Annotated in this window: 93 protein-coding genes, 2 tRNA genes and 1 rRNA gene (1 of these 96 only partly in view); 43 read left to right on the top strand and 53 right to left on the bottom strand. The window is 64.8% G+C overall.

The features are described from left to right. Both GEV01_RS27805 and GEV01_RS27810 read left to right on the top strand, forming a co-directional pair. A protein-coding gene (locus GEV01_RS27805; protein ID WP_152809242.1) for a helix-turn-helix domain-containing protein crosses the window boundary here: on the top strand, window positions 1-793 show its 3' portion. 446 nt of this gene lie to the left of the window's left edge; the window shows 793 of its 1,239 coding nt (coding positions 447-1,239); its start codon lies off the left edge, out of view; its stop codon occupies window positions 791-793. Window positions 794-846: 53 nt separating this feature from the next. Then, window positions 847-1,500, top strand: coding sequence for a Vgb family protein (locus GEV01_RS27810; protein WP_152809244.1), 654 nt, complete (start codon window positions 847-849; stop codon window positions 1,498-1,500). Window positions 1,501-1,508: 8 nt separating this feature from the next. On the opposite strand, the gene GEV01_RS27815 is transcribed toward GEV01_RS27810, so the two are convergent. Then, a complete protein-coding gene (locus tag GEV01_RS27815; RefSeq protein WP_152809246.1) occupies window positions 1,509-1,883 on the bottom strand; it encodes a nucleotide pyrophosphohydrolase in 375 nt (124 codons plus the stop codon). 90 nt (window positions 1,884-1,973) lie between these two features. Here GEV01_RS27815 and GEV01_RS27820 point away from each other — a divergent pair, with 90 nt between their 5' ends. After that, a complete protein-coding gene (locus GEV01_RS27820; RefSeq protein WP_175023255.1) occupies window positions 1,974-3,839 on the top strand; it encodes a glycosyltransferase 87 family protein in 1,866 nt (621 codons plus the stop codon). A 133-nt stretch (window positions 3,840-3,972) separates the two neighbouring features. Then, entirely contained in the window at window positions 3,973-4,848 is an 876-nt protein-coding gene (locus GEV01_RS27825; protein WP_152809250.1) for a head GIN domain-containing protein, read from the top strand. On the opposite strand, the gene GEV01_RS27830 is transcribed toward GEV01_RS27825, so the two are convergent. The 4 genes from GEV01_RS27830 to GEV01_RS27845 all read right to left on the bottom strand — a co-directional run bounded on the left by GEV01_RS27830 (window position 4,832) and on the right by GEV01_RS27845 (window position 10,391). Further along, the gene (locus tag GEV01_RS27830; RefSeq protein ID WP_152809252.1) at window positions 4,832-5,833 is read right to left on the bottom strand and encodes an alpha/beta fold hydrolase; all 1,002 of its coding nucleotides are present in this window, start codon (window positions 5,831-5,833) and stop codon (window positions 4,832-4,834) included. The two genes, GEV01_RS27825 and GEV01_RS27830, sit on opposite strands and share 17 nt — an antisense overlap. 6 nt (window positions 5,834-5,839) lie before the next feature. Further along, entirely contained in the window at window positions 5,840-7,339 is a 1,500-nt protein-coding gene (locus GEV01_RS27835; protein WP_152809254.1) for a methyl-accepting chemotaxis protein, read from the bottom strand. A gap of 28 nt (window positions 7,340-7,367) precedes the next feature. Continuing rightward, window positions 7,368-9,662, bottom strand: a complete 2,295-nt coding sequence (locus tag GEV01_RS27840) for a putative bifunctional diguanylate cyclase/phosphodiesterase (RefSeq protein WP_328595648.1) — start codon at window positions 9,660-9,662, stop codon at window positions 7,368-7,370. Window positions 9,663-9,758: 96 nt separating this feature from the next. Beyond that, on the bottom strand, window positions 9,759-10,391 hold the full coding sequence (locus GEV01_RS27845; protein WP_152809255.1) for a GIN domain-containing protein: 633 nt from the start codon (window positions 10,389-10,391) through the stop codon (window positions 9,759-9,761). 248 nt (window positions 10,392-10,639) lie between these two features. Between GEV01_RS27845 and tcuC the strand changes: the two genes are divergently transcribed. Further along, complete coding sequence (gene tcuC, locus GEV01_RS27850; protein ID WP_152809257.1) at window positions 10,640-11,953, top strand: MFS transporter; 1,314 nt, start codon at window positions 10,640-10,642, stop codon at window positions 11,951-11,953. 84 nt (window positions 11,954-12,037) lie between these two features. Here tcuC and GEV01_RS27855 read toward each other — a convergent pair whose 3' ends face one another. The 3 genes from GEV01_RS27855 to pulA form a co-directional block, all read right to left on the bottom strand. Continuing rightward, window positions 12,038-12,331 carry a PsiF family protein gene (locus GEV01_RS27855; protein WP_152809258.1) on the bottom strand — a complete coding sequence of 98 codons (294 nt, stop codon included), beginning with the start codon at window positions 12,329-12,331 and terminating at the stop codon, window positions 12,038-12,040. A gap of 93 nt (window positions 12,332-12,424) precedes the next feature. After that, a complete protein-coding gene (locus GEV01_RS27860; RefSeq protein WP_152809260.1) occupies window positions 12,425-15,778 on the bottom strand; it encodes a DUF4214 domain-containing protein in 3,354 nt (1,117 codons plus the stop codon). Between the two features lie 90 nt (window positions 15,779-15,868). Then, window positions 15,869-18,967 (bottom strand): pullulanase-type alpha-1,6-glucosidase, encoded by a 3,099-nt coding sequence (gene pulA / locus GEV01_RS27865; protein WP_235914611.1) that lies wholly within the window; start codon window positions 18,965-18,967, stop codon window positions 15,869-15,871. Between the two features lie 254 nt (window positions 18,968-19,221). On the opposite strand from pulA, the gene GEV01_RS27870 reads away from it, so the two are divergent. Continuing rightward, window positions 19,222-19,998: a glycine betaine ABC transporter substrate-binding protein gene (locus GEV01_RS27870; protein ID WP_152809264.1), complete on the top strand. Its 777-nt coding sequence runs from the start codon at window positions 19,222-19,224 to the stop codon at window positions 19,996-19,998. A 45-nt stretch (window positions 19,999-20,043) separates the two neighbouring features. Here GEV01_RS27870 and GEV01_RS27875 read toward each other — a convergent pair whose 3' ends face one another. The 6 genes from GEV01_RS27875 to GEV01_RS27900 form a co-directional block, all read right to left on the bottom strand. Beyond that, entirely contained in the window at window positions 20,044-21,684 is a 1,641-nt protein-coding gene (locus GEV01_RS27875) for a DUF4214 domain-containing protein (protein WP_152809266.1), read from the bottom strand. A gap of 119 nt (window positions 21,685-21,803) precedes the next feature. Further along, window positions 21,804-23,330, bottom strand: coding sequence for a tryptophan halogenase family protein (locus GEV01_RS27880; RefSeq protein WP_152809268.1), 1,527 nt, complete (start codon window positions 23,328-23,330; stop codon window positions 21,804-21,806). Window positions 23,331-23,340: 10 nt separating this feature from the next. Continuing rightward, the gene (locus tag GEV01_RS27885; RefSeq protein ID WP_152809270.1) at window positions 23,341-24,345 is read right to left on the bottom strand and encodes a cupin-like domain-containing protein; all 1,005 of its coding nucleotides are present in this window, start codon (window positions 24,343-24,345) and stop codon (window positions 23,341-23,343) included. Beyond that, window positions 24,338-25,039 carry a SapC family protein gene (locus GEV01_RS27890; RefSeq protein ID WP_152809272.1) on the bottom strand — a complete coding sequence of 234 codons (702 nt, stop codon included), beginning with the start codon at window positions 25,037-25,039 and terminating at the stop codon, window positions 24,338-24,340. The genes GEV01_RS27885 and GEV01_RS27890 overlap by 8 nt, the downstream gene beginning before the upstream one ends. Further along, window positions 25,032-26,549 (bottom strand): tryptophan halogenase family protein, encoded by a 1,518-nt coding sequence (locus GEV01_RS27895; protein ID WP_152809274.1) that lies wholly within the window; start codon window positions 26,547-26,549, stop codon window positions 25,032-25,034. Before GEV01_RS27895 ends, GEV01_RS27890 begins: the two co-directional genes overlap by 8 nt. Window positions 26,550-26,638: 89 nt before the next feature. Further along, window positions 26,639-29,605 (bottom strand): TonB-dependent receptor, encoded by a 2,967-nt coding sequence (locus tag GEV01_RS27900; protein ID WP_152809276.1) that lies wholly within the window; start codon window positions 29,603-29,605, stop codon window positions 26,639-26,641. Between the two features lie 392 nt (window positions 29,606-29,997). Here GEV01_RS27900 and GEV01_RS27905 point away from each other — a divergent pair, with 392 nt between their 5' ends. From GEV01_RS27905 to GEV01_RS27920, 4 genes are all read left to right on the top strand, one after another. Beyond that, on the top strand, window positions 29,998-30,840 hold the full coding sequence (locus GEV01_RS27905) for a polysaccharide deacetylase family protein (RefSeq protein ID WP_152809278.1): 843 nt from the start codon (window positions 29,998-30,000) through the stop codon (window positions 30,838-30,840). Continuing rightward, window positions 30,819-31,865 carry a LacI family DNA-binding transcriptional regulator gene (locus GEV01_RS27910; protein WP_328595649.1) on the top strand — a complete coding sequence of 349 codons (1,047 nt, stop codon included), beginning with the start codon at window positions 30,819-30,821 and terminating at the stop codon, window positions 31,863-31,865. Before GEV01_RS27905 ends, GEV01_RS27910 begins: the two co-directional genes overlap by 22 nt. 281 nt (window positions 31,866-32,146) lie before the next feature. Further along, window positions 32,147-34,747 carry a TonB-dependent receptor plug domain-containing protein gene (locus GEV01_RS27915; RefSeq protein ID WP_152809280.1) on the top strand — a complete coding sequence of 867 codons (2,601 nt, stop codon included), beginning with the start codon at window positions 32,147-32,149 and terminating at the stop codon, window positions 34,745-34,747. A gap of 74 nt (window positions 34,748-34,821) precedes the next feature. Next, window positions 34,822-35,361 (top strand): DUF2058 domain-containing protein, encoded by a 540-nt coding sequence (locus tag GEV01_RS27920; protein WP_152809282.1) that lies wholly within the window; start codon window positions 34,822-34,824, stop codon window positions 35,359-35,361. Here the strand turns inward: GEV01_RS27920 and GEV01_RS27925 are convergent, their stop codons facing one another. The 4 genes from GEV01_RS27925 to GEV01_RS27940 all read right to left on the bottom strand — a co-directional run bounded on the left by GEV01_RS27925 (window position 35,362) and on the right by GEV01_RS27940 (window position 38,500). Beyond that, on the bottom strand, window positions 35,362-35,781 hold the full coding sequence (locus GEV01_RS27925; protein WP_235914612.1) for a YidB family protein: 420 nt from the start codon (window positions 35,779-35,781) through the stop codon (window positions 35,362-35,364). Between the two features lie 65 nt (window positions 35,782-35,846). Beyond that, the gene (locus GEV01_RS27930) at window positions 35,847-37,004 is read right to left on the bottom strand and encodes an iron-containing alcohol dehydrogenase (protein WP_152809284.1); all 1,158 of its coding nucleotides are present in this window, start codon (window positions 37,002-37,004) and stop codon (window positions 35,847-35,849) included. Between the two features lie 84 nt (window positions 37,005-37,088). After that, window positions 37,089-37,697: a TetR/AcrR family transcriptional regulator gene (locus GEV01_RS27935; protein WP_152809286.1), complete on the bottom strand. Its 609-nt coding sequence runs from the start codon at window positions 37,695-37,697 to the stop codon at window positions 37,089-37,091. Between the two features lie 248 nt (window positions 37,698-37,945). Then, a complete protein-coding gene (locus GEV01_RS27940) occupies window positions 37,946-38,500 on the bottom strand; it encodes a PEP-CTERM sorting domain-containing protein (protein ID WP_152809288.1) in 555 nt (184 codons plus the stop codon). Between the two features lie 225 nt (window positions 38,501-38,725). Between GEV01_RS27940 and GEV01_RS27945 the strand changes: the two genes are divergently transcribed. From GEV01_RS27945 to GEV01_RS27960, 4 genes are all read left to right on the top strand, one after another. Further along, entirely contained in the window at window positions 38,726-39,820 is a 1,095-nt protein-coding gene (locus GEV01_RS27945) for a histidine kinase (protein WP_152809290.1), read from the top strand. Further along, a complete protein-coding gene (locus GEV01_RS27950; protein ID WP_152809291.1) occupies window positions 39,810-40,961 on the top strand; it encodes a sensor histidine kinase in 1,152 nt (383 codons plus the stop codon). The genes GEV01_RS27945 and GEV01_RS27950 overlap by 11 nt, the downstream gene beginning before the upstream one ends. Continuing rightward, a complete protein-coding gene (locus GEV01_RS27955) occupies window positions 40,903-41,730 on the top strand; it encodes a LytR/AlgR family response regulator transcription factor (protein ID WP_152809293.1) in 828 nt (275 codons plus the stop codon). The genes GEV01_RS27950 and GEV01_RS27955 overlap by 59 nt, the downstream gene beginning before the upstream one ends. A gap of 122 nt (window positions 41,731-41,852) precedes the next feature. Next, on the top strand, window positions 41,853-42,800 hold the full coding sequence (locus GEV01_RS27960) for an alpha/beta fold hydrolase (RefSeq protein ID WP_152809296.1): 948 nt from the start codon (window positions 41,853-41,855) through the stop codon (window positions 42,798-42,800). Between the two features lie 50 nt (window positions 42,801-42,850). Here GEV01_RS27960 and GEV01_RS27965 read toward each other — a convergent pair whose 3' ends face one another. Then, on the bottom strand, window positions 42,851-43,036 hold the full coding sequence (locus tag GEV01_RS27965) for a hypothetical protein (protein WP_152809298.1): 186 nt from the start codon (window positions 43,034-43,036) through the stop codon (window positions 42,851-42,853). A gap of 139 nt (window positions 43,037-43,175) precedes the next feature. Between GEV01_RS27965 and GEV01_RS27970 the strand changes: the two genes are divergently transcribed. Continuing rightward, complete coding sequence (locus tag GEV01_RS27970; protein ID WP_152809300.1) at window positions 43,176-44,786, top strand: sensor domain-containing diguanylate cyclase; 1,611 nt, start codon at window positions 43,176-43,178, stop codon at window positions 44,784-44,786. A 67-nt stretch (window positions 44,787-44,853) separates the two neighbouring features. Beyond that, on the top strand, window positions 44,854-45,810 hold the full coding sequence (locus GEV01_RS27975) for an MYG1 family protein (RefSeq protein ID WP_152809302.1): 957 nt from the start codon (window positions 44,854-44,856) through the stop codon (window positions 45,808-45,810). 42 nt (window positions 45,811-45,852) lie between these two features. Here the strand turns inward: GEV01_RS27975 and GEV01_RS27980 are convergent, their stop codons facing one another. The 6 genes from GEV01_RS27980 to GEV01_RS28005 form a co-directional block, all read right to left on the bottom strand. Further along, on the bottom strand, window positions 45,853-46,845 hold the full coding sequence (locus tag GEV01_RS27980; RefSeq protein ID WP_152809304.1) for an alpha/beta hydrolase family protein: 993 nt from the start codon (window positions 46,843-46,845) through the stop codon (window positions 45,853-45,855). Between the two features lie 40 nt (window positions 46,846-46,885). Beyond that, window positions 46,886-47,182, bottom strand: a complete 297-nt coding sequence (locus GEV01_RS27985; RefSeq protein WP_152809306.1) for a winged helix-turn-helix domain-containing protein — start codon at window positions 47,180-47,182, stop codon at window positions 46,886-46,888. 1 nt (window position 47,183) lies between these two features. Beyond that, complete coding sequence (locus GEV01_RS27990; protein ID WP_217428516.1) at window positions 47,184-47,864, bottom strand: hypothetical protein; 681 nt, start codon at window positions 47,862-47,864, stop codon at window positions 47,184-47,186. Window positions 47,865-48,032: 168 nt separating this feature from the next. Continuing rightward, complete coding sequence (locus GEV01_RS27995; protein WP_152809310.1) at window positions 48,033-48,791, bottom strand: CPBP family intramembrane glutamic endopeptidase; 759 nt, start codon at window positions 48,789-48,791, stop codon at window positions 48,033-48,035. A 110-nt stretch (window positions 48,792-48,901) separates the two neighbouring features. Beyond that, window positions 48,902-49,621, bottom strand: a complete 720-nt coding sequence (locus GEV01_RS28000) for a TetR/AcrR family transcriptional regulator (protein WP_152809313.1) — start codon at window positions 49,619-49,621, stop codon at window positions 48,902-48,904. Between the two features lie 10 nt (window positions 49,622-49,631). After that, window positions 49,632-49,707, bottom strand: a tRNA-Phe gene (locus tag GEV01_RS28005). 122 nt (window positions 49,708-49,829) lie between these two features. Between GEV01_RS28005 and GEV01_RS28010 the strand changes: the two genes are divergently transcribed. Beyond that, window positions 49,830-51,230 (top strand): M20/M25/M40 family metallo-hydrolase, encoded by a 1,401-nt coding sequence (locus GEV01_RS28010; protein ID WP_152809315.1) that lies wholly within the window; start codon window positions 49,830-49,832, stop codon window positions 51,228-51,230. A gap of 19 nt (window positions 51,231-51,249) precedes the next feature. Here GEV01_RS28010 and GEV01_RS28015 read toward each other — a convergent pair whose 3' ends face one another. The 6 genes from GEV01_RS28015 to GEV01_RS28040 form a co-directional block, all read right to left on the bottom strand. Further along, window positions 51,250-52,569 carry an alpha-amylase family glycosyl hydrolase gene (locus GEV01_RS28015; protein WP_152809317.1) on the bottom strand — a complete coding sequence of 440 codons (1,320 nt, stop codon included), beginning with the start codon at window positions 52,567-52,569 and terminating at the stop codon, window positions 51,250-51,252. 9 nt (window positions 52,570-52,578) lie between these two features. Further along, window positions 52,579-54,921, bottom strand: a complete 2,343-nt coding sequence (locus GEV01_RS28020; RefSeq protein WP_152809414.1) for a S9 family peptidase — start codon at window positions 54,919-54,921, stop codon at window positions 52,579-52,581. 142 nt (window positions 54,922-55,063) lie between these two features. Next, window positions 55,064-56,470, bottom strand: coding sequence for an MFS transporter (locus GEV01_RS28025; protein ID WP_152809319.1), 1,407 nt, complete (start codon window positions 56,468-56,470; stop codon window positions 55,064-55,066). A gap of 123 nt (window positions 56,471-56,593) precedes the next feature. Beyond that, window positions 56,594-57,166, bottom strand: a complete 573-nt coding sequence (locus tag GEV01_RS28030) for a hemerythrin domain-containing protein (RefSeq protein ID WP_152809322.1) — start codon at window positions 57,164-57,166, stop codon at window positions 56,594-56,596. Window positions 57,167-57,529: 363 nt separating this feature from the next. After that, window positions 57,530-58,240: an SDR family oxidoreductase gene (locus GEV01_RS28035; protein ID WP_152809324.1), complete on the bottom strand. Its 711-nt coding sequence runs from the start codon at window positions 58,238-58,240 to the stop codon at window positions 57,530-57,532. An 87-nt stretch (window positions 58,241-58,327) separates the two neighbouring features. Then, a complete protein-coding gene (locus GEV01_RS28040; protein WP_152809326.1) occupies window positions 58,328-58,906 on the bottom strand; it encodes a TetR/AcrR family transcriptional regulator in 579 nt (192 codons plus the stop codon). A gap of 102 nt (window positions 58,907-59,008) precedes the next feature. Between GEV01_RS28040 and GEV01_RS28045 the strand changes: the two genes are divergently transcribed. The 3 genes from GEV01_RS28045 to pepN all read left to right on the top strand — a co-directional run bounded on the left by GEV01_RS28045 (window position 59,009) and on the right by pepN (window position 64,123). After that, a complete protein-coding gene (locus GEV01_RS28045) occupies window positions 59,009-59,272 on the top strand; it encodes a hypothetical protein (RefSeq protein WP_152809328.1) in 264 nt (87 codons plus the stop codon). A gap of 88 nt (window positions 59,273-59,360) precedes the next feature. Then, entirely contained in the window at window positions 59,361-61,418 is a 2,058-nt protein-coding gene (locus GEV01_RS28050) for a S9 family peptidase (protein ID WP_152809330.1), read from the top strand. A 68-nt stretch (window positions 61,419-61,486) separates the two neighbouring features. After that, window positions 61,487-64,123, top strand: a complete 2,637-nt coding sequence (pepN, locus tag GEV01_RS28055) for an aminopeptidase N (RefSeq protein WP_152809332.1) — start codon at window positions 61,487-61,489, stop codon at window positions 64,121-64,123. Between the two features lie 47 nt (window positions 64,124-64,170). Here pepN and GEV01_RS28060 read toward each other — a convergent pair whose 3' ends face one another. Beyond that, complete coding sequence (locus tag GEV01_RS28060; protein ID WP_152809334.1) at window positions 64,171-65,190, bottom strand: hypothetical protein; 1,020 nt, start codon at window positions 65,188-65,190, stop codon at window positions 64,171-64,173. Window positions 65,191-65,267: 77 nt separating this feature from the next. Continuing rightward, complete coding sequence (locus GEV01_RS28065; protein ID WP_152809336.1) at window positions 65,268-66,479, bottom strand: TIGR04552 family protein; 1,212 nt, start codon at window positions 66,477-66,479, stop codon at window positions 65,268-65,270. Window positions 66,480-66,637: 158 nt separating this feature from the next. On the opposite strand from GEV01_RS28065, the gene GEV01_RS28070 reads away from it, so the two are divergent. After that, window positions 66,638-68,038 (top strand): GntP family permease, encoded by a 1,401-nt coding sequence (locus GEV01_RS28070; protein WP_152809338.1) that lies wholly within the window; start codon window positions 66,638-66,640, stop codon window positions 68,036-68,038. A 13-nt stretch (window positions 68,039-68,051) separates the two neighbouring features. Here GEV01_RS28070 and GEV01_RS28075 read toward each other — a convergent pair whose 3' ends face one another. Further along, complete coding sequence (locus GEV01_RS28075; protein WP_152809340.1) at window positions 68,052-68,765, bottom strand: site-2 protease family protein; 714 nt, start codon at window positions 68,763-68,765, stop codon at window positions 68,052-68,054. 4 nt (window positions 68,766-68,769) lie between these two features. After that, window positions 68,770-69,732 (bottom strand): DUF2167 domain-containing protein, encoded by a 963-nt coding sequence (locus GEV01_RS28080; protein WP_152809342.1) that lies wholly within the window; start codon window positions 69,730-69,732, stop codon window positions 68,770-68,772. Between the two features lie 204 nt (window positions 69,733-69,936). Between GEV01_RS28080 and GEV01_RS28085 the strand changes: the two genes are divergently transcribed. From GEV01_RS28085 to GEV01_RS28110, 6 genes are all read left to right on the top strand, one after another. Then, complete coding sequence (locus GEV01_RS28085) at window positions 69,937-71,583, top strand: M28 family metallopeptidase (RefSeq protein WP_152809344.1); 1,647 nt, start codon at window positions 69,937-69,939, stop codon at window positions 71,581-71,583. Window positions 71,584-71,680: 97 nt separating this feature from the next. Further along, window positions 71,681-74,464: a M16 family metallopeptidase gene (locus tag GEV01_RS28090; RefSeq protein WP_152809346.1), complete on the top strand. Its 2,784-nt coding sequence runs from the start codon at window positions 71,681-71,683 to the stop codon at window positions 74,462-74,464. Window positions 74,465-74,657: 193 nt separating this feature from the next. After that, window positions 74,658-75,290, top strand: a complete 633-nt coding sequence (locus GEV01_RS28095; protein WP_175023257.1) for an FxDxF family PEP-CTERM protein — start codon at window positions 74,658-74,660, stop codon at window positions 75,288-75,290. Between the two features lie 135 nt (window positions 75,291-75,425). After that, entirely contained in the window at window positions 75,426-76,295 is an 870-nt protein-coding gene (locus GEV01_RS28100; RefSeq protein ID WP_152809350.1) for a Tll0287-like domain-containing protein, read from the top strand. A gap of 8 nt (window positions 76,296-76,303) precedes the next feature. After that, window positions 76,304-76,966: a toll/interleukin-1 receptor domain-containing protein gene (locus GEV01_RS28105; protein ID WP_152809352.1), complete on the top strand. Its 663-nt coding sequence runs from the start codon at window positions 76,304-76,306 to the stop codon at window positions 76,964-76,966. Beyond that, entirely contained in the window at window positions 76,953-79,049 is a 2,097-nt protein-coding gene (locus GEV01_RS28110) for a hypothetical protein (RefSeq protein WP_152809354.1), read from the top strand. The genes GEV01_RS28105 and GEV01_RS28110 overlap by 14 nt, the downstream gene beginning before the upstream one ends. Window positions 79,050-79,079: 30 nt before the next feature. Here the strand turns inward: GEV01_RS28110 and trhP are convergent, their stop codons facing one another. The 6 genes from trhP to GEV01_RS28140 all read right to left on the bottom strand — a co-directional run bounded on the left by trhP (window position 79,080) and on the right by GEV01_RS28140 (window position 86,061). After that, window positions 79,080-80,438, bottom strand: a complete 1,359-nt coding sequence (gene trhP, locus GEV01_RS28115; RefSeq protein ID WP_152809356.1) for a prephenate-dependent tRNA uridine(34) hydroxylase TrhP — start codon at window positions 80,436-80,438, stop codon at window positions 79,080-79,082. 85 nt (window positions 80,439-80,523) lie between these two features. After that, a complete protein-coding gene (locus GEV01_RS28120; RefSeq protein WP_152809358.1) occupies window positions 80,524-83,202 on the bottom strand; it encodes a bifunctional acetate--CoA ligase family protein/GNAT family N-acetyltransferase in 2,679 nt (892 codons plus the stop codon). Between the two features lie 81 nt (window positions 83,203-83,283). Continuing rightward, entirely contained in the window at window positions 83,284-84,159 is an 876-nt protein-coding gene (locus tag GEV01_RS28125) for an AraC family transcriptional regulator (RefSeq protein ID WP_152809360.1), read from the bottom strand. Between the two features lie 19 nt (window positions 84,160-84,178). After that, a complete protein-coding gene (locus tag GEV01_RS28130; RefSeq protein WP_152809362.1) occupies window positions 84,179-84,565 on the bottom strand; it encodes a nuclear transport factor 2 family protein in 387 nt (128 codons plus the stop codon). Window positions 84,566-84,620: 55 nt separating this feature from the next. Further along, a complete protein-coding gene (locus tag GEV01_RS28135) occupies window positions 84,621-85,331 on the bottom strand; it encodes a DUF4386 domain-containing protein (protein WP_152809364.1) in 711 nt (236 codons plus the stop codon). 94 nt (window positions 85,332-85,425) lie between these two features. Next, the gene (locus GEV01_RS28140; RefSeq protein WP_152809366.1) at window positions 85,426-86,061 is read right to left on the bottom strand and encodes a TetR/AcrR family transcriptional regulator; all 636 of its coding nucleotides are present in this window, start codon (window positions 86,059-86,061) and stop codon (window positions 85,426-85,428) included. 112 nt (window positions 86,062-86,173) lie between these two features. On the opposite strand from GEV01_RS28140, the gene GEV01_RS28145 reads away from it, so the two are divergent. Beyond that, on the top strand, window positions 86,174-87,373 hold the full coding sequence (locus tag GEV01_RS28145; RefSeq protein WP_152809368.1) for a TCR/Tet family MFS transporter: 1,200 nt from the start codon (window positions 86,174-86,176) through the stop codon (window positions 87,371-87,373). On the opposite strand, the gene GEV01_RS28150 is transcribed toward GEV01_RS28145, so the two are convergent. Continuing rightward, the gene (locus GEV01_RS28150) at window positions 87,306-87,542 is read right to left on the bottom strand and encodes a hypothetical protein (RefSeq protein ID WP_152809370.1); all 237 of its coding nucleotides are present in this window, start codon (window positions 87,540-87,542) and stop codon (window positions 87,306-87,308) included. The two genes, GEV01_RS28145 and GEV01_RS28150, sit on opposite strands and share 68 nt — an antisense overlap. A 365-nt stretch (window positions 87,543-87,907) precedes the next feature. Here GEV01_RS28150 and GEV01_RS28155 point away from each other — a divergent pair, with 365 nt between their 5' ends. The 3 genes from GEV01_RS28155 to GEV01_RS28165 are packed head-to-tail and all read left to right on the top strand — an operon-like array spanning window position 87,908 to window position 90,418. Then, window positions 87,908-89,245: a nucleotidyltransferase family protein gene (locus GEV01_RS28155; protein ID WP_152809372.1), complete on the top strand. Its 1,338-nt coding sequence runs from the start codon at window positions 87,908-87,910 to the stop codon at window positions 89,243-89,245. Then, window positions 89,245-89,919: a DUF262 domain-containing protein gene (locus GEV01_RS28160; RefSeq protein WP_152809374.1), complete on the top strand. Its 675-nt coding sequence runs from the start codon at window positions 89,245-89,247 to the stop codon at window positions 89,917-89,919. The genes GEV01_RS28155 and GEV01_RS28160 overlap by 1 nt, the downstream gene beginning before the upstream one ends. A 28-nt stretch (window positions 89,920-89,947) precedes the next feature. After that, the gene (locus GEV01_RS28165; RefSeq protein WP_152809376.1) at window positions 89,948-90,418 is read left to right on the top strand and encodes a hypothetical protein; all 471 of its coding nucleotides are present in this window, start codon (window positions 89,948-89,950) and stop codon (window positions 90,416-90,418) included. Window positions 90,419-91,172: 754 nt separating this feature from the next. Here the strand turns inward: GEV01_RS28165 and GEV01_RS28170 are convergent. From GEV01_RS28170 to GEV01_RS28180, 3 genes are all read right to left on the bottom strand, one after another. Continuing rightward, window positions 91,173-91,248: transfer RNA gene (locus GEV01_RS28170), tRNA-Phe, on the bottom strand. A 73-nt stretch (window positions 91,249-91,321) separates the two neighbouring features. Continuing rightward, on the bottom strand, window positions 91,322-92,686 hold the full coding sequence (locus GEV01_RS28175) for a sensor histidine kinase (protein ID WP_152809377.1): 1,365 nt from the start codon (window positions 92,684-92,686) through the stop codon (window positions 91,322-91,324). Then, the gene (locus GEV01_RS28180; RefSeq protein WP_152809379.1) at window positions 92,683-93,336 is read right to left on the bottom strand and encodes a response regulator transcription factor; all 654 of its coding nucleotides are present in this window, start codon (window positions 93,334-93,336) and stop codon (window positions 92,683-92,685) included. The genes GEV01_RS28175 and GEV01_RS28180 overlap by 4 nt, the downstream gene beginning before the upstream one ends. 103 nt (window positions 93,337-93,439) lie before the next feature. On the opposite strand from GEV01_RS28180, the gene GEV01_RS28185 reads away from it, so the two are divergent. The 8 genes from GEV01_RS28185 to GEV01_RS28220 all read left to right on the top strand — a co-directional run bounded on the left by GEV01_RS28185 (window position 93,440) and on the right by GEV01_RS28220 (window position 103,259). Further along, window positions 93,440-94,687: an outer membrane protein assembly factor BamB family protein gene (locus tag GEV01_RS28185; protein WP_152809381.1), complete on the top strand. Its 1,248-nt coding sequence runs from the start codon at window positions 93,440-93,442 to the stop codon at window positions 94,685-94,687. Window positions 94,688-94,730: 43 nt separating this feature from the next. Then, the gene (locus GEV01_RS28190; protein ID WP_152809383.1) at window positions 94,731-95,948 is read left to right on the top strand and encodes an FAD-dependent monooxygenase; all 1,218 of its coding nucleotides are present in this window, start codon (window positions 94,731-94,733) and stop codon (window positions 95,946-95,948) included. A 38-nt stretch (window positions 95,949-95,986) separates the two neighbouring features. Next, window positions 95,987-96,715: a DsbC family protein gene (locus GEV01_RS28195; RefSeq protein WP_152809385.1), complete on the top strand. Its 729-nt coding sequence runs from the start codon at window positions 95,987-95,989 to the stop codon at window positions 96,713-96,715. 33 nt (window positions 96,716-96,748) lie between these two features. After that, window positions 96,749-97,207, top strand: a complete 459-nt coding sequence (locus GEV01_RS28200) for a (2Fe-2S)-binding protein (protein WP_070360515.1) — start codon at window positions 96,749-96,751, stop codon at window positions 97,205-97,207. An 11-nt stretch (window positions 97,208-97,218) separates the two neighbouring features. Then, window positions 97,219-99,441 (top strand): xanthine dehydrogenase family protein molybdopterin-binding subunit, encoded by a 2,223-nt coding sequence (locus tag GEV01_RS28205; protein ID WP_152809387.1) that lies wholly within the window; start codon window positions 97,219-97,221, stop codon window positions 99,439-99,441. A gap of 10 nt (window positions 99,442-99,451) precedes the next feature. Then, on the top strand, window positions 99,452-100,018 hold the full coding sequence (locus GEV01_RS28210; RefSeq protein ID WP_152809389.1) for a nucleotidyltransferase family protein: 567 nt from the start codon (window positions 99,452-99,454) through the stop codon (window positions 100,016-100,018). Between the two features lie 13 nt (window positions 100,019-100,031). After that, on the top strand, window positions 100,032-101,852 hold the full coding sequence (locus tag GEV01_RS28215) for a M61 family metallopeptidase (RefSeq protein ID WP_152809390.1): 1,821 nt from the start codon (window positions 100,032-100,034) through the stop codon (window positions 101,850-101,852). A gap of 255 nt (window positions 101,853-102,107) precedes the next feature. Beyond that, window positions 102,108-103,259 (top strand): GGDEF domain-containing protein, encoded by a 1,152-nt coding sequence (locus GEV01_RS28220; RefSeq protein WP_152809392.1) that lies wholly within the window; start codon window positions 102,108-102,110, stop codon window positions 103,257-103,259. Here the strand turns inward: GEV01_RS28220 and trpC are convergent. The 7 genes from trpC to rpe all read right to left on the bottom strand — a co-directional run bounded on the left by trpC (window position 103,256) and on the right by rpe (window position 109,464). Continuing rightward, on the bottom strand, window positions 103,256-104,056 hold the full coding sequence (trpC, locus tag GEV01_RS28225) for an indole-3-glycerol phosphate synthase TrpC (RefSeq protein ID WP_152809394.1): 801 nt from the start codon (window positions 104,054-104,056) through the stop codon (window positions 103,256-103,258). The genes GEV01_RS28220 and trpC overlap by 4 nt on opposite strands. 7 nt (window positions 104,057-104,063) lie before the next feature. Continuing rightward, the gene (locus GEV01_RS28230) at window positions 104,064-104,729 is read right to left on the bottom strand and encodes a LysE family translocator (protein ID WP_152809396.1); all 666 of its coding nucleotides are present in this window, start codon (window positions 104,727-104,729) and stop codon (window positions 104,064-104,066) included. Between the two features lie 11 nt (window positions 104,730-104,740). Next, a complete protein-coding gene (trpD, locus tag GEV01_RS28235) occupies window positions 104,741-105,778 on the bottom strand; it encodes an anthranilate phosphoribosyltransferase (RefSeq protein WP_008444828.1) in 1,038 nt (345 codons plus the stop codon). A 64-nt stretch (window positions 105,779-105,842) separates the two neighbouring features. Next, window positions 105,843-106,406 (bottom strand): anthranilate synthase component II, encoded by a 564-nt coding sequence (locus tag GEV01_RS28240; RefSeq protein ID WP_008444830.1) that lies wholly within the window; start codon window positions 106,404-106,406, stop codon window positions 105,843-105,845. Window position 106,407: 1 nt separating this feature from the next. Then, window positions 106,408-107,904: an anthranilate synthase component I gene (trpE, locus tag GEV01_RS28245; RefSeq protein WP_152809398.1), complete on the bottom strand. Its 1,497-nt coding sequence runs from the start codon at window positions 107,902-107,904 to the stop codon at window positions 106,408-106,410. A 208-nt stretch (window positions 107,905-108,112) separates the two neighbouring features. Then, the gene (locus GEV01_RS28250) at window positions 108,113-108,796 is read right to left on the bottom strand and encodes a phosphoglycolate phosphatase (RefSeq protein WP_152809400.1); all 684 of its coding nucleotides are present in this window, start codon (window positions 108,794-108,796) and stop codon (window positions 108,113-108,115) included. A gap of 2 nt (window positions 108,797-108,798) precedes the next feature. After that, window positions 108,799-109,464: a ribulose-phosphate 3-epimerase gene (gene rpe, locus GEV01_RS28255; RefSeq protein ID WP_070360523.1), complete on the bottom strand. Its 666-nt coding sequence runs from the start codon at window positions 109,462-109,464 to the stop codon at window positions 108,799-108,801. A 191-nt stretch (window positions 109,465-109,655) separates the two neighbouring features. On the opposite strand from rpe, the gene apaG reads away from it, so the two are divergent. Together apaG and mltA are read left to right on the top strand one after the other, a co-directional pair. After that, complete coding sequence (gene apaG / locus GEV01_RS28260; protein WP_008444834.1) at window positions 109,656-110,030, top strand: Co2+/Mg2+ efflux protein ApaG; 375 nt, start codon at window positions 109,656-109,658, stop codon at window positions 110,028-110,030. A gap of 196 nt (window positions 110,031-110,226) precedes the next feature. Further along, window positions 110,227-111,396, top strand: coding sequence for a murein transglycosylase A (gene mltA / locus GEV01_RS28265; RefSeq protein ID WP_152809402.1), 1,170 nt, complete (start codon window positions 110,227-110,229; stop codon window positions 111,394-111,396). 17 nt (window positions 111,397-111,413) lie between these two features. Here mltA and GEV01_RS28270 read toward each other — a convergent pair whose 3' ends face one another. Further along, complete coding sequence (locus GEV01_RS28270) at window positions 111,414-112,700, bottom strand: MFS transporter (protein ID WP_328595650.1); 1,287 nt, start codon at window positions 112,698-112,700, stop codon at window positions 111,414-111,416. A 100-nt stretch (window positions 112,701-112,800) separates the two neighbouring features. On the opposite strand from GEV01_RS28270, the gene GEV01_RS28275 reads away from it, so the two are divergent. Both GEV01_RS28275 and GEV01_RS28280 read left to right on the top strand, forming a co-directional pair. Beyond that, the gene (locus GEV01_RS28275) at window positions 112,801-113,577 is read left to right on the top strand and encodes an enoyl-CoA hydratase (protein ID WP_070271913.1); all 777 of its coding nucleotides are present in this window, start codon (window positions 112,801-112,803) and stop codon (window positions 113,575-113,577) included. Window positions 113,578-113,932: 355 nt separating this feature from the next. After that, window positions 113,933-114,027, top strand: a 16S ribosomal RNA gene (locus GEV01_RS28280); the annotation flags it as partial.

Genomic DNA, 114,027 nt, shown 5'->3' on the forward strand with positions numbered 1-114,027 from the left:
ACTGGCGGCGGTGGCCGGGCTGGCTGCAGCGGAGCTGGCGCTGCGTTCACTGCGCATTGGCCCCGCGCAGGCGGCGCTGGAGCAGGCCCACGCGGCGGCCGAGCGGGCCGGCATTCCGGCGCTGCTGGCCGAAGTGGCGGAGGCCCGCTCAGCGCTCGACCGTCCCGCCGCATTGCGCCTGGCGGCCGGCGGCGAGCAATTGCTGCGCCTAGGCGAAGTGGCGGCGCTGCTGGCCTCCGACACACTGATGGTCGACGCCTGTCGTCGTGGACTGGGCAGCGGCGGCAAGTGGCAACCGCTGGCCCGCCGCCCGCTGCTGTTCGCCCTGGCGCGCTCGCTGGCCGAGGCCTGGCCCGGCGACGTCGCCCGCGAAGCGCTGATCGAATCCGCCTTCCGCACCCGCGACCCCGACGCCACCCACCGCGCCCGCCTGCGGGTCGAAATCGGCCGCCTGCGCGCGCTGGTCGCCGATCAGGCGCAGATCGCCGCCACCGCGCGCGGCTTCGTCCTGCAGCCGCTGGCGGGACGCGATGTCGCCGTGCTGGCCCCGCCCATCGCCGGCGAGCAGGCCGCGCTGGTGGCGCTGCTGTCCGACGGCGCGGCCTGGTCGACATCGGCCTTGGCGCTGGCCCTGGGCGCCAGCCAGCGCACCGTGCAGCGCGCATTGGCCGAGCTGGAGGAGGCCGGCCGCGTGCGTCCCATCGGCCGCGCGCGCACGCGCCGCTGGCTGGCGCCGCCGCTGGCCGGATACACGACAATCTTGTTACTCCCTGCGGCGCTGCCGTTGGAATAAAGTTCACTTGCGGCGCCGCGATGCGGCCCACCCAACCGACTCAGGAGGCAGCAATGAACACCAGCAAATCCAAAACCAAGACCCGGCCGGCCGAAATCGTGCGCGAATACGGCCCCTTCGACGGCGTCGAGCGCATCCACGGCGTCACCCACGACGGCCAGCGCGTCTGGGCCGCGACCGGCGCCAAATTGATCGCCTTCGATCCCGCCAGCGGCGACACTACCTGCGCGCTGGATATCGCCAGCGACGCCGGCACCGCCTTCGACGGCACGTATCTGTACCAGATCGCCGAACGGCGCATCGACAAGATCGACCCCGCCAGCGGCCAGGTGCTGGCGTCGATCCCGGCGCCGGGCGACGGCTACGACTCCGGCCTGGCCTGGGCCGAGGGCAGCCTGTGGGTGGGCCAGTACCGCGACCGCAAGATCCACCAGGTCGACCCGGCCACCGGCGCGGTCATCCGCAGCATAGCTTCGAACCGCTTCGTCACCGGCGTCAGCTGGGTGGACGGCGAGTTGTGGCACGGTACCTGGGAAGGGGACGAGAGCGATATCCGCCGCATCGATCCGCACAGCGGCGCCGTGCTGGAGCGGCTGGAGATGCCGGAAGGCGTAGGCGTCAGCGGCCTGGAATCGGACGGCGCAGGGCTGTTCTACGCCGGTGGCGGCGGCAGTGGCAAGGTGCGCGCGGTGCGCCGTCCGCAGTAGGGAAAGCTTCAGTATTCGTTGTACTTGCGGGCGTCGCCGCGCACTTGGGCAGCCGGATACTTGACCGCATTGAGCGCCATCTTTTCCACCGCGGCCGCGTACAGGTCGACGCCGCGCTTGTCGGCCAGCTGCACCAGGTAGAGCAGCACGTCGGCCAGCTCGTGGCGGATGGCGGTGCGTTTGGCGTCATCGAGTTCGTCGTCGGCGCCGGTCTTCAGCCACTGGAAATGCTCGGCCAGTTCCGCCACTTCCACCGACAGCGCCATGGCCAGGTTCTTCGGCGTGTGGAACTGCTGCCAATCGCGCTCGCCGGCGAACTGGCGGGTCAGGTCGCGCAGCGCGGTCAGGCTGTCGGCGGCGGAAGGGGAGGCGTGAGTCGTCATGATGGGCGGTGGCAGAGGAAAGTCGGTGCCGCCATGATACCATCGCCGCTTTGCCCGGCCTTCGCCGCGCGCCTCACTCCACTTCACCTTATGCAGAATTTTTTCGGCGCCATCGGGCGCTGGTACGACCGCCGCACCGCGCGCTTCAACCGCCCCGGCGCCCTGCGCCACGCCGCCTGGCTGGCGCCGCTGCTATTCGGCGCACTGTCGCTGCTGCTGGGCCAGGACAATAACTGGGACCTGCGCAACTACCACCTCTACAACGCCTACGCGCTGCTCAACGGCCGCATCGGCTTCGACCTGTCGCCGGGGCAGTGGCAAAGCTACTTCAATCCTACGCTGGACCTGCTGTACTACGGTTTGAACCGCGCGCTGCCTGCGCCGCTGGCCGGTTTCGCCATGGGCGCGCTGCACGGCCTGAACTTCGTGCTGGTGCTGGCCATCGCGCGCCTGCTGCTGCCGGCGCCGGACGCCGCCGACCGCCATCGCCTGCCGCTGCTGCTGGCGCTGGCCGGCACGCTGGGCGCGGGCTTCCTGTCCGAACTGGGCAACTCGATGGGCGACAACATGATCGCGCTGTTCGTGCTGGCGTCGCTGTACCTGGTGCTGCGCCACTGGCCGCGCTGGCGTGCCCTGGACCGGGGCGCCGTCGGCTGGCTGGCCTTGTCCGGCCTGGTCATGGGCCTGGGCACGGGCCTGAAGCTGACCAACGCCACCTTCGCGCTGGCGCTGTGCATGGCGCTGCTGACCATGGGCGGCAGCTGGTGGCAGCGCCTGCGCCTGTCGCTGGTGTACGGCGTGGCGGTGCTGGCCGGGCTGGCCGCCACCGCCGGCCACTGGTTCCTGCGCATGTGGCAGACCTTCGGCAATCCGCTGTTCCCGCAAATGAACGACTTGTTCCGCAGCCCGCTGGCGCTGCCGGTCGGCGTGGCGGACACCGCGCACCTGCCGCACGGCCTGGCGGAAGCGCTGCTGTGGCCTTTCATCTTCACGCTGGACGGCCATCGCGTGTCCGAGCTGGTGATGCGCCAGCTGATCTGGCCCGTGGTCTACCTGCTGTTCATCGCGCTGGCGCTGCGCCTGGTGGCCGGCCGCCTGCGCAGCGCCCCTGCACCGGCATCGGCGCCTGCGTCGGCAGCGGACGCCGACGGCCGCACGCGCTTCGTGCTGGTGTTCTTTGCGCTGGGCTATGTGGGCTGGCTCAAGCTGTTCGGCATCTACCGCTACCTGGTGCCGCTGGAGCTGCTCGCGCCGCTGGCGGTGTGGCTGCTGCTGCAGCGCCTGTGCAAGCCGGCGCTGGCCCGCCGCGCCGGCGCCTGGGTGCTGACCTTGTGCGCCATCGTGGTCTTCCCCTTCAGCACCTGGGGCCACAGCGGCTGGACCGCCAACGGCTTCAGCGCCGACGATCCCGGCCTGCCCGATCCGGCCCACAGCCTGGTCTACACCGCGCACGGCGATCCGCCTATGGGCTGGATGGCCACCCTGCTGCCGCCGCAGGTGCCGGTGGTGGCGCTGGCGGGCGGCTTCCCGGAGTCGCCGGCCTACCTGGAGCGCATCCGCGCGATAGCGGCCAGCCGCTCCGGCACCCACTATGTGATGCTGATCGGCGCCGCCAACCACGAGGAGATCACGCTGGAGAAGAAAAACCTGCTGGTGTCCTGGCTGGGCCAGACCGGCAGCGACGCCGGCTGCGCGCGGCTGGAGCGGATGATGAAGAAGGTGCGCTTCCACGTCGGCGTCGAGATGCTGGCGCAGCCGGACGGGCCGCGCTGCCGCCTGGAGCTGCTGCCGCCATACCGCATGGACCTGGCGGCCCGCAACCTGGAAGTGCAGCAGAAGGCGGCCCAGGACTTGCAGCGCTACGGCCTGCACGTGCGGCTCGACACCTGCCGCGTGCACCGCGCGGCGATCGGCAACGAGCCCTATCCCTACCAGTTGTGCGAAGTCGGCCCATAGCCGCAGCAAAGGGCGCCCATGGCGCCCTTTGAACGTTTTAGCCCCCGTTTTCTGCCGTTCGTCGCACGGCGCGGGCGGTGCGCGGGTGGCGGCGCTACAGTGTCGATACTATAACTTCAGGGACATCCCCATCATGCGTACCGCCATCTCCATCGCCGTCATCACCGCCTTCGCCACGCTCGCCGGCTGCGCCGTCATCGTCGTTCCGGACGACGGCAACGGCAACGTCCATTTCAATTCGGCTTTCGGCAGCTCGGCGGTGCAGGGCAACGGCCAGCAAGCTGTCGAACGCCGCGACGCTGGCAGCACCGACGGCATCGATATCAACGGCCCGGTCGTGGTCGAAGTGCGGGTCGGCGATGCGCCGTCGCTGCAGGTCGAAGGCGACAGCAACCTGCTGCCGATGCTGCGCACCGACGCCAGCGGCGGCTCGCTGCGGGTGTGGGTCGAAGGCCGCATCCAGAGTTCCGGCCCGCTGCGCGTGATCTACACCACGCCGCAGCTGCGCCAGATCCAGTCGAACGGCTCCGGGCGCCTGACGGTCAGCGGCTTGAACGGCGGCGCGCTGAGCCTGAGCCAGAACGGTTCGCGCCAGGTGCAGTTGTCGGGTAGCGTCAGCCGCCTCGATGCGCGCGTCAACGGTTCCGGCGGCGTCAATGCCAGCGGCCTGCAAAGCGGTTCCACCGTCGCCAGCATCAACGGCTCCGGGCGCCTGGACCTGGGCCGCCTGAACGGCGACACGCTCAGCCTGGACATCCACGGCTCCGGCGGCGCCAACGCCAGCGGCACCGTGCGCAATATGACGGTGCGCCTGTTCGGTTCGGGCAGCGCCGACCTGGCCGGCCTGACCAGCCAGAGCGCGGAACTGTCGTCGAACGGCTCCGGCAGCATCTCGGCCGGCGTCAGCCAGTCGGTGGTGGCCGACGCTTCCGGCTCCGGCCGCGTCACCGTGTACGGCAACCCGGCCCAGCGCACGCTGACAGGCAAGCGCGTCAGCGTGGTTCAGTAAGCAGCGCTTCGGCGGCCGGTTCTGCGCCGGCCGCCGGCGACGCATGGTCCGCCGCCTGCGCCAGCCGGCGGCGGAAGTCGAAGTAGTCATGGGCGCTGCGGCGCGGCGCCTCCAGCATCGGCAGGTGGCCGATGCCCGGCATCAGGATCACGCGGTGCTCGCCGAACAGCGCGGCCAGCGCGGCGGCCCCGGACGGATGCAGGATGCGGTCTTCTTCTCCCCAAACGATCAGCGCCGGCGTGCGCAAGCCATGGAACTGCCGCTCCAGCAGCGGCGACGCCGTCACCTGGCGCATGATCGCCGTGTGCAGCGCGAAGTCGGCCACGGCCCGCCGCGCCAGCGCGGTGCGCACCGAGTACGGCAGGAAGAAGGCGCGCTGCGAGGAACTGGCGATCAGCTGCGCGAAGTCGCGCTCCCGCGGCACCAGCAGCGGCATGGCGCCGGTGGCGCGGTAGCCGGTCAGCGCGGGCGAGCTTTGCGCGGCCTCGGTGCCCGCCGCATCCAGCAGCCACAGGCTGGCCACCCGCTCGGGATGGCCGGCGGCGAATTGCGCGGCGATGTAGCCGCCCATCGAATTCCCTCCCAGATGGACCCGCCCCGGCGCATGGCGGTCGAGGAAGATGCGCAGCCGTTCGACCTGCTCGGCGATGGCGTAGCCGGCCTGCGGATCGCGGCTGGCGTCGCCGAAGCCGGGCAGGTCGGGGATCAGCACGCGGTAGCGCGGCGTCAGGAAGCGGGCGATGCGGGTGAAGTTGTCCTTGTCGCCGGCGAAGCCGTGCACCAGCACCAGGACTTCGCCGCTGCCGCCCTCCAGGTAGGGCATGGAGCAGCCGGGCAGGGCGGCCTGGCGCAGCCGCAGGCCGGCGCGGCGCCGCTCCAGCGCCATGCCCAGCCGCGCCGCCCTCACCGGCGCCACGCGTTCGAACAGCAGGACGGCGGCCAACAGCGCCGCCGCCAGGGATAAAACGGTATAAATGATTATCATCGTTTGTCAGCGCACCTTAAAGAAGGACATCGAACTTTGGAGTTGCTCCGCCTGGCCGCTCATTTCCTCGGCGGTGGCGGCCAGCTGCTCGGAACTGGAGGCGTTCATCTGCGTGGTCTGGCTCAACTGGCTCATGGCGGAATTGATCTGGCCCGCGCCCGCGCTCTGCTCCTCCGACGCCGCCGTGATCTCCTGCACCAGGTCCGAGGTGCGCTTGATGTTGGGCAGCATGGTGTCGAGCAGCGCGCCGGCCTTCTCGGCCAGGCTGACGCTGCCGCTGGCGACCTGCTCGATCTCCTGCGCCGCCACCTGACTGCGTTCGGCCAGCTTGCGCACCTCGGCCGCCACCACCGCGAAGCCCTTGCCATGCTCGCCGGCGCGCGCCGCCTCGATGGCCGCGTTCAGCGCCAGCAGGTTGGTCTGGTAGGCGATATCGTCGATGATGCCGATCTTCTTGGCGATCTCGCGCATCGCCGTCACCGTCGAGCGCACCGCCTCGCCGCCTTCGCCGGCTTCCTGCGCGGCCTTGCCGGCCATGCCGTCGGTGACTTTGGCGTTCTCGGTGTTCTGCGCGATCGAGGCCGACATCTGTTCGATGGCGGCGCTCGATTCCTCGGCCGCCGCCGCCTGCTCGCTGGCGCCCTGCGACAGCGACTGCGCGGTGGCGCTGACTTCCTCCGAAGCGCTGGCCAGCGCCTCGGCGCCGTCATTGACTTCGCTGACCACCCGCGACAGGTTGGTGACCATGGTGTTCATCGCCGCCAGCAGGCTGGTGGTGTCGCCCGGCTTGATGCGTACCTGCTCGGTCAGGTCGCCGGAGGCCACGCGGTTGACGATGTGGGCGGCGTAATCCGGTTCGCCGCCCAGCTGGCGCAGCAGCACGCGCGTGATGAAGGCGGCGATCAGCGCCACCACCACCAGCGTGGCGGCGGCGATGATGATGGAGTTGCGCATCGCCACCCTCTTCATCGCCTCCGCGTCGTCGGAACCTTTCTTGCCCAGCTCGATGTTGTAGTCGAAGTGGTTGTCGATGGCGGCCTGCATCACCTGGATCTCGGGCCTGGCCTGCTCCAGCGCGATGCGCGCCTTCTCGTTGCGGTTGGCGCGCGACTCCACCAGCACTGCCTCGATCTGCGGCTGCACCTTGGCCCACGATTCCTTCTCGCGCGCCAGGATGGACTTGTCCTTGTCGTCCGACAGCAGGGCCTCGTATTTTTTCAGGTTGTCGTCGACCGCCTTGCGCATGTCGGCCACCTGGGTGTCGATCTCCGCCATCTTCTTGTCGTCGGTATTGAGCACGTGCTGGTTGACGCGGATGCGCATGCGCAGGAAGGCGTCCCGCAGCCGGTCCAGCACCACCAGGCTGGGTACCGTGTTCACGGTCGAATAGCTGGCCGATTCGTAGACCTTGTCCATCTGGTACTGGCTCACTCCGGCCAGCAGCAGGATGCCGGCCAATGCGGCGCCGGCCAAAACGATCATCTTGTGTGCGACTGTCAGTTTCATTGCGTCGTCCTCCCCAGTTGTCGATGGCTTATGCGGCCGCCACTGCCGTATTGCTTTGTAATCGTTCGATCAATGCCGCCAGCGGCATCGGCCGCGCATACAGATAGCCCTGCATGCAGGCGCAGGCATTGGCGATCAGGAAATCGGCCTGGGCCTGGGTCTCCACGCCCTCGGCCACCACCCGCAGCCCCAGGTGGCCGGCCATCGCCAGGATGGATTGCACCAGCGCGCGGCTGTTGGCGTCGTCCGGCGTGTCCATGATGAAGCTGCGGTCTATCTTCAACTCGTACAGCGGCATCTTCTTCAGGTAGGCCAGGCTGGAATAGCCGGTGCCGAAATCGTCGATCGAGAAGCGCAGCCCCAGCGCCGCCAGCTGGTGCATGCGGGCGATGGTTTCGTCCATCTTGTCGATCAACAGGCCCTCGGTCACTTCCAGCACCAGCATCGCGGCCGGGGCGCCGGTGTCGGCCAGCGTGCGCTGCACCACCTCGACGAAATCGGCCTGGCGGAACTGGGTCGGGCTGACGTTGACCGACAGCGGCATCGCCATCCCGGCCTGCGCCAGCCGCAGCACCGCCTCGCAGGCCTGGCGCAGCGCCCACGCGCCCAGTTCGACGATCAGCCCCGATTCCTCGGCCACCGGGATGAACACGTTCGGCGGCACCATGTCGCCGCCGGCCAGCGGCCAGCGCATCAGCAGCTCGCCGCCGACGGTGCGGCCGGTGCGGTCGACCTGGGCCTGCACGTGCATCTGCAGCTCACCGGCGGCCAGCGCTGCGGCCAGGTCGCGCTCCAGGGTCAGGCGCCGCTCGACTTCGGCCTGCATCGCCGTCTCGAAGAAGGCGATGCCGTTGCGGCCTTCGGCCTTGGCGCGGTACATCGCGGTGTCGGCTTCGCGCAGCAGGTCCTGCGCGCTCTGGCCCTCGGCGGCGGCGCCGCTCTTGGGCAGCATGGTGACGCCGATGCTGGCGGTGGAGTTGTAGCTCTGGCCTTCGATCTCGACGTCGCGGCCGATGGCGACGCGGATCTTCTCGGCCACCGTCAGCGCCGCGTGGGTGGCGGCGTGCAGGTCGTGCGCCAGGTGGCCGAGCAGCACCACGAATTCGTCGCCGCCGATGCGCGCCACGGTGTCGGCCTTGCGCATCAGCTGCGACAGGCGGGCGGCGGCGTTGCACAGCAGGGCGTCGCCGGTGGCGTGGCCGCGCGCGTCGTTGATGGTCTTGAAGCGGTCCAGGTCGATGAACATCACCGCGCTGTAGGTGGCGCCGCGCTCGGAGCTGGCCAGCAGCTTGTCGATGCGGTCCATCAGCAGGCGGCGGTTGGGCAGGCCGGTCAGCACGTCGAAGAAGGCCAGGCGGTGGATATCGTCCTGCGATTTCTTGCGCTCGGTGATGTCGCGCTCCACCGCCACCCAGTGGGTGTTGACGCCGCCCTCGTCGGCGAACGGCACCAGCTCGGTCTCCACCCAGTACGGCTCGCCGGCCTTGGTGTAGTTGAGCAGCTCGGCGCGCACCGCCTCGCTGCGCGCCATGGCGCGCTCGATGTGGTCCAGCACCGCCGTTTCCGTGTCCGGCCCCTGCAGCAGGCGCAGGCTGCGGCCCAGCACTTCGCCGCGCCGGTAGCCGGTGCGGCGCTCGAAGGCTTCGTTGACGAAGATGATGTGCTGGGCCGCCGCGCCGCCTTCCTGCCTGACTTCGGCGATCAGCACCATGTCGTTCAGGCGCGACACGGCTGCCGAGGTCAGGCGCAGTTCGGCGTTCAGCGCCGACAGTTCGGCCTGGTGGCTTTGCAGTTCGCTGAAGGAGCGCGCCAGGTGCTGCAGCAGTACGGCGCAGGACAGCGTCAGCACCGCCGTCATGAACATGAAGTTGATGGTGACGATGGCGGCCTTGAGGAAGCCGTAGTCCGGCATGCCTTCGATGTACAGCTTGGAGTTCTGCTCGAAGCCGACCACCATCACCGCCAGCCCGGCCAGGCCCAGCGTCCACAGCGCCGGCCGCAGGCCCAGCAGCAGCGCCGCCAGCACCGGGATGGCCATCAGGTAGATCTGGCTGACCGGCCCGACCTTGAGCAGCAGGCCGATGCCGACGATGAAGGCGACCGCCAGGAAGTTGAGCACGCGCAGGGTGTAGGGCAGGCGCCGCAGGCGCCAGATGCCGGCCAGCCACAGCAGCGCGACGATGTCGATGACGACGATGGACCACAGGCCTTCGCTGGCGGCCAGCAGCACGCTGGGCACGGCGGTGGCCGATCCGAGCAGGAACACGACCAGCAGCAGCTTCGCAAAGATTTGCGCGCGCCAGTGCGCGATGTCGTTCGGCACAGCCACCGTTCCTGCCTCCGGAATGCGTTGCGGGTTGGGGTCTTGATTCGGTGCTTTGATAGTACCCGCAATCGCCCGGCGTGTCAGCAGGGCAAGTTAGTCCCTGGCGTTGACGCTGCCGATACCGGCCACCGATTTGTTGACGGTTTTCGGGTGGCCGTAGTAGTCCAGCTCGCCCATGCCCTTGGCGACCGCGTTGAGCAGGTCGGTGGCGTGCACGCTGACATGGCCGACGCCTTCGAAGTTGACGTCCACCCGCTCAGCCACTAGCGATTTGGTATCGACCTCGCCGACGCCCCTGGCGTTGACGCGCAGGTACTTGACCTTGCCGTTGGCGACCAGGTGGCCGGCGCCCAGGTAGCCGATGTCGAGGCGGTCGGTGTTGACCTTGTTGAGGATGGTTTCGCCGGCGCCTTCGACCTTGACGCGGCTCAGCGACGGCACCGTGATGGTGATGCGCGGGTCTTTCTGCGACGACTTGAAGCTCTGGTCCGGCACGGTGATGCGCAGCTCGTTGTCCACCACCTCGGTCTTGAGCGCGGCGACGAACTTGTCTTCGCCGCTGACCACCACCGATTGCGTCTTGCCCACCTCCACCGTCATGGCGAACGCGCCCTTGGCGCTGATGGCGACGAAGGATGGCAGGGAACGGGTCGATTCGGCGGCCTGGGCGGCGGCGCTCAGGGCGAACAGGGCGGGGATCAGGACGGCGGCAGCGGTACGGCGCATGGTAAGACCTCGGTAAGTGATGAAATTTAACGTTGTTAATTTTAACAATGTTAATCTTACTGAAGCTGGCCGCCGCTGCCGACAAGTTTGCGACAAACTGCAAAAAAACGGCATTGTGTTGCGCTAAGGCTACGATAAACGGCGGGGCGTTGAAGGGAAAATGAAAGCAAAGCGGCGTATCATCGCCAGACGCCCCTCGTTGCGGGCGCGATTCGAACGATAACAAAGCATCAACCGCGAGACATGTCATGACTTCCTCTACCGCTTCCCACCCCCAGCAGTCGCGCTTCAGCACGGTTTTCCGCGTCGTCAGCGGCAACTTCATGGAGATGTTCGACTTCTTCCTGTTCGGCTTTTACGCCAACGCCATCGCCAAGGCCTTCTTCCCCAGCGGCGATGAAGTCGCCTCGCTGATGATGACCTTCATGACCTTCGGCGCCGGCTTCCTGATGCGCCCGCTGGGCGCCATCATCCTCGGCGCCTATGTCGACCGCGTCGGCCGCCGCCAGGGCCTGATCGTCACGCTGGCGCTGATGGCGCTGGGCACCTTGCTGATCGCCTGCGTGCCGGGCTACGACAGCATCGGCTACCTGGCGCCGGCGCTGGTGCTGACCGGCCGCCTGCTGCAGGGCTTCTCGGCCGGCGTCGAGCTGGGCGGGGTGTCGGTCTACCTGTCGGAAATGGCCACGCCGGGCCGCAAGGGCTTTTATGTCAGCTGGCAGTCGGCCAGCCAGCAGGTGGCGGTGGTGGCCGCCGCCGCGCTGGGCTTCGGCCTGAACCAGTGGCTGTCGCCGGCCGAGGTCGGCGCCTGGGGCTGGCGCATCCCCTTCTTCGTCGGCTGCCTGATCGTGCCGGTGTTGTTCGTGATCCGCCGCTCGCTGCAGGAGACCGAGGAATTCAAGGCGCGCAAGCACCGCCCGGAGGTGAAGGAAATCTTCCGCTCCATGCTCAACAACTGGGCGCTGGTGATCTCCGGCATGATGCTGGTGGCGATGACCACCGTGTCGTTCTACCTGATCACCGTCTACACGCCGACTTTCGGCAAGAACGTGCTGCACCTGTCGACCGCCGACGCGCTGATGGTGACGCTGTGCGTGGGCGTGTCGAACTTCCTGTGGCTGCCGGTGATGGGCTCCTTGTCGGACCGCGTCGGCCGCCGTCCGCTGCTGATCTGCTTTACCGTGCTGGCCATCTTCACCGCCTACCCGGCGCTGCACTGGCTGGTGCAGTCGCCCAGCTTCGGCCGCATGCTGGGCGTGGAGCTGTGGCTGTCCTTCCTGTACGCCAGCTACAACGGCGCGATGGTGGTGGCGCTGACCGAGGTGATGCCGGTCGAGGTGCGCACGGTGGGCTTCTCGCTGGCCTACAGCCTGGCGACGGCGGTGTTCGGCGGCTTCACGCCGGCCATCGCCACCGGCCTGATCGAATACACCGGCGACAAGAGCGCGCCGGGCTGGTGGATGACGTTTGCCGCCGTGTGCGGGCTGTGCGCGACGCTGGTGCTGTATCGCCGCCAGCAGCGCCAGCAGCGGCATTCGGCCGGGGCCGGCTCGACGGCGTAGCGCCAAAAAAAACGCCATGTGGCGTTGCGACGGTCTTGAACGTCGCAAGCGCACATGGCGTTTTTTTACGCTGCTGGCGGCGGCTTACTTGTTGCTCAGGCATTCCTTCATGAAGGTCTTGCGCTCATCGCCTTTTTTGCCGGTGGCGTCGGCATTACATTTCTTCATCTTGTCCTGCTGCGTCACTTTCGCCGCCGGAGCGTCGGCGCTCAGGCACTGCTTCATGAAGGCTTTGCGCTCATCGCCTTTTTTACCGGTCGCGTCGGCATTGCAGGTTTTCATTTTGCTTTGCTGGGCCGTCGGCTCGGCGGCGTTGGCGGTCACTGCGAACGCACCGCTCAGGGACAGGATCAGACTGGCAACGAACAGTTTTTTCATTTTCAATTCCTCGAAGGTCGAATGACGGTAGGGCGCGGCGTATGCTCCCGCCGCAAGGGCACTATAACCGAGTTGGCATCCGCCGGCCGTTTTTTACACGCTGTACGGGATGTAGCTGAAGCCGTTGCCGATGATGTGGATCAGCGCCGCCTGGTTCTCCGGGCTTTCGCTGAAGTTGACCAGCACGTTGGCGCGCGCTATGCCGATCTGCAAGTCGTGCAGCCAGTAGGCGTAGCCCTCGGCGTCGGGCGCGCGGTGCAGCACGTTGCTGTACAGCTGGGTGACGAAGTCTTCATTGCTGAGGTTGGCGCCATAGCGCCGTCCGAACTCTTCGCTGCCGATGAAGAAGCCGGCCGTGGCCTGCAGGCTCAGGCCCTTGTCCATATTGGCGATCCAGTAGCCCAGGCCGGATTCGTCCGGCGCGCGGTCGAAGGCGGCCTGGTACAAGCGGTAGGCCTTGCCGCCGACGCCGTCGACATCGAGCGCGATGGTCTTGTCGTCGAACAGCAGGCGTTCGACGCCGTCGAGGATGCTGGTGCCGCCGCCGGTGAACCGTTGGCTGACCTCGGTGTGGCCGTCGTGCTGGACGATGTTGTACTCGATCCGCTGGCCGGCAAAGATCGCCGTGTCGGTGCCGGCGCCGCCGTGGATGGCCGCGCCGCTGGGCTGGCCGAGCAGGATGTCGTTGCCGTTGCTGCCGGTGTCGGCGGCGGCGACGGTGCTGAACGTGTAGTGCAGGCCCGCGAAGGAATTGCCGGCCATGTCGACGATGGCGCCGGACGAGATATCGAGCGTGTAGGTGGCGCCTGGCGCGAGGTGGTGCCAGCCATGCAGCCCGAGATGGGTGAGCGGGGCGTCGCCGGTCGTGGTCCAGTCCAGCGGGACGTTCTTGCCGTCGGCATCCGTGAGCGTGATCTTGTTGTTGGCGGAGACCACGATCTTCTGGTTGAAGTCGATCAGGATGTTGTCGCTCAATCCCAGCGGCGAGCTGGCGCCCGCGACCGGCGCGGCCAGTTGCGGCGCGGGGTCCATCAGCGCGGTGGTCAGCGTGTAGTCGCCGGTGGCATGGGTGTCGGTGACGTTGGCTGCCACGGACAGGTAGTAGTCGCCGCTGCTGGCGGCCTTGTAGCCGAACGCCGAGCCGAACGGCCCGCCGGTATGCGCCACCTGCGTGCCGTTGCTGTTGTACAGCGTAGCCCCGTAGCCGTATTTGGCATTCAGGCTGTTGTTGTGCAAATCGAAGGCATAGGACATGCCCTGCTGCAGCGTCACCTTGACCGTATCGACGTCTCCCGCATAGTTGAGCGTGCCCTTCATCGGGGCGCCGATCGTCAGGCTGCTGGCGTCCTGTACTTTGTCGGCCCGGTAGTCATCCTTGCCCAGCGACGTGGCCAGCAACTGATAGCTGGTGGGGCCGGCCTCGGGACGTTCGCTGACGGCCAGATAGGCGTCGCCGCTTACCCGCGCGTAATACAGTTGATAGTTGGCAGAGGGGTCGTAGCTCAGGTAGATCGAAGTGCCGCCTGAGTAGGGTTGGCTGTCGGTGATCAGCAAGTCTGGCAGGCCCGGGCTTGATGCGCCATTTGCAGACGCGATCTGGAAGCCATAGTATTGGCCTGCCTGCACGGCGACCTTGTAGACGTCCTTGTCGCTGGAAACTTCCAGCCTGCCGTTGGTGGCGCCGAAGTTGATCCGGGTGGCGCTGGCCGGATCGTTGCCGGCGTCGTCGCCGGCACCCAGTGCCGCGTTCAGTACATAGTTGCCGGTCTGCTGGCCGGCGACCATCTCGACATAATAAGTGCCGGTAGCGGCCGCCCGATACGACAGCTGCGGCCCCTGGGATTCGGTGTTGCTGCTGACGCCGGCCAGCACATGACCTTGCCCATCGACGAGATTCATAACGGTGGAAAAATTCCCGCTCAGCAGTCTGGCGCCGGTGCCATTCTTGAGCGACAGTTCATAGGTGGCGCCGGCCGTCATGTCGATCGCGAACCAGTCGCGGTCGGCGCTGCGCTCCAGCGTGCCGGTCGCGCTGCCGCCGACGGCGAGCGTGCCGGCGGCGCCGGCGCTGGCGCCGAAATCGTCCGCCGGCGCGGTGGCGGTCAACTTGTAGTGGCTGCCGTTGACGCCGGTGATGGCGACGTAGTAGTCGCCGCTGGCCGCCGGCGTGAAGTTGGTGTCGGGGTACAGGTAATTCGACGTGGCGATCGCCTTGCCATCCTTGTCCGTGACCGTCAGCGACTGCGAGCTCATCGGGGTGTCCGGGGTCAAGGTCAGCACATACGTGGTGCCGCCCTGCAGCGCGAGCTTGACGACGTCGACATCGCGTTCGAAGTTGATGGCGCCCTCGATGGTGGCGCCCACGCTCATCGGCGAGGCCGAGGCGGCATTGCCGCCGTAGTCGTCCGGTATAGGGTTCGATGCCTTGAGGGTATAAGGATCGTGGCCGGCGTGGCGGTATTCGAACACCGAGACGACGATGGAATAGGTGCCGCTGGTGGCCGCGGTGAAGGTCGTGGGGAGCAGGTTGGAGCCGTCGGAGCGAGGCGTGGCTTCCGCGACCTGCTTGCCTTGCTCATCCAGGATCTGGAACTGGAGGATGTCTTTGTCGCGCTGGTCGCCGGTGAGATTGATCGTATAAATCTGGCCGGCTTGCACCTGCATATGAAAGCGGTCTGCATCGAAGCCGTAGTCCAGGCGGCCAGTGATTTGGCTGCCTGCCACAAGCACGCCGGGGGTGCTGTCGTTGCCCGAATAGTCGTCCACGCGGTTAACCGCGCGCAGATTGTAGTCGCCCACAACGTTGCCGCCGACGGCGACAAAGTAGTCGCCGGCTGTGGTCAGCTCCAACGGCGCATAGGGATCGGCCAGCTCCTTGCCCTGGGCGTCGTAGACGGAGAAGAAGGTGGGGAGCAACAATCCGTTGGGGTAGGAGAAGGTGTAATGCTGGCCTGCTTCCGCATGAAATTTATACCAGTCGACATCGCCGGCGACATCGAAGCGGCCGGTCACGGTGGCCCCCGCCGCCAGCACGCCGGTGGTGTGGATATCGGCCGACAGCGCATCGGGCTGCTGGACCGCGGCCGAGATCTTGTAGTCGAGTTTTCCGTTCGGAAGAGTGGTGACAGCATATCCTTCCGCTGCAATGAAATAGTCGCCGCCGACGGCGGGCGTGTAGGCGATGGCGGGGCCGGCGTCGTTGCCACCCATGGCGGCAACGACGCTGACGTTGCCGTAGTACAGATTTAAATTGGCGTTCTTCAGTACATAGTCATTGCCGATGCCAAACATCGATGTCATGGCAAACACGTAGGAGGTTCCTGCCTCCAGGTGGACTTTGAACCAGTCGCTGTCCCATTGGCTCTCGAAGCTGCCCTGCGTGGTGCCACCGACGGCGACCGTGCCGGTGGTGGAAGAATTGCTGCTGTAGTCGTCGGTATAGGGCATGAGGTGGGGGCGGCGCGCAGGTGGGCTAAGTTTTGCATTTTAGCATTTTTGCCATTATGAAAACTCACCAATACCCACGCGCCGCCGGTTTCAATCCCCTGCGTGCGCCGCCTCTTCGACAAACACCGCGGTGCTGCGCGCGGCGATGCTGAACTTGCCGCCGGCGCTGCTGTAGCTGCCCAGGCGCGCGCCCTTGCCGCCGTCGGCGTTCAACAGCACCTTGTGCAGCGCCAGCTTGCGGCCGGCCAGCTCCGGCACGGCGATGGTGCGGGCCACCTTGTCGACATTGAACAGCACCACCACCGCGTTGTAGCGGGCGCCGTCGTAGCGGCGCGGATGCTGGCCGTCGATGCTCATGACGATCATCCCCGGCACCTGCTGCGGCCCGGTGTTATGGAAGCGCAGCCGCTCCGACACGTCCTGCGCCGTGCGCAGGCGGAACAGGCTGCTGTCCTGGCGGATCGCCAGCAAGTCGTTGACGGCGTTGCGCGCGCCGACGATGGCGGCGCTGTCCGGCTTGAGCAGCGGATTGGCCAGCAGCGGCGACATCAGCGGCCAGTTGTCCTGGTTGACGCCCGCCATCGGCAGGCCGACGCCGAAGTTGTTCGACTGGTAGCTGTAGTCGAGCTTGTTGAACCAGTCGCCGGCGTCGTAGCTGTCGCGGTCCATCGACTTCGAGCGCAGGATTTCCTGGCCCGCGTGCAGGAAGGGCACGCCCTGCGACAGGATGTTGATCGCCGCGCCCAGGTTCTGCACCTTCACGCGGTCGGCCATGCTGGTGCCGAGCGGCAGCTTGTAGGCGTTGAGGTCGTACAGCGTCTGGTTGTCGTGCGCTTCGACGTAGTTGATGGTCTCGGCCGGGCTGGCGGCAAAGCCCGCCTGTTGGCCGAAGTAGTCGATCTGCGCGTTGCTGCGCAGGGCGCCGCTGCGGTCGACAAAGCTGTAGTCGCGCAGCGTGCCGGACAAGGCCACCTTGACCAGGTCGCCCAGGCGCAGCAAGTCGTCCCTGGTTTGCGTCGATTGCGCGTTCGGATCGGTGTAGACGCCGTTGATGTAGCCTTGCTGGCTGATCAGGCTGGAACCGCTGTCGCAGCAGCCGCCGCCGCGCACGCTGTCGCGGATGCGGTCGTTGAACGAGCCGATGCCGCTGCCGTACATATTGGCCTGCCGCGCCTGCACGAAGCGGGCGTCGTTGCCGACGGCGCCGAAGTTCCAGGCTTCGCCGTACAGGTAGATGTCGCGTCCGGCCGCGCCGTTGACGGCGGTCTGCAATTGCTTCATCACCGCCAGCGGCGTGAAGCCCATGATGTCGAAGCGGAAGCTGTCGACCTTGTAGTCGCGCGCCCAGGTGCTGACGGAATCGATCATCAGCTTGGCCATCATGGCGTTCTCGGACGCGGTGTCGGCGCAGCAGCTGTCGTTGGTGATGCCGCCGCCGGCGTTGAGGCGGTAGTAGTAGGCGGGCACGATCTTGTCGAGCACCGACAGCGGGCCCTGCTGCGAAGCGCTGGTGTGGTTGTAGACCACGTCCATCGTCACCCGCAGGCCTTGCTTGTGCAAGCCCTGCACCATGGCGCGGAACTCGCGCACGCGCACCGCGCCATCGTTGGCGTCGGTGGAATAGCTGCCTTCCGGCGCCGTGTAGTGGACCGGATCGTAGCCCCAGTTGAAGCAGTCGCCGCCGCGCGTGGCCTCGACGGCAGCCTGCTGCGCGCTGGAATCGGCGGCGGCGTTGGGAATGGTAGGCGTGGTGCAGCCGGCTTCGTTGACGCTGGCGTAGTCGAACGACGGCAGCAGGTGGATGTGGGTCAGGCCGGATTGCTGCATCAGGCGCAGGTGGCGCATGCCGTTGCTGTCCTGGTCGGTGAAGGCCAGGTATTTGCCGCGGTGCGCGGCCGGCACCGTGGCGTCGCCGGCGCTGAAGTCGCGGATGTGCAGCTCGTACAGCGCGATGTCGGTCGGGCTGTCCAGGCGCGGCAGCGGATGGTGGTCCCAGCCGTCCGGCTTGAGCGCGGCGCTGTCGAGGTTGGCGACGAAGCTGCGCTGGCTGTTGGCGTTCAGGCTGAACGAGTAGGGATCGGTCACGCTGTTGTCGACCAGCGTGTTGCCGGCCCAGCGCGACAGCACCTGCACCTTGTAGGTGTAGTAGTAGCGGTTGACCCAGCCGGCGTCCGGCGCGGTGTAGCTCCACACGCCGCTGGCGGCGTCGCGGCTCATCGCGCGCGTCAGCGTGCTGGCGCTGCTGGCGTCCGGATAGAGCTGGAGGCTGACCGACTTGGCGGTCGGCGCCCATACGCGGAAGGTCGGCACGCCGTTGCGGTCGTAGCTCAGGCCCAGCGTGGCGCTGGCGGCGGCCGGGGCGAACACGCTGTCGAGCATGCCGCTCATCTGCAGCGAGGTCACTTGCAGCAGCTTGCCGTTGGCGTCGAAGCGGGCGACGGCGAACTGGCCGCTGGCCTTGGCGGCGATGCCTGCCGCGTCGGCATCGCTCATGGTCAGCGCGGTGGCGCCGGCCAGGTGCGGGTATTTTTGCTGCAGCGGCGCCGGCAGCGCGCCGGTGTTCAGCGCGATGCTGCCGTCGGCGCCGGTGACGCCGGCCGCGCTGGAGCCCAGGCCGCCGTTGGCCGCGTAGTACAGGCGGTAGCTGCCGTCGGCGGACGCGCCCGGCCAGGCCAGCGTGGCGGCCGTCAGCCAGTGCGCGCTGGCGTTGTTGAGGTTGCCGTAGCTGATGGCGGGCGGCGCGCTGTAGACGGTGCAGTCGCCTTCCAGCATCCAGACTTCCTGGCCGTTGGCGGCGATGTCGGGCGCGAAGTTGGCCGACTGGTCGTTGCCGCAGTTCTTGTTGCCGCTGCCGTCAGTGACCAGGAACCAGATCGCCGATTTGGCGGTGTTGACGGGGATGTCGACGTAGCCGCCGAAATCGTCGCTCTGGGTCATCATGAAGCGGCCGCTGATCCAGCCCGGGCTGGGGTTGACCGGGCCGTCCCACGAGTACACGCCCCACTGGCTGGCGTCGCCGGCGGCGCGGTGGAAGTGCATGCGGATGTTGGCCGGGGCGGGCGGCGCCGCCGCCAGTCCCGATACCATCTTGCCGCCCAATAGTTTGTTGCCCGGGGCGGTGGCGCCGCCGTCGCTGCCGCCGCAGGCGGCCAGCAGGGCGAGCATGCCCATGGCCGTGACGGTTTTCAAATGAGAAACTAAACTACAGTGAAGTTTCATGCTGTCTCCGTATTTTATGACTCCAGTCATCTGAGGACTGGATGGGTCTGTAATATTACTACTTAAAAAATATGGAAATGATAAATATTTCAATCGAGTGTTGCGGGCTGTGGACAGGCGCATTTTCTGCTTCTGTTTGAAAGTATTTCTTGGCTTTCCCCGTTTTTGGATAGCCGCGGCCGGCCTACCATGCTCACGGTAGAAAATTTCAAAAGGCAAATCGAATGAAGCAGGTAATCAGGCTCGGCCACATCGACCTCAGTTTTCACGCCGCCAGCGCGGCCGTGGTCCAGCGCATCCTTGAGCGGCATGGCTATGCGGTGCAAAGCTCGGCCTCGCCGCATGAAGAGATGTTCCGCCGCTACGGCGCCGGCGAGGTCGACATGCTGGCCTCGGCATGGCTGTCGGCCAGCCATGGCGCTTATCTGGCGCCGTATCTGGCGCGGACGCGCAAGCTCGGCGTTTTGTACGAACCGTATTGCATCTGGGGCGTGCCCGATTATGTGCCCGAGGAAGTCGTGGCCTCGGTGGCCGATCTGGCCGCGCCGGCGGTCGCCGCGCGCATGGACAAGCTTTTGCAGGGCATCAATCCCGGCGCGGGCATCAGCCGTTTTTCGCGCCAGATGATGTCGGCGTACGGCCTGGAGCAGCTGGGCTACCGCTTTGAAAACGGCAGCGAAGACGATTGCTTCCGCCGTTATGAAGAGGCCGTGCGCCGCGGCATATGGCTGGTCGTGCCGCTGTGGCACCCGCAGTTCCTGCACCACGGCCTGCGCATCCGCGCGCTGGCGGAGCCGCAGGGCTTGCTCGGCGGCCGCGACGAGGCCACCCTGATTGCGCACGAAGCATGCGCCGCCGCCATGGCGCCCGAGCTGTTGGCGCAACTGAATGAGCTGAACCTGGGTAACAGCGCGATCAGCGAACTGGATCACATGATTTGCCGTCAGCGCTTGTCGCCGTTGTCCGCAGCGGATGTCTGGCTGGCGCAACGGGGAAAATAAAACGCCGCCCGGAGGCGGTGTCGTGCGTGGCGGGCCGGGCTGGCGTTACACGCTGTATGGAAGGTAGCTGAAGCCGTTGCCGATGACCTGGACCAGCGCCGCCTGGTTCTCCGGGCTTTCGCTGAAGTTGGCCAGCACGTTGGCGCGCGGCACGCCGATCTGCAGGTCGTGCAGCCAGTAGGCATGGCCGCCGGCGTCGGGCGCGCGGTGCAGCACGTTGTTGTACAGCTGGGTCACGAAGTCCGCGTCGCTGAGGTTGGCGCCGTAGCGCCGGCCGAACTCTTCGCTGCCGATGAAGAAGCCGGCGGTCGCCTGCAGGCTCAGGCCCTTGTCCATGTTGGCGATCCAGTAGCCGAGGCCGGACTCGTCCGGCGCGCGGTTGAAGGCGGCCTGGTACAGCCGGTAAGCCTTGCCGCCGACGCCGTCGATATCGAGCGCGACAGTCTTGTCGTCGAACAGCAGGCGTTCGACGCCGTCGAGGATGTCGGTGCCGCCGCTGCCGTTGACCGGTTTGATCTCGGCGTGGCCGTTGCGCTGGAGGATGTCGTAGTTGCCGGCGTTGCCGGCGTAGATGACGGTGTCGGTGCCGGCGCGGCCGTGGATGGCGGCGCCGTTTTCCTTGCCGATCAGGATGTCGTTGCCGGCGGTGCCGGTGGCCGCCGCGGCCACGGTGGTGAAGGTGTAGTGCAGGCCGGCGTAGCCGGTGCCGTTCAGGTTGCTGATGGCGTCGGCGGCGATGTCCAGCGTGTAGCGCGTGCCTGGCGCGAGGTGGACCAGGGGATCGATCGTCAGGTGGGAGCCGCTCACGCTCAGGATTTCCGCCAGCGGGATCTCGTTGCCGGCGGCGTCGGTGAGCGTGATGCCGCTGCCGTCGGGCGCCAGGATCTTCTGGTCGAAGTCCAGCGACAGCGCGTCGGTGAGGCCGAGCCGCGCCACGCCGCCGGCAACCGGTCCCGCCAGTAGTGGCGCGGCGTCCTGCGCGCTGGTGCTGACGATGTAGCTGCCGGTGGCGGCGGCGTCCACCTGGTCGGCCTTGATCGACAGGAAGTAGTCGCCGGTGCCGGCGGCCTTGTAGCTGAAGCTGTTGTCGTAGCTGGCGACGTATTTGCCCTTGGCGTCGTACAGCTCGAACACATAGGTGTACTGCGGATTGAGTCCGCCGATGTCGCCTGCTTGCAGGTCGAACTGGTAGGTCGTGCCTTGCTTGAGCGCGACCTTGATCAGGTCGACGTCGCCGGCGTAGCTGAGCGCTCCCTTGGCCTGGCCGCCGATGGCCACGCTGCCGGCGGATTTCTGGTCGTTGCCGTAGTCGTCGGCACCCAGCGAGACGGCCGACAGCGTGTAGCCGACCGGCTGATAGTTGCGGTCTTCGCTGACGTTCAGGTAGACATCGCCGGTGGACGTGGCCGTGTACAGCTTGTAGCCGTCGACGGATCCCGGCGAGAGCAGGCCCAGCGGCTTGGACTGCGCATCGGTGACGGCCAGGCTGGGCCATTGCGACGGCAAGCCATCGTGTTGCAGCTGGAACGCATAGACCTGGCCCGCAATCACGGAAACCTTGTACACATCGATGTCGGTTGCCACCTCCAGCTTGCCGTTGGCGCTGGCGCCGATGGCCAGTTGCGTGGCGCTGTCGGGCTGGTTGCCGACATCGTCGTCGATGGAGGTGTCGTGAAGGATGATCATCGGTGTCTGCCGTGTATGTTATCGAAAGGCAATATTATCATTACAGTAATCCATGTGGGGCAACTAAATGACATAAAAAAAGCCGCCACGAGGGCGGCATGTCGGGGGTGGCGGAAAAATCAGGCGGCCTTGGCCGATTCCGCGCGGCCGCAGTAGCGTTCCACATACGCCTGGTGGCTGGGCAGCTGCACGACGATGCGGTCCACCCGCGACTTGATGCTGCCGAGGAAGTGCTGGAGCTCTTCGTCGCCCATCAGGTCGGCGGTCTGGTGGTGCGAGCGCGGCATGATGCCCTGGCCCAGCATCACCTGTATCCACGAGTTCTCCGCGAACAGCTCGTTCGGCACGCGGAACACGCGGCCGGTTTCGCGGAACAGGGCTATGCGGTGCCGCAGCGAGGCGGGAATGCTCATCTCGCGCGCATCGATCCAGAACTGCGAGTCGGTGCGGTTGTTGACGTGGTAGTGCAGGATGATGAAATCGCGGATGTGCTCGATCTCGCTGTTGCACTGCTTGTTGTACTCGTCGATGTCGGCCTGGCTGATGCCGTCGGTCGGGAAGGTCTGCATCAGCCGCACCACCGAGCGCTGGATCAGGTGGATGCTGGTCGATTCGATCGGCTCCAGGAAGCCGCTCGATAAACCGATCGCCACCACATTGCCCTTCCACGTGTGCTTGCGCTGGCAAGGCTTGAACTTGATGACGCGCGGCGTGATCAAGGCCTTGCCTTCGACGTTGCTCATCAACTGCTTCATCGCCGCGTCCTCGTCCAGGTGGCGGCTCGAATACACGATGCCGTTGCCGACCCGGTGCTGCAGCGGTATGCGCCACTGCCAGCCGGCCTGGTGCGCCATCGAGCGCGTCAGCGGCACGGCGTCGCCCACCGACTCGGTCTGCACGGCGATGGCGCGGTCGCAGAACAGCCATTGCGACCAGTCTTCCATCGGTTCCTGCATGGCGTCGCCGATCAGCAGGCCGCGGAAGCCGGTGCAGTCGATGAACAGGTCGCCTTCGATTTCCTGACCCGATTCCAGCACCACCGAGCGGACGTCGCCGTTGTCCTCATGCTTGGTGTAGCGCACGATCTTGCCTTCGATGCGCTGCACGCCGCGCGGCTCGCTCAGGCGGCGCAGGTATTTGGCGTAGCGGCTGGCGTCCAGGTGGTAGGCGTAGTTCATGCCGTTGTCCGGCAAATGGGCGAAGCGGTTTTCCAGCGAGGCCTTCAGCTCCAGGCAGTAGTCGCCGTAGTCGCTGGCCAGGCCGCGCTCGACGCCCTTGTGCCAGAAGTGCTGGAAGCCGGCGGTCCAGTGGTCGGTGCCGGTGATGCCGAAGGAATGGATGTAGTCTTCCCTGACGTTGCGCCAGCCTTCGAAGCTGATGCCCAGCTTGAAGGTGGCCTGGGTCTCGGCCATGAATTCCTGCTCGTTGATTTCCAGCAGATTGTGGAAATTGATCAGCGTCGGTATCGTGGCCTCGCCGACGCCGACCGTGCCGATCTCGTCGGACTCGATCAGCTTGATGTCGAGCCGCTTGCCCAGCACCTTGGCGATGCCGGCGGCCGCCATCCAGCCGGCGGTGCCGCCGCCGACGATGACGACGCGGCGTACCGGCCGGCGCTGGTTGTGATCTCGGGTGCCTGGGTTCATCGTGGTCTCCTTAACGGTTTATTTTTTTCAGTATGTGGGCGCGCAGCGCGCGCGCGGCGTCGTCGTTGAGCGGTCCCAGCACATGGCGGGCGTGCTCGGGGATGTGCGCCGACGTGGTGTCGTCGGCTTCGAAGATGTAGTGGCGGAAGATTTCCTGCCACGCCTGACGCTGCGCCGCCGGCAGGTCGCGCATGGTCAGGAAGGCCAGCATCAGCGCGCTGGTCGGCGTATCCATGTAGTCGGGCGATTGCCGCCACCAGTAGTTGACCAGCACGTTGAACGGGTCCAGCGCTTCGATGTGATGCCACCACATGCTGGGGATGAAGATGGCGTCGCCCGGGCCCAGCTCGGCGCTCTGCGCGTGCGCCAGCGCCTCGGCGAATTTCGGATATTTGTCGAAGTCGGGATTGAGCAGGTCCACCAGGCTGACCGCCTGGCCGGCCGGCGTGAAGTCCAGCGGGCCGATGTACAGGTTCTTCAGCTGCGACGGCGGGAACAGCGTGAAGCGGCGGTGGCCGGCCGCCACCACGGCCAGGTTGTCCGGCACGTCGTAGTGGGCGGCGATGCGGGTGCGGTTGCCGATCCAGATGCTGGCCAGCGCGTCGCGGCCGCGCAGGTTGATGTCGTTGTGTTCGCGGAAGCCGGGCAGGCAGGTTTCCACCGTGGTCGAACCGACGTAGACGGTGGCTGGCTTGCTTTGATGGCGCTTGGCTTCGATCTCGTCCAGCACGGCGCTCAGCTTGGCGTGCACCGGATAGAAATTGAAGCCGTCCATGTCGGCGTTGTAGAAGAAGCGGCCGCCCGCTTCCGGCGGGCCCAGCATGGCGCCGACGGTGGCGTCGCGGTAGTGGCGGCGCAGGTAGGCGTCGCCGCCGCGCTCGTCTGCCAGCGTGGCGCACACCATCGGCCAGCTGGCGGCCAGGCCGCGCAGCACCAGCGGCTCGGTGGCGGTCAGGATGTCGTCGCCCAGGTCGTTCACGCCCAGGCCGCGGATCTCGCGTATGGCTTCAGGCATGGGCGGCGTTCTTGCGGTCGATCAGCAGGCGGAAGTTGGACAGCGAGGCCAGCACCATGTAGATCGCTTGCAGATGGCCGGCCCGGTGCAGCGCCGCCACGGCGTCCGCGCCCAGCGCCGCCAGCTTGTCCTCGTTGATGGTGTGGAAGCCGGCCAGGCGGTTTTGCGAGCCGTCGTTCAGTTCGACGTCGAGCACGAAGCTTTCCAGCAACTCGTGCTGCAGCAGCGCGGCCAGCAGGGCCGGGGTTTGCTGCAGACCGCGATGGATGGCCAGCAGCAGCGAGCTGTTGCGTTCCAGGAAGTCGCTGTTGCCGCCGTGCGGCATGAACACGGCCTCGCCGTCGGCGCGGCTGACGCGCGGGCTATCGAGGTCGATGTGCACCATCAGCTCGCTGCCGCTGCCGCCGATCAGGAAGGGCAGGCGTTCGACCATCATCGGCAGGTAGGCCGCATCCCAGCGCTCGCCGTCCAGGAACAGGTTTTCCTCTTCGTGGAAACCGAACAGCGCGACCGGTTCGAAGCCCAGGCCGTCCGTGGTCTTGCGGAAGACGATGGGGTAGCAAGCTTGCACGTCGCGGAATTCGGCGGGGAAGGTGACGGCCGCCATCTGGCGGTCGCCGTACCGGGCGCCGCGCCGGGTGATGACGCGCAAATCCTTGTGTTCTACATTGTTCAGCAGGGCGATGTTAGGCATGGTGTCTTTTTGTGATGTGGTTGATCAGTTCGCGGTTGTCCGGCAGCGCGCCCAGCATCTTGCGGGTCAGCGCGGCCGCTTCGCGGAAGTAGTGGTCGGCCTGCGCGGCTTGCTGCGCCTGGGGTTGCGTGTATTCGCTGCGGAAGCCCATGCCGTACAAGACGTACTGGTAGCTGGCCGAAGGGAATACTTCCTCGATGCGGTTGAAGTCGTTGCGCGAGGGCGCGCGGTGGCGCCACAGCGTCAGCAAGTCGTTCAGGCGTTCGGGCACGGCGGCCGTGTTGTCGCGCCAGTAGGCGCTGTCGCGGCGGCGGCTCAGCACGTAGTGCAGCTTGAGGAAGTCGATCACCCGTTCCCAGCGGTAGGTGAAGGCGTCGTTGAAGCGGCGGGCGACGATGTCCATCGCTTCGCGCGTGGCCGGCAGCTCGTCGCTGACCATGGCGACCGACATTTCCACCAGCGCCAGGGCCGAAGCTTCCAGCGGTTCGATGAAGCCGGCCGACAGGCCGATGGCGACGCAGTTGCGGTGCCAGAAGCGCGCGCGGTAGCCGGGGTTGAAGCTGAGCTTGCGCGGCGACGGGATGTCCTGCGGGCCGCCGGTGGCGCTGATGTAGCGGCGCAGTTCGGCCTCGGCCTGGTCGTCGCCGATGTGGGCGCTGGAGTACACATGGCCGACGCCGCGCCGGGTTGGCAGGCCGATGTCCCAGATCCAGCCGGCGCTTTGCGCGGTGGACGAGGTCTGCGAGGCGATCGGGTAATCGTCGGCAGGGTAGGGGATCTGCACCGCCAGCGCCGAGTCGTTGTACAGCACATGTTTCTGCGAGATGAAAGGCACTTCGTAGTGCTTGCCCAGCAGCAGGGACTGCATGCCGGTGCAGTCGATGAACAGCTCGGCTTCGAGCGCGCCGTGCGTCTGCGTTTGCAGCGCGGCGATGTCGCCGTTGTCGTGGCTGCTGATGCCGACGACGTTGTCCGGTACATAGTGCACGCCCAGTTTTTCCAGGCAGTGCTTGCGCAGGAAGACGCCGAACTTGCCGGCGTCGAGGTGGTAGCCGTAGTTGGCCACCGACGCGAATTCCGGCGTCACCACCTGCTTGGGCGCGCGGCCGTTGACGCACAGGTGCGGTTGAAAGCTGACCAGGTCGGCGAACGGGGTGTCGGGATGTTGCGCCTGCCATTGCTGCGGCAGGTTCACTTCGCCATAGCCTTGCGGCAGCACGAAGGGATGGAAGTAGTAGTCGTGGTCGCTCCCATCGACCCAGCGGTTGAAGCGCGAGCCCTGCTTGAAGGCGGCGTCGCACTCGCGGAAGAAGTCGGCTTCGGAGACGCCGATGCGGCGCAGCGTGTCGCGCATGCTGGGCCAGGTGCCTTCGCCGACGCCGATCGGGGCGATGTCGGGCGACTCGATCAGGGTGATGTGCAGCGGCGTGCCCTGGTGGTCGGCCGCGATCAGGCCGGCCGTGAGCCAGCCGGCGGAACCGCCACCCACAATCACGATGCGTCGGATCATGTTACTCGCCTTGAGGTGTTGAGATTGCTGGAAGTCTAACCGAAAAGGGGCCGCTGCCAGGCAGCGGCCCCGGGGGCTTCAACTACCGGTTAGAACTTGTAGCGCGCGCCGATCATGTAGCGCGGACCCTGCTGCGTCACCGACTCCAGCTGCTGCTTGGTGCGGCTGTGCGTACGGGTGATCGCGTTGCCCATGTTGATGCCCTCGAACTGGAAGCTCAGCTTGTCGTTGTAGTTGTAGCCTACGCTGAGGTCGAACTGGCCGTACGCTTCCACGTACTGCGGGTTCGGGCCGGAGCCGTCGAAGGTCGACGACAGGAACTCGCCGCGCCAGTTGTAGGCCAGGCGGGCGGTGAACTTCTTGTCCTCGTAGATGCCGACCACGTTCGACGAGTTCGACAGGCCGACCAGCGCGAACTGCTCGCCCAGCTTGGCGTTGTCGTACTTCAGGCCCGAGTGCACATAGGTGTAGTTGGTCGAGACGCCGAAGCCGCTGTTGCCGAACATATGCTGCAAGTTCACCTCCAGGCCGTTCAGACTGGCGGTCTTCTGGTTGGAATAGGAGTTGATCTTGAAGTTGGCGATCGGATCGCTCGGTTGGCCGACGATGGTGCCGGTGGCGTTGCCGGTGCCTTTGTCGTCTTCGCCGCGCGTCACACCCGGCGCACCGTTGTGGTTGCGGAAGATGTAGTTGCGGATGCAGGTGGTGTCGGCGCCGGCGCAACCGCTGGCCAGCGCTTCGTTCCAGAACTTGCCGCCGACCGGCGTGTGCAGGTTGAACGGCGTGGCATTGAACTGCGACTGGCCTGCATAGTTTTCCAGGTTCTTGCGGAAGTAGCCCAGCGAGAAGAAGTTCTGCTTGCCGTAGTACCACTCGTAGGACAGGTCCAGGTTCTTGGACTTGACCGGCTTCAGCGCCGGGTTGCCCTGGTTGCCGGTGCCGCCGTCGGCGCGGGTCAGCGAGTTCAGCGTGGTGCCGCCCTGGATCTGGTCGTAGCGCGGACGGCCGATGGTTTCACCCAGGCTCAGGCGGATCTTCTGGTCCGGCGTGATCTCGATGTCGGAGTCAAAGCTCGGCAGCAGATTGTGGTACTTGCCGGTCAGCGTGGTGAAGGTCGGATCGCCGAAGGTGATCGGCAATTCGTTCTGCGACACCCAGCTGATGCCGACGGCCGCCGGCACCAGCGCGGTCGAGCTGACGTCGGTGGTTTCGTAGCGCAGGCCGATGGCGGTGCGGATCGGCAGCTTGGTGTCCCAGTCGGTGTTGAACTGGATGTAGGCCGCGTTCGACTTCTCGGTGGTGCGGGCGTCGTTGTCGAAGGTGGTCTTCGGCAGGTACAGCGCCGGCAGGCCGGAGGCGGTGGCCGCCAGCTGGCGCACCTGGGCGAAGTTGAAGGTGTAGAACTGGTTGAACAGGCTAGGGCTGCCGCTGCCGTCGATGTGGTCGAAGTACTGGCGCACCGATTGCGGATGCCAGACGCTGCTCGGGTAGTCGGACGGCTTGGTGGCGCCGCCCCAGGTGTCGCGCTGCTGGTTGGAGAAGGCCGAACGGTTCTTGACTTCCGATGCGCTGGCGCCGAATTTCAGCTCGGACGCTTCCAGCACTTTCCATGCGCCCTTGACCTGGGTCTGGTCGACCTCGCCCTTCATATAGCCGTTGGTGAACACCGAGCCGGTCACTTGCTGCGGCGCGGCCGTGAAGTCGGCGCCGGCGATGCTCAGCACGGGGAAGTCGTGGCTGAAGTCGACCATGGTGTTGCCGCGGCTGAAGCTGGCGGTGCCGAGGGTGTTGCTCGAACCGAAGGGGCTGTCGGCTTTCGATTCCGCCGTCGAGTGGTGGGTGTCGAGCTCGAAGCGCAAGTCCTTGGTCGGCTTCCACACGGCGTTGAAGCCCAGCGATTTGTTCTGCGTCTTGGTGGCGAAGTCGGCCGCGCCCATGGCGATGTCGGAAGTGCCGACGCTGCTGCCGGGACGGGTGGCGATGATTTCCTGGTAGGTCAGCGGGCTGGCGACCGGGCCGCCGGTCCACGAGCTGGTCGACGGGCCGAAGTTGAACCAGGCCGACAGGTCGTTGCGCTTGGTCTGGATCTTGTTTTCGGAGTAGGTGTAGTCCAGCGTCGTCACCAGCGTGTCGACCGGCTTGTATTGCAGGGTCAGCTGGGCGTTGGTGCGCTGGCGTTTGACGCCGTTGAAGTTGTAGTTCAGGTTTTGCGGCACCGAGTACAGGTCGCTCGGGCCCGGACGGTTGATGGCGCCGTCCTGGGGAATCGTGCCCCAGTTGTTTTCATCGCCGCGGAACGGGCCCTTCCAGCCGTTGGAGACGGCGGCGGTGTTGTAGCCCAGGTTGCGTTCCTGGTAGCTGCCGGTCAGCGCCACGCCGAACTTGTTGTTGTCGAAGGTGTTCGAATACAGGCCGGAGATTTCCGGCGTGGTCGATTTGCTGGCCTTGACGTCGCTTGGCAGGTTGCCGTTGGTGCTGTCGTACACGCCCTTGACGCCCACGCTCGAATGCATGCCGGGACGGTCGAACGGCCGCGCCGTCATCACGTTGACGGTGGCGCCGATGCCGCCGGTGGCCGTTTCGGCGCGGCTGGTTTTATAGACCTGCAGCTGGGAGATCGCTTCCGACGCCAGGTTGGCGAAGTCGAAGGCGCGGCCGTTGAGGTCGCCCAGGTTGGAGGTCGGCATCTGGCGGCCGTTCAGCAGCACCAGGTTGAAGTCGGGGCCGACGCCGCGCACGGTGATCTTCGAGCCTTCGCCGATCGAACGGTCGATCGAGACGCCGGAAATGCGCTGCAGCGATTCGGCCAGGTTGGTGTCGGGGAACTTGCCGATGTCTTCGGCGACGATGCCGTCGACGATGCCGTCGGAATTGCGTTTCAGGTTCATCGAGGAAAGCAGACTCTGGCGAATACCGGTGACGACCACGCTCTGGACTTCGGGCGCCTCGGCTGCCTTGACGGGGGCTTCCTGCGCCAGTGCCTGCCCGGCCGCCGCCGCGCAAGCGCTGGCCACCGCCAGGCTGATTAATTTCTGTCGTGCCTTTGGATAATGCATGTTATCTCCTGTGTTTTTATGAACAGCTCGCTGCCACTTCCACGGATGGACATGGAAACGTTTCCATAGCAATCCATCGAATAGTATGATTGACGAAATAGTTTGTCAATCGAAGTCCGCCGGCGGGGCCGCCTGCGCCCGTGCCAGCCGTTAAAACTGCGCCATCGGTGTTGCAAAAAAATCGCCGGGGCCGCTGGTGTGGTGGTGGGCGTCCCGTCTGCCGTTTCCGCCTCCCCGGTTTGGAAAGGTTTCCATTTCGTGTGGCAAATATAGCACCGAACGAAATTCAAAGTCAATTTGCAATGCCGCATAAGCCACACCCGGTTTTCGTTGACAGAGGAAAGCAAGCCGCGCATCATGGCTGGTAACGTTTCCAAAAAGAGACACTTTGCATGCATGCTCGACCTTTTATCCGATCTTTGACGACGCTGGGCGCGGTCTGGCTGGGCTTGCTCCAGCCGGTGGCCGCCGAGCCCGCTACCGGCTGGCCGCGCGGGGCCAGGGCGGCCGTCAGCCTGGCCTACGACGACGCCCTCGATTCCCAGCTCGACCACGCCATCCCGGTGCTGGACAAGTACGGTCTGAAGGGCAGCTTTTATTTGCAGTTGTCGAGCCCGGTGGTCGAGCGGCGGCTGGCGGCCTGGCGCCGCGCGGCCAGGCATGGCCACGAGCTGGGCAACCACAGCCTGTTCCATCAATGCTCGCTGGCGGCGCCCGGCCACGACTGGGTGCAGCCGCACCGCAACCTCGACACCACCAGCGCCGCGCAGATGCAGGACCAGGTGCTGGCCGCCAACGCCATGCTGCACGCCATCGACGGCCGGCGCGAGCGCACCTACACCGTGCCCTGCGGCGACCGGCTGGCCGGCGGCGCGGGCGGCGTCGACTATCTGCCGCTGATCGCGCCGGCCTTCGTGGCGATCAAGGCCGGCGGCGGCGACGGCGTGACGGCGCCGATGGCGGCGCTCGATCCGTACGCGGTGGCGGTGCTGGCGCCGGAAGGCCTGAGCGGGCGGGAGCTGATCGCCATCGTCGAGCGGGCGGCGCAGCAGGGCGGCATGGTCAACCTCACCTTCCATGGCGTGGGCGGCGATTACCTGAGCACGTCGTCGGCCGCGCACGAGGAGCTGGTCCGCTACCTGGCCGCGCACCGCCGGATCTACTGGACCGACACTTTCATCAACATCATGACCTACGTGAAAAAGCACAAGCCGTGGCCACCATCAAAGACGTAGCCCGCCTCGCGGGCGTAGGACTGGGTACCGCTTCGCGCGTCGTCAGCGGCAAGGGCTCGGTATCGCCGGCCACGCTGGCGCGGGTCAAGGCGGCCATCGACGAGCTGGGCTTCCGCCCCTCGCACGCGGCGCGCACGCTGCTGTCCGGCTCCAGCCAGATGATAGGCGTGTACATCCCGGTTCTGAGCGGCACCTTCTACACGCCCATCCTGCAAATCATCGACAACGAATTGCGCACCGCCGGCCTGCACATGGTGGTGGCCTTCGGCGCCGGCCTGGGCGGCGCGCGCCAGCAGGCGATCGAGGGCATCGAGTTCCTGATCGAGCGCGGCTGCGACGGCTTGATCCTGATGACCAATGTGCTGCAGGAAGAAGACATCGCCGCGCTGCGGCCGCAGTACAACCACATGGTGGTGCTGAACCACAGCTTCGACAGCATCGCCGGCCAGTGCTTCACGGTCGACCACACGCTGGGCGGGCGGATGGCGGCGCGCACCTTGCTCGACCACGGCCACCGGCAGATCGCCGTGGTGGCCGGCCCGGCCAGCCTGCCGGACAATGTGGTGCGGGTCAACGCCTTCCTCGACGAGCTGCACGCCAACGGCGTCGACATCGCCAGGCTGTGGGTGACGGAACGCGACTTTTCGCCGGCCGGCGGCTGGTCGGCGGCCAAGGAGCTGATCGATTCGAAGCAGCCGTGCAGCGCGCTGTTCTGCGCCAACGACGAGATGGCGGTGGGCGCGCTGTCCTACTTCCAGGAAGCCGGCATCCGCGTGCCGCACGAGCTGTCGGTGATCGGCTACGACGATACGCCCAGCGCGGAATTCTCGGCGCCGCGCCTGACCACGGTGCACATGCCGTGGCGCGAGATGACGCAGAACGGCATCAACGCGCTGCTCAACAGCTGCTACGGCCTGCAGCGCCCCGTCACGCGCGGCTATCCGGTGACGATGACCTTGCGCGCCTCGCTGGCCTCCAACCCGGCCGCCGCCGCCACCCAGCCCGCCCGCCGCCGCAAGGCCTGAGCGCGCCACATCTTCCTCCCTCTGCGGCCGGCGCCCGGCGGCGCCGGCCCGCGTCCCAACCGCCTCGTACAGCCTTGGCAACAATGACCAAATGGCACGGGAAAATCGGTTTCGTAGTTGTTAATTTGCAGCATGAATCTGGTTTCACGCTGACATTTGCCGGAAACAATAGACGGTCAACAATGATGTCTATACATTCACCTGTAGCAACAATCATCACCGAGCACCCGTAGCACCAACAACAGACACCTATAACATCACGAAAACAAAAGAGATCGCACATGAAGAAGAATTTTCCATTCGCAGCGTTGTTGTTGTCCGCCAGCCCTTACGTTCTGGCTCAAGCCCAGGCGACCGCCGTCGCTCAAACCGCCGCCGTGCAGTCTGCCGCGGCCGATGCGACGCCGGACGATATCCAGAAAGTGGTGATTGTTTCCACCGGTAGCCGTGGCGCCCAGCGCACCATGGTCGACACCCCGGTCCCTATCGACATCATCGGTGCGCGCGATCTCGGCAAGACCGGCCAGGCCACGCTCGATAAATCCCTGCAATTCCGCGTGCCGTCCTTCAACACCGTGCAGACCCCGGTGAACGACGCCACCTCGCTGCTCGATCCCTACGAAATCCGCAACATGGGTCCTAGCCGTGTGCTGATCCTGGTGAACGGCAAGCGCAAGAACTCCAGCGCGCTGATCTACACCCAGACCTCGCCGGGCCGTGGTGAAAGCGGCGCCGACATTTCGGCGATTCCGGTTGACGCCATCAAGCGCATCGAAGTGCTGCGCGACGGCGCCTCGGCCCAGTACGGCTCCGACGCGATCGCCGGCGTCGTCAACATCATCCTGAAGGACAATGCGGAAGGCGGCTCGGCCACCGTGCGCACCGGCATGACCCACCAGAGCGACGGCAAGATGGGCGGCGTGTCGCTCAACCAGGGCCTGCCGCTGGGCGGCGACCGCGGCTTCTTCAACTACACGGTCGACGTCTCCAAGGTCAACCTGTCCAACCGTCCCGGCGTGGTCGATCCGCGCGGCGAGGCCAGCGACTTCAGCGACCCCGCCAATGGCGTGCCGGTCTCGGCAGTGCTGGCGGCCGCGCAAGCCTTTGTCAAAACCCATCCGGACGCCGGCAACATCAACGGTTCGCCGGCCACCAGCGCCGCCAAGGCCGAGTTCAACACCCGCTACGACCTCAGCGACACCACCAGCCTGTACGGTAACGCCGCCTACGTGAACAAGAAGGTCCATTCCTTCGCCAACTACCGCACGCCTTACTGGCGTCCGACCGACTACGGCCTGCTGCATTCGCCGCAGAACACGTATGTCGGCTATGTGCCGACCTTCGTCGGCACGCTGGACGACTACAACGCCACCGGCGGCACCAAGTTCATGCTGGGCGACTGGAACGCCGACGTCAGCCTGACCTACGGCGGCAACAAGCAGACCTACGCGGTCAGCAACTCGCTCAACCGCGACATGCAGAAGGACTACCTGGCCCACATCATCAGCACGCCGTCGCCGACCAGCTTCGATGCGGGCGGCGTCAAGTTCAGCCATTGGGTGCTGAACGGCGACGTCTCCAAGCAGCTGAACAAGGACGTCAACTTCTACGCCGGCACCGAGCTGCGCCACGAGAACTATGAAACCCTGGCCGGCGAGCCGGCGTCCTACTACGGCAGCGGCGCCGATTCCTACGCCGGCAACTCGGACAAGAACTCCTTCCCGTCGTCGCGCTCGAACTACGGCGCTTATGCCGGCGCCACCTGGGACATCTCGCCGGTGTTCCTGATCGACGCCACCGGCCGCTACGAGAAGTACACCGACTTCGGCAGCGCCTTCGTGTGGAAAACCTCGACCCGCTACAAGCTGAACGAGCAGGTCACGCTGCGCGCATCGGCCTCGACCGGTTTCCGCGCACCGTCGCTGGCGCAGATCTACACGCAGAAGGCGCAGTACTCCTTCGTGCCGGGCAGCGGCATCCAGGTGTCCGGCCTGGTCAACAACGTATCGAGCGCGGCGGCCTCGCTGCAAGTGCCGAAGCTGAAGGCTGAGAAGTCGAACAACATCACGCTGGGCCTGGGCTTCAAGCCGGACAACAACACCAGCATCACGCTCGACTACTACAACATCAAGGTCAAGGACCGCATCATCCTGAGCACCGAGATCAAGCCGACCGGCGACCCTGCCAATCCGCTCGACGCGCAACTGGGCGCGGCCGGCATCGTCTCGGCCAGCTTCTTCGTCAACGCCCTGACCAGCCGCACCGAAGGCCTCGACTACGTGGCGTCGCGCAAGAACATTCCTTTCGCGGACGGCAAGGTGACGCTGAACCTGTCGGGCAATCTGTCGCTGAAGAACGAGCGTGAAGGCGCCGTCAACAACCCGGGCCTGATCGCCTCGGCCGGCCAGTCGGTGCTGAACGCCACCACCGAAGCGCTGATGTTCACCTCGCGTCCGAAGTTCAAGACCATCGTCGGCGCGGACTGGGACTACAAGCAGCTGAACCTGTCGCTGAACAACACCGTGTTCGGTCCTACCCACTTCCGCAACGCCGGCATGGATGAGAACCTGGAAGTGGCGTTCAAGACCAAGATGGTGACGGACTTCGCCGTGACCTACGCGCTGACGCCTAGCACCACGCTGTCGTTCAACATCAACAATATGTTCAACACCGCGCCGAGCTGGCACTTCAATGCCCGCAACGCCAAGGGCCAGGCCATCCTGGACAGCAAAGTGGTGGACCCGACGACCGGCATGACGCCGTACGACGCGCAGACCAACCTGGTGACCTTCAACGGCCGCTATTCGATGGTGACCTACGACGGTTCGCAGTTCAGCCAGCTGGGCCGCACCTTCGCCGCTTCGCTGAACTATCGCTTCTAAGCGCGGCGCCGCAGCTATAATGGGGTCCGCCGTTCCCGCAAGGGGCGGCGGACCTTTTTTATGGAGTGGTACACATGGTTTCGTTACAAGATCAATTGCTGAAGGCCGGCCTGGTTGCCAAGAACAAGGTCAAGGTGGCCAATCAGGAGAAGAGCAAGCAGAAGAAGGAAGAGCGCCGCTCCGGCACGCAGTCCGTGGACGAGGCCAAGCTGGCCGCGCAGGAAGCGCAGCGCAAGCTGGCCGAGCGCAACCGCGAACTGAACGCGCAGCGCGACGCCGCCGCGCAGCAGAAAGCCATCGTCGCGCAGATCGCGCAGATGGTGCAGCAGAACCGCCAGGACAAGGGCCGCAACGGCGATATCGCCTACAACTACACGCACGGCAGCAAGATCGAGCGCATGTTCGTGACGGCGGCGGTGCGCGAGCACCTGGTGGCCGGCCGCCTGGTGATCGTGGTGCTGAACGGCGTGGCCGAACTGGTGCCGCGCGTGATCGCCGACAAGATCGCCGAGCGCGATGCGGCGATGGTGGTGCGCGTCAACAAGAGCACCACCACCGTGGAAGAGGACGATCCTTACGCCGCCTTCCAGATCCCAGACGATCTGATGTGGTAATCAGCCGGCCAGCCTGCCCTTGAGCAGGTTCAGGCCTTGCGCCAGCAGGCCGTCGGCCGGCACTTCGCCGTGCGGCGTCAGCTGGTCGATAATCTGCGGCAGCAGGTGCGCCAGGCCGGACGACACCTGCGACGGATCGATGCCGGCCTGGCCGGCGATCTGCTGCAGCTGATCCGAGCCCAGCGCCGCCTCCAGCTGGGAACCGGAAATGGCCTGGTTGGCGCCCGTGCCTATCCACGACATGACCTGGTCCGCCAGGCCGCTGTTTTTCAGTTGCTCCAGCACGGCGGGCACGCCGCCGGCGTTGTCTATCATCGCCATCACGCCCGACAGCAAGTTCCCCTGCTGCCCCTCGGCCTGCTGGCCGCCTCCCAGCGATCCCAGTACCTGTCCTGCCAATTGATCCAGTAAGCTCATCATGTTCTCCGGTGGGTACGGCGATCGAAATGTCATTTTTGCACTAAATCAAGGGCAGGGCAAGCGGCTTACAGCGCCGCTTCCAGAATGCGGCGGCTGCGCGCCAGGTCGATGTCGCGGTGCTCGCCCAGGCTGGTCATGCCGTGCGTGGACAGCTGCTCCAGCACCGCCTCCACCGCCGTCTGGCCCAGGTGGTAGGCCGACAGCCGGGTCGGTATGCCCAGGCCCTCGAAGAAGGCGCGGGTGCGGGCGATGGTGGCGTCGATGCGCTGCGTTTCGCTGCCGTCGCGGATGCCCCAGACGCGGGCGCCGTATTGCAGCAGCTTGGCGCGCTTGGTCTCGCGCTGCACTTCCAGCAGCGACGGCAGCACCAGCGCCAGCGTGCGCGCATGGTCGATGTCGTACAGCGCGGTCAGCTCGTGGCCGATCATGTGGGTGGCCCAGTCCTGCGGCACGCCTGCGCCGATCAGCCCGTTCAGCGCCAGGGTGGCGGTCCACATCAGCGTGGCGCGGGTATCGTAGTCGTCCGGTTCGGCTAGCGCCTGCGGGGCGATTTCCACCAGCGTCTGCAGCAGGCCTTCGGCAAAGCGGTCCTGCACCGGCGCCTGCGCCGGGTAGGTCAGGTATTGCTCGACGATGTGGACGAAGGCGTCGACCAGGCCGTTGGCCACCTGCTTGGCCGGCAGCGTGAAAGTCTTGGCCGGATCGAGCACGGAGAACTGCGGGAACAGCAGCGGGCTGCGGAACGGCAGCTTGGACTGGGTGGCCTTGTGCGTGACCACCGCGCCGTTGTTCATTTCCGAGCCGGTGGCCGGCAGCGTCAGCACGGCGCCGAAGGGCAGGGCGCGGCGCACCTTGGCGCCGCCGCTCTGGGCGATCTCCCACGGTTCGCCGTCGTACAGCGCGGCGGCGGCGACGAACTTGGTGCCGTCGATGACCGAGCCGCCGCCCACCGCCAGCAGGTAGTCGATCTCGTCGCGGCGCACCTGGTCGACGGCGCGCATCAGGGTTTCGTAGCTGGGGTTGGGCTCGATGCCGCCGAACTCCTTGACGACGCGTGCGCCCAGGGCGGTGCGCACCTCGGCCAGCGTGCCGGTCTTTTCCGCGCTGGCGCCGCCGTACAGGATCAGCACGCGGGCGCTTTCCGGCACCAGGCGGGACAGCTGGGCGATGGTGTCCGCGCCGAAGACGATCTTGGTCGGGTTGTGGAATTCAAAGTTCTTCATGCTAGCTCCTGTTATTAGACTGGTCGTCTAGTTAATGTCGTAAAAAAAGAGCGCGGGCGACAGGCCCGCGCCTGGGATGGGGTGTCAGTGGCGCGGCCGCGTGTCCGGCGGCAGGCCCAGCATGGCGACCGTGGCCCGCCACGCGGCGCGCAGCGCGCTCGGTTCGCGCCGCAGCTTGGTCAGCATGGCGGCGCCCAGCCACATCTGGTACAGGGCCAGCGCCGTGTGGGCGGCGTCGGAAGTGGGCGGCAGCGAACCTTCGGCCACGGCCTGGACGATGCCGTCGGCCAGGCGGGCGACGATGCGGTTGGTGCCGTCCAGCAGCGCGCTGCGCATGGCTTCCGACATGTCCGCCACTTCGCTGCCGAGCTTGACCACCAGGCAGCTGCAATCGCTGTAGCCGGCGCTGCGGTCTTCCCAGCTGGCCCAGTAGTCCAGCAGCGATTGCGCGGCGTTCTGGCCTTGCTGGCCCAGCAGGCGTTCGATCCGCGCCAGGTATTGCTCGACATGGTCTTCCAGCAGCGCCACGCCGAACAGTTCCTTGGATTTGAAGTAGTGGTAGAAGGAGCCCTTGGGCACGCCGGCAGCCGTCAGGATCTCGTTCAAGCCCACGCCGGCAAAGCCTTTGCCGAGGATGATGGTCTTGCCCGTGTCCAGGATGTGCTGGCGGACGTTGTGGTGTTCTGTGGTCATGGTGGCGCCATGATAGCACAATTAGACCAGTCGTCTGGAATGGCGTTGCCGCGCCGCTGTCGCGTTATCTGGCCGGCTTGCAGCGCGCCCGCGCGGGCGGCTAAGCAAGCTCCGTCGCTCCCGCGAAAGCGGGAGCCCATAGCATGCCTGAGGAGCAAATTCAGCACGGAGGGAATGCATGCAGTGCATGGATTCCCGCTTTCGCGGGAATGACTGCGGTGGCATTAGCCCGCAGCTGGTCCTGGCGTCTAGCCGCGTGCCGGTTTGCGGCGCCGCGCGACCACGCCCAGCAGGCCCAGGCCGGCCAGCAGCATGGCGTAGGTGTCGGCTTCAGGCACCGAGCGCACGACCAGCTGGTCGGCAAAACCGTGGGCGCCCGGCACGCCGGCCCATGGGCCGAAAGGCTGGCCGCCGCCGTCCTGCCAGTCGCAGTGGCTGAAGGAATTGCTGAAGTAGGCGGTGGCGCAGGCGGCCGCGCCGGTCAGGTCGGCATTGGCGGCGGCGAAGTAGGCGCCGGTCAGCGGGTCGGTGCCGCCCAGCGGCACGTTGGCGCCGGTGAACATGAAGTCGGTGGCTTTGGGCGCGTTCAGCAGTTCCGCCGCGGTCGGCAGGCGCCAGCCGAATTGCGACTGGAAGGACAGGTCGAGACCGTCGGCGGCGGGCAGCGGGAAGGCCCACGCCCAATCCAGATTGTTGACGGTGATGTAGGCGTTGCTGGCCACCGGGGCATCGACCAGGGCGGCGTTGGCGCTGCCGGCGGCGCAGAAAACGAGTGCAAGGCTGAGACGTTTAACGAAGTTCATAGGTTCCCTTTTAGTTGGTTTTTATTCGAAATACCGAGACTGGAACGGCAGGCTACCCCGGCGACTTGCACAAAACAATTGAAATAATTGAATGCAAGTTGTGTTTACGCCAGTTGTGCAGATTTAGCGGGATAGGGAGCGGATTTCGCCAAGCGTGCGGGCGGTAGCCGGCACGATTTGCTGGACTAAATGGCAACATTTGCATATCCTGCGGGAATGCCAAGTATGCCTGCCATCCCCGTCATGCAGCTCCGCCCGGCCAGCCCGCCCGGGTGGCTGCCGCCGTGGGCCGCTGCCGTGCTGGCGTGGAATCTGCTGGCGGTGCTGGGCGCGCTGGCCAGCTATGGCGATGCGCGCCATGCCGTCGTCCCGGCGGCGTTTGCGGCGACGCTGCTGCGCTTTGTGGTGGTGCATCTGCCGCTGAGCGCGGTCAGCCTGGTGCTGGCCGTCGGCTTTGATCGCGCCGGGTTCAGGCGCCAGCAGCTGTCGCAACTGCTGCTGGCTTACGGGGCGGTGCTGCTGGTCTTCCTGCCTTTGCTGAGCATCTGGCACAGCGCGATCAACAATCTTTTCAGCGGCAGGCCGCTGGCCGCGCTGCCGGTCCTGCTTGGCCAGCAGAGCGTGCTCAGCTGGTGGTTCGATGCGCTGGTGCTGACGCTGGCGTTCGGCGCGCATCTGGCGTACGGCGCCTGGCGGCACGGGCAGGCGCAGGCGCTGGCCTGGCAATTGGCCCGGCAGGGCAATCTGGCTTTGCGGCTGCGTCTGCTGCAGGGACAGTTGGAGCCGTATTTTTTGTCGAGCGCGCTGGCCGGCATCGGCCAGCTGAACCGCGAGGGCTTGCGCGAGCAGGCGACACGGGCGCTGGTCCGCCTGAGCGGCCTGCTGCGTTATGCGCTGCGCGCCAGCCGCTCGGACTGGCAAAGCGTCGCCGATGAAATCGAGTTCCTGCGCGACTATGTCGACTTGCAGCGTCTGTGCCACGGCGCCGGCCTGGCGGTCCAATGGCAGCTGGGCGACGCCGACTGGGCCGACTACCGCTGTCCGCCGCTGCTGCTGTTCCCGATGCTGGAGCGGGCGCTGGCGACGCAACCGCAGCGGCTGGCCGTGCACATAGTCACGCAGCGGGCGGACGGCGGACCGTGGGTGCTGGCCGAGGTCAGCTACGCCGGCGGTGCACACAGCGCCCGCAGCGATGCGCTCGCCGCGCTGGCCGAACGCCTGGCCATGCTGTACGGCGACGCCGCCACGCTGGCCTCGCAGACCGACGGCGACACCATCCATATCCGACTGTCCTATCCGGTGTCGCTGCATGACGATTGACCTCGCCATCGCCGCGCAGCCGATCCGCACTGCGTCTGCACAGGCTGCACAGGCCCGATCGGCTGCGCGCGCGCTGCGCGGCTGGCGGCCATGTTTGACGATCCTGCTGGGCTGGCAGGTGCTGGCGCTGCTGGAAGCGCTGGCCAGGGCCGCCGACGCCAGCCACAGCGGGCGCACGCTGGCACTGGGCCATCTGTTGGCAGGCCTGGCGCTGCAATACCTGCCGCTGGTGCTCAACAGCTGGGTGCTGGCGCTGGTGTTCCACCGCCGGCAGGAAGCCATGCTGCGGCCATCCCGCTTGCTGCTGGCATTTTTTGTATCGATAGCGGTTTTCCTGCCACTGCTCACCGGCGTCGACCTGCTGATCGTGCTGCTGCGCGACGGCCGCCCGTGGCGCGATTTCCCCGCCATGCTGTCCCAGCTCGGACACCTGACCTGGTGGTACAACATCTTCGTGGTGAGCCTGGCTTTCCTGGCGCAGGCCGCGTACAGCGCGTGGCGGCGCGGCCGGCAGCAGGCATGGTCGGCGCAGCGCGCGCACACGGAAAACCTGCAACTGCGCCTGGGCCTGCTGCAAGGGCAGCTCAAGCCGCACTTCCTGTTCAACGCGCTCAACAGCATCAGCGCGCTGGTGCGCACCGCCGATGCCGCGCTGGCCGACCGCGCCCTGCAACGCCTGGGCGAGCTGCTGCACTACGCGCAGGCGGCGGGCCATGGCCGGCCGGCCAGCGTGGCCGATGAGCTCGACTTCCTGCGCGCCTACCTCGAACTGCAAAGCCTGCGCTACGGCGACCGCATGCACGTGGACTGGACGGTCGATGAGCGCGACTGGCGACGCCACGCCTGTCCGCCGCTGCTGTTTCAGCCGCTGGCGGAAAACGCCGTGCACCACGGCGTCGAACCGCATCAACTGGAATGCCGCATCGATATCGCGCTGGCCTGTGCCGACGGCATGGTCTGCCTGCGCATCACCAACCCGGTCCTGGCGGGCGCGCGCGCCGGCCATGGACTGGGCCTGACCATGACGCGCGAACGCCTCGCCATCCTGTACGGGCAGCGCGCCGACCTTCACATAGACGCCGATGAACACCACTACACTATCGAACTGCGTTTCCCCGCCGACGGCCAGCAAGCGGCCTAGGACGGTCCTGATCGTCGACGACGAGCTGCCGGCGGTCGCCAACCTGGAATGGCTGCTGGCCCGGCGGCCGCACTGGCGCATGCTGCCGTCGTGCCGTTCGAGCGAACAGGCGCGCATCCAGCTGAAGGCGACGCCGGCCGACCTGGTGCTGCTCGACATCCAGATGCCCGGCCAGTCGGGCCTGGAATTCGCGCGCGAATTGTGCCGGCAGCCGTCCGCGCCGATGATCGTCTTCACCACCGCCTACGACGAGCATGCGCTGAGCGCCTTCGACATCTTCGCGCTGGACTATGTGCTCAAGCCCTTCGACGACGAGCGCTTCGACCGCATGCTCAGGCGCGCGGCGCAGATGCTGGAGCTGAACCAGCAGGCCGAGCTGAACGGCGCCGTGCACGACTACCTGCGCGACCGCGCGGCCGACGAGGCGGCGCAGGCCGCGCCGCTGCTGGAGCAGCTGGTGGTGCGCACCGCCAGCGGCCTGGAGCGCGTTTCGGTGGACGACATCGAGTGGATAGGCGCGGCCGGCAACTACGTCGAACTGCACCTGGCCGGGCGCGTGGTCCTGCACCGCACCACCATCACGGCGATCGCCGGACGCTTGCCGGCGCAGGACTTCGTCCGCGTGCACCGTACCGCCGTGGTGCGCAAGTGCGCCATCGTCGGCCTGCGCAGCGACAGCGACGGCGCTCCCGCAGTGCGGCTGGCGCAGGGCGATACGGTGCGGGTCAGCGCCAGTTACCTCAAGCAGGTGCAGACCTTGTTTGCCTGAACGGGGGGCGGCGGCCGGTTCATCCCAAATCCTGCCCAATTGATCACATACACATAGCCGGCAGTTTTACCTTCGTGGCAAGCTTCGCAGACCTTACGGCTTACCACAGGAGGATCACCAAGATGAACAAGATCGTTATCGGCATGCTGGCCCGCATCGCCTGCATGGTTTTCGCTTGCGTCGCGATGAACGCGTCCGCGCAGACGGTGGCGCAGGACGTCGACAGATCGCTGGAAAGCAGCGTCAAGACCGTGCGTGTCCACAATCTCGATTTCCCCGTACTCGACGTCGGCAAAGGGCCTGTCGTCTTGCTGTTGCACGGCTTTCCTGACTCGCACCGCGTATGGCGCAAGCAGGTGGCCCCATTGGTTCGCGCCGGCTACCGCGTGATCGCGCCGGACCTGCGCGGTTACGGCGATGCGCCGACCTTCCCCAACGTCGCCGACTACAGCATCAACAAGGTGCTGGGCGATGTGGTCGGCCTGCTCGATGTGCTGAAAATCCAGCAGGCGCGCGTGGTCGGCCACGACTGGGGCGCGGCCGTGGCCTGGTACCTGGCGGCGTTCTTCCCCGACCGCGTGGAGCGCTTGATGGTGATGTCGGTGGGAGCGCCGTGGACGCCCGAGTTCAGCAGCATCGAGCAGCGCGAGAAATCCTGGTACGGCTTGTTCTTCCAGTTCGAAGGCGTGGCCGAAGCGCAGCTGCGCAAGAACGATTGGGCGCTGTTGCGCGGCCTGGCCCGCAACGAGGGCGATATCGACGCGGCCATCGTGCACTTCTCGCGGCCGGGTGCGCTGACGGCGGCGCTCAACTGGTACCGCGCCAATTCCAAGCCGGTGATGCCGGCGCCGGACGGCACGCCGCCGCAGCCGCTGCCGAAGGTGCGCGCCGACGTCACCGGCGTCTGGAGCGAGCAGGACCACTATCTGACCGAGGAGCAGATGCAGGCCTCGGGTAGCGAGGTGCTGGGCAAATGGCGCTACCAGCGGCTGGACCGGGCGGGCCACTGGATGATGCTGGAACAGCCGCGCCAGGTCAGCGAGCTGATACTGGACTTCTTGGCCCGCTGAACGAAAAAAGGCCCGCCGGCATAGGCGGGCCTTGGGGGCGGGCAGGGCAATCAGCCGCGGCGCACCAGCTTCATGCCGTTGGCGCGGCCGCCGTAAGCCACCATGCCGGTGATCTTGCCGCTGCCGTCACGTTCCAGACGGACCACCAGGCCACCGGTGCCGAAGGCGTCGGCGAACACCGGCACCAGCGGCTGTTCGTCGAAGCGCGGGATCGACATCCACAGCTCCCCGGCCATTGCGCTTCTCCCCTGGCGAGCGATCTCATGTATGAGGCCATCTTACACCCGGACAGCGTGATTATTCGAGAGTTTTCCCGCGCCATAAAACGCCCATACTTGATGCCTTGCCTGTCTGCTGATGTGTAGAGGTGATCCCATGATGTCCGGCGATATTTCGGAGCCCATCGCAGGCTTGCCAGCCCCTGTGCCGCCGCGCCTGCCGCTGATGTTGCTGGCCATCGTCTTTGTCGTGCTGGTGTGCGTTTCCCTGATCGGCATGCAGGCCTGGCTCACCGTGCATGCGCGGACCGTGCAAATCGCCGAATCGGAAGCGGCCTCCGCCAACCTGGCGGAGGCCGTGGCCCAGCATGCCTACGACACGATCAAGGAAGCCGACACGGTGCTGGTGGGCCTGGTCGAGCGGCTCGAACACGATGGCAGGTCGGAGCCCGAGCTCGGCCGCATCCATGAGCTGCTGGTGCACCGCGTCGCGGAACTGCCGCAGCTGCACGGCATCTTTGTCTACGACGCCGACGGCAGCTGGCTGGTCAATGCGCAGCCGGTGTTGCTGCGCAATCAGAACAACTCGGACCGCGCGTACTTCATCTACCACCGCGAGCACGCCTACCGGGGCATGCATATCGGCCCGCCGGTGCGCAGCAAATCCACCGGCGACTGGATCGTGACGGTGTCGCGCCGCATCGACCGGCCGGACGGCTCCTTTGCCGGCGTGGTGCTGGCCACCATCGACATGGATTACTTCCAGCGATATTTTCAACGCTTCAATATCGGCGAGGAGGGGGCGATCTTCCTGGCGCTCGACAGCGGCATCGTGCTGGTGCGCCGGCCGTTCAGCGAAAAATCGCTGGGCAGGGATATCTCCAGGCTGCCGCTGTTCCGCGACTACCTGCCGAAGGCGCCGGTCGGCACCGTCACGTTCACGTCGGCCCAGGACGGCGTGACGCGGATTAACAGCTACCGCCGCCTGGAGCAGTATCCGCTGGTGGTCTCGGCCGCGCTGTCCAAGGCCGAGGTGCTGGCGCCGTGGCGTGCCGACGCCTATCTGTTCGGCGGCGGCGCGGTGGTGCTGGTGGTGGCGATCGCGCTGCTGGGCCTGCGGCTGGTGCGCCAGATACAACTGAGGACGCTGGCCGAAGCGGAACTGGTGCGCGCCCGCAATTCGCTGGAGACATTGAACCAGACGCTGGAGCGGCTGGCCATGCAGGATGGCTTGACCGGGCTGGCCAACCGCCGCCAGTTCGACACCTCGCTGAAGAACGAGTTCAGCCGGGCCATGCGCAGCGCCAGTTCGCTGGCGCTCATCATGATCGATGTCGATTGCTTCAAGCAGTACAACGATCTCTACGGCCATGCGGCCGGCGACGAATGTTTGAAGGCGATCAGCAAGGTCGTGGCCGACAAGAAGCACCGGCCGGGCGATGTGGCCGCGCGCTATGGCGGCGAGGAGCTGGTGGTGCTGCTGCCGGGGACGGATGTGGCGGGCGCCATCGCGGTGGCCGAGAATATCCGGGCGGCCATCGAGGCGCTGGAGCTGCAGCATAACGGCAATGTGAGCGGCCATGTGACCGTCAGCGCCGGCGTCGAAGCCTTCGCGCCGGTGCGCTTCGAGACCGAGCCGGTCGATCTGGTCAAGGCTGCGGATCAGGCGCTGTACCGTGCCAAGTCGCAGGGGCGCAACCGGGTGTGTTCAGGCGGCGATGATGGCGGGCGCCAGGCGGCGCCGGTGTTCGCTTGCTCGCGGAGTTGACCTGCTGTGGCACTAAGGCGAGCCGCGAAGGTATATCATGGCGGTCGTTTCAACGATAGGACCAGGCATGATCATAGCGACTCACAGCGGCAAGTTTCACGCGGACGACGCGTGGGCGGTCGCCGTACTGAAGGTATTATTCCCGGACGCGGACATTATCCGGACGCGCGACCCGGCGGCGATTGAAGCGGCCGACTTTGCCGTCGATGTCGGCGGCATCTGGGACCCGGCCACCGGCCGCTTCGACCACCATCAAAAAGGCTTCGACGGAGCACGGCAGAGCGGCGTGCCGTATGCCAGCGCCGGCCTGGTATGGCGGGAATATGGCGCGCGCTGCGTCGCGGCGCTGGCCCTGGCGCATGGCGGACACCAGCTGCCGGACGACAAGGCGCGGGAGATCGCCTACGGCATCGATGCGGACGTGGTGCAGTACCTCGATTTGTCGGACGTGGGGGCGGCGAAGAGCGCACCGGGCGGCTATGGTCTCTCGGCCGTGATCTCGGGCTACAACACCAACTGGCTGGACGAGCAAAGGCTGGGCTACGGCGAGGCGGCGGATGCCTACCGCATGGCCCAGTTCCGCCGCGCGATGGACGTGCTGACCGACGTCATGCTCAATGCCGTGAGATACCGGCTTGGCGCATTGCTCGCGCTGGAGCAAGTCCGGCAGGCGGAGCTGCTCGACGGCGGCCAGGTGCTGTTCCTGAAAAACGGCGCGCTGCCGTGGGGCCAGGTGGTGCGCAAGGAAATGCCGAAGGTGCTGTTCGTCATCAGCCACAACCTGGCCGAGCAACGCCACATGCTGCATACCGTCTCGGTCAGCGCCGAGAGTTTCGAGGCGCGGGCCGATTTGCCTGAAGCATGGGCGGGCTTGCGCGATGCCGAGCTGGCGGCGGTGACCGGCGTGCCGGATGCCGGCTTTTGCCACAACGGCAGGTTTATCGCCTCGGCCAAGTCATACGAGGGGATACGCGCGCTGGCGGCGCTGGCGCTGCAGGACGTCGGCAAAGGCGGCGCGGGCTAGGCGGCGGGGCGGTCGAGCCCTTTTCGCGCAAATCGAACCATCTCAATTCGGTTTCAAATTTTTGCCGAAAAAATCGACCACCGCAGTGTTGAATGTTTGGTGAAACGCTGCTCTGTCAAAGCCAGGGGCGCTTTTACAAATGGCGGGGGCGATGTTCGCAAGTGCGACGCTGCAAGGCGGCAGGAAGTCAAAATGGCCAGCTTTGTGCGCCACGTGGTAGTCCGGCACTTCCGGGAGCGCCCGACGAACTGCCTCGGCGTAACGAGGATGCGGCAGCAGGACGTCATCCTCGGCACGCCAGAGCTGCACCGGTATCTTGACGTTTTTCAGGCCGTCCGGCGAGAGCGTGAACCCCAGCGCCGGAGCCGCCACAACCGCAGCCTTGATGCGATGATCTTGCACAGGGCTGGTATCGGGCAGCGCGACACCGGCCGCCCCGGTCTTCGCCATCAGCTGGCAAGCAAAATCTTCCGGATGCTCGCGGCACATCGGCCCCACCTTGGAGAAATCTGCAAGCCCGCCTATGCTTGCCAGCGTGGTAAAGCCGCCGGCGGAAAATCCGAACATCCCGATACGAGCTGAGTCGATGGTGGCGTGGCCGTCCCAGCTTGACAACATATGGTCTATCACACGACTCATTTGCTTGGGGCGATCCATGATGTATATGCTGCGGCTCTGGTCGGCATAGTTGTCTCCGGTGTGGCTGACGGCCGCAACGACATAGCCCGCGTCAGCCAGGGCGATGGCGGTATCGTAGTGCTCCAGGTACGAACCACCGGTGCCGTGCGACATCACCACCAAGGGCAAGGCCCGTCCTTCGACGGCGCCGTTGAACGCCACTGACATCGTTGTCGCTCCCATGGCCATGGACTGCGGTGTGGCCTGGCTCGGATACCAGATGCCAATCTCCAGCGGCTTGCCGCTGGGATCGACGGCAAATCCGTGCTGGAATCCGGCAGCATGGACGCAAGTGGAGGTAAGTACCAGGGCCAGAGCCGTCACGGCAGAAAACACAGTTGATTTCAAGTTGTTCATGGATGGTTCCCAAGGAAAGCAGCAGCAATAAAATGTAGCGTCATCCCGATATGCCCAGAATGCCGTGCAGATAGGCGACATGCTGGTCAAATGCGCTTCTTCCGCTGGCGGAAATGGCGATACGCGTGCGCGGTTTTTTTCCGATAAAGTCTTTCTCGACCATGACGTAGCCGGCTTTTTCCAGGGTGCCGATATGCGCGCCGAGGTTGCCTTCTGTGGCCTCCACGATCGCGCGCAAACGCACGAATTCAAGTTGCTCTCCGCGCGGCAGGGCTTTAAGCGTCGCCATGATTTTTAACCGAACGGGTTGGTGGATGATGTCGTTGAATTGGGCCATGTCACACCCGCTTCAGCCATGCGCCGGTCAGTATCAGGGCGCTGCCGCCAACAGTGGCCATCCATAAATTGAAGTGGCTGTGCAGCAGGAAGAAGCCGAGCAAGGTGAGGGCGCCGATGAGTGCGCCCAGGATCACGAGTCGTCTGCCGTGCCAGATGCCAAGAAGGACATAGGCGGTGGCGATGAGCAGCGGAACAAAGGCGGACATCTGCTTGCCCGAATGCGGCGGCAAGATCGCAAAAGTCGCCATCGTGAAAGCCACGAGGGTGAGGAGGACGGCGCCGATGCGCCGATGCTCTTTGCCGCCGGCCCAGCCGCTGGCGCGCGCAATGCAGATCGACAGGGCTGCGCCGACGCTGTTCGCGATCAGCCATATCAGTCCCGCTTCGGCAGGCAAGGCGTCGCTTAAACCGTAGGCCGCCATCCACACGCAACCCCAGAGTATCAAGTGGGGCGATATCTTCGTGTATTTGTACAGCGTCGCGCTGCGATGGCCCGCGTGCTCCAAATCCTGCAGTGCGCTTTCCGCCTGCTCTTTTGATATTGTCATCGAGTTTATCCCTATTAATTCAGAGTACTCTATCATGCAGAGTATTTGCGCACAAGCGGCGACGCGCATGCTGTTGAAATAGACCGGGACGTGGAGATTGCGAAACCTGGAAACGAAAACGCCAACCTGCATGGGTTGGCGTTCTGTTTGACACTGTTCTTGGTGGCCGGGGCGGAATCGAACCACCGACACAAGGATTTTCAATCCGTTGGCCGCAGGTTCGAATCCCGCACGGCCTACCGCGAATACAGCAGTACAGATCAGGGGCAGTGAGCATTGGCTCCCCAGCCCTTTTTGCGTTTACAGCATCTTCAATCCCGCCAGGATATCCCAGGCAGAGTGCTGAACAATTCCGGCGCGAATATTGCCACGCCAGTGAGCGAGCAGGCCGAGTACCAATCCATGCACCATGATCGCGATGACGGGGCCAACGCCTTCATAGGCATGTCCGATTCCAAAGATGGCCGCTTGCGCCACGATCGCGATGCCCGCATTGCCAGTGAAGGCCGTCAACTGCCTCTGAAGGTAGCCGCGAAACACGATCTCTTCACATATCCCTGCGCTCATGGACAGGCACACCCACAATGCAACGGGGACAAATCCCTCTGGTCGCGAAGGCAATATCGGGTTGGCGTCCGACGTCGCCACGACAGGATCGAAAACGCTGTGTACACCCTTGCTACAAACGTAGATCAATACCAGGGCCAGTGCGCCGAATGCGACATCGGCCGCCAGCTGTTTGGGGACGAAGCCCTTGCGATCGAGGAAATCCCAAATCGAACTGGCATAATTCTTCATGCCTTTGTAAATGGAAAATACCCACAGCCACTCTACGCCTATCATAAAAAGGAAAACACTGATCATTTGCATCGAGCTGGCAGGCGCACTTGAATGACCACCACCACCACCACCGCTACGCGAAGCATTGAACGCTCCGGCGATGGTGATCGCCAATATGAGTGCCATCAAACCCAGGGTATGTTTGGGCGACGCCAGCAATTTATTTGAATCGTTTTTCGAGGTGTCGACGGGAGCTAAGTAATTGCTGTTGCTCTTCATATTGGCTAAGCCTCTGCGTTGGATTAAGGTAGATCGCTTTGACGCGATCGGACTATCGTTCGGCACATCAGGTAATGAAGTAATTTCACCAGGAAGAGCTTTACGCCTCCTTACTCGCTCGCGTTTCCCTGCAGCAGCGAATCAAATATATTCAAGGCATCGGTAGTGCGCCCCAGGTCACCGGTGCTCATATAGTCGAGCAGCAGACCGTCGATCACAGCGCCGCACAATGTGGCGATCGCACGGCTGTTCGGCGACCTGGGAATTCTGCTTTCAATGACGTTCAACCAGCTGACGCTGGCGTTATCCAGATATTGCGAATAAATTTCGGGCTTTCTCAATGCCAGAACCTGCACTTCATGCAGCAACCGGGCGCACCCAACATTTTTCGGGTCTGTCACCCATCCCCAAAAAACCCGTAACCCAGCGTCCTGATCTGCCTGTTCTAATAACTCGGCAAATGATCGCTGAGTGCGTGAACGCGCCTCCTCCATCACAGCGGCGATCAGTTTTTCCTTGGACTCAAAGTGGTAAATCAGTAAACGCGAACTGGTCCCAATTTCGTCGGCCAGTGGTCTTAGCGACAGTTCTGCTAGTCCGTGCTCGAGGAAATAATCCAGCGCTTTGTCGCGCAATTCATTTTTTCGACTCATGAAGCGAATGGTACATGAAGCGAACGCTTCATGCGCATCTTTTTTAAAAGAGCGATTCAATGTCCCTGGAAAGGGCGTCGAAGCTGCACGGCAAATCAAGACCGGAAATTGACCGGGTACGAGGATTTCCAGCACCGGAAACGAAAAACGCCGACCTGCACGGGTCGGCGTTTTCACTTTTTATTCTTGGTGGCCCGGGGCGGAATCGAACCACCGACACAAGGATTTTCAATCCTCTGCTCTACCAACTGAGCTACCAGGCCAAGGGCCGCAATTATAGCAGACGCCCCCCAGGGTTTGGCAAGGGGACGGTGCAACTTTTATTGACAGTAACAATGTCGGGGTATAAATTTAGTCGCTTTGGCATGACCTCGATAGGGACACTATGAAGCGGGCGACTTGGTTGGTGGCGGGATGGGCGGTGGCGGGCGCGGTGCACGGCGCGGAACTGACGCCGGTGCAAAAGCAGATGCGCGAGATTTACCAGGAACTGGTGGAAACCAACACCACCAACTCCACCGGCTCCTGTACGGTGGCGGCCAACAAGATGGCCAAGCGCCTCAAAGCCGCCGGCTACAAGGACGCCGACCTGCACCTGATCGTGCCGCCCGGCGGCCCGACCAAGGGCAACCTGGTGGCGCGTATCAAGGGCGACGGCAGCAAGAAGCCGCTGCTGCTGCTGGCCCACATCGACGTGGTCGAAGCCAACCGCGCCGACTGGGTGCGCGATCCGTTCAAGCTGATCGAGGAAGACGGCATGTTCTACGCGCGCGGCTCGTCCGACGACAAGGCCATGGCCGCCTCCTTCGTCGCCAATATGATCCGCTACAAAAAAGAAAAGCTGGCGCCGAAACGCGACGTCGTCATGGCGCTGACCTGTGACGAGGAAATGGTGCCCAGCAAATTCGACGGCGCCGAGTACCTGTTCAACCACCACCGCGCCCTGATCGACGCCGAGATCGCGCTCAACGAAGGCGGCAGCGGCCTGCTGGACAAGGACGGCAAGCCGGTACGCCACGGCATCCAGGCCGGCGAAAAAATCTACCAGACCTTCCAGCTTGAAGTGACCAACCCCGGCGGCCACAGCTCCGCGCCGTATCGCGACAACGCCATCTACCACCTGGCCGAAGGCTTGTCGCGCCTGGGGCAGTTCGCCTTCCCGTTCAAGCTGTCGCCGGTCACGCGCGCCTACTACGAGCGCATGGCGGCGGTGGAGAAGGGCCAGGTGGCCGCCGACATGAAGGCCATCCTCAGCGATCCACCCGATGCGGCCGCGCTGGAGCGCCTGTACGCGGTCAGCCCGGTGCACAACTCCACGGTGCGCACCACCTGCGTGGCGACCAAGGTCGATGCCGGCCACGCCGACAACGCGCTGCCGCAGCGCGCGCGGGCCACGGTCAATTGCCGCATCCTGCCGGACGAGCAGGTCGATGAAGTGCAGGCGACGCTGCAGCGCGTGGTGGCCGACGACAAGATCAAGATCACCCGCATCGGCGAAGGCCTGAGCGCGCCGATGCCGCCGTTGACGCCGGCGCTGATGAAGGCGGTGGAAGAGATCAGCAACGATATGTGGCCGGGCGTGCCGGTGATTCCGACCATGTCGACCGGCGGCACCGATGGCCGTTTCCTCAACAGCGGCGGCATCTGGACCTACGGCATCAGCGGCATGTTCGCCGGCCCGGAAGGCAGCGGCGCGCATGGCTTGAATGAGCATATCCGCGTCAAGTCGCTGTACGACGGCCAGGAATACCTGTACCGCCTCGGCAAGCGGCTGGCCACGGAATAGTGCAGCTTAAAGCCGGGCCTTACTCCGGCACGATGATGCGCCAGCGCCAGGGCTTGAGCACGGCCTGGCCTTCATCGCCGGCCAGCTTGTACTTCTGCAGCGTGGCGGTCGGGTTGACGATCACGCGCACGGTGTTCTTGCCCTGCTGGCGCTTGAAGGCAAACAGCTGCTCGTTGCCGACATCGAGCAGCTGCACCGCGCCCCCGCTGGCGCCGTTCCACAGCGCCGGGTTTTCCTTCTTCAGCTGATTCAGGCCGGCGTAGAAGCCTTCCAGCTCGTAGCTCTTCCAGTCGATCGGATCTTTTTCGAAGAACTCCAGCTTCTTCTCCAGCCGCGCTTCCTGGCCGTTGTAGATCAGCGGGATGCCGGGCAGGGTGTAGCTCAGCACCGCCATCGCGCCGTAGGCCGGGCCGTACAAGTCCTTGTCCGTGCCCTGCCAGGAATTGAGGTCGTGGTTGTTGGTGAACTGCAGGCGGTAGGCGTCGCGCGGATAGGCTTTCGGCGGATTGGCCAGATAGCCTTTCAATTCAGCCGCGCCGGCCTGGCCCTTGGCGATTTTTTTCATGATCTCGCTCAGCGGCCAGTCGTAGCTGGCGTCGAAGGCTTTGTCGTGCAGCGCCGGCTCGTTCCACTCGGCCAGCATGAACACCGGCTTGATCTTGTCGAGCTGCGCGCGCGCCTGGTTCCAGAATTCGGTCGGCACCAGGCCGGCGGCGTCGCAGCGGAAGCCGTCGATGCCGGCCTCGCGCACCCAGTACGCCATCGCGTCCGTCATGCCCTTCCACAGTTCCTTGTTGCCGTAATCGAGGCCGATCACGTCGGTCCATTCCTCCATCTCGCCTGCTTCGTTCTTGAAGGTGACGGAGTGGATTTCGCCCTTGTCGTTCTTCTTGTACCAGTCCGGATGCTGGGTGGCCCACGGATGGTCCCAGGCCGTGTGGTTACCCACCCAGTCCAGGATCACATGCATGCCCAGCGCGTGCGCCTGCTTCACCAGCTTGCGCAGGTCGTCCATGCTGCCGTAGTCCGGATTGACGGCGCTGTAGTCCTGCACCGCGTAGTAGCTGCCCAGCGTGCCCTTGTGGTTCTTCTTCCCGATCGGATGCACCGGCATCAGCCACACGATGTCCACGCCCATCTGCTTCAGGCGCGGCAGGGTGGCGGCGAAGGCGTTCAGCGTGCCCTCCTTGCTGTACTGGCGCAGGTTCACTTCGTAGATATTCGAACTGCGGGTCCAGGCCGGGTGCTTCACCGAGCCGGTTTCGGCATGGGCCGCGAGCGGCGCAAACAATGACGCGGACAACGCGGCCAGCGGCAGCAGGGTGGCAAGCTTTTTCATGGGTCTCCTTTATTGTTTCAGCGTCCGTTCGAACAGCTGATAGATGCGGCGGTATTCATCGTACCAGCTCTCCGGGTGGACGAAGCCGTGACGCTCCAGCGGATACGGCGCCAGTTCCCAGTTGTCTTTCTTCAGTTCGATGAAGCGCTGGGCCATGCGCACCGAGTCCTGGAAGAAGACGTTATCGTCGATCATGCCGTGGGCGATCAGCAGGTTGCCTTGCAGCTTGTCGGCGTATTCGATCGGCGACGAGATCTTGTACGCTTCCGGGTCCAGCTCCGGCGTGTTGAGGATGTTGGCGGTGTACTCGTGGTTGTAGGTGGTCCAGTCGGTGACGGGGCGCAGCGCGGCGCCGGACTTGAACTGCTCCGGTGCGCGCAGCAGCGCCATGAAGGTCATGAAGCCGCCGTAGCTGCCGCCGTAGATGCCGACGTTCCTGGCGTCGCCCTGCTGGTTGGCCACCATCCAGTTCAAGCCGTCGACGTAGTCTTCCAGTTCCGGATGGCCCATCTGGCGGTAGATGGCGGTGCGCCAGTTGCGGCCGTAGCCGAGCGAGGCGCGGTAGTCCATGTCCAGCACGATGTAGCCTTTTTCGACCAGCAGGTTGTGGAACATCTGCTCGCGGAAGTAGACCGGATAACGCTTGCTGACGTTTTGCAGATAGCCGGCGCCGTGCACGAACATCACCACCGGATATTTTTTGCCCGCTTCCAGCGTGGCCGGGCGATACAGCTTGGCCCATACCGGATCTGCGCCGTGGGTGGACGGCACGGCGACGATCTGCGGCGCGATCCACTCGCGCGCCTTGAAGGCGGCGCTGCGGGTGTCGGTCAGCTGGGTGGCGGCGCCGCCGCTGCTGGCGACGGTGGCGATCTGGGTCGGCATGTAGGAAGTCGAGTAGCGCACCAGCAGCTTGCGGCCGTCCGGCGACAGCGCGAAGCTTTCCACGCCGCCCAGCGAGGTCAGCTCGCGCACGGCGCCGTCCTTGGCCGACGTCGAGCACACCTCGTAGGTGCCCGGCAGCTTGGGATTGCACAGGAAGTAGGCGGTGCTGCCGTCGGCGTTCCATTCGATGTCGCTGGCTTCCCACTTGCCCGAGGTCAGGGCGCGCGCCTTGCCGTCGGCCGTCTGCAGGTAGATGTGAGCGTAGCCGCTTTCCTCCGACTGGTACCACAGCGTGCGGTTGTCCGGCTGCCAGCCAAAGTCGTTGCCGCGGTTGTTGACCCAGGCGGCGTCGCTCAGGCGGTGCAGCGGTTGCAGTTTGGCGGCGGCCAGGTCGACGCCGGCGATCCAGCGGTCCTTGTTGTCGATCGCCTGCACCATCACGGCTGCTTGCGCGCCGTTGTCGGTCCAGCGTATCGATTCTTCGCGGCTTTCGAAGCGCACGCCCCGGTTGCCTTTGAGCGCATCGAGCTTGCGCGCGGCGCGCAGCTCGGCCAGTGGATCGACGCCGATGCCGGGCAGGGTGTCGAACGAGATGTCGGTCACTTTGCGGGTAGCCAGTTCAACCAGTTTCAGTTGCTGCGCCTGCGGGCCGGTGTCGCTGACGCGCTTGCGTTCGTCGTCGCTTTCTTCGTAGCCCGATTCGGTCACGTACTTGGGCATCTTGCCGACGCGGCGCTTGTCGCCGTCCTTGGCGCTGGCGATCACCAGCAGGTAGCGGCCGTCCGGCGACAGCGAGCTGGCGTCGATGACGAGTTTTTCGCCGAGGTAGACCGGCAGCGGCGCGCGGGTGGCGTCGGCGCTGCGTTCGGCGTTGCGGCGGTCGCGGGTGGCATCCTTTTCTTCCTTCAGCCGCGCCAGCGTGGACAGCAGGCGCAGTTGCAGGTCGCGGCGGCTGTCGGCGTCCGGTGCGGCGTCGGGATCCTTGGCGGTGCGCAGCAGCGCGACCGGCGACACCAGGCGCTCGGCGCGGCTCCAGCTGAACCAGTCGCTGCCGACGCGGAACTGCACGTGGGCGCCGTCGGCCGAGTATTGCGGGTCGGCGGCCGGCGTGGTGCCGCGCAGGATTTGCGTCAGCGCGCCGGTCTTCAGGTCGCGCTCAAACAGGTCGCCGTTGCGCAGCAGGATGGCGCGCGTGTGGTCGCGGTTGTAGATCGGTGCGGCGGTGTCGAGGTTGGCCAGCTGTTTATCATCGACTTGTTTGGCGGCGGCGCCGGCGATCTGGAAGGTGTCGCGCAGCGGCGAGCCGGCGCGTTTTTGCTTGAAGTAGATCTGGCGGCTGTCCCAGCCCCACCATGCCGCTTCAACCGGATTGCCGATCCAGTCGGGGTTGGCCATCGCCTGGTCCAGCGTGATCGGGGTTGCGGTGGTAGCAGCGGCGCCGGCATTGGCGGCGAACGAGCCGGCCATGGCGGCGGCTAAAAAAGGCAAGACAAAACGCATCGGTAGTTTCGCTTTGAGGTTGGGTGAACAGGGGCGCCGGATCGCAGCGCGTTTCGGATTCTAGCCCAAGCTCCAGCGAACTGTAATGCTTATATGTTCAGTTGCGTCTTCAGTTGCGGGCCATCTTGTCGGTGCGGCCATGGCGCGCATCGGGGCCGCCGTGGCGCGGCGACAGCCGCAAGGCCAGCAGCAGGATGGCGCCGGCCGCCAGGTACATGGCGATCAGCACGGCCAGCATGGCGGCGTTGCCGCCCCAGGCCTGGGTGCGCGCGCCCAGCGCGGGACCGAAGGCGCCGCCCAGCATGCCGCAGCTGACCACCAGCGCGATGCCGGCCGCCGCGCGCCGGCGCGACAGCAGGTCGGTGACGATGGCGACCAGCAGCGGCGCCGCCGAGGCGATGCCCAGCGATGCCAGCGCCAGCCCGGCCAGCGACCACGCCAGGCCGTCGTTGGCGGCGATGGCCAGGGCCAGGCCGCCGGCCGCCAGCACCATGCAGGCGATGAAGTGGCCGCGCCGTTCGCGCCGCCGGTCCGAATCGTAGCCGATGGCGATCATGCCGACCACGCCCGCCAAGTTGGGCAGGGCGGCCAGCAGGCCAGGCTGCATATGGCTTGCTTCGCTCCAGCGCTGCACCAGCGCCGGCGCCCACGAGGCCAGCGCGTAGCTGGCGCCGGTCAGCAGCAGGTTGGCGGCGGCCAACAGGCACAGGGCGCGGTCGCGCAGCAGCGCGACGATGACGGCGGCGTCCGACGGCGGCTCGGCGTCGTCCGGCGCCGGCTGGCGCGTCGGCGCGGCGGCCTGCAGCAGCGCCTCGTCGCGCTCCAGGTCCTGCTCCACCATCAGCTGTTCGAACGGCGACAGCCAGTGGGCGTCGTCGGGGCGGTTGTCCAGGTACAGCCAGGCGATCGCGCCCAGCAGCACGGCCGGCAAGCCTTGCGTCAGCAGCAGCCATTGCCAGCCTTGCAGGCCGCTGTCGCCGTTCAGGTAAGTCAGCGTGGCGTCGCACAGCGGCGCGGCGGCGACGTTGGCCAGCAGCGCGGCCGAGGCGAACACGGCGAACACGCGCGCGCGGCGCGGCGCCGGGTACCACCACGTCAGGTAGAGGATCGCGCCGGGGAAGAAGCCCGCTTCCAGCGCGCCCAGCACGAAGCGCAGCAGGTAGAACATGGTGGGCGTGCGGACGAAGGCGGCGGCGGCCGAGGCCAGGCCCCAGCCCAGCATCAGCCATAGCAGCGTCTTGCGGGCGCCGGCTTTTTCCAGCAGCAGGTTGGCGGGCAGCTCGAACAGGCAGTAGCCGATGAAGAACAGGGCGGCGCCCCAGGCGTAGACGGGGTCGCCGAAGGACAGGCTGTCCTGCATCTGCCGTTGCGCGTAGCCGAGGTTGATGCGGTCCAGGCAGGCGACCGCGTAGCACAGCACCAGCAGCGGCAGCAGACGCCAGCTGATCTTGCGGTAAATGGCGTCCATGCCGGCGGCGCCGCGGAGGTGCAGGACGGTGGCGGAATGGGTCTGCATGCAGACGATATTATCCGCACGATATTGCTTAGGCAAGCTTTAGCAAGGTGCGGCGGAACTCAAAACAACAGTGCGCGGCGCCCTCGTGCGGCGCGCTTGCGCCAGATCAGCGCGGGGGCGGCGTCAGGCCGCTGCCGCGCCGGAGTCCATGCCGTAGATGCGGGTGCGGCGCGGGCGCAGTTCCGGCTGGGTGGCGGCGCCGTTGTCTTCCTGCGCCAGGAACTGGCTGCCGATCTCGAACCATTCTTCGCTGGAGATCACCTTTTGCGCCAGCGGCAGCAGTTCCTGTTCTTCCTTGTCGAGCCGCTTGAGCAGGTTCTGGCAATACAGGTCCACCGTGCGGCACAGGAACTTGCCTTGCGAAGCGCTGCGGCGCATGGCGCGGCGCAGGCATTTGTGCACCGCGTTGAGCATGGCGCCGCCGAGCCGGCTCAGCGATTCGAGGTCGTTCAGCAGCGCGCCGCAGTTGGCGTCCGCCGCGCGCACGGCCGGCATCAGGCAAGCCTCGACCTTGCGCTGGTGGCGCGTTTCGGCGAAGGTGGTCAGTTCCTTGAGCTGGGATTCGATGAACACAGGATCGATTTCCTGCGGGCGGCGCGCGATCGACTGCACATATTGCAGCAGGCGCGCGATGAAGTGGCGTTCTTTTTTTTGTTCGATAGACAGTGTCAATAAGACATAGGTGGCAGTAAGCATAGCGTTTCCCGTGTTTCGTCTGACTTCGGCTGCGCGGCGAACGTTGGAGGGTGGACGCGCCCGAGGTGGAGACCGTTACCTTAGCGCCGTGCCGTGCTCATTCAACGTCGATTTACAATTGTTCACAACTGGTCGTGTGGCAATAACAAACATCGCGAAGATTACCGGCGGGGAAAACGAATGTACACACGTCAAGCCGGTCGTGATCGTGCGTACTCTTCCTGACTGAGAGGGAAATTATGCACCTATTTTGCGCATGAAAATACGCGATTTCTTGCGTTGATCAAAAATATTTTATATCGGCCGCGGCATTGTTTTACCGCGGCCCTATCGATGCATGGCCTTGCTGCACTGCGGCGCAGATCAGGCGGCGCGCGGTTCGCCCAGGTAGGCGCTGCGCGCGATGGTGAAGCCCTGCTTGACCTGGCGCGCGGTGTCGTCGGTCAGCACTTCATCCTCGCCCGCTTCCAGCGCGGTGACGATGGCGCGGGCGATGTCGGCCGGCGCCGATTTCGGTGCGTCGACGCCGCCGGTCATGTCGGTGTCCATGTAACCCATGTGGGCCGCCAGCACCTGCGTGTTCTGCGCGTGCAGGTCGGCGCGCAGGCCGTTGGTCAGCGCCCAGGCGGCGGCCTTGGATATGCTGTAGGTGCCGCTGCCGGGGATGGTGATCCAGCTCAGCGCCGACAGGATGTTGACGATGGCGCCGCCGCCGTTGCGCTTGAGCGTGGGGGCGAAGGCCAGGCTGAGCGCCATCGGGCCGTAGAAGTTGGTGTCCATCTCGGCGCGCACCGAGGCCAGCGCCTCGGGCCCGGCCACGCTGCTGCCGCTGAAGATGCCGGCGTTGTTGATCAGGATGGTCAGGTCGGGGATGGCTTGCACGGCGGCGGCGATGTCCGCTTCCTTGGTCACGTCGATCTGGATCGGCGTGACGCCGGCCAGCGTGACGGCGGCCGGATTGCGGGCGCCCGCATACACTTTGCGCGCGCCGGCGGCGAGGGCTGCTTGCGCCAGGGCTTTGCCCAGGCCGCGGTTGGCGCCGGTGACGAGTACGACGGCATCTTGGAAGTTCATGGTGATTCCTTTCAGTGGGTGAAGTAGCGGACAGCGTGAGGTAAAAAAATATGACCGGTCGTCTTAAAAAATGCCGAAAAAAAAGCATCACAGCAAAATCTGGTTCAGCACCATGTCGGCGTAGCGGTCCAGCGGCGCCCGGCTGTGGGCGGCCTTGGCGTGCAGCACCGCGCCTTGCCAGGCATCGATGATGAAATGGGCCAGTTCCAGCGCCGGCTGCGGCGCGCGGGTGCTGCCGTCGCGCTGGGCTTCGGCGATCACCACCGCGAGGCGGGCGGCCCAGGCGTCGAAATTGTGGCTGAGCGCATTGCGCATGGCCGGAATCTGGTTCGATAGTTCGCTGCTGAAGTTGCCCAGCATGCAGCCGCAGTTGTAGTCGCTGGCGGTGTTGGCGCCGATCAGCAGGTCGAAGTACTGCCGCATCCTGGCCTTGGGCGGCAGGCTGGCGTCGTCCAGCACGTCGCAGTATTTGCTTGCCGCCTCGGCATAACGTTCCAATACCTCCAGCCCCAGCGCTTCCTTGCTGGTGAAGTGGTTGTAGAAGGAGCCCTTCGGCACGCCGGCCGCATCCGTGATGTCCTGGACGCTGGTGGCATTGAACCCCTTGCTATGCAACAGGTTCAAACTGGAGGTGACGATTTGCTCTTTGACGTTAGGTTTGGCCATGTGCTAAATATGACCGGTCGTCTTAAAATAGTCAAGAATAATTTTTGTGGTCGGTATATGCTGTGCGTCATCTATTGGTAATTTTTTGATAAGGTGAGTTATATGCTATCGAAACAAATTCTGGCCAGGCTGTTGGGTGGTTTGGCTGTCGCATGGCTGGCGGGCTGCGCCACCACCGTGGACACTGCCGAAGCGCCGACCGCGTCGCAGACGGCGCCTGCCAAATGCCGGCGGGGGGACGCCAGCACCGGCACCTCGATCGCGCGCCGCGATTGCGCGATCAATCCGGATGTACAGACCGTCCGCGCCGACGAGCTGGAGGAATACAAGCGCAGCAACCTGCCATCGTCGTCGGGCCTTAAGTAACAGTTTTGCTTGCTGCACTGCGATCTTGGTATCATGCCGACAGCCGGCCACCAGCCGGTATTTTTCTTATAACGTCGGAGATCACCGAATGAGACTATCACTGCTGCTGTTGGGAACCGCCGTCGCGGCTTCCAGCGCCATCGCCGCGCCGCGCGGCTTCACCGTTGAAGACATGGTCAGGATGGAGCGCGTCGGCAGCCCAGTGCTGTCGCCGGACGCTAGCCGCGTGGTCTACACGGTGCGTTCCACTAATATCGACAAGAACCGCGGCAACACGCAATTGTGGATGCTGGACCTGCGCGCGCCCAAGGCCGCGCCGGTGCGCCTGACCCAGGCCGACGCCAGCAGCAGCGATCCCGAATGGTCGCCGGCCGGCGACGCTGTGTACTTCCTGTCGGCCCGCTCCGGCTCGCAACAGGTCTGGCGCCTGCCGCTGGCCGGCGGCGAAGCGGCGCGCGTGACCGACCTCGCGCTGGACGTGGAAAACTTCCGCCTGTCGCCGCAGGGCGACCGCCTGGCGCTGAGCCTGGCCGTGTTCCGCGACTGCGCCGACATCGCCTGCAGCAAGGCCCGCCTCGACGCGCAGGGCAAGAACAAGGCCAGCGGCAAGGTCTACGACAAGCTGTTCGTGCGCCACTGGGATACCTGGGCCGACGGCCGCACCAACGTGCTGTACGCCGCGCCTATCGACGCCAGCGGCAAGGTCAGCGCGCAGCCGGTCAGCCTGTCCGGCATGCTCGACGGCGACGTGCCGTCCAAGCCTTTCGGCGACCACGACGAATACCACTTCAGCCCCGACGGCAAGACCGTGGTGTTCTCGGCTCGCATCGCCGGCCGCACCGAAGCCTGGTCGACCAACTTCGACGTCTACACCGTGCCGGCCGAAGGCGGCCAGCCCAAGAACCTGACGGCCGACAACCAGGCCTGGGACACCAAGGCGATCTACTCGCCGGACGGCAAGACCCTGGCCTATCTGGCGATGGACAAGCCGACCTTCGAGGCCGACCGCTTCCACCTGGTGCTGATCGATGTCGCCACCGGCAAGAAGCGCACCGTCGCCGACAGCTGGGACCGCTCGATCGCCGACTACCGCTGGACCCCGGACAGCAAGACCCTGCTGGCCACCGCCGACGACATCGGCCAGCACCGCCTGTTCGCCATCGACGCCGCCAGCGGCAAGGTGGCGCCGTTGACCGGCAACGGCTACGTCAGCGGCTTCGATGTCGCGCGCGACACCGTCGTCATGGCGCAGGCCAACCTGGCGTCCGGCGCGCAGCTGTTCAAGTTCAAGCTCGGTGGGACGGCCGACAAGGCCGCGCAACTGACCACGCTGAACGCGCAGGCGCTGGCCGACGTCAAGTTCGGCGAGTACGAGCAATTCTCCTTCACCGGCGCCAACGGCGAGACCGTCTACGGCCACGTGATGAAGCCATGGAACGCGCAGCCGGGCGTCAAATATCCGATCGCCTTCCTGGTGCACGGCGGCCCGCAGGGCAGCTTCGGCAACTCGTGGAGCTACCGCTGGAATCCGCAGGTGTACGCCGGCGCCGGCTACGCCACCGTGTTCATCGACTTCCACGGCTCGACCGGCTACGGCCAGAAGTTCACCGATTCGATCAGCGGCGACTGGGGCGGCAAGCCTCTGGAAGACTTGCAAAAAGGCTTGGCCGCGGCGGTGCAGAAATTCCCGTGGCTGGACCGCGAACGCAGCTGCGCGCTGGGCGCCTCCTACGGCGGCTTCATGATGAACTGGATCGAGGGTAACTGGTCCGACGGCTTCAAGTGCATCGTCAACCACGACGGCGTGTTCGACACGCGCGGCATGGCGTACGCCACCGAGGAAATCTGGTTCACCGAATGGGAAAACGGCGGCGCCTACTACGACGTGCCGGAACTGCACGAGAAGTTCAACCCGGCGCTGAAAGTGAAGAACTGGAAGACGCCGATGCTGGTGGTGCAGGGCGACCTGGACTTCCGCATCCCGACCTCGCAGGGCCTGGGCACCTTCACCGCGCTGCAACGGCGCGGCATCCCGAGCAAGCTGCTGATGTTCCCGGACGAAAACCACTGGGTGCTGAAGCCGGCCAACTCGGTGCTGTGGCACCACACGGTGATCGACTGGCTCGACACCTACCTGAAAAAATAAGCAAGCGACTAGTTTAACTACGCAACGCCCGCAGCCTCTGCGGGCGTTGCCACATTCCAGGAACACCCATGAAAAAATGCATCATCGTCGCCGCCATCGCGCTGGCCTACGGCGCCGCGCAGGCCGCCGCTCCCGCCACCGCGCCGCGCGCTGAAAACGCCTTCCTGTCGCAAGCCGACGCCGCCGCCCGTTCGGCGCGCGTGGCCAATGTCGACTACACGCTGGACTTCACGCTGACCGGCAAGGAAACCTTCTCCGGCACCACCACGCTGAGCTTCGACCTGAGCGACGCCAGCGCGCCGCTGACCATCGACCTCGACAAGGCCACCATCGCCAGCATGACCGTCAACGGCAAGGCCGTGACGCCGCAATACAACCAGTGGTTCATCACCGTCGCCGCCGCCGATCTGAAGGCCGGCCGCAACAGCGTCACCATCAGCTACCAGCGCCTGCACAGCACCAATGGCGAAGGCTTGCACCGCATGGTCGACCCGGTCGACAACCGCGTCTACACCTACTCGCACTTCGAGCCGGCCGCCGCGCACCAGATGTTCCCGGTGTTCGACCAGCCCGACCTGAAGGGCACGTATGAAATCACCGTCACCGCACCGGCCGACTGGGTGGTGTCGTCGACCAAGCGCGAGACCGGCATCCAGGACATCGGCAACACCAAGCGCTGGACCTTCCCGCGCACCAAGAAGCTGAGCTCCTACAACTTCGCCATGCACGCCGGTCCGTACAAGGTGTGGGAAGACCGCAGCGGTCCGTATCCGATGCGCCTGTTCGCGCGCCAGTCGGTGGCGTCGCAGGTGTCGCCGCAGGACTGGTTCAGCTACACCCGCCGCGGCCTGGTGTTCTTCGACCAGTACTTCGGCGTGCCTTACCAGTTCGAGAAATACGACCAGCTGCTGGTGCCGGACTTCCTGTACGGCGCGATGGAAAACGCCGCCGCCATCACCTTCGCCGAGCGCGGCTTCCTGTACAAGGACGAGATGACCTCGGCGCAGAAGCAAAGCCTGGCCGGCGTCATCATGCACGAGATGGCGCACCAGTGGTTCGGCGACCTGGTGACGATGAAATGGTGGAACGGCCTGTGGCTCAACGAAAGCTTCGCCTCCTTCATGGGCACGCTGGCGACCGCCGAGTCGACCGAGTTCAGCAACGCGTGGCAGGGCTTCTACTCGGGCGCCAAGCAGAGCGCCTATGTGCAGGACCAGCGCGTGACCACGCACTCGATCGAAACGCCGGTGCCGTCCACCGCCAACGCCTTCGACAACATCGACGCCATCACCTATTCCAAGGGCGCGTCGACCTTGAAGCAGCTGCGCCACCTGCTGGGCGAGGAAGTGTTCCGCCAGGGCGTGCACAACTACCTGGTCAAGTACTCGTACCAGAATGCGAAGCTGGACGACTTCATCGGCGCCCTGGGCGAGGCCGCGCACCGCGACCTGAGCGGCTGGACCAAACAGTGGTTGTACGAGCCGGGCGTCAACACCATCGCGGCGGAATACAGCTGCGCCGGCGGCAAGATCAGCGCCTTCACTCTGCGCCAGAGCGCGCCGAGCAAGGCGATGCCGACGCTGCGCGAACAGCGCGTACAGATTGGCTTGTTCAACCTGGGCGCCGATGGCCTGACGCTGAGCAAGAACCTGGCCGTCACCTATCAGGGCGCTAGCACCGCCGTGCCTGAACTGAAGGGCGCGGCTTGCCCGGATCTGGTCTATCCGAACTATCAGGACTGGGGCTATGCGCAGGTGCAGCTGGATAAAAAATCCTTCGCCACCGCGCAGGCGAGCCTGGGCAAGGTGGACGATCCGCTGCTGCGCTCGATGCTGTGGCAAAGCCTGTGGGACGGCGTGCGTTCCGCCAAGCTGCCGCTCAACGAGTTCCTGAAGACCGTGCTGGTCAACGCGCCGGGCGAGAAGGATTACACCTTGCTGGGCGACGTCACCGGCAAGGTGCGCGCCGCCAGGGCTTACCTCGATGAGATGGGCCCGTCGGCCGCCGGCTACAAGGCCCAGGTCGGTCCGCAGCTGGAGCAGATGGCGTTTGCCGCCACCAACGCCGCCAGCGGCGACAAGAACTTCCAGCGCCGCTGGTTCTCGACGTATCTGGACCTGGCCAGCAGCCCGGCCGCGCTGGCGCAGCTGGCAGACATCCTCAGCGGCAAGCTGGTCGTGCCTGGCCTGAATGTGAGCCAGGATGTGCGTTGGGACATCATCAACCGCCTGAACCGCTTTGCCTATCCGGGCGCGGCGGCCTTGCTGGCGGCCGAGCAGGAACGCGACAAGTCCGACAGCGGCCAGGCCGCCGCGCTGGGCGCCACCGTGATCCAGCCGGACGCCAAGGTCAAGGCCGAGTGGCTGGCCAATATCGCCGATCTGCAGACCAAGCTGCCGTTCTCGAAGATTCGCCGGGCGATGGAAAGCATGTACCCGGCCGAGCAGGGCGCGTTGAACGAGCTGACCGCAAGCCAGCGTCTGGCGCAGCTGGGGCAGATCGACAAGGCGGCCGGTCCGGTCTTCATGCGTTCGTATGCCAACATGATGATACCGGCTGGCTGCACGCCGGCCAGCGTTCAGCGTTTGCAGAGCGCGGTTGGCAAGTTGAAGGACTTGTCGGCAGGCACGCGGCGCGCGCTGCTGGTGACGCATCAGGAAGATGAGCGTTGTGTGGCCATCAAGAAGGCGATGACCTTCAACTAAAAACCAACCCGCGCGCTGAAAAGCCCGCGGGTTTTTTCATGGTGGCTTTACAAGCGTTCGCTCAAGCGTGCCTTGCGCGCCATGCCGTCCGGGCCGAACAGGATGACGAAGTCGGCGTAGCGCGGCTCGCCATCCTTGGTTGGCGTCAGTGACGGGTAGCGGTAGCGCCAGGCCTGGTAGCCGCTGTCGAAACGGATCACGCTGGCCGGGCCCAGCGCGGCCTGCATCTGCTGCATGCTGCGGTGGTCGTCGGCCACGGCGGTGTCGGCCGCGTTGGGCGGATCGTCCTGGTAATGCAGTTCCAGCAGCGTATCGTCGGACCAACTGCGGTCCCATAGCGGCGCATAGAAGCTGCGGTCCAGCAGCATCTGGCAATCGCAGAAGGGCAGGGTGGACGGGGTCTGCGTGCCGCCGGCGTACAGCATGTCGAACGGCAGCGCCTCGCTGCGCGCGTCGTCGTGCAGCGTGACGGCAAACAAGGGGCGCTCGCTGAAGAACAGGTAATTGCCTTGCAATGAAGCGCAGACGCGGTCGGGATCGGTGAACAGCTCGCCCAGCCAGGCGAACAACTGGGCATTGTTGGACAGCAGCCCGGCCTGCACGCCGACCTTGCATTCGAGCCGCAGGTCGCCGAGCCGGCGCATGTTGGCCGGCACGCCGGGACTGCGCACGCGGGCACGCCAGGTAAGCGTGCTGGTCTTGCTGCTGGCGATCAGCGCCGCGTCCTCCGCAAGCGCACGGGCGTTGCGTTCCAGCGTGAAGGTGTGATCGGGCGCCACCGCGACTGGCAGCGACAGCGTGTCGCCGGCCACGCGCAGCGTGATGCCGTCGAGCTGCGTGGAGGGCAGGCGCGGCAGCAGTTCGAAGCGCAGCGCGGCCTGCGGCGCCAGCGCATGTTCGCGCTCGAATCGATCCATGCCGGCGATCATCTTGCGATAGGATTTGTCGACCGGATCGCGCGTGGCCGCGACGGTCACGCGCGGCGGTCCGGCATCCTGGCCGCGGGCCGTGCAGGTCAAGGCCGCCGCCAGCACGGCAGGCAGCCAGAATAGGAATGGATGGCGCATCGCCGCTCCCTCCGTCTAAAACCCGATGGTAGAGCTTTGCGCGGCGCGGCGGCGCACCGCTGCCTGCTATCGGCCTGTCAGCGGCCTGTGACCGGCGCGGCTTCCATGCGTGCCTCGCTGGCGCGCTCCGTCGCGGGCGGCGGGTTGAGCGGCTGGTGTTCGATCCAGCGCAGCAGCTCGCGGCCGAACACGCGGGTGCGGGCGGTGTCGAGTTGGCGTTTCTTGTAGGCGTCGTGGCTGGCCGGACCGGTCAGGCTGCGCTGGTAGCTGGCTTCGTCCATCAGCTGGATTTCGTACTCGAAGAAAAAGCCGACATCGTAATCCTGCTCCGGCCCCGCATCGAGCTGCTGCACGTGGATCATCTTGCGCACCGTGACCTGAATGCTGTTGAAGCCGCTGCCGCTGTGCGGATTGTCGCAGCGGGTCTGCGGCTGCGCCAGTTCGGCCAGTTCGGCGTCCATGATTTGCAGCAGCCCGGCCGGGTAATCGTCGCTGTGCTCCAGCTGGGCGCGGTACTTGTTGAAGATCTGCTTGGCCGCCTCCAGGTCCAGCAAGGTGTTGCGGGTGCGCTCGGCGTCGACATTCGTCACCGACAGCAGATGGGCGCGCTGCAGCGTGCGCAGCGCCAGCAGGCATTCGAAGCGGGTGGCGAACACCAGCCGCACGCCCAGGTGGTCGAAGATGTCGGCCGCCAGGTAGGCGGCTTTTTGCAGCAGCTTGAGCAGGATGCTGCTGCGGCCCTTGTTGTCCTTGCGGTCGTAGTGCAGCATCGGCAGGCAGACTTCGCCGTCGGTCAGGTAGTGGCGGTCGCCGTCGTGGCGTATCACCTCGTCGAGCGTGCCGAACACCTGCGCGCGGATGGCGTGGAAGTGGCGCAGCTTGAGGTTGTTGTCGATGTAAAAAATCCCGTGCATCACCTTGAGCACCGCGCACGACCACATGCGCCGCACGTCGACGTGCTGGCCGCGCAGCGAGGCGTACACCAGCAGCAGCAGGGGATCGTCGGGATGGGTGACGTCGCGCGGGATCAGCCTGGCCTGCTCCGGCGTCAGGAAGCTGTGGACGATGAAGTCGACCGCCTCGCGATGGGCACGCCGTATCAGCGCCGGCGCGGCCGGCTGGTCGAGGTCGAAACCGTACTCGCGCACGAACTGGTGGGCGTCGTGCAGGTTGCGCAACGCCAGCGCGCCCAAGTCGATTGCCGACACGCCATTGGCAATCGCGTTGAGATAACTCCAGTTGAGCGAGAACTTGCCCCCGCTCTTGAGCGAGGCTTTGAGTTCGGACATGGCATCAGGCTGAGGCTGTGATGATTCAGTATCGCAGCCAGTTGGGGCAGCGTCAATGCTGCACCGCCGCACCTGCGGCGCTCTGCTTTCAGTCCAGCTACGCGAACTGAGGTTTGTCATTACAATAAGATGATCTTATTTGAATCGAAGGAGTCCGCATGTCCTTTCTGATAGTCCTTGCTGCGCTGGTGTTCCTGATGCTGGCCGCGTATCGCGGCTACAGCGTGATCCTGTTCGCGCCGGTGGCGGCGCTGGGGGCGGTGCTGTTGACCGACCCGGGCGCGGTGGCGCCGGTGTTCAGCGGCATCTTCATGGAGAAGATGGTCGGCTTCGTCAAGCTGTACTTCCCGGTGTTCCTGCTCGGCGCCGTGTTCGGCAAGCTGATCGAGCTGTCCGGCTTTTCCGAATCCATCGTGGTGGCGGCGATCAAATACATCGGCCGCTCGCGCGCCAATGCCGTCATCGTCGCCGTCTGCGCCTTGCTCACCTACGGCGGCGTGTCGCTGTTCGTGGTGGTGTTCGCGGTCTACCCGTTCGCCGCCGAACTCTACCGCCAGAGCAATATCCCCAAGCGCCTGATGCCGGGCGCGATCGCGCTGGGCGCGTTCTCGTTCACCATGGATTCGCTGCCCGGCACGCCGCAAATCCAGAACATCATTCCCACCACCTTCTTCAAGACCACAGGCTGGGCCGCGCCGTGGCTGGGCGTGATCGGTTCGCTGTTCATCATCGTGGTCGGCCTGAGCTTCCTCGAATGGCGGCGCCGCTCGGCGATGGCGGCCGGCGAAGGCTACGGCGCCACCGGCGCCAAGGACGCCGCCCACGCTGCCAGCACCGGCCTGCCGCATCCGCTGCTGTCGGTGGCGCCGCTGATCCTGGTGGGCGTGGCCAACTTCATCCTGACCAAGCAGATCCCCGGCTGGTACGGCGACAGCTACGCGCTGACCATGGAAGCCTTGCCCGGCCTGCACGCGGTGGTGACGGTGCCGGTCAAGACCGTCATCGGCATCTGGGCGGTGGAGGGCGCGCTGTTGCTGGGCATACTGCTGGTGGTGGCGACCGCCTTCGGCCGCATTCGCACCACCTTCGCCGACGGCACCAAGGCGGCGGTCGGCGGCGCGCTGCTGGCGGCGATGAACACCGCGTCCGAGTACGGTTTCGGCGGCGTGATCGCTTCGCTGCCGGGCTTCCTGGTGGTCAGCGACGCCTTGCGCAGCGTGCCCAATCCGCTGGTCAACGCGGCGGTGTCGGTCAGCTCGCTGGCTGGCATCACCGGTTCGGCCTCGGGCGGCATGAGCATCGCGCTGGCGGCGATGGCCGACACCTTCATCAAGGGCGCGCAGGCGGCCAATATTCCGCTGGAGGTGCTGCACCGCGTGGTGGCGATGGCCAGCGGCGGCATGGACACGCTGCCGCACAACGGCGCCGTCATCACGCTGCTGGCCGTCACCGGCCTGACGCACCGAGAGTCCTACAAGGAGATTTTCGCGATCACGCTGATCAAGACGACGGCGGTGTTCTTCGTCATCGCGGTTTACTACCTGACCGGGCTGGTCTGACGGCGCAGCGCTGCTAGCCGTCGGTGCCGTCCAGCATGCCGTGCACGCTGTAGCTCATCATGGCGAGGAAGGCCACCAGTCCGAGGTAGAGCACGCCGTAGTTGATGCGGGTGTCGCGCGCCACCTCGTAGTACTGGGCCGGCTTGTCGGGATCGCCCCAGATCGCCGCCTTGATCTGCGGGTAGGCCAGCACGGCCACCAGGATCAGCATCGGGCTGGGGCTGTAGAAGAACAGCGCCGCCAGCAGCGGCACGCCGGCCAGCCACACCTTGGGCGAGATGATGGCCGTGATGCGGCCGCCGTCCAGCGGCGAGATCGGGATCAGGTTGAACAGGTTGAGCATGCAGCCCGAGTACGCCAGGGCCAGCAGCAGGCGGCTGTCGTTCTCGCGCGCGAGGAAGTAGCAGGCCAGCGCGGCGGCGGTGCCGGCCAGCGGCCCGGCGAAGCCGACGTAGGCTTCGGTCTCGACGTCGTGCGGCACTTCCTTCATGGCGATCCAGGCGCCGACGAAGGGGATGAAGGTGGGCGCGCCGACGTTGAGGCCGCGCTGGCGCGCCGCCACGTAGTGCCCCATCTCGTGGACGAAGATCAGCAGCACGAAACCGACCGCGTAGCGCCAGCCGAACACCCAGCTGTACACCACCATCGACACCAGCATGGTGCCGCAGGTGGTCAGCAGCTTGCCCATCTTGCCGGCGGCCAGCAGCCACAGGATCAGCTTGCCCATCGCATCAGTCCCGCTTGCTCAGGTCGACGCCCGGCGCTTCGCTGGCGGCCGGCTCGGCGGCGGTTGCTTCGCTGGCCGCTTCCGCTTTCTTGCGGCCGAAGGCTTTGTACACCCAGCTGCCGACGGCGGCGATGCCGATCAGGATGATTTTCTTGAACGCCAGCAGCAGTGCGAAGATCTTGCCGAAGAAGCCCAGCTTGGCCGCGATGCCGCCGGCCACCAGCGCCGCCAGGCCGTACTCGGCGACCTTGTCGGTCTTGCTGTCGAAGTCGCCGTAGCGGTTGCCCGGCGTGAAGTCGGTGAAGGCGGTGACGTTCTTCATCTCGCTCTTGACCTGGGCGATCTGCTCCATGCCGGCCACGGCGTTGAGCACCAGCACGCCCTCGCGGCCCAGCACGCGGATGTTGTAGTTCAAGCCGTTCTCCTTGCTGCCCTCGGTATGCAGCTCCTTGGCCCAGTACAGCTTGTGCTGCGCCTTGTTGTAGCTGGGCGGCTCGGCCCAGCCGATCAGCGTCATCGCCGCATAGCCCTGTTCCTTGCGGGTGGTGTTGTTATCGGCGATGGCTTCCTTCATCTGCGTCAGCAGCTCGGCGTAGTTGATGCTGTCGGCATCGTCGTCCTTGACGTGGCCATCCTTGTCGTAGGTGACGATCACGCCCCAGCCGGCCGCGCTCAGCGGGTTGACGTCGGCCGGCAAGATCATGCCCAGCGTCTGCGCGCCCGGCGGATTGCCCCAGCCGTCGACCAGCACCTTGCTGGTGTCGTCCGGCGCCAGGTAGCGGAAGCTGGGCGGCAGGTCCAGCGTGGCGATGTTGCCGGGCAGGGTGATCTTGCCGGTCTGGAAATGCAGCCCGGCCAGGAATTGCTGCTCCGTGACTTTCGGCGCCGGCGCCGGATCGGGCGCGGCGGCGGCCAGCAGCGGCGCGCTCAGGGTCAGGCTCAACAGGGTGGCGAGGATCAGGCGCATCGTTACTCCTTGTAAGAAAACTATATCTTACAGGAAACTATTGCGTATTTGGTAATTACTTCCAGTGGCGGCCAGTGTGGAAAAAAGGGTACAGAAAGGGAGGCGCTGCGCACGACCGTGCGATTGCTGCCGAGTTGATTTCATGTCAGTATTGCCGCGCAGTCCAATCAAAAAATAATTACGGAGACAGATTTGAAAAACACCATGCTCATTTGTGCTCTGGCCGCCGCCGCTACCGCTCAGGCAGCCACCGGGCCGGAGTTCGATGCCAAGCATTTGTCGCAAGACGTCAAAGTGCTGGCGTCGGATGAATACGAAGGCCGCGGCCCCAACACGGCCGGCGAAACCAAGACCGTCAACTACCTGATCGAACAATTCAAGGCCGCCGGCCTGCAGCCGGGCGGCGACCTGCTCAAGGGCCAGAAGACCCAGCGCAGCTGGACCCAGGATGTGCCGCTGGGCCGCTTTGAAATCAAGGGTCCGGTCAAGCTGGTCGTCAGCGACGGCAAGGCCAGCCAGGAACTCCGGCAGGGCGAGGACATGGCCGTGCGCGCCGCCATGAACGGCAGCAAGCAGGTCGACTTCCGCAACGCGCCGCTGGTGTTCGTCGGCTACGGCGTCAACGCGCCGGAGCGCAAGTGGGACGACTTCAAGGGCTTCGACCTGCGCGGCAAGCTGGCCGTGGTGCTGATCAACGATCCCGATTTCGAAACCGGCATCGGCGACTTCGGCGGCAAGGCCATGACCTACTACGGCCGCTGGACCTACAAGTACGAAGAGATGGCGCGCCGCGGCGCGCTGGGCACCATCATCGTGCACGAGACCGCGCCGGCTTCCTACGGCTGGGCCACGGTGAAGAATTCCAACACCAACGTCATGTACGACATCGTCCGCAAGCAGCCGGGCATGGCGCACGCGCCGATGGAGGCGTGGATACAGCGCGAGCTCGCGGCCGACCTGTTCAAGCGCGGCGGCCAGGATTTCGAGGCGCTCAAGAAGCTGGCGCAAACCCGCAACTTCAAGCCGGTGCAGCTCAAGGGCGTGACGCTGACGGCCAGCTACGCGGTCGATGCGCAAACCATCGTGTCGAAGAACGTGGCCGGCCGCGTGATCGGCAGCACGCATCCGGAGCAGACCGTGATGTACAGCGCGCACTGGGACCACCTGGGCGTGGGCCTGCCCGACGCCAAGGGCGACAAGATCTACAACGGCGCGGTCGACAACGCCACCGGCATCGCCGCCCTGCTGGAACTGGCGCGCGCCTACGGCAAGGCGCCGGCGCCGCAGCGCAGCGTGCTGTTCCTGGCGGTGACGGCGGAAGAGAAGGGCTTGCTCGGCTCCGAGTACTACGCCGCCTATCCGCTGTATCCGCTGGCGGAGACGGCCGGCATGATCAACATGGATGCGCTCAGCCCCTACGGCCCGGCGCGCAACTTCACCATTTCCGGCAGCGCCAAGCTGGACTTGCTGGACCAGCTGATCGCCAAGGCCAAGCAGATGGACATGGCCTACGCGCCCGATCCGAAACCGGAAGCGGGCCACTTCTTCCGCTCCGACCACTTCCCGCTGGCCAAGCGCGGCGTGCCGGCGATTTCCTTCGGTTCCGGCGACGACTGGATAGACGGCGGCGTGGCGGCCGGCCACAAGGCGGAAGAGGACTATGTCACCAACAACTACCACCAGCCGTCGGACGAATGGAGCGCCGCCTGGCCGTTCACCGGCATGGCGCGCGACCTCGGCCTGCTGTACGGCCTGGGCCGCGATCTGGCCGATTCGGCTGCCTGGCCGAACTGGGCGCAGGACGCCGAATTCCGCGCCATCCGCGACGCCAGCTCGGCGAAGCGCAAATAGTCGCCAATTTAATTAAAAAGCAATAGAATGCTTGCGCACCCGCTGTCATGCCGGTGCGCTTTTTTTTGCAGCCGCATTCCTCATCCGGAGATTTCGCATGACCCTGTCACTACGCCGCACCATCCTGGCCGCCTCGATCGCCCTGTTGTCCACCGGCGGCGCGCTGCACGCCGCCGAGCCGGCCAAAGCCGCCAACGCCGCCAAAGCCGAGATCGGCATCCCCGACATCCCGTACACCAAGTTCGTGCTGAAGAACGGCCTCACCGTGCTGGTCCATGAAGACCACAAGAGCCCGGTGGTGGCGGTCAACACCTGGTACCACGTCGGTTCGAAGAACGAGAAGGCCGGCAAGACCGGCTTCGCCCACCTGTTCGAACACCTGATGTTCAGCGGCAGCGACCACTTCAACCAGGGCACCTTCATCAACGCCATGGAGCGCATCGGCGCGACCAACCTGAACGGCACCACCAACACCGACCGCACCAATTATTTCGAGAACGTGCCGACCTCGATGCTGGACTACACGCTGTTCGCCGAGAGCGACCGCATGGGCCATCTGCTCGGCGTGCTGGACCAGAAGAAGCTGGACCTGCAGCGCGGCGTGGTGCAAAACGAAAAACGCCAGGGCGAGAACCAGCCCTATGGCGTGGCCTACCAGCTGCTGACGGAAAACACCTGGCCGGCCGGCCACCCGTATTCGTGGACCGTGATCGGCTCGATGAAGGACCTGGACGCGGCCTCGATGACGGACGTGCAGGAATGGTTCAAGACCAACTACGGCCCGAACAATGTGACGCTGGTGCTGGCCGGCGACATCACGCCGGAACAGGCGCGCGAGAAGGTCGAGAAATACTACGGCGAGATCCCGGCCGGCCCGCCGCTGGCCAAGCATGAGGCGTGGGTGGCCAAGCGCACCGGCACCCATCGCGGCACCGTGCAGGACCGCGTGCCGCAGGCGCGCATCTACCGCGTGTGGAACGTGCCGGGCGCGCACACCGCGACCGAGCCGCTGCTGGACCTGGCCGCGCACGTGCTGGGCGGCGGCAAGACGTCGCGCTTCTACAAGCGCCTGGTGTACAAGGACCAGCTGGCCACCAACGCCAGCGCCAGCAACGACTCGTCGGAAATCGCCGGCCAGTTCGACCTGACGCTGACCGCCCGTCCCGGCGCCGACACCCGCAAGCTGGAACAGGCCGCCGACGAAGAGCTGCGCGCGCTGATGAAGTCCGGCCCCACCGCGGCCGAGCTGGAGATCGCCAAGACCGCGATCCTGGCGCGCTACACCCGCATCGTCGAGCGCGTGGGCGGCTTCGGCGGCAAGAGCGATCTGCTGGCGTCCTGCGCCACCTACACCGGCAAGCCGGACTGCTACAAGGATTACCTGAAGGCGATCAAGGCCGCCACGCCGGCCGCCATCAAGCAGGCGATGAACGAATGGCTGGCCGACGGCGACTACGTGCTGGATGTGCAGCCCTTCCCGACCAATCTGTCCGCCGGCGCCAAGCTGGACCGCAGCGCGCCGCCGGCGCTGGGCCAGCCTGAATCGCTGAAGCTGCCGGCCATGCAGAGCGCCACCCTGTCGAACGGCCTGAAGGTGGTGCTGGCCGAGCGCCACAGCGCGCCGGTGGTCAATCTGTCCATGATGGTCGATGCCGGCTACGCGTCCGACGCGCAAGACTTGCCCGGCCTGGCCAGCCTGTCGCTGCGCATGCTGGAAGAGGGCACGCCGACGCGCGGCTCGCTGAAGATCAGCGAAGAGTTCGAAGCGCTGGGCGCCGAGTACAGCGCCTACAGCAACCTGGACGGCGCCTTCGTCCAGCTCAACGCGCTCAAGGCCACGCTGCCGAAGGCGCTGGACATCTACGCCGACGTGCTGCTGCATCCTGCCTACGCGCAAAATGAACTGGACCGCCTGAAGAAGGACAGGCTGGCCGCCATCGCCCGCGAGAAGAGCAATCCGCAGCTGATGGCGCTGCGCGTGATGCCGGGCCTGATCTACGGCCAGGGCCATGCCTACAGCCTGCCGCTGACCGGCAGCGGCACCGAGGCCGCCGTGGCGCGCATCAGCCGCGACGACCTGGTCAAATACCACGCGACCTGGTTCAAGCCGAACAACGCCACGCTGCTGGTGGTGGGCGACACCACGCTGGCGGAAATCACGCCGCTGCTGGAAAAAACCTTCGGCGGCTGGAAGGCCGGCGCGGTGCCGCAGAAAAACGTGGCCCAGGTCGCGCCGGCCGACAAGCCGGTGGTCTACCTGATGGACAAGCCGGGCGCGCAGCAAAGCGTGATCTACGCCGCGCAACTGGCGCCGCCGCGCAATGCGCCGGACGCCGTGCAGCTGCAGGTGGTCAACAACATCTTCGGCGGCAGCTTCAGCTCGCGCATCAATATGAACCTGCGCGAAGACAAGCACTGGTCGTATGGCGTGGGCGCCAGCCTGCAGCCGGCCGTGGGCCAGCGCCTGTACCTGAGCACCTCGCCGGTGCAGACCGACAAGACCGGCGCGGCCTTGCAGGAACTGGTGCAGGAATACGCCAATATCGCCGGCGCCAAGCCGATCACCGCGGCCGAGCTGAGCAGCGCGCAGGAAAACGAAACGCTGCGCCTGCCGGGTTCGTTCGAGACGGCGGGCCAGCTGGCCGGCGCCTACAGCACCATCCTGCAGTACAAGCTGCCGGCCGACTACTACAACAGCTTCACCGGCAAGGTGCTGGCGATGACGCCGGAGCAGGCCAACGCGCTGGCGGCGCGCACCGTCACGCCGGGCAAGCTGACCTGGCTGGTGGTGGGCGACATGAGCAAGGTGGAGGCCGGCGTGCGCGCGCTGAACCTCGGCGAAGTGCGCAAGCTCGACGTTGACGGCAAGCCGGTCCGGTAAGTTTTCGATGCCCGACAGAATCCCCGCCTGGTGCGGGGATTTTTTTTGTGGCGCAGATGTAGCGGAACATTTCCCGTGTCGCAATTTTAATTGTATTTTGATAATTTATGTGTACAAAATGCATCGAATATGGTTTACTGAAATCTCTAGGCGTCATCGGTTTTTGTCCCCCCCTACGCAAGGAGTAGCAGCCATGAACAAGACGATCCTCACCGCGCTTTTGGCGGCCTCGGCCGCATTAAGCCTGGGCGGCGCCGCGCAGGCGGCCAATATGGTGGTCAACGGCAGTTTTGAGGATCCCGGCTTCAGCCTGCCGACCGGCTCCTACTGCTACCTCGGCGGTCCTTACGATTGCGGCAGCGTCAATGGCTGGAGCGGCTACTTCCCGCTGATGCTGTCGAACAGCGGCCCATGGGGCAATCCGAACACGCCCGCCGGCGACGTGCTGATCGGCATCCAGGGCACCAGCGTTGCCGAACAGATGCTCAACCTGGCCCCCGGCACCTACACGCTGTCCTGGATCGACGCCGGGCGCGGCAATTACGGCGGCCCCACCGAAGTCTATGAAGTCTCCGTCGGCGGCAATGTGCTCAGCGTCGAGACGGTCGGCTACGGGGCGGGCTGGATGGCCAAGTCGCTGACCTTCACCGCGGCCGGCGCCACCATGCTGCGATTTGCCGGCCAGACCCAATACGACGCCACCGCCTTCATCGACAACGTGGCGGTCAACGCCGTGCCGGAGCCGGGCACCTACGCGATGCTGGCCGCCGGCCTCGGCCTGCTGGGACTGGCTGCCCGCCGCCAGCGCGCGCGCCGGGCTGACTAGCAAGCTGCACATCATCAAAAAAACCGCCGGCGTTGCGCCGGCGGTTTTTTTTTATGGCGGCGCGGCGCAAGGCCGAAGGGTTGTCATAATTTCATGTTAGTATTAAAGCATTCTTCCGAGCACAGGTATAGATCCATGAAGCTGCTGTACAAATTCAACCTGTTGCTGCTGCTGATATTCGGGCTGGGCTGGTTTGCCACCGCCGCCATGACGCGCGACGTGCTGCGCGATAACGCCCGGCGCGAAGTGGTGTCCCACGCCAGCCTGATGATGGACGCCGCCATGGCCGCGCGCGAATACACCACCAACGAAGTCAAGCCGCTGCTGGCGGCCGGCATGCTGACGGCCTTTCTGCCGCAGTCGGTGCCGTCCTACGCGGCCACCCAAAGCTTCAACAAGCTGCACCAGGCGCACCCGGATTTCAGCTACAAGGAAGCGGCGCTCAACCCCACCAATCCGCGCGACCGGGTGGCCGACTGGGAGGCCGACGTGGTGCGGCAATTCCGCGACCACACCGAACTGAAGGAAGTGATCGGCGACCGCCAGACGCCGTCCGGGCCGTCGCTCTACCTGGCGCGGCCGATCCGCATCAGCGACGGCCGCTGCCTGGCCTGCCACAGCACGCCGGACGCCGCGCCGGCCACGATGAAGGCGCTGTACGGCGTCAACAACGGCTTCGGCTGGAAGCTGGGCGAGACCATCGGCAGCCAGATCGTGTCGGTGCCGCTGGCGGTGCCGCAGCGCGAAGCCGAGCGCGCCTACACGCTGATCATGGGCGGCATGGCGCTGACCTTCGGCGCGCTGCTGCTGGCGCTCAACGCCATGTTCTACCTGCTGGTGCTGCGGCCGGTGCGGCGCATCAGCCACATCGCCGACGCCGTCAGCGCGGGGCGGATGGATGTCGAACCGTTCCCGGCCGGCGGCAGGGACGAGATCGCCGTGCTGGGCCAGGCCTTCAACCGCCTGCGCCGCAGCCTGGAAAAAGCCATGGCCTTGCTGGCCTGAGGCGCGCGATGGGCGTCGACGTTTTCCTCAGCCACTCCCACGTCGACAAGGTGTTTGCCGACGCCATCTGCCATCGGCTGGAAGCGGCCGACATCCGCTGCTGGGTGGCGCCGCGCGATATCCGTCCCGGCGACGACTGGGCCGAATCCATCATCGACGCGATGGACCAGGCCAAGATGCTGGTGCTGATCTTTTCGGCCAGCGCCAACAATTCGCCGCAGGTGCGGCGCGAGGTCGAGCGCGCGGTCAACAAGGGCTTGATGGTGCTGCCGTTCCGCATCGAGAACGTGCCGCTGTCGAAGAGCCTGGAATACTTCATCAGCACCCAGCACTGGCTCGACGCCATCACCGGCGACCTGGAACAGCACCTGGACGAACTGTGCCACTGCGTGGCGATGCTGCTGGAACGCTTGCCGCAGGCCGCGCCGGCGTCCGTAGCGGCCAGCGTTGCCGCACCGGCCATCGCCATCGCCATCGCCATCGCGCCGGACGCGCTGGCGGCGATCGAGCGCGCGCTGGCGCAGGAGCTGGGGCCGATCGCCAGCCACCTGGTGCGGCGGGCGATGCTGGCGGCGCCGTCGCGCAAGCAGCTGGTGGCGGCGCTGGCGCAGGAAATCGACGACGCCGCCGAACGCCAGCGCTTCCTCACCCGCTGCCATGGCGCCGGCTGACGACGCATCGCCACCCTACGCGCTGCCCTTCGTGGTGGCGGTCTCCGGCCACCGCGACCTGCATCCGGACGACGTGCCGGCGGTGGCCGCCCAGCTGTACCAGTCCATCGAATTGATCGCGGCGGCGCTGCCGCACACCCCCATCCATTTCCTGTCGGCGCTGGCCGACGGCGCCGACCAGCTGTTCGCCGAACAGGTGCTGGCCTTGCAGCGCGCCTGCGCCGCGCGCGAAGGCGAGGGCGGCCGCCGCATCGAGCTGGTGGTGGCCTTGCCGATGCCGTTCGACGACTACTGCCGCGAGCAGGCCGGCGGCGAGGCCGAGGCGCGGCGCGACCCTGCCGGCTTCGAGGCCGGGCGGCTGGCCTTCGCCGCGCGCTGCCAGCGCTACAGCGCCTGCGCCGGCAAGGTGTTCGTGATACCGCCGGCGCCGCCGGCCGCGCTGCTGGGCACGCCGATGACGCGGGCCGAAGCGGCGTATGCGCAGCTGACCCGCTACCTCGGCATCCACGCCCAGCTGCTGCTGGCCGTGTGGGATGGACAGAGCGGCGGCGAACAGTTTCCGCGCCTGCCCGGCGGCACGCTGGACCTGGTGCACGCGCTGCTGCACGGCGTCGAACGCGATCCGCACCGGCGCAGCCGGCGCCGCTTCGCCGAGCCGGCGCGCGGCAACCTGCTGCATCTGTACAGCCGCCGCGCCCAGTCGTCGTCGGACGGCTTGCCTGCCGCCTCGGCGGCGGGCGGCGCGCGGCTGCTGCGCGCCGGCGCACGCGACGGCGAGGCCGTGGCGCACTGGATGGCGCCGCAGCCGGAGTGGCCCGGCGTGCTGGCGCCCACGCTGCGGTCCTGGCTGCGCGCGCCGATCCGCGCCTGCGAACGCTGGGCCGAGCACCGCGCCTGGCGCGACGCCGTGGCGCACACCGAAACCCGCTTGCAGCGCACGCTCGATGCGCCGACGCTGGCCGTGCTGTACCGGACCCACGCCGCCGGCCGCGAGATCGACCTGCTCAACCGCCTGCACCGGCAGGCGCTGCTGGCGAGCGACGCCGACGCCGCGCAGCGCTACGCCGCCAGCCTGGAGGCCAGCGGCGGCGCTTTCCTGGACAGCCTGGGGCAGGGCGCGGCGGCTTTGCCGGCCGGCGTAACGGCCGCGTTACCGGCCGCCTTGCCGGCCGCCCAGCGTCCCGGCCTGGCGCCGCTGCTGCAAGCGTTTCGCGTGGCCGACGTGCAGGCCGAGCGCGCCAAGCGCTGGTGGCGCTATCGCTGGCGCTTCATGGCGCTGGCGGTGATCATGGCCTCGGCCGCGCCGACGCTGCGACTGGCCAGCGGCACCCACGGCGAACTGGTGGAGTCGGTGGTGTTCACCTCGGGCGCGATGTGCGCGGTCGGCACCTATCTGTGGGTGGCGCTGTCGCGCCGGCGCAATGCCTACCTGGACTACCGCGCGCTGGCCGAAGGCTTGCGCTGCCAGATGTACTGGCTGTGCGCCGGCGAATCGTCGCTGGTCACGGACCACTGCGCGCAGCGCGCCGGCGGCGGCATGGGCTGGGTGCGCCACGCGCTGGACGCCTGCCTGGTGGCGCCGCCGGTGCCGGGCCTGGCGGCGCGCGGCGTGCTGCGCGGCTGGATCGACGACCAGCGCGCCTACCTGAGCGGCGCCGGCAACCGCTGGCGGCGGCGCCAGCACGCGCGCGCTGTCGCGATCGGCAACAACATGCTGCTCAGCGCGCTGATGATGTCGCTGGCGGCGCTGGCGACCACGCTGGTGTTCGGCCGCAGCCACATGCTGCCGCTGATCCTGCTGCTGGCCGGCATGAAGCTGGCGACCGGCGTCGGCGCCGCCTGGCTGTCGCTGGCCACCAAGATGGGCCACGGCGAAACGGCGGCCCAGGCCGAGCAGCTGCACAAGCTGTACGGCCGCGCCGACGCCGAACTGCTGCGCAGCGAAAGCGCGCCCTGTTCGAACGCGGAAAAGGAACACCACGCGCGCGACCTCGCGTTCGCGCTGGGCAAGGCCGTGCTGGACGAGAACGCCGGCTGGCTGGCGGCCTACCAACAGCGCCGCCTGAACTGGCACGGGCGCTAGCGGGCCAACAACGGGCGAACAACTGCGCCGCTACAGGTAGCGCGCCAGCAGCGCGCCGTCCAGGGCCGGGTCGAGTTCGATGTGCACGAAGTGGCCGCTGCCCGGCGCCACCGCGATGTCGCTGCCGTCGTCGGCGCGCATGCGCGTCAGCGTCAGGTCGCGGTTGCCGCCGGGGTGGATCACCTCGATGCGGTCGCCGACGGCGAAGCGGTTCTTGACCTCGACCCGCGCCCAGCCGTCCTGCATGCCCAGCACATCGCCGACATACTGGCTGCGCTCCGCCTCCGACGCGCCGCGCATATAGTTCTGGTGCGCCTGCGTGTGGTGGCGCTGGTAGAAGCCGTCGGTGTAGCCGCGGTTGGCCAGGCCCTGCAACTGGCCCAGCAGGCCGATGTCGAACGGCCGCCCGGCGACGGCGTCGTCGATGGCCTGGCGGTAGACCTGGGCGGTGCGCGCCGCGTAGTACAGCGACTTGGTGCGGCCCTCGACCTTGAGCGAGGTGACGCCTATCTTCACCAGCCGCTCGATGTGCTCGACCGCGCGCAAGTCCTTGGAATTCATGATGTAGGTGCCGTGCTCGTCCTCCAGGATAGGCATCAGCTGCCCCGGCCGTCCGGTCTCCTCGATCAGGTAGGGCTGGTCGGCCAGCGGGTGGCGCGGCTGCTGGTGCAGCGACGACCATGGCTGTTCGGCCTGCTCCAGCGCCTGCTCGAAGCGCAGCGGGATGGTTTGCATCGCGCCGAGGTCGCCGCTGGCGTCTTCGGCGGCCTGCTGCACCTTGTAGTCCCAGCGGCAGGAGTTGGTGCACGTGCCCTGGTTGGGATCGCGATGATTGAAGTAGCCCGACAGCAGGCAGCGGCCCGAGTAGGCAATGCACAGCGCGCCATGCACGAACACTTCCAGTTCCATCTCCGGACAGCGCTGGCGGATTTCCTCGATCTCGTCGAGCGACAGTTCGCGCGACAGGATCACCCGCGTCAACCCCATGCGGTGCCAGAACTTGACGTCGGCCCAGTTGACGGCGTTGGCCTGCACCGACAGGTGGATGGGCATGTCCGGCCACTGGTCGCGCACCATCATGATCAGGCCGGGATCGGCCATGATCAGCGCGTCGGGCTTCATCGCGATCACCGGCGCCATGTCGCGCAGGTAGGTCTTGAGCTTGGCGTTGTGGGCGAAGATGTTGGAGGCGACGAAGAATTGCTTGCCGCGCGCATGCGCGCCGTCTATGCCTTCCTGCAGCGTTTGCAGCGTGGAAAAGTCGTTGTTGCGCACGCGCAGGCTGTAGCGCGGCTGGCCTGCGTAGACGGCGTCGGCGCCGAAATCGAAGGCGGCGTGCATCTTGGCCAGCGAGCCGGCGGGGAGGAGGAGTTCGGGTGCTTGGAGCATGGCGGCGGGCAAAATCCAGGCAGTCTAGCCAGGACGCCGTCGCATTTCCTTGTCCTATATCAAAAAATCCCGCCTGCGCTGGCCGTCACAGCGTCTTGCTGCACAGCCGGAAGTCGGGATCGTCCTCGTAGGGGCGGATCTGGAAGCCCAGGCTGGCCATCAGCTTGAGCATGCCGCTGTTCTTGCACAGCACCAGGCCGTCGATCTCGCTCAAGCCCTTGTCGCGCGCCACGTCCATGATGGCCAGCATCAGCCGCGTGCCCAGGCCCTGGCCGCTGTAGCGGTCGTCCACCAGCAGCGAGAATTCGCAGCTGCTGCGGTCGGGGTTGGCGATGTAGCGCGATACGCCGATGATGCTGTCGGTCTCGACGAACTCGCCGTCCGGCCCCGGCGCGCGCTGCGTCAGCACCGCCACCAGCGCCATCTCGCGGTCGTAGTCGATCAGCGTGTAGCGCGCCAGCATCGGCACCGACAGTTCGCGCAGCGACGAGGCGAAGCGGTAGTAGCGCGACTTTTCCGACAGCCCGCGCACCAGCTCTTGCAGCATCGAGGCGTCGTCCGGCTGCACCGGGCGCAGCGTGTACTGGCCGCCGCCGCGCATCGGCCACTCCTGCGTGTAGCTGGACGGGTAGGGCAGGATCGCCAGGTGGCCGTAGCCCTGCGCCGACGGCGGCGCGGCGTCGACCACGATGCGGGCGTCGACCGCCAGCGCGCCATGCTCGTCGACGATCAGCGGGTTGATGTCCATCTCGCGCAGCTGCGGCAGCTCGCACACCATTTCCGACACCCGCAGCAGCATTTGCTCGACCGCCTCGCGCTGGGCCGGCGGCGCCCCGCGCCATTCGCCCAGCGTGGCGGCCGAGCGCACCCGGCCGATCAGGCGCTGCGCCAGGAACTGGTTCAGCGGCGGCAGCTCGACCGCGCGGTCGGCGATCAGCTCGATCATGGTGCCGCCGGCGCCGAAGCTGATCGCCGGGCCGAACAGGCGGTCGGTGACGACGCCGATGTACAGCTCGCGGCCGTGGCGCTTGCCGGCCATCTTCTGCACCGTCACGCCGTTGATGCGGGCGTCCGGCAGCAGGCGGCGCACGGTGGCCATCATGTCGCCGTAGGCGTCGCGCACGGCGGCGGCGTTGGCCAGGTTGAGCACCACGCCCTGCACGTCGGACTTGTGGGCGATGTCGGGCGAGTCGATCTTCAGCGCCACCGGGTAGCCCAGCTGGCTGGCGATCAGCATCGCCTCGGCGGCGCTGCGCGCCAGGATGGTTTGCGTGATCGGGATGTGGAAGGCCGCCAGCAGCGCCTTCGATTCCATTTCGGTGAGCACCTTGCGGCGCTCGGCCAGCACGCCCTCGATCAGCAGGCGGGCGCCGTCCAGGTCGGGCTGGGCCAGCTGCGACAGCGGCGGCGGCGTCTGGTGCAGCAGCTGCTGGTTCTGGTAGAACGAGGCGATGTTGGAAAAGCCGTCGACCGCCGCTTCCGGCGTGCGGAAGGTGGCCAGGCCGGCGGCGTTGATCAGCTGGCGCGCCTCGGCCACCTGGCGGTCGCCCATCCAGCAGGTCAGCAGCGGCTTGCCGAGGCCGGCGTTGAGGGCGCTGACGGCGCGCGCCACGGCGGCCGGATCGCCGCCCAGCTTGGGCGAGTATATCACCAGGATGCCGTCGACCTGGCTGTCGCGGCCGCAGGCCTGGACCGCCGCGCTGAAGGCCTCGGCGCCGGCTTCCTCGGACAGGTCGATCAGCTGGGCCAGGCTGGCGTGCGGCGGCAGCTCGGGCGCCAGCGCTTGCGCGGCGGCGGCCGACAGCGTCGCCAGTTGCAGGCCCAGGTGGTCGATCCAGTCGGCCGCCAGCACACCGGGGCCGCCGCCGTTGGTGATCACGGCCAGCCGCGGCCCGACCGGGCGGTAGCGCGAGGCCAGGCATTTGGCCGCCGAGAACAGTTGCACGAAGGACGACACCCGCACCGCGCCGGTGCGGCGCAGCGCGGCGTCGAACACCTCGTCGCTGGCGACGATGGCGCCGGAGTGGGTCAGCGCCGCCTGCGAGGCGGCCGCCGCGTTGCCGGCCTTGAGCACCACCACCGGCTTGGTGTTGGCGGCGCCGCGCAGCGCCGACAGGAAGCGGCGGGCGTCGGTCAAGCCTTCCATGTAGATGACGATGCTTTGTGTGGCCGGATCGGTGGCCAGGAAGTCCAGCGTCTGCGCCAGGTCGACGGCGGTGTTGGCGCCCAGCGAGACGACGGTGGAAAAGCCCACCGCGTTCTGGCTGGCCCAGTCGAGGATGGCCGTGGTCAGCGCGCCCGACTGCGAGATCAGCGCCAGGCTGCCCGGCTGCGCCAGCGGGCCGGCGACGCTGGCGTTGATGTGCAGGCGCGGGCGCTGGTAGCCCAGGCAGTTCGGGCCCAGCAGGTGGATGCCGTGCTTGCGGGCGATGGCGTGCAGCTCGCCGGCCAGCGCGCCGTCGACGCCGGCCGACAGGATCAGCGCCGCCCGGCACTGGATGCGGCCGGCCACTTCCAGCGCGAAGCTCAGTTCATCGTTGGGCAGGGCGATCACGGCCAGGTCGGCGCGCGAGTGGGCCAGGTCGGACAGCGTGCCGCTCATGCCGACATCGAGGAAGGTCACCGGGCCGCTGAAGCCGCCTTGCTCCAGCTGGGCGCGGATGCCGCGGCCGTAGCAGGTCTGCTGGTCGGGCTGGTCGGCCTTGCCGGCGAAGACCACGAGGGACTGGGGTGAAAACAGCGGCGTCAGGTAGTGGGTTTCCATGGGGCGGGGGATGCGGTGGCCAGGATGATGCAAATATAACGTGAATCGAGTGTACTGAGCGAAATCAAATTTTTGCTTGATTCAAGTCAAAACAATCGGAATGGCGTAGCGCATCTGCGAGTTGTCGGACAGCGGATCGAAGCTGGCGTCGTAGATTTCCAGGTCGGCGCCGCCGCCGTGGCGGTAGACGGACTGGCACAGCCAGCTCGAATAGATGAAATCGACGGTGCGGTCGACCAGCTTGCCCAGTCCCCGGTGCACAAAGGTCGCGTAGTGCGCGGCCGGCAGCTCGATGCGCTGCATGCCGGCGGGCAGCGCGTCGGCCTGGCGCACTTCGATGGCGGCGTAGTATTCCAGTTCGTCCGAGTCGCCCGCCACCGGCTGCACCACGCCGTAGCAGCAGCCCGGCACGGCGTGCTGCACCTCCGGCAGGCGCGCGATGAAGCGCTCCCACAGCTGCGGCAGCTGCTGGCCCAGATTGTTCTTGTCGGAGTCGCTGCCGTAGAAGCGCGTGTGCATGCCGACCAGCAGCATCGGCGGCCGCGCGGCCAGCACCGGCGTGTGTTCGATGTTCCGGTGGAGGTGGCGCAGGTAGTCCGCGTCCATTTTCAGCTTGCGCACGATGAGGTTGCGCCGTCCTTGCTGGCGGAATTCGTTGGGCGTCAGCGCGTAGCGTTCCTTGAAGGCGCGCGTGAACGCCTCCTGGCTGTGGTAACCGGCCAGGATGGCGATGTCGAGTATGCCCAGCCGCGTGTCCAGCAGTTTGTCGAGCGCGTTGGCGAGGCGGCGCGTGCGGATGTAGTGCTTCAGCGTTTCCTTGGTCAGCGCCTTGAAGATGCGCTGGTAGTGCCATTGGCTCAAGCCGGCTTCCTGCGCCACGGTGGCCAGCGCGATGTCTTCCTCCAGATAGGTTTCGATGAAGTCTATGCCTTGCTGTATCTGCGTCAGGTAGTTCAATCGCGCTCCGAGGAGATGGTCAGGTATCGAAGAAGCCGGTCACCGTCACCAGCCGGCCCGCCTCATTGTAGCGGCCTACGCTGACGCCGTCGCCGATGACCTGGCCTTGCGCGTTCAGCATGTCCCACTGGGCGACGCTCTGGCCGTTGTGGTAGCGGAAGCGGCGGGTGGCGAAGTGGCCGCCCGGCACCTGCTGGTGAAAGTTCGCCATGTACGCCATCAGTTCGCCCCAGCCGCTGGTGCTGGCCAGCGGATCCTGGTAGGTGCAGGCGTCGGCCAGGCTGGCGCCGAGCAGGGCGCGCTTGTCGTCGACATTGTCCGCCTTCCAGGCGGAGGTGTAGGTTTCCCAAATTTGCTGATGATCGATGTGCACGGCGGACTCCTGGTTGGTTGGCAACGCAGGCATGATGCGCCAGGGCGGCGCATCGGTTTTGATATTTTGTGCTGTCCGCCGTAACCGTTCAGGCGACGGCCGCGCCGCGCAGCGCGGCCGGCTGGCGCTGCTTGGCGCCCAGCACCAGTATCCACAGCGCGAAGGCCACCTCGCCCAGCTGGCAGGGGAAGGCCAGGTTGGCGACCAGCTCGTTGTACTCCGGACGCAGCAGGCCGGCGCCGCTCAGCGCCAGGTAGGCGACGCCGTTGATGGTCAGCCACACCGCCAGGAAGCGCGGCAGGAAACCGCAGCGGTACACCAGCGCCGCCAGCGGGAACAGCCACAGGCCCCAGAAAATCTCCGACGCGAACGTCATCAGGTTGTGCATCTTCAGCAGCAGCGTGGCCAGGCCGGTGCGCTGGGCCTGGTCGAAGGCGGCCAGGAAGTCCGGGCCTTGCGCCAGGATCAGCGTGCCCATGTCGGTGAGCGAATTGAAGAAGTACAGCGGCGTGTCCATGAAGCCCATCATCAGCATCAGCAGGGCCCAGCTCTTGTTCACTTCCTTGAACAGCCGGTACAGCATGAAGGTCAGCACCAGGCTGGCGGAGGCGGTCAGCAGGTCGCCGACTATGCCCAGGCGGAACAGCATTTCATGCGCGGCGATGTTGTTGATCGTCGCCGCCGCATTGCCGTCGACGAACAGCTTGCTGGGAATGTAGACCAGGCGCAAAGGCGCGATCAGGATGACCAGCAGGTAGAAGAAACCTGCGACCCGGGCTTTTTTGCTGAGACTGTGCATGCTGTCACCTTTTTTTAAAAGTAGTGGTTGGATATCACGTGTCAACAATATCTGACATATGACAGCGACGCAAGATATATTTAATATAAAAGCATCAGGTATAGGGCGTGCCCGCCATGGCTGCCTGCAGGCCGAGCGTGCCTTGTTCTATTACGGCGAGAAATTCGGCTTTCGCCTGCGCGGCATCGCCGTGCTCGCGGAAAGCCTGGTGGGCCTGGTTGAAGGCCACGCGCCAGGTGGCCAGCAGCAGCGCGGCCGCCAGCCTGGCGTCGGCATCGTCCGCCGGCCGCCCCACGCTCTCGCACAGCGCCGCCGCGACCGCCTGCGCCAGCTCGTCGCCGATCGCCCTGGCCCTGGCCTTGAGCGCTTCGCTGCCGGCGATCGCGTCCATGTAGGCCCGGCCTTTGGCGGTGAAGCTGAGGTAAGGGCTGCGTACCGCCAGCCGGTGGGCCAGCCGGCGCAGCGTTTCGACCGGCGCGACGCCGGGTTCACGTTGCAGCAATGTCTGCCGCAACAGCTCGCGTCCTTCCTCCTCGCGGTCGAAGAACATGTCTTCCTTGCGCGGGAAGTGGTTGAACACGGTCATCCGCCCCACGTCGGCGGCGGCGGCGATCTGGTCCACCGTCACCTGATCGAAGCCGCGCTCGAAGAACAACAGGGTGGCGGCGTCGGAGATGCTTTGCCGGGTGGCGAGGCGTTTGCGGGTGCGGAGGTCGGTGGGTGTCGACATATGGCCTGGGGAGTGTGATTTATGTACTGAGTATACCGAAATGCTTGCCGCCTGTCGTCGACGCCAGTACAATTGGTGTACTCAGTACATATTGGTTCCAAGTACACTAATCATGAATAAACCACTTTTCATCATCTTCGCCACCATCGTGCTGGACGCCGTGGGCATAGGGCTGATCTTTCCCATCCTGCCGGCGCTGCTGCGCGACGTCACCCACGCCGACAATGTGGCGTCCTACATCGGCATCCTGACCGCGCTGTACGCGCTGATGCAGTTCATCTGCGCGCCGGTGCTCGGCTCGCTGAGCGACCGGCTGGGGCGCCGGCCGGTGCTGCTGGTGTCGCTGGCCGGCGCGGCGGTCAACTATGTGTTCCTGGCGTCGGCGAGCAGCCTGTGGATGCTGCTGCTGGGCCGCGCCATCGCCGGCCTGACCAGCGCCAACCTGTCGGTGGCGACCGCCTACCTCACCGATATCTCGCCCGAGGACAAACGTGCGCGCCGCTTCGGCCTGTTCAACGCCATGTTCGGCATCGGCTTCATCGTCGGCCCGGTGCTGGGCGGCGCGCTGGGCGACTATGGATTGCGGCTGCCCTTCATCGCGGCGGCCGTGCTGAACGGCTGCAATCTGCTGCTGGCCTTCTTCCTGCTGCCGGAATCGCGCACGCCGAGCCGGGAGAAGATCGACCTGGCGGCCTTGAACCCGCTGCGGCCGCTGCGCTGGGTGTTGTCGGCCAAGAGCCTGTTGCCCATCACCGCCATCTTCTTCATATTCAGCGCCACCGGCGAGGTCTACGGCACCTGCTGGGCGCTGTGGGGCAGCGACACTTTCCACTGGAACGGCCTGGGGATAGGCTTGTCGCTGGGCGCCTTCGGCATCTGCCAGACGCTGGCCCAGGCCTTTCTTCCCGGCCCGGCGGTCAGGCTGCTGGGCGAGCGCGCGACCATCCTGACGGGGGGGGGCGGCGCCTGCGTCGCGCTGGTCGTCATGGCGTTCGCCACGCAGGGCTGGATGATCTTCGCGATCATGCCGGTGTTCGCGCTTGGCGGCATCGGCGCGCCGGCGCTGCAGTCGCTGGCGACGCGGCAGGTGGATGAGAGCCAGCAGGGGCAGTTCCAGGGCGTGCTGGCGTCGGCCGTGAGCCTGGCCTCGATCATCTGCCCGCTGGTGTTTTCAAGTTTTTACTTCCTCGTCAGGGAGCAATGGCCGGGCGCGATCTGGCTGTCGACCGTGGTCGTCTACGCGATCATGGTGCCGCTGGTGCTGGGCTTGCGTTTTGAAGCGCCGGCGACGGCGCTCCGAAGGCCGGCATGATTTTATTGGACAAGGGTTCGAGGGCAGGCGAGATGTTCTCGCGGCCCTCGATCAGCGCGATGTCGAGCGGCGTGATGGGAAGGAAGGCTTGCTCCAGATCCAGATGCACCAAGTGCGGCGACAAACTGCATTCGGCCTGGGCGGTGACCGTCAGGCCGGTGTCGACCATCGCCAGTATGCCCAGCAGACTGGGGCTGCTGTCGGTAGTGCATTAGGGCCGTCCGATGTGCCCAAAGCCGCCAGCACGTACTCGCTGGCGACGCATCTTTGTTCGTACAGCGCGACCGGGAGCAGGTTCCTGTTCCGCGTCGCATTTTACGAGGGTGCGTATTGTAGAGTGCTGATATCTCAGCACTCTACAATTCCCAATGCTGCTTCCCCGCATACAGGCCAAGATCCAGTATCATGTGCGACTAGTAACAGATGTGTCACAAATCGGCATTCGGTGGCCAAGTGCTATATGCGTCAAGACAGCTGGGTGTTTTGTTCATTTCCGATCGATGCTTTGATCGATTGATATCATAAGAGGAATGCATGGCGAGCAGCGACGTGGCCGGATTGGCCGCCGAGACAAATACTTCAGCGAATGAAATGCTGGATCATTTTAAAGCCCTTGGCATTCATAAATCGTCTCATGCCGATCTAGTGTCGACCCAAGAGCGCGCCACCATGCTCGAGCATCTGCGTCGCAAGCTTACCGAGACGAACCTAACAAAGGCGACGCAGGTACTTAATAAAAAGGGGCTCTCGCTCAATATTGGCAAACCACCGGCTAAATTACCGGTCAAGCAGCCCGTGTTTCAAATCGAAGTGCGGAAGAAACGCACATTCGTGCAGCTTGAAAAGCCTGAGGTTGCCGTTGATATGCCCGCCGAATCCGGCGAGACTCTATCGCGGTCGGCTGATAGAACACTGACTGGCAAACCGCCGGCTAAATTGCCGGTCAAGCAGCCCGTGTTTCAGATCGAAGTGCGGAAGAAACGCACATTTATGCAGCCTGAAAAGATTGCCGTTGCTATCGATCTGCCCACCGAATCCGCTGAGACTCTATGGGATCCGGCCAACAAGCCGCAGACCGTGGAGGAATACCTCAAGTGGGCAAAAGTAGTGCTTGGCTCTTCATTAAATGGCGATGATCGTCTCCGTAGTGTTTACGACACGAACTCCCAGAACATTTTGAACCGTGTCAATCAACATCCGTTCTTTGCGCACTTCTCGCAGAAAACCGAAGCTTGGAACGTCGAATATGAAAAGCAGACGCGCTCCAGGCTGTTCACTAGCCATGGCGATCCCAAGCTGACTACCAAAGCGTACGAATCCGTCGTCGAGAAGACCTTTCGTCGGAATATCCTGTTGAATAACAATTTCCCCAATCCACCCGATACTGGATGGCTTAATTACCATAGCGTATACGAGCACTTTAATGATCTTGTGCGAGGCAGTCTGGTCTGTCGATTTATCGACGGTCCAGCTTTCGTCGCGAACGCGATCGTTGCATATGCTGAGGAATGCGGTCTCGAATCGCGGCAGTACTCGCACGAACGCGACGACGGGTACTATGCCTATCACGTCTACGTCAAGTTCCCGATTTCGATATTTGACCTGAACTTTGAGAAAGCTGAGAAGATGGTCGAGGTGGAAATTCAACTGACTACCCAACTGCAAGAAGTGTTACGCAGTCTGACCCATCATCATTACGAAGCAGAGAGGTTAATGCCAAATCCTGACAGAGGAAAGTGGAAATGGGAATTTTCTTCGAGCCGTTTCAAGGTTGGCTATTTGAGTCATACACTCCACCTGCTTGAGTCGGTAATTCTAGAGGCTAGGGACAATGTGCTGGGCGATGGCAAGGAAGATAAAGGCGGTAAATAATGGCTAGAACAGAACTCACTATGGTCACACTAATCGACCTATTCCATAAAATGGAAGACGGAGGTATTTCGGCCCCCGCATATACCCGCGCCTTTGTATGGAATAAATCCAGAATAGTAGACCTCTTGGAAAGTATCTATCAAGGATATCCCATTGGCACTATTCTGGTGGTCGAGGGGATACCTGATCAGTTCGAAACCGCTGATGTGAACTTATCGCGCTTTCCGCGTCTTAAAGAAACGCAATATGATCGATACTCGACTTTATGGGTCATCGATGGCTTGCAACGTCTGATAGCACTTTACGGTTCGTTAAAAGGCGATTACACGGACATGGAGGTGTATTTCGATTTGCGTCAGGATAGATTTCTGCAAAAAACGCGCGCGGTGAGCGACGACTCGGTGGTTAAGATGTCTAGTTTATTTGATTACGTAAAATTCATGGGGCTGCAGGAGAAATTTTTTCAGAGCGAACACTCGGCGGATCTCGTCGGTTCCTTGAATCAACTTCACCGGGCATTCATCGAGTATCAGATACCTCTACAGGTCGTCAGGGACGTTGACATGAATGAGGCTGTGAATGTTTTTGCTCGCCTGAACAAGTCAGGACTTGCGTTGAGCAGGCAGGAAATCGAAAGAGCAAAAAACCAACCCGATCCAAAGAAGCCGTCCTGACCACCATTACTTCGAAGCAAGAGGAAACATGAATACGCTATTTCGCGCGCATCGCTTGAGTGAAGCTCCAGAGCAGCAAGGCGTGCTGGTCAATCCCTACTTGAACATGGCTCGGCAACCGAGGGATACTTCGCGCGAACTGCATGAGCTTGCGGATGCCTGGTTCGAACTGCAATTTGGGTTGCGTTTTCGAAGCAGGGCCTTGTTTTGCAATGGTAGTCGCGCCGAAGCGGAAGACTACTGTGATGACAATCACGTGCTGATAACCATCGAACCTGTTGGCGATTACGCATTTTGCTATTCACCCAAATGCCCCGACATGTACCGTCATTTCAAGCGTGTTGGCGGCCATCCATGGCAACAGGATAAGGTACGCCAGGAGCTGGATTCGCTACAATATCAGCTGGTGAGCAACGCGTCTTGGGACGTTGCGGTAGCTAGCGGCTGCGAAATCATGATGTATGCCCAGGAATTCAAGTATCGACGAGAAGCTCTTTGATGTCGAAAAGAGTTGATATCGATATTTTGATCAGTGACTCCTGAATTGCAGCGAAATCTGAGCGACTTCACCGCATATTTGCACACGAAACTGACTCACGTATAAGACACGATCCTGCTCATTACATTGAGTGGGGAATTGGAGTGATCGACGTGGTATTACGAGGCATTATTCGACGCTGGCACATTCGCGACCAAGTCTCATTGAGAGCGCGCCAGACGTTGAGGTATCTCCAGAAATACCGTCCGGCGCTACCTGCGCTCGGAAACTATAGAGCCAGCCTATGTTGAGCGGCGCCCTACCCGCGCTATCGACATATATGCGCTCCAGTTTTCAGTGCTCCTCAAGACCGAAGCGGCGCGGTCGCACAAGCAGCGGCGCACCCTGAAACAGATCCATGAGGATCTAAAGGAATTGGGGTTTGAGGGGGGGCTTACGACAGAATCGCGGCATTCGCGAGGGTATGGTGGGAGGGGCGAACTGAGAGGGGGGATCCTGCAAGCAAACGAACATCAGGGGAAAGTATATCCCCCTGAGTCGTGATTCCAGCAATGTCTGAAAACGGAGGGGCTACTTCGCGGCGATCGTTTGTCTGCGACGAAATGCGAGAAAAGCAGATAGGGGAGAGTAGGCGGGAGATTCTTGGAATCTGTCCGCAAAACCGGAAAGGGGCCGGATGCGCGAATTGGCCTGGGAGCCTCGGAAACAAAAACGCCAACCTGCATGGGTTGGCGTTCTGTTTTGACACTGTTCTTGGTGGCCCGGGGCGGAATCGAACCACCGACACAAGGATTTTCAATCCTCTGCTCTACCAACTGAGCTACCAGGCCAAGGAGCAGAATTATAGCAGGCTTGAGCGGAATTGCAAGGGCCGGATTTCAAATCCGTTTTGCCGCCGCGCCGTCACGGCCCGGAAAACGTCACGATCACGCGCAAGCCGCGCCCTGCGCTGCCGTCCTCCAGCGCGATGCGCGCGCCATTGCGTGCCGCTGCGTGCTCGGCGATCGCCAGTCCCAGGCCGCTGCCCGCCTGCTCCTGTCCGGGTATGCGGTAAAAGCGCTCGAACACTTTGCCGCGCAGCTCCAGTGCGATGCCCGGCCCCTGGTCGCAGATTTCCAGCCGATAGCCGCCGTCCGGCTTCTCCAGCGCCACCGCGATCCGCCCGCCGTCCGGAGAATACTTGATGGCGTTGTCGATCAGGTTATCCAGCATCGCGACGATGCTCTCCCGGTGCAGCGGCATGACGCACTGCGCCTCCGCATCCAGCTCGATCTCCACCGCGCGTTGGATCGCCAGCGGCGCCCCATGGGCGAGGCGCTCGCGCAGCAGCTGCCGCAGATCGATAGGCTGGGCCTCGCCGTTGGCGGCGTCGCTGCGGGCCCGCTCCAGCGCGAGCAACTGATGCACCGTGTGCGTGGCGCGGGCCACGCCCTGGCGCAGGCCCTGGTCCGCGTCCTCCAGCCGTTCGGGATGGTGGCGGTGATTGAGCAGCAGGTGGGCATTGGCGCGGATCACGGCCAACGGCGTTTTCAACTCGTGCGCCGCGTCGGACAGGAACTCGCGGTCGCGCTCCAGACGCTGCGTCAGGCGCTGCATCAAGCCGTTGACGGATGCGGCCAGCGGCGCCAGTTCGCGGTAGCCGGACGGCGGCAGGGCTTGCAGATCGCTGCCTGAACGTTGTTCTATGTCCGCCACCATCGCCTTCACTGGACGCAGGCCGCGCCGCACGATGATCCACGCGGGCAGCACCAGGAAGGGCAGGCTGTATAGCAAAGGCGTGAGGTAGTAGGCGGCGCCGGAACTGGTCAGCAGCCAGTTCGTATCGTGCATGGCGTCGCGCCGCACCACGACGCCGCTGGCCGTATCCATCGCGGTGGAGGTCGACCAGTTCGCGCCCGGCGCCGGATCGTGCGGTGCCGGCAAAGGCCGCCCGCCCGGCAGCTCCCGGGCGGAACGGTAGACGCGCTGCCCATGCAGCCAAACCTGCAGTATCACCGGCTTGGGCCAGTAATTCACTTCGCGCAGCATGTCGGCGCGCAGCGCTTCCACCTGCGTGGCCACGCGTGCCACTTCGTCCGGATCGCGCGCCACCGAGCGCAGGTTGAGCAGGATCTGGCGCGTCCAGCCACGATTCTCCGCCGCCGTGTGGCGGGCCTGTAGCACCGTGTGCTCGTAGATCGCCATGCCGACGACGGCCAGCCAGACCGGCATGATCACCGCGAGGAAGCCGCCCAGCAGGCGTCGGAACAACGAGCGCTGCACCGTCATGGCGCGAGCATGTAGCCGACCCCGCGCACCGTGCGCACGCGGTGCTCACCGATCTTCTTGCGCAGGTTGGACATGTGCACATCCAGCGTCACACTGGCGCTGCCCGCCAGTGCGCGCCCTTCCAGCTCGCCGCGCGTCACCACGCGGTCGGCGTCCTGCATCAGTGCCAGCAGCAGGTTGAATTCGGTGGGCGACAGCGCCAGCGGGAAGCCGTCGCAGCTGACGGCCTGGCGCCGTTCATCGAGCGACAGGCCGGCACGCGACCACAGCCCCCGGCCAGCCGCCTCCGGATGGGCGCGGCGCAGCACGGCGCGCAGGCGGGCCAGCAGTTCGGCCATGTCGAAAGGTTTGACGAGATAGTCGTCGGCGCCGTCGGCAAAGCCGGACAGGCGGTCGCCCAGGCTGTCGCGCGCCGTGATGAGCACCACGGGCAGCTGTTTGCCGACGCCGCGCAGGCCGCGCATCAGCGCCATGCCGTCGCCGTCGGGCAGGTTCAGGTCCAGCACGATGGCGGCGAAGGCGCCGCCGTCCAGCTGGCGCTGGGCGTCGGCCGCCAGCCGCACCCAGATGGTCGTATAGCCGTCGTCCTGCAGCACGGCGCGCAGGGCGCGGCCCAGCTCCAGGTCATCTTCTACGAGCAGGATATTCATTTGGCAAGTATAGCAGCGGCGCCTTGCGCCGGCCTATAGAAAGCCTGAAGCCTGGCCCGGCGCCGCGCCGCTACAATCGCCGCTGGCCCACCTGAGGAGATGAATGATGCGATTTCTGATGTCGATGTTTGCCCTGTTGGCCGCACTGCATGCGATGGCCGCCGAGCCGCCGCCGCTGCACCTGCGGGCGACGATAGAGCTGCGCGCGCAAACCGTGTCCACCCCGGCGATCGCGCAGGGGCGTCTGTTCATCGGCGCGGAGGACGGCAACCTGTACGCCTTCGACCTGGCCACCCGCAAGCTCGCATGGCTGTACCACGCCGGCGCCGGGATCGCCTCCACCCCGGCGGTCGCCGACGGCATCGTCTATTTCCTGGCCCGCGACGGCAAGTTGTACGCGGTCGACGCCCAGACCGGCGTGCGCCGCTGGACCTTCTCCACCCAGGGCGAGGCGCGCTTTGCCGCATACGGTTTATACGGTATGCCGAAAAGCGCGGCGGCGACTGCCGACCCATGGGACTTCTGGCTGTCGTCGCCGCTGGTCCACAACGGCAAGGTGTACTTCGGCAGCAGCGACGAACGCCTGTATGCACTGGACGCCAAGACCGGCGCCGTCGCCTGGGCCTTCAAGAGCGGCGGCATGATCCACGCGCGCCCTGCCGTGGCGGGCAATGCCATCGTTTTCGGCAGCTGGGACGGCGCGGTCTACGCGCTGGACGCCGTCACCGGCGGCCCGCTGTGGCGCTACCAGACCGACACCGAGCAAAAGACCAGCACCAACTTCGGCGTCCAGGCACCGCCGCTGATCGACGGCGACACGGTCTTCATCGGTTCGCGCGACGCCTGGTTCTACGCGCTGGACCTGGCCAGCGGCAAGCTGAAATGGCGCTATCCGGGCCGCGGTTCGTGGATCATCTCGGGGGCGGCGGTGGACGCCCAGCGGGTGTACTTCGGCACCTCGGACACCAATCTGCTGGTCGCCCTGGACAAGCGCACGGGCAAGGTCGTGTATGAACACGACACCAAGGTGTGGACCTATGCGACGCCGGTGCTGGCCGGGGACTCCGTCATCGGCGCCACCATGCGCGGCGAAGTGTTCGCGCTGGACGCGGCCGGCGGCAAGCCCGCATGGTCGTGGCGCACGCCCGAAAGCCTGGCCGACGAATTCCGCCTGCTCGACGGCGCCACGGGCAAATTCGACGCCAAACGCCTGTACGAGGGCGCCCACAGCGCGATGGAATCGCTCGAACACGTGAAACGGCTGGGCGCATTCGTCGCCACGCCGCTGTGGCACGACGGCCAGCTGATCGCCACCACCGCCGACGGCAGGCTGCTATTCTTTTCGAAGTAAGCGCCGAAGCAACGGCTGGCGGGGAGGGCGCTATAATGAGCGGATGACTATTCCATCCTCCCCCGCCGCGCTGCGCGTTATTGAGAGTGATATCTGCATTGTTGGCGATGGCGCTATCGCCAAGACCGCCGCGCTGGGCCTGACCCAGGCCGGCTTCAGCGTTACCCTGCTTGGCCCGCCGTCGCGCCCAGCGGCGCCGGCCGCGGATCCGGGCTGGGACGCGCGAGTCTATGCGCTGAACCATACCGCCCACCATTTACTGTCCTCGCTGAAGGTCTGGCATGCGCTGGATCACGCCCGCGTGGCGCCGGTCGACGCCATGATCGTTCACGGTGACGGCCCCCACGCCGGCGGTCTGGCCTTCGACGCCTTCGGCGCCCACACCGGCACGCTGGCCTGGATCATGGAAGACCGCAACCTAGGGCAGGCGCTGGACGCCGCCCTCAAGTTCGCGCAGAACGTGCGCGTGGTCGAAGGCCGCGCCACCGGCCTGCTGCGCGCCGACGACAGCGCCACCGTGCATCTGGACGACGGCTCCAGCATCAAGGCCGCGCTGGTGATCGGCGCCGACGGCGCCCAATCCTGGGTGCGCGGCCAGTGCGACATCGGCCTCGATTACCGCAGCTACGGCCAGCGCGCCGTGGTCTCCAACTTCGCCTGCGAGAAACCGCACCACGGCGCCGCCTACCAGTGGTTCACCGGCGCCGAGGGCATCGTTGCGCTGCTGCCGCTGCCGGGCAACCAGGTTTCGCTGGTGTGGTCCGCGCCGGAAGCGCTGGCCGACACGCTGCGCGCCGAATCGGCGCAGCAGATCGCCGACCGCCTGGCCGTCTACGCCGCCGAGAAGCTGGGCGCGCTGACGCCGCTGCAACCGGAACTGGTGCGCGATTTCCCGCTGCGCCTGATCCGCCCGCACGCCATGAGCGCGCCGCGCGTGGCGCTGGTGGGCGACGCCGCCCACGTGGTGCATCCGCTGGCCGGCCACGGCATGAACCTCGGCTTTGCCGACGTCGCGCAGCTGGTCAAGACCCTGAGCGAGTGCGAAGAACACCGCGGCATCGGCGACACCCGCGTGCTGGCACGCTACGAGCGCGCCCGCAAGGAAGACGTGCTGTTGATGCAGATCGCCACCGACGGGCTGGAACGCCTGTTCGGAACCGATCTGGAGCCGCTGCGCGTGGTTCGCAATTTGGGATTAAACTTGCTGGATAAATTACCTGTGCTGAAGCGCCGCCTGATCTCCCACGCGATGGGCAAGTGAGCGCGCCAGTGGGTTCGAATGTAGTCATCGGAGATGTCATGAGAAAGAGTAAGACCGTTTTGCTGTTGTTGTCGGCGCTGATGGCGTCCTGCGTGGGCGCGGAAACCCCGCCGACCACGGATGCGATCAAGAAGCTGGTCGAGCCGCGCCTGGGTTCCAACGTCAAAGTCGATTCGGTGCGCGAAACGCCATATGGCGGCCTGTATGAAATCCGCATCGGCAGCGAGATTCTCTACACCGACAAAACCGGGACCTACCTGTTCTCCGGCCACGTGTTCAACCTGACCACCAGCACCGACCTGACCAAGGAACGCCTGGAAGAGATCAACAAGATCAAGTTTTCCGATCTGCCGCTGGACAAAGCCATCAAGACCGTCAAGGGCGACGGCAGCCGCGTGATCGCGGTGTTCGAAGATCCGAACTGCGGCTACTGCAAACGCTTCCGCCAGACCACGCTGAAGGAAACCGACAACATCACGGTCTACACCTTCATGTACAACATCCTGGCCGACGACTCCTTCGTCAAATCGAAAAACATCTGGTGCTCGCCGGACCGCAGCAAGGCCTGGGACGACTGGATGATCAACAACAAGGCGGCTCCTGTCGCGGCGGAGAAGTGCGAATCGCCGAACGAGCAGGTGCTGGAGCTGGGCCATAAGCTGGGCGTCTCCGGCACCCCGGCCATCTTCTTCGCCGACGGCACCCGCGTGCCGGGTGCGATCGATACCAAGGCGCTTGAAGAGAAGCTCGCCAAAATGAAGCAGTAGCCGTCCCACACCATCGCCCCACAGGAGAGTCGAATGATCACATTGAATATCAACGGTAAAGACATGCAGGTTGACGCCGATCCTTCGACGCCCATCCTGTGGACTTTGCGCGATAACCTGAACATGACCGGTACCAAGTTCGGTTGCGGTGCCGCCCTGTGCGGCGCCTGCACCGTGCACCTGGGCGGTCAGCCCATCCGCTCGTGCATCACGCCGATTTCGGCGGCCGTTGGCCAGAAGATCACCACCATCGAAGCGATGGAAAACGATAAAGTCGGCAAGGCCGTACAGGCGGCCTGGGTCAAGCTGGACGTGCCTCAATGCGGCTACTGCCAGAGTGGCCAGATCATGAGTGCGACGGCTCTACTGCGCACCAACAAGGCCCCATCCGACGCCGACATCGACAACGCCATGAGCGGCAATATCTGTCGATGCGGGACGTACCAGCGCATCCGCGCAGCCATTAAAGACGCAGCCAAAACCATCGCCTAAAGGAGAACGTCATGCGTATCGAATGGCTTAATCAGGAAGCGATGGCGGCGGGTGTGAATGCGGCGAATGGCGTGTCGCGCCGTAGATTCATGAAGGCTGGCGCGGTGGCCGGCGGCGGCTTGGTGCTGGGCTTCTTCATGCCGGGCGCGGGGCGTTTCGCCAATGCGCAGCAGCCTCCGGCCAAGGTGTATGAACCGAACGCCTTCCTGCATATCGCGCCGGACAACAGCGTGACGGTGCAGGTCAACCGGCTGGAATTCGGCCAGGGCGTGCAGACCTCGCTGCCGATGCTGATCGCGGAAGAGCTGGACGCCGACTGGTCCAAGGTCAACGGCGCGCTGGCGCCGGCCGGCGACCAATACAAGGATCCTGCATTCGGCATCCAGATCACCGGCGGCTCGGGCAGTATCGCCCATTCGTACACCCAGTACCGCGAAATCGGCGCCAAGGCGCGCGCGATGCTGATCGCGGCGGCGGCCCAGGAGTGGAAGGTGGCGCCGGACCAGGTCAAGACTTCGAAGGGCATGCTGATCGGCCCCGCCGGCCAGAAAGTCACCTACGGCGCGATGGCCGATGCGGCGATGAAGCAGCCGGTGCCCGCCACCGTCAAGCTGAAAGACCCGAAAGACTTCAACTTCATCGGCAAGCCGATGAAGCGCCTGGACGCGAAACTCAAATCGACCGGCAAACAGCAGTTCGGCATGGACTTCAAGGCGCCGAACAGCAAGGTCGCCGTGGTGGCGCGGCCGCCGGTATTCGGCGCCAAGGTCGCCAAGTTCGACGCGTCGAAAGCCAAGGCGATCAAGGGCGTGATCGAAGTCATGGAAGTGAAGACCGATCGCGGCGGCAGCGGCGTGGTGGTGGTGGCCGACGGCTACTGGCCCGCCAAGATGGGCCGCGAAGCGCTGACCATCGACTGGGACACCAGCGGCGTTGAAAAAGTCAGCAGCGACAAGCAGCTGGCCGAGTACAAGGCGCTGTCGCAGAAGCCCGGCCTGCCGGTGCGCAAAGCCGACACCTCCAAGCTGGCCGGCGCGGCGAAGAAGATCTCCGCCGTGTATGAATTCCCCTACCTGGCGCACGCGCCGATGGAACCGTTGAACTGCGTGGTCGACCTGCGCGCGGACGGCTGCACGGTGTGGGCCGGTTCGCAGTTCCAGACGATGGACCAGGGCGCCATCGCCGCCACCGCCGGCCTGAAGCCGGATCAGGTGGTGCTGAACACGATGATGGCCGGCGGCGGTTTCGGCCGCCGCGCCGTGCCCACGTCGGACTACCTGGTCGAAGCGGTCCATATCGCCAAAGCCTGGAAGGCCACCGGCAAGACAGAGCCGATCAAGGTGATCTGGAGCCGCGAGGACGACATCAAGGGCGGCTACTACCGTCCGTCGCATGTGCACCGCGCCGACATCGGCGTGGATGACAAGGGCAACATCGTGGCGTGGGAACACGTCATTGTCGGCCAGTCCATCATCGCCGGCACGCCGTTCGAGCCGATGATGATCAAGGACGGTATCGATTCAACCATGGTCGAAGGTATGGGCGATCCGTACGAAGTGCCGCTGAACCTTAGCGCACACACCGTCAAGGCCAACGTGCCGGTGCTGTGGTGGCGCTCCGTCGGTTCCACCCACACCGCCTTCGTGATGGAGACGCTGATCGACGAAGCCGCGCACGCGGCCAAGATGGACCCTGTCGCTTACCGCAAGAAGCTGTTGGGCGAGAAGGGCAAGCGCCACATCGCCGCGCTGGACCTGGCGGTCGCCAAGTCCGGCTATGGCAAGAAGGCTTTACCTAAAGGCCAGGCTTGGGGCGTGGCGGTGCATGAATCGTTCAACACCGTGATCGCCTATGTGGTGGTGGCGTCCGTGAAGAACGGCACGCCCAAGCTGCACAAGGTCACGGCGGGCGTGCATTGCAACCAGCCGGTCAATCCGCTGACGATCGAAGCGCAGATCCAGGGCGCGGCGCTGATGGGGCTTGGCATGACCTTGCCGGGCGCCGCCATCACGCTGAAGGACGGCGTGGTGGATCAGCAGAACTTCAGCGACTACACGGTGGCGCGCATGACGGACATGCCGGTGATCGACGTGCACATCGTGCCGTCGAACGATCCTCCGACCGGCATGGGCGAGCCAGGCCTGCCGCCGCTGGCGCCGGCCTTCGCCAACGCGCTGTTCAAATTGACCGGCAAGCGTTTGCGCAAGCTGCCGTTCGATCTGGCCAGCGCCTGAGCCGAGCTGCATGGCACTGGTAGGGATATTGTTGGCAGCCGGGCGGGGTAAGCGGTTCGACCCGTCCGGCGTACAGAACAAATTGCTGCAACCATTAAGCACCGGCGAGGCCGTGGTCGCCGCCAGTGCGAAGAATATGCTGGCTGTGGTGCCGCGCGTTGTGGCCGTGGTCCGTCCGGGCGACGACCAGGTGGCTGCGCTGCTGGGCAAGCTGGGATGCGAGGTGCGCGTTTGCGCCGATGCCGATCTGGGTATCGCCTCGTCGCTGACGGCGGCCGTCGAATACACAAAAGGTGCGGAGGGCTGGCTGGTTGGCCTGGGCGACATGCCCCATGTGCGGCCGGAGACCATGCAGGCGGTAGTAGCCACGATCACACGGGGCGCGCGCATCGCGGCGCCCGTCTTTGAAGGGCGGCGCGGCAATCCGGTCGCCTTCAGCAGTTATCATTTGCCGTTGCTGCTGGCGCTGGAAGGCGACCAGGGCGCGCGCGACATATTGAAAAGCCATGCGGTGAGCGAGCTGATAGTCGACGATGTCGGCGTGGTGCGCGATATCGATACGCCTGGCGATTTGTAAAACAAGGACAGAGATGAAAAAAACGAGCAAGAACAATCCAGCGATCGCCTACAGCATCGTCGGCCACGACCTGGCGGCCCACCTGTTCCACGTCACGCTGACGGTGGACGCGCCAGCCACAGGTGGCCAGATATTCGCGCTGCCGGCCTGGATACCAGGCAGCTATATGATCCGCGAATTCTCGCGCAACATCGTGCGCATTCGCGCCGAGTCGAACGGCCAGCCGGTGGCGCTGGCGAAATTGGACAAGCACTCGTGGCAGGCCGCGCCGCTGAAGGACCATGCGGCCGCGCTGACGCTGCATTACGAGGTGTATGCCTGGGATTTGTCGGTGCGCGCCGCGCATCTGGACCAGAATCACGCCTTCTACAACGGCACCAGCGTGTTCCTGCGTGTGCTGGGCCAGGAAGACCAGCCGCACGTGGTGGACATCCAGCGTCCGGCCGACGAAGCGGCCAAGACCTGGCGCGTCGCGACCTCGCTGCCTGAGCTGAAAGCGAAACGTTATGGTTTTGGCACTTACATCGCGTCCAACTACGACGAATTGATCGACCATCCGGTGGAGCAGGGCGACTTTGCGCTCGCCACTTTCAAGGCGCACGGCATCCCGCATGACATCGTCATCAGTGGCCGCGTGCCGAACCTGGACCTGCCGCGCCTGAGCGCCGACCTGAAAAAGATCTGCGAAACCCAGATCGCCTTCTTCGAACCGAAGGCCAAGAAAGCGCCGATGGACCGCTACGTGTTCATGACGCTGGCCGTCGGCGACGGTTACGGCGGGCTGGAGCACCGCGCCTCGACGGCGCTGATCTGCGCCCGCGCCGACCTGCCGAGCACGGCGGCCGCCAGCAAGGAGATCAGCGACGGCTACCTGCAATACCTCGGCCTGTGCAGCCACGAGTATTTCCACACGTGGAATGTGAAGCGCATCAAACCGGCGGCATTCGCGCCGTATAACCTGCAAATCGAAAATTATTCGCCGTTGCTGTGGCTGTTCGAAGGTTTTACCAGTTATTACGACGATTTGATGCTGGTGCGTGCCGGCGTGATCGCCGAACCGGCTTATTTCAAATTGCTGGGTAAAACGATAGGCAGCGTATTGCGCGGCAGTGGCCGGACCAAGCAAAGCGTGGCGGATTCCAGTTTCGACGCCTGGGGTAAATATTATCGCCAGGATGAGAATGCACCGAATTCCATCGTCAGTTATTACACCAAAGGTTCTTTAATCGGCCTGGCGCTGGATTTGAGTATCCGCGCTAAAACCGGCGGCAAGAAATCTCTGGATGATGTAATGCGTGTTTTATGGCAGCGTTATGGCCGCGATTTCTATCAGGGCGGCGCGCGCGGAGTAACGCCGGCCGAAGTGGAAGCGATATTCGACGAAATCAGTGGCGGCCGATTCAAGCCATTCTTCGATAAATATATACGCGGCACCGAAGATTTACCGCTGGCTAAAATGCTGGCGCCATTCGGCGTCAAATACAGCGACGAGCGAAAAACCGCCAAGCCTAGCCTGGATGCCAATCTCGGAAAAGACGGCAATGATTGCAAGCTGTCCAGCGTCCATGAAAATGGCGCCGCCCATCAAGCCGGATTATCGGCCGGCGATATTTTGATGGCGATAGACGGGTTGCGCGTTACTGCCGCCAATCTGGAGGCACTGCTATCGCGTTACGGCGTCGGTTCGGAAATCGAAGTCCACGCATTCCGCCGCGACGAATTAATGACCTTCAGCGTGACATTACAAGGCGACCGGGTTCCTGGCATCAGCCTGACGCTGGACCCGGCCGGCAAGAAATCCTCCGGCCCATTGCGCCCCAGCGCCGCCCGCTAACTAAAACTCCGGGGTCAAGTCTGACATTCGGACACGAGCTGAGCTGCTAACAGCCGAGCTCGTGTCCGAATGTCAGACTTGACCCCATTTTTTTGCCCGGGTTATGCCAAATATTGGCGCGTACTAACCAGGTTCCGGCATGTGTTGGTTTAATTTTACGCTGTGGTCTTGTTCTGGTTTAGAATTTGGCTGAGCTTTTTGCCAACCAGGATAGACCCGCCAGTGATACTGCTTGATCCCACCACGATTATCTTGATGTCCACGCTGATGGCTGGTGCGATGAGCGTTGTCCTCTATTCCGCCTATCTGAGCTTCCCCAGCGAGATTAAAGGTCTGGATTATTGGGCGGCAGGATTGATATTGCTGGCACTCGGCGCTGTATTGTTTAGCCTGAGGAATAGCACTTCGGGCCAGGCCATTATCTTGCTCTGTGCCAATTCAACGCTGATTTGGGGCGTGGGGCTGGCCATGATTGGCACCCAGAAATTTTATGACCGCAAACCCGCATGGTGGTTATTCCATCTGGTTTGGGCTTGCGCGATGCTGGGTGTGGGATATTGGCTGGTTATTCAACCGCATTTTTCCGCACGGGTCGCTGTATTTTCTTTCCTGATTTCGATTTTCTATCTTAATCAGGTCGCCATGGCATGGCGTTATGGCGAACGTCATTTTTCGACCATATTCTTCGGCATATTAATGTTGCTGCAAACCCTGGTGGTTTTAACGCGCGGGTTATTGGCGGTGTTTTATGGCGGCGCCCAGGTTAATTTAACCAGCATCGGACCATTCCAGAGTATTTACCTGGCGGCCGGCCATTTCATGGTATTGCTGCTGGCCGTGAGTTTTAAAGCCGTCGCCACCCGCCGCCTGCAAACCATATTGGAACGCCGCTCCACGCTGGATCCGCTGACCCAGGTATTAAACCGCCGCGGTTTCGCGGATATTTATGCGAAGGAGCACGCTTTATTAAGGCGTGAATCTACAGCCATGACGATGCTCAGCATCGATCTGGATTATTTTAAGAAGATTAATGATTGCCACGGCCACGCCACCGGCGACCGGGTTTTAGTCGATGTGGCGGCGGTGATCGGCAAGGCGCTGCGCGTATCCGATCACGTGGCCCGTTTCGGCGGCGAGGAGTTTATCGTGCTGCTGCCAACCACAGGATTGGATCGCGCCCACCACATCGCCGAGCGCATCCTGCTGGCCGTGCGCGAACCCGGCCGCGATGGATTGCCCACCTACACGGTCAGCATCGGTATTGCTTGCCAGACAAGTGCCGACGAGGATCTGGACGGTATCCTGATGCGGGCGGACGAGGCGCTTTACTCAGCCAAAGAACGCGGACGCAACCGCATCGAGATCGCGTCCATGCCGATACCGCCGCTGCGGGCGGTGCCGGCCTAGTTGAACAGGCGTGCCAGCTCGGCACCCGGATCGGGCGCGCGCATGAACGCTTCGCCGACCAGGAAGGCGTGGACATTCGCCTCGCGCATGCGCTGCACGTCGGCCTGAACCATGATGCCGGACTCGGTAATCACCAATTTTTCCGTTGGAATGCGGTCCAACAGGCCGAGCGTGTTCTCCAGCGACACCTCAAAAGTGCGCAAATTGCGGTTGTTGATGCCTAGCAGGGCGGTTTTCAGGCGCAGCGCGGCGGTCAGTTCGTCGCCGTCGTGGGTTTCCACCAGCACGTCCATGCCCAATTCGTGGGCGCAGGCTTCCATTTCCGCCATCAAACCGTGGTCCAGCGCCGAGACGATCAGCAGGATGGCGTCCGCGCCCATGGCGCGCGCTTCGTAGATCTGATACATGTCGATCATGAAATCTTTCCGCAGCACCGGCAGTGCGCAAGCCGCACGGGCCTGCTGCAAATACGCCACCGAACCCTGGAAGAACTGCTCGTCCGTCAGCACCGACAGGCACGCTGCGCCGTTGGCGGCATAGCTGGCGGCGATATCGGCCGGGCGGAAGTCGGCCCGCAGCACGCCTTTCGACGGCGAAGCCTTTTTCACTTCGGTGATCACGCCGGCATGGCCTGCGGCGATCTTCGAGCGCAGGCTCACCTCGAAGCCGCGCAGGCCGGCGCGCAGTTCTGCGTTGCTTTGAACGTCGGCGCGCAGGCTGGCGAGGCTGCGGTATTTTTTAGCGGCGGCGACTTCGTCGGCTTTGACTGCGAGGATTTTGTTCAGAATGTCGGACATGATAAGCCTAAGATGAATGTTGTTCCGCCAGCGCCAAGCGCAGGCCGAGAGCCAGGAACAGGCCGCCCGTCACGCGGTTCAGCCACAGCGCCACCAGCGGCTTGACCTTCAGGCGCGCACTGGCGAAAGCGGTGAAGACGGCCAGGCCGTTACACCACAACATACCGTTGAAATTGAAAATGCAGCCCAGGACGATGAACGCCAGCGGCTTGCTGCTGGAATCTGCCGAGATAAACTGCGGCACGAACGCCAGGAAGAACAAGGCCACTTTCGGGTTCAGCACATTGGTGAGGAAGCCCTGAAAGAAGATTTTACGATACGCCAGCGGCTGGGCCGCAACGCGCGCGGCCGTTTCGGCAGCCACCGCATCGTCGGCATCCGCCCGCAGCTTCGCGCGCAGCATGCCGATGCCGACATAAACGATGTACGCCGCACCGATCCACTTGACCACCGTGAACGCGGCGGCTGATGTCGACAACAGCGCCGACAAACCCAGCGCCGCAGCGAAAATATGGATCATGGTGCCGGCGCCTATGCCCAGCGCGGCGGCCGATCCCGCGCGCCAGCCCTGGGTGGCGCTGCGCGTCATGATCAGCAGCGAGTCGGGCCCGGGCATGATGTTGAGCAGCAGCCCGGAGATTACAAACAGCGTCAGATCGTGGATGCCGAACATGCTGGCCCCCCTTAGTTGCTGTTGCCGAGGCTTTGCGTGACCTGCACGAACTGCTCGACCTTGCGCAGCGCGTCGCCGGAGGTGATGGCCACGCGCGCGCGCGCCAGGCCGTCCTCGATCGAGCTGGCCACGCCGGCCGCATACAGCGCCGTACCCGCGTTGAGCGCCACGATATCGTAGGCCGCGCCAGGTTCGCCGCGCAGCGCCTCCATCATCTTGGCCTTCGATTCGACCGAATCAGCCACCTTCAGATTGCGGCTGGCGATCATCTGCAGGCCGAAGTCTTCCGGATGGATTTCGTATTCGCGGATTTCACCGTTCACCAGTTCGCCCACCAGGGTGGCGGCGCCGAGCGAGACTTCATCCATATTGTCGCGGCCATAGACCACGATGGCATGCTGCGCGCCCAGGCGCTGCAGCACGCGCACCTGGATACCCACCAGGTCGGCGTGGAACACGCCCATCAAAATATTCGGTGCGCCGGCCGGATTGGTCAGCGGCCCCAGGATGTTGAAGATGGTGCGCACGCCCAGCTCGCGGCGCACCGGCGCCGCATGCTTCATCGCCGCGTGGTGGTTGGGTGCGAACATGAAGCCGATGCCGGTCTGCGCGATCGATTGCGCGATCTGCTCGGGTTTCAGATTGATGTTGGCCCCCAGCGATTCGATCACGTCGGCGCTGCCGGACGACGACGACACGCTGCGTCCACCGTGCTTGGCCACGCGCGCGCCGGCCGCTGCGGCCACGAACATCGAAGCGGTGGAGATGTTGAAGGTATGCGCACCGTCGCCGCCGGTGCCGACGATGTCGAGCAGGCCGGTGGTGTCGGCCATCGGCACCTTGGTGGAGAACTCGCGCATCACTTGCGCGGCGGCGGCGATTTCGCCGATGGTTTCTTTTTTCACGCGCAGGCCCATGGTCAGGGCGGCGATCATGGTTGGCGACATTTCGCCGGACATGATCTGGCGGAACAGGTGCAGCATCTCGTCGTGGAAAATCTCGCGGTGTTCGATGCAGCGCAGCAGTGCTTCTTGATGGGTGATAGGCATGGCTATTCCTTCTCTGAATTTTGGCATGGGCGCGCGCGGTGCGCGCCGGGACGAACAGCGCTGGTCAGCGGACCAGGAAGTTCTTCAACAGTGCGTGACCGTGTTCCGACAGGATGGACTCGGGGTGGAACTGCACGCCCTCGATGTCGTATTCCTTGTGGCGCACGCCCATGATTTCACCGTCGTCCGTCCATGCCGTCACTTCCAGGCAGGACGGCAGCGAGCTACGCTCGATGGCCAACGAGTGATAACGGATCACTGTGAAAGGCGAGGGGAGGTTTTTGAAAACGCCCACGCCCGTATGCGCAATTAAAGAAGTTTTGCCATGCATGACCTGCTTGGCGCGTATGACCTTGCCGCCGAACGCTTCGCCGATGGCCTGGTGGCCAAGGCATACGCCCAGTATCGGCTTCTTGCCGGCGAAGTGCTTGAGCACCTCGATCGAGATGCCGGCTTGCGCCGGATCTTTTGGACCAGGCGAAATGCAGATGTGGTCCGGGTTCAGCGCTTCGATTTCCGCGATCGTGATTTCGTCGTTGCGGAACACGCGCACATCTTCACCCAGCTCGCCGAAGTACTGCACGATGTTGTAGGTGAAGGAGTCGTAGTTGTCGATCATTAGCAGCATCTCAGAACTCCCCATCCAGGCCATCTTGCACTTGTTCGGCGGCGCGCAGCACGGCGCGCGCCTTGTTTTCAGTTTCCTGCCATTCCATCTCCGCGACCGAGTCGGCGACGATGCCGGCTGCGGCCTGCACGTACAGCATGCCGTCCTTGATCACGCCGGTGCGGATCGCGATCGCCACGTCCATCTCGCCGCCGAAGGACAGGTAGCCGCAGGCGCCGCCGTAGATGCCGCGCTTGGAGATTTCCAGTTCGTCGATCACTTCCATCGCCCGTACTTTCGGCGCGCCGGTCAGCGTGCCGGCCGGGAAGGTGGCGCGCAGTACGTCCAGGTTGGACAGGCCGGATTTCAGCTTGCCTTCCACATTGGAGACGATGTGCTGCACATGCGAGTATTTTTCGATGACCAGGCGGTCGGTGACTTTGACGCTGCCGATTTCGGAGATGCGGCCCAGGTCATTGCGCGCCAGGTCGATCAGCATCACGTGTTCGGCGATCTCTTTCGGATCGGCCAGCAGTTCCTTGGCCAGTTCGGCGTCGCGCTCCGGCGTCGAACCGCGCGGGCGGGTGCCGGCGATAGGGCGCAGCGTGACTTTTTTCTCGCCGTCGGGCAGCGTCTCGTTGCGGACCAAAATCTCCGGCGAGGCGCCGACGATCTGCATGTCGCCGAAATTGTAGAAGTACATATACGGCGACGGATTCAGCGAACGCAGCGCGCGGTACAGCGTCAGCGGCGAATCGACATACGGCTTGCGCAGGCGCTGGCCGATCTGCACCTGCATCAAGTCGCCGGCCATCACGTATTCATGCGCCTTGGCGACGGCCTTCAGGTATTCCGCTTTCGGGAAATCGCGCGTGATCTCGGTGCGCACCGAGGCGCTGGTGACAGGTGCGTCGACGCCGCGGCGCAGCATCATGCGCAGGTCTTTCAGGCGCTGGCGCGCTTTGGAGTACGACTCCGGCTGCGTGGTGTCGGCATAGACGATCAGATACAGCTTGCCGCTCAGGTTATCGATGACGGCCAGTTCTTCCGTCACCATCAGCTGGATGTCGGGCAGGCCCAGGTCGTCCTTCGGCCGTGTGTTGGCCAGCGTTTTTTCGATGTGGCGCACCGTGTCGTAGCCGAAGTAGCCGGCCAGGCCGCCGCAGAAGCGCGGCATGCCAGGACGCAGCGCGACCTTGAAGCGCTTCTGGTAAGCCTCGATGAATTCGAGCGGATTGCCTTCGTGGGTCTCGATCACGGCGCCGTTCTTGACGATCTCGGTGCGCGTACCGAAGTTGCGCAGCACGGTCGTCGCCGGCAGGCCGATGAAGGAGAAGCGGCCGAAACGCTCGCCGCCCACCACCGATTCAAGCAGGAAGGTGTTCTTGCCGGCGTTCTGGGTCTGGGCCAGTTTCAGGTACAGCGTGAGCGGAGTTTCGAGATCGGCGAAGGCTTCGGCGATCAGTGGGATGCGGTTGTAGCCGTCGGTGGCCAACGATTTGAATTCGAGTTCGGTCATGTCTTCTCTCCATGCCGCCAAGGGTGTGGGTTTGGCGGTGGTTGGTCAAAAAACCTGTCGCGCGCAGTGGTGCGGACGACAGCAATCAGTTCGGCTTAGTTTTGCCAGGATTGCCAGCGTCGCCAAAGCCAGGCCTCAATCGAGCCGGTTTGGGTGACATTGTGTTTTTTGGTGAAAGACATTTCGGTCAGAGTGGTTCAGCTAATGGTTAATTATGCGAACGGATCAAAATTGCGGCATCGAGCAGCGTGGCTACTATACCATCGGAATCGGTTTTGTGTATAGCCTCTCCGTGATTGTATCCGTACGGCACCGTCAACACCGGGCAACCCGCTGCCCGTGCGGCTTGCGCGTCGTTCGAGGAGTCGCCCACGGCCACCACCTGCGCCGGCGCCAGGCCGAAATCGGCGCACACCGTTTGCAGCGGCAGTGGGTCGGGTTTCTTGCGCGGCAGCGAGTCGCCGCCGTAGACCACGTCGAAAAAGCCGTCCAGGCCTTTCAGCTTGAGCAGCGGCGTGGTGAAGGCGATCGGCTTGTTGGTCACGCAGGCCAGGCGCAGGCCTTGCGCCTTCAGCGCCGTCAAGCCTTCGATCACGCCCGGATACAGGGCGCTGAAATTGCCGTTGATGCTCAGGTAGTGGCGCTGGTAGGCGTCCATCGCGGTCTCGAAGTGCGCTTTTACGCGGGCGGCATCCCAGTCCAGCCCTAGTACGGAGCGGATCAGATTTTCGGAGCCTTTGCCGACCATCAGCGCGATCTGGTCTTGCGAGATCGGCGCCAGGTCCAGTTCCGCGCGCATGCCGTTGATCGCGACGTGGAAGTCGGGAATCGTATCCAGCATGGTGCCGTCGAGGTCGATGATTGCGGCGCGTACGCCTGCCAGCACACTCATGCTTACACCGTCGCCAGCTGGGCGCGCATGGCGTCGATGACGGCCTTGTAGTCCGGCTTGCCGAAGATGGCGGAGCCGGCCACGAAGGTGTCCGCGCCTGCTGCCGCGGCGGCGGCGATGTTGTCGATCTTGATGCCGCCGTCCACTTCCAGCAGGATGTCGCGGCCGGATTCGTCGATCAGACGGCGCGCTTCGGCGATCTTCTTCAGCGCTTGCGGAATGAAGGACTGGCCGCCGAAGCCTGGATTGACGGACATAATCAGGATCATGTCGATCTTGTCCATTACGTGTTCCAGGTAGCTCAGCGGCGTGCCAGGGTTGAACACCAGGCCGGCCTTGCAGCCGTGGTCGCGGATCAGTTGCAGCGAACGGTCGATGTGGTCCGACGCTTCCGGGTGGAAGGTGATGATGTTGGCGCCAGCCTTGGCGAAGTCAGGGATGATGCGGTCGACCGGCTTGACCATCAGGTGCACGTCGATCGGCACTTGCACGTGCGGGCGGATCGCTTCGCAGACCAGCGGGCCGATGGTCAGGTTGGGAACGTAATGGTTGTCCATCACGTCAAAGTGAATGATGTCCGCACCGGCGGTGACGACGTTGCGGACCTCTTCACCCAGGCGGGCGAAATCGGCGGACAGGATGCTGGGAGCGATGCGGAATGTGGTCATGGCGTTGGGCTGGCTATAAAAAAGATGCGCTATTTTACGCTGCCCGGCGCGACTGTACCGATTTGCGCCCGTTTTCAGCCGCGCCGTCCTTGCATACGGGGCGGATTTGCGGTGCAATGGGGGTCTGACGATATACAATCGCCAATTTTGTCCAGAGCGATGATGTTTTTACTAAGCCTTAAGGAATTTTGATGGCCACTTACGAATTTACTGTGTCGGTCAGAACTCAGTACCTGCCAGATCAGTCGGACCCGGAGCGCACCAACTTCGTGTTCACCTACTCGATCACGATCAAGAACACCGGCACGGTGGCTGCGCAGCTGATCTCACGCCACTGGGTCATCACCGACGCCAACAATCATGTCGAAGAAGTGCGCGGGCTGGGCGTGGTCGGCCATCAGCCGCTGCTGCAACCCGGCGAGCATTTCGAATACACCAGCGGCACCGCGCTGCAAACCCAGCAAGGCTCGATGGTCGGCGAATACTTCTGCGTGGCCGAGGATGGCCATCAGTTCGAAGCGAAGATCCCGGAGTTCGTGCTGTCGCTGCCGCGCACGCTGCATTGATTACTCGGGTTCGTTTTCCCTGGACGGCGGGGGCAGCTTCTTGGCCTTGCCTTTGCCCTGGTACATGGTCCACCAGACGATGAACACCAGCAGGAAAAACGCCACGCATGCTTCTATCATTAATACCCACATAGCTATCCTTATGTCATTAACACGCCGTAGTCTACTCGTTCCGTTGAGCGTCGTCGCGCTTTCCATGGCCGCCTGCACCACCACGCCGCTGCCGCCGGACAAGGCGCCCGCGCCCACGGTGACGCCGCAGCCTGTGCCGGTCGTGCCGCCGGTGCAGCCGACTCCCGTGCCCGTGCCGCCCAAGCCTACCGCGCTGCAAATGGTGCCGACCACCTTCGCATCGCTGCCGGGCTGGGACAAGGATGATGTGCGCGCGGCCTGGCCGGCGTTCATGTCCTCGTGCTCGGTGCTGGTCAAGCAGCCGAACTGGAAGGAGTCGTGCACCATCGCGCGCAGCGTCAACGGCAGCGACGACAAGGCTATTCGCACTTTCTTCGAAGCCTTCATGGAGCCGAACCAGGTGATCGCGCCGGACGGCGCCACCGACGGCCTCGTCACCGGTTATTACGAGCCGCTGCTGCGCGGCGCGCGCAAAAAGGGCGGGCCGTATCAGACGCCGCTGTATAAGGTGCCGGACGATATGCTGACCGTCGACCTTGCCAGCGTGTATCCGGAGCTGAAGGGCATGCGCCTGCGCGGCAAACTGGTCGGCAAGAAGGTGGTGCCGTATGCGACCCGCGCCGATATCGAGAAGGCCGATTTCAGCGGCAAGGAGTTGCTGTGGGTGGACGATCCGGTGGAATCCTTCTTCCTGCAGGTGCAGGGCTCGGGCCGGGTGCAGCTGACCGACAGCCAGGAAACCGTGCGCGTGGCTTATGCGGACCAGAACGGTCATCCGTATAAATCCATCGGAAAATATCTGGTGGAGAAGGGCGAGCTGACGCTGGAGCAGGCTTCGGCGCAGGGCATCAAGGCGTGGATCGCCGGCCATCCTACGCGCATGCAGGAACTGTTCAATGTGAATCCGAGCTATGTGTTCTTCAAGGAAGAGCGTCTGCCGGATCCGAAGGTGGGGCCGAAGGGCGCGCTGGGCGTGCCGTTAACGCCTTCGCGTTCGGTGGCGATCGATGCATCGCAACTGCCGCTGGGCGCACCGGTGTTCCTGTCGACCAGCATGCCGAACAGCGATATCCCGCTGCAGCGGCTGGTGATGGCGCAGGATACGGGCGGCGCGATCCGTGGCGCGATCCGTGTCGACTACTTCTTCGGCTTCGGCACGGAGGCGTCGGAGAATGCGGGGCGCATGAAGCAGCGCGGCAATGTCTGGGTGCTGCTGCCGAAGCAGCCGCTGTAAGGTATCGGCGCCGCGCGTCAGGAGGCGGCCGGCGCCGCCTGTTGCTGCACGTTGCGCATCGACGCGGACATCGCCGCCGTCAACACGATGCCGCCCACCGCCACGCAGGCCATGCCGGTGCGGATGCTGAAATGTTCGCCGATGTAGCCGGCCGCCAGCGCGCCGATGGGCGCCGTCGCCACCGTCAGGAAGCGCATCGTCGAGACCATGCGGCCCAGATAGGCGTCCGGCGTGACTTTCTGGCGCATCGTCATGTAGGGCATAAAGAACAGCATCACGCCGCAATCGAGGAACAGCGACAGGCTGCCGCAAGCCACCGCGCTGGCGGTGGGGCTGCCGAACAGATTGGCGGGGATCATCGGCATGGCTGCGAACGCGAACGCTGTCAGGCCTATGCCGATCAGCATGGTGACGCTGGCGCCGAAGCGGGTGTTCAGGGGTTTGAGCAGCAGGGAGCTGAGCAGCACGCCGATGCCGCCTATCATCTGCGCCGCGCCCAGCATGCCGGCCGTCATGCCGAGTTCGCGTGTGGCGAACAGCACGCTGAGCGCGGCAAATCCATAGAACAGCATGTGCCACACGCCGGCGCCCCAGGCCAGCGTGCGCAGCAGCGGCTGGCCCCAGATGAACAGCAGGCCGTCGTGGATGTCGCGCAGCGGGTGCTTGTTGGATGGCGCGGGCTTGGGATCGGTGGCTTTCAGATTACGCAGCAGCAGGATCGAGACCACGAAGCCGATGGCGTTGAGCAGCACCGCGAACGGCGCGGTCAGCCATTGGATCAGCACGCCGGCCACGCCGGGGGCGATCAGCCGCGCGGCCGAATCGGTGGCGGCGAACTTCGATTGCGCATCGGTCAGGCGGTCGCGCCCGATCAGATTGGTGAGGAAGATCTGCTCAGCGCCACCGCCGACCACCGAACAGGCGCCGCTGATAAAGGAGACGACGTACATCCATTCGATGGACAGCAAGCCCAGCCAGTAAGCCAGCGGGATGCTGCCCAGCGTCAGCGCCATGACGGCCTTGCTGCCCAATAGTACGGGCAGTTTGCGGTTGCGGTCGAGGAAGACGCCGGCCGGCAGGGCCAGCAGCGCGAAGGGAATCGCGGCCGCCGCGCCCAGCATGCCCATCTGCGACGGCGTCGCGTGCAGCAGCAGCACCGAGCATAGCGGCAAGGCCAGCGCACTGATATAGCTGCCGAAGCCATTGAGGATGGAGCTGGACCAGTAGCGCATGAAGTCGCCGTTGCGCAGCAGGGCGTCGCTGTCTAATTTGTTGCGCAGGTGGCGGCGGAGGGCGGTAAAAATAGGAAGCTCTTTAAAGCAGGTTGCTAAGTTTCAATGATACCAGTGCGGGAGTTAGGCGCTACAATCCTCACGGAATATTCCACCGTGAAGGAGACACCCTATGCAATATGAAGATCTGATCGTTGAAGTGCACGACAAAGTTGCCCTGATCCGCCTGAACCGTCCGAAAGCGCTGAACGCGTTGAACGACCGCATGATGAACGAACTGGGCGATGCCTTATATAAGTTCGACGCCGATCCGGCCATCGGCTGCATCGTGCTGACCGGCAGCGAGAAGGCCTTCGCCGCCGGCGCTGATATCGCCGCCATGGCGGACTACACTTATGTGGATACCTATCGCGACAACTACATCACCCGCAACTGGGAACACATCCTGCGCATCCGCAAGCCGGTGGTCGGCGCTGTGGCCGGCTACGTGCTGGGCGGCGGCTGCGAACTGGCGATGATGTGCGATTTCCTGATCGCCGCGGATACGGCCAAGTTCGGCCAGCCGGAAATCAAGGTTGGCGTCACGCCTGGCGCCGGCGGCACGCAGCGTCTGCCTCGCACCATAGGCAAGGCCAAGGCCATGGATATGCTGCTGACCGCCCGCACCATCGATGCGGTGGAAGCGGAACGCATCGGCTTGGTATCGCGCGTGGTGCCTGCCGATAAGCTGATCGAAGAAGTGCTGACCGCAGCGAAGCAGATCGCGTCGATGCCGACGTCGGTGGCGATGATGATCAAGGACTCCGTCAACCGCGCCTTCGAAACCACGCTGACGGAAGGTGTTAATTATGAACGCCGCCTGTTCCAGTCTGCCTTTGGTACGCCTGCGCAAAAAGAAGGCATGCACGCTTTCCTCGAAAAGCGCTTGCCAAACTTCGACGGCCTTTGATATAGTTCGCCTCCCCGCAAAACGGTGCGTGCAAATGCAGTGTGAAACGGGGAGTAGGAAAAAAAGAAGGGGTTGACGAAACGATCTAAACGCTTCATACTCTTTCTTCTTCGCTGACGGACACAACGCTCCGCAGCAAGCAAGCAGTACCGAATAAGTTCTTTAAAAATTAACAGTCGATAAGTGTGGACGTTTGATGAAAGTGCACAGCAGGCTAGTCCTGCTGATACTTAAAATATCAAATGTTCACAAGAAGTAATTGAAATAGGCGCTACGCAAGTAGTGGCCTGTCAGTATTTTGAGTGAGCGACCCGTCAGCAATGACGGTGGCAGAAATGCCAAATAAACAGAGATTAAACTGAAGAGTTTGATCCTGGCTCAGATTGAACGCTGGCGGCATGCCTTACACATGCAAGTCGAACGGCAGCGCGGGGCAACCTGGCGGCGAGT

This window comes from Rugamonas rivuli (assembly GCF_009380165.1).
GTDB classification, from domain to species: domain Bacteria; phylum Pseudomonadota; class Gammaproteobacteria; order Burkholderiales; family Burkholderiaceae_D; genus Rugamonas; species Rugamonas rivuli.

Coding starts and splice junctions, on each gene's coding strand:
- GEV01_RS27920 (WP_152809282.1), top strand. CDS start 34,822: ATGGTTTCGTTACAAGATCAATTGCTGAAGGCCGGCCTGGTTGCCAAG.
- GEV01_RS28100 (WP_152809350.1), top strand. CDS start 75,426: ATGAAGCTGCTGTACAAATTCAACCTGTTGCTGCTGCTGATATTCGGG.
- GEV01_RS27935 (WP_152809286.1), bottom strand. CDS start 37,697: ATGACCACAGAACACCACAACGTCCGCCAGCACATCCTGGACACGGGC.
- GEV01_RS27885 (WP_152809270.1), bottom strand. CDS start 24,345: ATGCCTGAAGCCATACGCGAGATCCGCGGCCTGGGCGTGAACGACCTG.
- GEV01_RS28200 (WP_070360515.1), top strand. CDS start 96,749: ATGATCACATTGAATATCAACGGTAAAGACATGCAGGTTGACGCCGAT.
- GEV01_RS28150 (WP_152809370.1), bottom strand. CDS start 87,542: ATGGTCGACACCGGCCTGACGGTCACCGCCCAGGCCGAATGCAGTTTG.
- GEV01_RS27895 (WP_152809274.1), bottom strand. CDS start 26,549: ATGATCCGACGCATCGTGATTGTGGGTGGCGGTTCCGCCGGCTGGCTC.
- GEV01_RS28155 (WP_152809372.1), top strand. CDS start 87,908: ATGGCGAGCAGCGACGTGGCCGGATTGGCCGCCGAGACAAATACTTCA.
- GEV01_RS28250 (WP_152809400.1), bottom strand. CDS start 108,796: ATGAGTGTGCTGGCAGGCGTACGCGCCGCAATCATCGACCTCGACGGC.
- GEV01_RS28025 (WP_152809319.1), bottom strand. CDS start 56,470: ATGCAGACCCATTCCGCCACCGTCCTGCACCTCCGCGGCGCCGCCGGC.
- GEV01_RS28060 (WP_152809334.1), bottom strand. CDS start 65,190: ATGCGCCATCCATTCCTATTCTGGCTGCCTGCCGTGCTGGCGGCGGCC.
- GEV01_RS28185 (WP_152809381.1), top strand. CDS start 93,440: ATGATGCGATTTCTGATGTCGATGTTTGCCCTGTTGGCCGCACTGCAT.
- GEV01_RS28230 (WP_152809396.1), bottom strand. CDS start 104,729: ATGTTCGGCATCCACGATCTGACGCTGTTTGTAATCTCCGGGCTGCTG.
- pepN (WP_152809332.1), top strand. CDS start 61,487: ATGAAAAAATGCATCATCGTCGCCGCCATCGCGCTGGCCTACGGCGCC.
- GEV01_RS28030 (WP_152809322.1), bottom strand. CDS start 57,166: ATGCTTACTGCCACCTATGTCTTATTGACACTGTCTATCGAACAAAAA.
- GEV01_RS28140 (WP_152809366.1), bottom strand. CDS start 86,061: ATGTCGACACCCACCGACCTCCGCACCCGCAAACGCCTCGCCACCCGG.
- GEV01_RS28240 (WP_008444830.1), bottom strand. CDS start 106,406: ATGCTGCTAATGATCGACAACTACGACTCCTTCACCTACAACATCGTG.
- GEV01_RS28045 (WP_152809328.1), top strand. CDS start 59,009: ATGCTATCGAAACAAATTCTGGCCAGGCTGTTGGGTGGTTTGGCTGTC.
- GEV01_RS28075 (WP_152809340.1), bottom strand. CDS start 68,765: ATGGGCAAGCTGATCCTGTGGCTGCTGGCCGCCGGCAAGATGGGCAAG.
- GEV01_RS28190 (WP_152809383.1), top strand. CDS start 94,731: ATGACTATTCCATCCTCCCCCGCCGCGCTGCGCGTTATTGAGAGTGAT.
- GEV01_RS28085 (WP_152809344.1), top strand. CDS start 69,937: ATGCTCATTTGTGCTCTGGCCGCCGCCGCTACCGCTCAGGCAGCCACC.
- GEV01_RS27900 (WP_152809276.1), bottom strand. CDS start 29,605: ATGCATTATCCAAAGGCACGACAGAAATTAATCAGCCTGGCGGTGGCC.
- GEV01_RS27990 (WP_217428516.1), bottom strand. CDS start 47,864: ATGCAGGTTGGCGTTTTCGTTTCCAGGTTTCGCAATCTCCACGTCCCG.
- trhP (WP_152809356.1), bottom strand. CDS start 80,438: ATGCTCCAAGCACCCGAACTCCTCCTCCCCGCCGGCTCGCTGGCCAAG.
- GEV01_RS28160 (WP_152809374.1), top strand. CDS start 89,245: ATGGCTAGAACAGAACTCACTATGGTCACACTAATCGACCTATTCCAT.
- GEV01_RS27815 (WP_152809246.1), bottom strand. CDS start 1,883: ATGACGACTCACGCCTCCCCTTCCGCCGCCGACAGCCTGACCGCGCTG.
- GEV01_RS27835 (WP_152809254.1), bottom strand. CDS start 7,339: ATGAAACTGACAGTCGCACACAAGATGATCGTTTTGGCCGGCGCCGCA.
- GEV01_RS27855 (WP_152809258.1), bottom strand. CDS start 12,331: ATGAAAAAACTGTTCGTTGCCAGTCTGATCCTGTCCCTGAGCGGTGCG.
- GEV01_RS27810 (WP_152809244.1), top strand. CDS start 847: ATGAACACCAGCAAATCCAAAACCAAGACCCGGCCGGCCGAAATCGTG.
- GEV01_RS28015 (WP_152809317.1), bottom strand. CDS start 52,569: ATGAAAAAGCTTGCCACCCTGCTGCCGCTGGCCGCGTTGTCCGCGTCA.
- GEV01_RS28120 (WP_152809358.1), bottom strand. CDS start 83,202: ATGGAAACCCACTACCTGACGCCGCTGTTTTCACCCCAGTCCCTCGTG.
- GEV01_RS28080 (WP_152809342.1), bottom strand. CDS start 69,732: ATGCGCCTGATCCTCGCCACCCTGTTGAGCCTGACCCTGAGCGCGCCG.
- GEV01_RS28095 (WP_175023257.1), top strand. CDS start 74,658: ATGAACAAGACGATCCTCACCGCGCTTTTGGCGGCCTCGGCCGCATTA.
- GEV01_RS28010 (WP_152809315.1), top strand. CDS start 49,830: ATGAAGCGGGCGACTTGGTTGGTGGCGGGATGGGCGGTGGCGGGCGCG.
- GEV01_RS27845 (WP_152809255.1), bottom strand. CDS start 10,391: ATGCGCCGTACCGCTGCCGCCGTCCTGATCCCCGCCCTGTTCGCCCTG.
- GEV01_RS27905 (WP_152809278.1), top strand. CDS start 29,998: ATGCATGCTCGACCTTTTATCCGATCTTTGACGACGCTGGGCGCGGTC.
- GEV01_RS28035 (WP_152809324.1), bottom strand. CDS start 58,240: ATGAACTTCCAAGATGCCGTCGTACTCGTCACCGGCGCCAACCGCGGC.
- GEV01_RS28195 (WP_152809385.1), top strand. CDS start 95,987: ATGAGAAAGAGTAAGACCGTTTTGCTGTTGTTGTCGGCGCTGATGGCG.
- GEV01_RS27860 (WP_152809260.1), bottom strand. CDS start 15,778: ATGCCCTATACCGACGACTACAGCAGCAATTCTTCCACCACCGGCACG.
- rpe (WP_070360523.1), bottom strand. CDS start 109,464: ATGACCACATTCCGCATCGCTCCCAGCATCCTGTCCGCCGATTTCGCC.
- GEV01_RS27825 (WP_152809250.1), top strand. CDS start 3,973: ATGCGTACCGCCATCTCCATCGCCGTCATCACCGCCTTCGCCACGCTC.
- GEV01_RS27975 (WP_152809302.1), top strand. CDS start 44,854: ATGATCATAGCGACTCACAGCGGCAAGTTTCACGCGGACGACGCGTGG.
- GEV01_RS28040 (WP_152809326.1), bottom strand. CDS start 58,906: ATGGCCAAACCTAACGTCAAAGAGCAAATCGTCACCTCCAGTTTGAAC.
- trpE (WP_152809398.1), bottom strand. CDS start 107,904: ATGACCGAACTCGAATTCAAATCGTTGGCCACCGACGGCTACAACCGC.
- GEV01_RS27945 (WP_152809290.1), top strand. CDS start 38,726: ATGCCTGCCATCCCCGTCATGCAGCTCCGCCCGGCCAGCCCGCCCGGG.
- GEV01_RS27890 (WP_152809272.1), bottom strand. CDS start 25,039: ATGCCTAACATCGCCCTGCTGAACAATGTAGAACACAAGGATTTGCGC.
- GEV01_RS28180 (WP_152809379.1), bottom strand. CDS start 93,336: ATGAATATCCTGCTCGTAGAAGATGACCTGGAGCTGGGCCGCGCCCTG.
- GEV01_RS28175 (WP_152809377.1), bottom strand. CDS start 92,686: ATGACGGTGCAGCGCTCGTTGTTCCGACGCCTGCTGGGCGGCTTCCTC.
- GEV01_RS28090 (WP_152809346.1), top strand. CDS start 71,681: ATGACCCTGTCACTACGCCGCACCATCCTGGCCGCCTCGATCGCCCTG.
- GEV01_RS27870 (WP_152809264.1), top strand. CDS start 19,222: ATGAAGCAGGTAATCAGGCTCGGCCACATCGACCTCAGTTTTCACGCC.
- GEV01_RS27980 (WP_152809304.1), bottom strand. CDS start 46,845: ATGAACAACTTGAAATCAACTGTGTTTTCTGCCGTGACGGCTCTGGCC.
- GEV01_RS28210 (WP_152809389.1), top strand. CDS start 99,452: ATGGCACTGGTAGGGATATTGTTGGCAGCCGGGCGGGGTAAGCGGTTC.
- GEV01_RS28020 (WP_152809414.1), bottom strand. CDS start 54,921: ATGGCCGGCTCGTTCGCCGCCAATGCCGGCGCCGCTGCTACCACCGCA.
- GEV01_RS28050 (WP_152809330.1), top strand. CDS start 59,361: ATGAGACTATCACTGCTGCTGTTGGGAACCGCCGTCGCGGCTTCCAGC.
- GEV01_RS27940 (WP_152809288.1), bottom strand. CDS start 38,500: ATGAACTTCGTTAAACGTCTCAGCCTTGCACTCGTTTTCTGCGCCGCC.
- GEV01_RS27965 (WP_152809298.1), bottom strand. CDS start 43,036: ATGGCCGGGGAGCTGTGGATGTCGATCCCGCGCTTCGACGAACAGCCG.
- trpD (WP_008444828.1), bottom strand. CDS start 105,778: ATGCCTATCACCCATCAAGAAGCACTGCTGCGCTGCATCGAACACCGC.
- GEV01_RS27995 (WP_152809310.1), bottom strand. CDS start 48,791: ATGAAGAGCAACAGCAATTACTTAGCTCCCGTCGACACCTCGAAAAAC.
- GEV01_RS27970 (WP_152809300.1), top strand. CDS start 43,176: ATGATGTCCGGCGATATTTCGGAGCCCATCGCAGGCTTGCCAGCCCCT.
- trpC (WP_152809394.1), bottom strand. CDS start 104,056: ATGTCCGACATTCTGAACAAAATCCTCGCAGTCAAAGCCGACGAAGTC.
- mltA (WP_152809402.1), top strand. CDS start 110,227: ATGGCCGCCTGCACCACCACGCCGCTGCCGCCGGACAAGGCGCCCGCG.
- GEV01_RS28070 (WP_152809338.1), top strand. CDS start 66,638: ATGTCCTTTCTGATAGTCCTTGCTGCGCTGGTGTTCCTGATGCTGGCC.
- GEV01_RS27820 (WP_175023255.1), top strand. CDS start 1,974: ATGCAGAATTTTTTCGGCGCCATCGGGCGCTGGTACGACCGCCGCACC.
- GEV01_RS28275 (WP_070271913.1), top strand. CDS start 112,801: ATGCAATATGAAGATCTGATCGTTGAAGTGCACGACAAAGTTGCCCTG.
- GEV01_RS27880 (WP_152809268.1), bottom strand. CDS start 23,330: ATGAACCCAGGCACCCGAGATCACAACCAGCGCCGGCCGGTACGCCGC.
- GEV01_RS28065 (WP_152809336.1), bottom strand. CDS start 66,479: ATGTCCGAACTCAAAGCCTCGCTCAAGAGCGGGGGCAAGTTCTCGCTC.
- GEV01_RS27950 (WP_152809291.1), top strand. CDS start 39,810: ATGACGATTGACCTCGCCATCGCCGCGCAGCCGATCCGCACTGCGTCT.
- apaG (WP_008444834.1), top strand. CDS start 109,656: ATGGCCACTTACGAATTTACTGTGTCGGTCAGAACTCAGTACCTGCCA.
- GEV01_RS28145 (WP_152809368.1), top strand. CDS start 86,174: ATGAATAAACCACTTTTCATCATCTTCGCCACCATCGTGCTGGACGCC.
- GEV01_RS28165 (WP_152809376.1), top strand. CDS start 89,948: ATGAATACGCTATTTCGCGCGCATCGCTTGAGTGAAGCTCCAGAGCAG.
- GEV01_RS27830 (WP_152809252.1), bottom strand. CDS start 5,833: ATGATAATCATTTATACCGTTTTATCCCTGGCGGCGGCGCTGTTGGCC.
- GEV01_RS27930 (WP_152809284.1), bottom strand. CDS start 37,004: ATGAAGAACTTTGAATTCCACAACCCGACCAAGATCGTCTTCGGCGCG.
- GEV01_RS27955 (WP_152809293.1), top strand. CDS start 40,903: ATGAACACCACTACACTATCGAACTGCGTTTCCCCGCCGACGGCCAGC.
- GEV01_RS27875 (WP_152809266.1), bottom strand. CDS start 21,684: ATGATCATCCTTCACGACACCTCCATCGACGACGATGTCGGCAACCAG.
- GEV01_RS28110 (WP_152809354.1), top strand. CDS start 76,953: ATGGCGCCGGCTGACGACGCATCGCCACCCTACGCGCTGCCCTTCGTG.
- GEV01_RS28135 (WP_152809364.1), bottom strand. CDS start 85,331: ATGCACAGTCTCAGCAAAAAAGCCCGGGTCGCAGGTTTCTTCTACCTG.
- GEV01_RS28215 (WP_152809390.1), top strand. CDS start 100,032: ATGAAAAAAACGAGCAAGAACAATCCAGCGATCGCCTACAGCATCGTC.
- GEV01_RS27925 (WP_235914612.1), bottom strand. CDS start 35,781: ATGATGAGCTTACTGGATCAATTGGCAGGACAGGTACTGGGATCGCTG.
- GEV01_RS28220 (WP_152809392.1), top strand. CDS start 102,108: ATGTCCACGCTGATGGCTGGTGCGATGAGCGTTGTCCTCTATTCCGCC.
- tcuC (WP_152809257.1), top strand. CDS start 10,640: ATGACTTCCTCTACCGCTTCCCACCCCCAGCAGTCGCGCTTCAGCACG.
- GEV01_RS28205 (WP_152809387.1), top strand. CDS start 97,219: ATGCGTATCGAATGGCTTAATCAGGAAGCGATGGCGGCGGGTGTGAAT.
- GEV01_RS28130 (WP_152809362.1), bottom strand. CDS start 84,565: ATGCCTGCGTTGCCAACCAACCAGGAGTCCGCCGTGCACATCGATCAT.
- GEV01_RS27960 (WP_152809296.1), top strand. CDS start 41,853: ATGAACAAGATCGTTATCGGCATGCTGGCCCGCATCGCCTGCATGGTT.
- GEV01_RS27985 (WP_152809306.1), bottom strand. CDS start 47,182: ATGGCCCAATTCAACGACATCATCCACCAACCCGTTCGGTTAAAAATC.
- GEV01_RS28105 (WP_152809352.1), top strand. CDS start 76,304: ATGGGCGTCGACGTTTTCCTCAGCCACTCCCACGTCGACAAGGTGTTT.
- GEV01_RS27915 (WP_152809280.1), top strand. CDS start 32,147: ATGAAGAAGAATTTTCCATTCGCAGCGTTGTTGTTGTCCGCCAGCCCT.